Source organism: Amycolatopsis albidoflavus, from assembly GCF_039525725.1.
Taxonomy (GTDB): domain Bacteria; phylum Actinomycetota; class Actinomycetes; order Mycobacteriales; family Pseudonocardiaceae; genus Amycolatopsis; species Amycolatopsis albidoflava.
In genome coordinates, this window is the sequence record NZ_BAAAHV010000005.1 from 600892 (window position 1) to 713335 (window position 112444).

The following is a 112444-nucleotide window of genomic DNA, read 5'->3' on the forward strand; positions in this document are numbered from 1 at the left end:
GGTAGGTTCGCGCAGGTCAAAAGTGCGTGCTCGGCACCGGCGGAGCAAGCAGAATGATCCCGTGACCGAAGACCGCTCGACCCTCTACGCCAGCTGGGACCGCACCCGCCGACACCTGGCCGCGGCACGCGCCGACATCAGCGACCAGCCGGACGTGGACCTCTCGATCGCAGACGACTTCATCAAGCACAACGAACTCGGCTTGGCGTTCGACTGCCTGGTCGAGATCGGCGACGACGTGAACGTGCGTGTGGCGTTCTGGCGAGCACTGGACGAGGCAGCGCGTGAAATGGGGCTGTACGACGAGCCGCGATCAGGTTCGGCCGGGCTCTGTCTAGAACGGTTGGCCGCAGCAGAGTGATCTGCTTCAGCTCTTGACCGGCACGGCCTTCTCGATCGCGTCGAGCATCGCCGACCAGGGCAGATCCCGACCGGGAGCGCTGCGCGGTTCGTGCAGCGGCCAGACGTCGTCACCGTAAAGCAGCTCGACGCCGACGCGCCGCAGGTTCTCGATGTGCATCTCCCAGAACGGCTGACGCGCATGCGCCGCGTTCACGCGCGGGAAGACCACCACCGGCAGATTGTGGATGCCGATGGCCTCGTTGACCTGCGTCAACGCCTGATTGTCCGCGATACCGAGCGACATCTTCGCGACCACGTTCGCCGAGGCCGGCGCGACCAGATAGCAGTCCGGCGCAGGATGCGGACTGCGCTCCGACGGCGACCGCGGCTCGACCCGCACCGGGTAGCCCGTGGCCTCCTCGATCTCCGCCAACGCACCCGACTCGGCCAGCCAGCGCCCAGCCGTCGGCGTCAACGTCACCGCGACCGTCCACCCCGCAGCCTGCGCAGGCCGGATCAGCTTCGGCAGCAAATCTTCAACCCCGCCAGCACCGGAACCGACCAGGCCGAGAACACGCGATGTCATCCGCCTACCTCACCGCGCCGCAGCGCTCAGCCAGCGCCAGCAGCGCCGAGGACTTCTTGCCCGCCGACGCCGGGGCACGCCGATACATCGACCGCACGACCTCCCGCACCATCGTGTTGTGCCGAACGACAGTCGGTGCCTTCGTCTCGGCCTCCAGCAACGCGTCAAGCGCTTCGTCGTCCTTCGCGACCAGGCTCAACGCCCGCGCGAAGTCGATCAGGTGCGTGACCTGCCGCTCCACCGGCAAGTGGTCGACGTTGATTTGGGGCGCGGACTCGATCACCTGCCCGACGTCGCCAAGATCCAGCGCCGCCGACAACCTGTGCAGCTCGACGTTCGCCGGTCCGAACCCGGTCTGCCAGTAGTTCGCATCGACGCCGAGCTGATCAGCCGCCCGGCCCGCATGGCCAAGAAGGTCATTCGCCGTCGACCGGTCCTGATGCCGAGCCGCGGCCACCGCAGTCCGGAGGTAAAGCATCCCGTACAGGCTCAACGCCGCCGGATCACCTTCGGCCATGCGCGGCAGCAACCACTTGGCCGCGACGTCGCCCAGCTCCAGCGCGTCATCGAACCGCCCCACCGCCAGCAGCGCGTGCGTCCCCGACCGCGCGGCCGACGCCAGCACCAGCGGATCGTCCGCGTCATCAGCGGCCTGCATCGCCCGTTCGGCCGCGATCCACGCGAGGTCAGCCTCACCGATCTTGCTCAGCGTGGTCGCCGCCAAGTGGTGAACCCGGGCCGACACCGCCGCGCACGCACGCTTGTACGTCGCATCGTCCGAGGAGGCGGCCTCCATCGCCTGACTGGTCTTGATCAGACCGGGCAGCGCCGCGACGACCCGGCCCAGTTCGCCGTTCTGGTAGCTGGACCAGGCACCTTCCACCAACTGTGCAACCGGCGCGGGATCGATGTACTCGGGAGACATCGCCGAGGAAAACAAGGTCCGGGAGAGCCGACGCGGAGCCATCAGCGCATCCCGAATCGCCGGGACGTCGTCGTTCTTCTCCTGGTCCTCCAGCAGGACTGGTTCGCCGAGCAAATCGCCCAATGTCACGCGCAGCGCCTGCGCGACCTCCGCAAGCACGTCCAGCCTGCGGATATCCCGCTCGCCGCGCTCGATCTTGCTCAGCCAGTCCTCGGAGCGGCCCACCAGGTCAGCAAGCACCGCCTGCGACAGCCCACGCCGCCGCCGGTAGAAGGCAATACGCTCCCCGATGCTGAGTTGGTCACCCGCACCTCGCATGACACCAGGCTAGCAGCCGAACACAGGCATCACTCCTGCGAACAAAACCCAAACCGAGAATCGTCGCTTACTAAGTCGCAGCAGCCACACGGACAACTTCGCAAGACCTCCGATAGACATCCCACGAAAAAATCGAGATTGGAATCACATCCAGGAATTCCGCTTTTATGATCAAAGGCGCAAACGTAGCGTAAATTACTCTCGCCACCGCCCCTTACTCAACAAGCCATAGGTGCCCACCTACGGACAAGCGGGTGTTTTTTGCCCATCGCTAATAGCGAAGACAACAGTTTTCTGATAAACACCTGGGCGCTGGTCGCAGATCTGCCTAAAGATCACATCCCCCTGCTTCACGCGCATAACCCTAGTGGTGTTCAAGTAGTACACAACTAATTCCCCATTTGCGGATTCCAATACACTCACAACTCGCTTTGGTTCACCCTTAACCTGGAAAACCTCAACCGGCAACCAGAAAGGAGCAGAAGCCAAGTTCAACAGAACCGCAAGGACTACGAGCGGAATCAGAAAAAAGCCGAGTCGATCATGAGCCCTGGAGAGTCGCCGATCTCTCCTAATCTCCTTGTCATAAACTTCCTTAAGCCTATCGACCTCCAGCTCCAGTTCGCGGACAAGTTCCTTTCGGCCCATCCCCCGTCTTTTCTTAATGAAATCATCGATATCGTCCTCCGGCGCACTTAAAACCGCCCTGTGCATGCACACTCTACCCAGAATCCCCATTATTGCCAGAACGGCAGCGATAATGACGGCGAAGATCGTGGAGAACGGTATTAGAAACAGTGAAGTAACAAGTAGCGCAAACTTGCAGGAATCGAAGAAAGAGTTCCTTGCGTTCCCGCCGCTCTGAAAATAGATACCCGTTGACCTAAAATCCATCAACAACGTCGTCATCGAGGTGAACTGAAGCAAGACCGAGGGAGCTACTGGAATCAAAGAACCAAAAAGAATAGTCTTGACATTCATTGAAGCGACCAGGGATGAAATTACCGCCGTGTCACCTTGTGAGATAAAAACAAGCCGTAGCGTCGATACACCGACCGTGGCAATCACCGTCAAGGCGCCAAAGTTGACCAGAACTGACTTCCATCTTCGAGACAGAGCAACGTACATACCTTCGGGACTTAGTTCGCCCTCCCGCTCCCCGCGAGGTCCCCTAGCTTCAGTATCGCCATCAGTTGAATCCGACACGAAGGAAACCTACCTCACACTCGAACGGCTGAGTCGGCAGCGGCGAGCCATTCCTTAAGCGTGCTGCCGAATTTGGCTCTATAGGATCAAGGCGCGCCGCCTGCGGCGGCGCAGTTGGTCACCTCGCGTACGGCGGGACTCGCCGTTGGCTGGGCAGGCCTCCGCTAGCGCTCCGGCCGGCCCGCCCGTCGAGTCCGCCGCACACTCACCCCGGGTGCGCACACTCCGCAGACGCCGAGTGGATCCTCACAGCCCAGCCCGCAGCACGTCACGCCTTCTACGAGCGGCACTGTCGCCCCTGCACGCCTTCGTCAGGAGTGAAACCCCATGGCGCGGGTCAGCCGGACCAGCATCGGCTGAGCCGGGACAACTGCACCGGCCTCGAACTGCACCACGTCTACGTGTGACACCCCAGCGACGTCCGCGAGCTGGGACCGCGTCCACCCCCGCTCCTCACGGATCAGCCGCACCACCAGACCTGAATCTTCCGCGTCCCAACGCGCCCGTTCCTGATCCTGGCGAAACCAGTCGACCGTCCCCGCCATGTCCCCACCGAGCCTCTCGCCATCAGCCAGTCCTCGTGCCTTGACCGATCCTACGCAAAGCAGCGCACCAGAGGTCCTTCGTGCGCATTTGAGCGTCTAGCGCCGAAACGACGGTCTCGACGCTAGATACCGCAGGGGCCAGGAAGACTGAGCAAGCAGTCGCCGAGCTCCAAAGCCACGAGACAGATTCACAGTTCCAGCCTCCCACCTCCGGCGTCGGGCCGTCATCCTCGTGCCCGATGATCGAACGCCGCGCCACCGGCATCAAGGGCGCCTCCGGCGTCGCTTCGCGATGAGCTTCGCTCACCCTTGACCCCGGCACCGCCGCACTCAAGCTGGCAGGGGCGAGAACGACGGATCAGACCGCCCGACGCCTCCCGCGGCCGCCACTCCGCATAGCCAGTCGGCAGACACAGCTAAGGGCCGGTCCGCCCAAGCCACAAAGGACTCAGGCAGACCGGCCTTGGGCCGCCTGTGGGCCGTCAGAGGTCCAAACCGGACCAGACTCAACCAGATCCGACCGACGCGAAAATGCAGGTCAGAGAGCTAAGCGGGCGAAGACCGGCAGGTCAGGAGCCCCCCTCGGCAGAAGTAGCACATTTACCAGAAGGAAGCATCCTGTACCGGTTGACCTGGGGACTCACGGCCAGATAGGGGCCGAAAGTGGGGTCCAGGACGCCACCGGGACGTCAGCCGCACAGCTCGAGGCCGCCGACGCCTGTCTGCCGCTGGACGGAACACTCCTGCCAGCAAACAGAGAGTCACCCGAAGATCACCCCACGCGACAGGCCGCTAGTCGGCCGGATCATCGCCCGCCAAGAGCTTCGTCAGTCCGGCTTCGTTCGCCAGCCGCTGGGTTTTCACCTCCTCCGCGAACCCGGCCGCGGCGGCTGACAGCTGGCGCAGCGAGTCCGCTCGTGACAGCGCGGACTCGGCCAGCCGCTCGATGGTTTCCGCGTATGGGGCGGCCTGCCGGCCGACCAGGAAGACACCGGCGCGATGGTGCGGGCAGTACACGATTTCCGTCTCGTCCCGCTGTCGGTACCAGCTGAACGCACCTTCCGTCACGGCCTGGCTCGGGACGAGCCGAACCTTCACCCTCTGCGAAATCTCCATGAGGTAGCGCGTCTGCCGCAGCATTACCTCGGCATCGCCGAAGTGGTTCCGCAGCGCCTCGGTCCCGACGAACAGCTGCGCTTCGATCGCCTCCGCGCCGAACAGAATCCTGTTGCGGCTCAAGCGGTTTTCCACGACTTGTTCCAGGATTTCCTTGTCCCGCAGCCCCGGACCGAACGCCAGCCGCGCGTAGTCGGGGATCTGCAACAAGTCCGGGATCTGCAGCGGAGCCCACACCGTGACCGAATCCGCGTTCCGTTCGTGCCCGGACAAGATCGCGTAGTGAGCCGTGTCCGCCTGCGACCCGCGCATGACCCAGCTAGACCCCGCCAGCTCGCGCGTCAGCGCCATGATCCTCGCCTTCTGCTCGCCGACCACTCCGAGCGCGCCCAGCACCCCCGCCACGTCCTCCTGCGTCGGAACCCGGTGGCCCAGCTCCCAGCACGAGAGCAGCGCCGGGTCGACCCCGATCCACCGGCCCAGCTCGCGCAAGCCGAAGCTCGCCTCGATCCGGGCATTCCGCAATGCCATGCCCAAAACACGCTCGTACGGAGCGGGCATCTCCGAATCTCGCATCCGCTGTCACCTCCAGCCGCGGATAGTGCCTGTCCCAAACTGCTGACACCTATTCACGCCGTTATCAGCCGCAGACGAGACCTCGACGGGGTACTCCACAGCAGCCGCGAACCCTGTCGGTTGGACCCCGCGCCCCAGCTCTACGGCGGAATCCCGGCCATGCCGCCGGCTTCGTCGGCGCCTGCCGCGCATCCCGAGCCAGCGCGACCGCCTCGCCACCAGCCCTCCTCGGTCACCCCATAGGGGGCTTCTGAATCGATTTTGTTTCCGGCGGGTTTTCGGGTTACCGTGTGCACCGTCACGTTCCCGCGACGCCAGCGCCGCCGTCTCGCGAACCCGTCACGAGCCGGGAGCTTGAGATGAGCAGCAGCCCGAACCCGACCGCCGCGGTGCACCGCGTTCTCGCCGACGTCACCGACCGGATCGCCGAGCGCAGTGCGGACACGCGCGCGGCGTACCTCGCCCGCAGCACGGCCGCTTTCGAGGAGGGGCCGGTCCGCCGCGGCCTCGCTTGCAGCAACCTCGCGCACGGTTTCGCCGCGATGGACGGCGTCGACAAGCAGGCGCTGCGGCAGCTCCGCGCGCCCGGCGTCGCGATCGTGTCCTCCTACAACGACATGCTCTCCGCGCACCAGCCGATGCAGGAATACCCTGCGTGGCTGAAGAAATCTGTCCGCGAGGCTGGCGGGGTCGCGCAGTTCGCGGGTGGGGTGCCCGCGATGTGCGACGGCATCACGCAAGGCCGGCCGGGCATGGAGTTGTCGCTGTTCAGCCGGGAAGTGATCGCGATGGCGACGGCGATCGCGTTGTCCCACGACATGTTCGACGCGGCGTTGCTGCTCGGTGTGTGCGACAAGATCGTGCCGGGACTGTTGATCGGCGCGCTGTCGTTCGGGCATCTTCCCGCGGTCCTCGTGCCTGCCGGGCCGATGAATTCCGGCTTGCCCAACAAGGAAAAAGCACGAGTGCGCCAGCTGTACGCGGAGGGGCTCGCGACGCGGGAAGACCTGCTCGACGCGGAAGCTGCGTCGTATCATTCCGCTGGCACCTGCACGTTTTACGGCACCGCCAACTCGAACCAGATGGTGGTCGAGGTGATGGGCCTGCACCTGCCGGGCGCCAGCTTCGTGCCGCCGAACACTCCGTTGCGCCAGGCGCTCACTGAGGAGGCCGGGCGGCGGGTCGTCGAACTGTCGCGAGGAGAGGCGTACACGCCGATTTCGCAGGTGCTGGACGAAAAAGCGTTCGTGAACGGCATCGTCGCGCTACTGGCCACTGGCGGGTCGACAAACCACACGATGCACCTGGTGGCGATCGCCGCGGCGGCCGGGATTCAGCTGAGCTGGGACGACTTCTCGGACCTGTCGGCGGTCGTGCCGCTGCTCGCGCGGGTGTATCCGAACGGCAGCGCGGACATCAACCACTTCCACGCGGCCGGCGGCATCCAGTTCCTCGTCGGCACGCTGCTCGACGCGGGACTGCTGCACGAGGACGTGCTCACTGTCGCGGGTCCCGGTCTGCGCCGGTACACGCAGGAGCCGATCCTGTCGGACGGTGAACTGGTGTGGCGAGACGTGCCGACGCGCAGCCTCGACGAAGAGGTGCTGCGTCCGGTGTGGCGGCCGTTCGCGCCGGACGGCGGGCTGCGGATGGTGGAGGGCAACTTGGGCCGGGCGGTCACGAAGGTGTCGGCGGTCGCGCCGGAGCACCGCGTGGTCGAGGCACCGGCGCGGGTGTTCACGTCGCAGGAAGCGTTCCGGGTCGCGTTCGAGGCCGGGGAGCTGGACCGGGACGTCGTCGTGGTGCTGCGGCAGCAGGGTCCGCAGGCGAACGGGATGCCGGAACTGCATGGTCTGACCCCGGCGTTGGGGGTGCTGATGGACCGTGGATTCCGGGTCGCGCTGCTCACCGACGGGCGGATGTCGGGGGCGTCGGGCAAGGTTCCGGCCGCGATCCAGGTGACGCCTGAGGCCGCGGTGGGCGGGCCGATCGCCCGGATCTCCGACGGCGACGTGATCCGGTTCGACGCCCGGTCCGGATCCCTCGACGTGCTGGTCGCGGACGACGAACTGGCACAGCGGGACCTGGCGGACGCTCCGCCGTCGGAGGCCGCGTGGAGCGGGACCGGTCGGGAGCTGTTCGGGGCGCTGCGCCGTGCGGTCGGCCCGGCTGACCAGGGCGCGAGCGTGTTCGGAGCGCTCACGCCGGAGCTGGACCTCGCCCGGGGCGTTCCGCCATTCGGAAGCGGGACAATGGACGCGTCCCCCTACGCTCTCCAGACCCAGGAGGTCGGTCAGTGACCACCGGCACGGACCTGCTCGCCCTGTCCCCCGTGATGCCCGTCGTGGTGATCGACGACGTCGACGACGCGGTCCCCACGGCCCGCGCCCTGCACGCCGGCGGGATCGGGGTGATCGAGCTGACCCTGCGCACGCCGGTCGCGCTGGCCGCGATCGAGCGGGTCGCCAAGGAGGTGCCGGACATCGTCGTGGGCGCCGGCACGGTGACGTCGCCGGAGCAGGCGAAGCAGGCCGCCGACGCGGGCGCGAAGTTCCTGGTGACGCCGGGGTGCACGGACGCGGTGCTGGACGCCGCCTTCGCCACCGGGCTGCCGTTCCTGCCGGGCGCGGCCACGGTGTCGGAGGCGATGCGGCTGGCCGAACGCGGGTTGAGCGCGCTGAAGTTCTTCCCGGCGGAAGCCAGCGGGGGCGCGGCGTTCTTGAAGTCGATCGCCGGGCCGCTGCCGCAGCTGCAGTTCTGCCCGACCGGCGGGATCACGGTGTCGTCGGCCCCGTCGTATCTGGCGCTGCCGAACGTCGGCTGCATCGGCGGATCGTGGCTGACGCCGTCGAAGCTGCTGGCGGCCAAGGACTTCGCTGCTGTCGAGAAGCTGGCCGCCGAAGCCGCCGCGCTGCGCTGAGCCGTTCCGGAAACCCGTCGCCTTCGTGTCGAAGGTGGCGGGTTTCTTGGTGGCGCGGCCGATCAGTCGATCGTCGCGTCGTCCAGCAGGCTGGATTCCGCGCCGAACTCGCGAAGCTCGTCGCGGATCACCGTGTACGCCAGTCCTTGCGGATAGCCCTTGCGCGCGAGGAATCCGAGCAGCCGACGGATCGCAGTCTGCTCGTCGACGTTCCCGAGCGACCTCAGCCGTTTTCGCACCAGCTCGCGAGCCCGTTGTTCCTCGGACTCCCGGTCGACTTCCTCCGCCGCTTGCGCCGCGATCTCGTCGTCGACGCCCTTGCGCCGCAACTCCGCGACCAGCGCCGTGCGCGACAACCCTTGGTTGGCGTGCCGGTCGCGAACCCAGGCTTCGGCGAACTCGGCGTCGTTGACGAGACCGGCCCGGTCCAGCTTGCCGAGCAGGGTTTCGCTGGTCTCGCTGTCGAAACCCTTGCGCCGCAACGTCTGCCGCAGCTCCTCGACCGCCCGCGGCCGGGCGGCGAGGAGGTCGAAGCAGATCTCCTTGGCCTTCTTGGCCCGCTCCTCCGGAGGCAACTCCATCGGATCGACCTTCGGTGCCCTGGCCACGACCGCACTCCCGTTCCCGGCGCCGCCCTCGCACGACGGCACCGTCACACCGTTTTCCACCCGGTGCCGAACACCGCCGGTTCAGCACCGTCTCGCCTTCAGCCGGCCGCACCGCGGCCGACGAAACTCACACCGGACCGGACCCTGACCAGCCTCCGCGCCAGCGAATCCCAGCACCGGCAGCCCGCGCGCACGCCGCCTCGAGCCGGCTTGCGCACACCGCGCCGACCGGCCCTAGCCGCAATCGGTCACGAACCGCTGACCGACCAGCCGCAACCAGCTCACGATCTGCCGACCGACCCAGCCACAACCGCTCGCGATTCGCCGACCGCACTCAACCGCAGCCGCTCACAATCCGCTGACCGCGCTCAACCGCAACCGCTCACGATCCGCCGACCGCACTCAACCGCGATCACTCACGATCCGCCGACCGCGCTCAGCCGTCCCGCACCCAGTCAGGGAACCCTCTCCCCGCCAGGCAGCAAGACACCGACGCCTCCGTCCGGAACACCGCCATGCCCGAAGATCCCGTCGCGGCGAAACCGCACCGGAACCCCGGTTTCAGCGGCAGCCCGGCGCGCGGCCCGAGCCCGGCGCGCGGCCCGAGCACCGGGGAGGGAACCTGCCGATCCCCTCCCCTCCCCGGATCAGAAGTCGACCGGCGCGGGCACTGCCTCGGCTTCGGCGTCGACCTGCGGGCCGATGTTGAGCTTCTCCTTGATGCGTTTCTCTATCTCGTTGGCGATGTCCGGGTTGTCGCGCAGGAACTTCCGCGCGTTCTCCTTGCCCTGGCCGAGCTGGTCGCCCTCGTACGTGTACCAGGCACCCGACTTGCGCAGAATGCCCTGGTCGACGCCCATGTCGATGAGCGAGCCCTCGCGGGAGACGCCCACGCCGTAGAGGATGTCGAACTCGGCCTGCTTGAAGGGCGGGGCCATCTTGTTCTTGACGACCTTGACGCGAGTGCGGTTGCCGACCGGCTCGCCGCCGTCCTTGAGCGTTTCGATGCGGCGGACGTCGAGGCGGACCGAGGCGTAGAACTTGAGCGCCTTGCCGCCGGTCGTGGTCTCCGGCGAGCCGAACATGACGCCGATCTTCTCGCGCAGCTGGTTGATGAAGATCGCGGTGGTGCCGGAGTTGTTCATCGCACCAGTCATCTTGCGCAGCGCCTGGCTCATCAGGCGGGCCTGGAGGCCGACGTGCGAGTCGCCCATCTCGCCCTCGATCTCGGCGCGCGGCACGAGCGCGGCCACGGAGTCGATGACCAGGATGTCGAGCGCGCCGGAGCGGATCAGCATGTCCGCGATCTCCAGCGCCTGCTCGCCGGTGTCCGGCTGGGACACGAGCAGCGCGTCGGTGTCGACGCCGAGCTTCCTGGCGTACTCCGGGTCCAGCGCGTGCTCCGCGTCGATAAACGCCGCGATGCCGCCGTTGCGCTGCGCGTTCGCCACCGCGTGCAGGGCGACCGTGGTCTTACCGGAGGATTCCGGGCCGTAGACCTCGATGACGCGGCCGCGGGGCAGGCCGCCGATGCCGAGCGCGACGTCGAGGGCGATCGCGCCGGTGGGGATCACGGAGACGGGCGGGCGGTTGTCCTCGCCGAGGCGCATCACCGAGCCCTTGCCGTACTGCTTGTCGATCTGCGCAAGGGCAAGCTCGAGCGCCTTGTCCTTGTCGGGTGCTGCTGGCATGGAAGTCCACCTCGCTGGTTGGGGCCTGTGTCTGTTCGGTTGTCCGGATCAAGCTCGTCCGGGGGTTCAAGCTCTGTCCGGTCCGACGCTACGGGGAGGGACCGACAATTCCAGGCGCGGCGACTGATCTGTGGATCGCTGACCCCGTTGTGCACAACACCATAGACGAACAGGTGTTCGAGGTTCACAGCGACACGCCCATCCGGCGAGGTTTTCGCCCGCTGCCGCCTCCGGAACCGGAACCCCCAGGTCAGCGCCGTTCCGGTGGCACCTCGAACTCGACGCAGACCGCTCGCCAGATCTCCTTGGCCGACGTCCCCGAGTTCAGCGCCTCTTCGACCGTGCGCCCGCCGAGCCCGCTGAACACGTGGTCCTTGGCGAGCATCTCGGCGCGTCCGGACCCGAACTCCTCGGCCATCAGCCGTCGGAACACCGTGATACGCATCGGGCGAATGCTAGCTTTCCCGCTCCGCCGGGGATCACTCCCCCGGCTGGACGTTCTGTTCGAAGTAGTCGGCCAGCGCGCCCGGCGTGGCCGCCTGCCCGCCGGAATTCACCTGATAGAGGAACCCGACGAGGGGCCGGTCCTTCACCGTGAACACGAGGACCGCCGACGACTGCCCGGCCGCCGCCGAGTAGTGGCCTTCGAGGGCGTTGCCCTTCCAGTCCGCTTCGGTGCGATCGCCGCCCGCGGAGGACAGCAGTCCGTCGGTGTACTGCTTCAGCTCCGCTGCCGACTGCCCCTGCACGTACGTCACCTGAGTGCCCGCGCGTCCCGGCGCGGCGCACGTCGACGCGGCTCCGAGGCTCTTCGCCGGCGCGGCCGGACCGTTGCCCATGCCGGGAGCGCAGCCGCCGTTGTCAGCGACCTTGCCGGCCAGCTGACGCATGCAGCCGGTCAGTCCGGACGAGTCGGCTTGCCCCGGCGTACGGCACTCGTCAGCGGTGTACGTCTTCACCGACGAACCTTGTGTCGTGAGAAACACGGTCAACCCTGCGGCGAGCACGACCACCACAGCCGCCGCGATGCCGATCAACAGCTTGGTGCGGCTCTTCTTCTCCGGCGCAGCGGGCGTGTACGTCGGGAAGTTGGACGGCGCCGGCGAAGGCTGGAACGGCGGCATCTGCTGTGGCTGCGTCGGCGAGTACGCCGGGTAGTTGCCTTGTGGCGCAACAGGCGGCGCGTACGGCGCACCTGATGCCACCTGGCCCTCGACGTTCTGCGTACGCATCGACAGTCCGTCTTTAGCGACATGCTGCGCACCCAACGCGACAGCAGTCTCAGGCTGGTCAAGGCTCGTCGGGACAACGCCGAGCTTCTCCGCGATCATCGACCCGACCAGCGGTAACCGGCTCGAACCGCCGACGAGGTAGATGCCGACGAGACGATCCGAGGTCAGCCCAGCCGAACGCAGCGTCCGCGAAAGCAGCTCCACGCTGCGCAGCATGGCCGGACGCACCAAGCCTTCGAGCTCTCCGCGCGTGACGAGCACGTCCTTGAACGGCTCCGGCATCGGCACCTCTGTCTGCGGATGCCGAGACAGTGCTTCCTTCGCGGCCTTCACGTCTTCCTGCAGCGCGCGTCGCGTACGCCGGTCCGCAGTGGACTCGGGGCGAAGCAGTCGCTGCCAGCGCTGCGGGTCCGAGTGCGACACCTCGCGTCCGACGTGGACCATCAGCGCTTGGTCTACGTCGAGGCCGCCGAGATCGGGCAGACCGTCCTCGGCGAGCACTGTGTAGCCGTTCTGGTTCGCGCCGACGACTGCGACGTCGAAGGTGCCCGCGCCGAGGTCGTACACCGCGAGAGCTTGTCCAGGAGCCAGCGCGCGCTCAGGGAACGAAGCGAAGTGCGCCGCGGCGGCGACCGGCTCCGGCACGAGGACTACGTTTCCGCGAATGCCCGCAAGCCGCGCCGCGCTCAGCAGTACGTTGCGGCGCACCGGACCCCACTGCGCGGGGTGTGTGAGCCGGACCTCGTCCGGCTGTTCCCCGCCGAGCTGGCGCGTGGTCTCGTCGAGCACCCGGCGCAGGATCGCGGCCAGCGCTTCGTTGACCGGCACGACGTCTGTGCCGAGCAGCAGCGTCTGCTCGTCGATGCGCCGTTTAGGGTTGGGTTCGAACCGTGTCGGGTCGAGCCGCGCACGACGTTCGGCGTCCCGGCCGACCATGAGCGTGCCGTCTTCCCCGGCGAAGACCGCGGAGGGCATGTTGGCCGACCCGTCGACCTCTACGACGCGAGGCGGCCTGCCGTGCGCGGAAAGGACGGCAACGGTGTTGGACGTCCCGAGGTCCACCGACAGGATCCGCACAGTAATTTCCCCTCGACTCAAGCAGCGCTGGCGGAGATGCTGCCACGTGCCCGGTCACCGTGCGTGCGGACCCGCGAAACTCGCGACGCACGCAACCCCGGGAAACAACGGAACGTCTCGTCTTCCGAGGACGGGGAGGCAATGACAGAGCTAGTGGACAAGACTCGCCGAGACCAGTTCGGACAGACCGCGGCGAGCGGTCCGGCGAACCGATGGCGGGTCGCGGCGGGCAAATGGAGCCGCTCCGGCTACGTGCACGCGGCAGTGCTGTACCTCGTGGCGCGGCTGGTCGGACTCGGCGCGCTCGCCGCCATGGCCGCGCCCCGGGACTTGCCGTTGGGCGAACGCCTGCAGTCCTGGGACGGCTGGTGGTACCTGCAGATCGCGGAGCACAGCTACACCGGCGTGAGCAATCCGCTCGACGCCGCCGGACTGCCGTATCCCGACGCGTCGTACGGGTACTTCCCGCTGTACCCGGCCTTGACCGGCATGCTCGAGAAGCTGCCCGGGGTGTCGTACTTCGGCGCGGGCATCCTCCTGTCGACGCTCGCCGGAATCGCGGCGGCGACGGCGATGTACCGAATCGGCCGGTTCGTCCACAGCCATCGAGCGGGGTTGCTGCTCGCTGTGTTGTGGGGCGCCGCGCCGATGGCGATCGCCGAGAGCATGGTGATGACCGAGGCGCTCTTCACCGCGTGCGCCGCGTGGGCGCTGGTCGGCGTGCTCGAACGCAAGTGGTACCTCGCTGCTACCGCGACGCTGTTCGCCGGGCTCACCCGGTCCACCGCGTGTGTGCTGGTCGCTGTCGTGGTGATCGCCGCGGCCGTCGACGTGTGGCGGAACCGACAGCGGTGGAACGCGCTGGTGTGCGTCTTCGTCGCGCCGCTCGGCCTGCTCGGGTACTGGGCTTTCGTCGCGGTGCAGACCGGCAGTTTGACCGGCTGGCAGGATGTGGAGCTCCGCGGCTGGAACACGCGTTTCGACACCGGTGCCGAAGCGTGGAAGTGGATCACGCAGACGCTTTTCACCTCGGGTAACGCGTGGGAGACGCTCGTCGTGCTCGTGACGCTCTCGGCGATCGCGCTCGCGGTCGTCTCCGTGACTGGCCGCCGGATGCCGTGGCCGTTGGCGGCGTATGCGGTGGGGGTCGTGGTGCTGGTCCTGTGCAGTGCCGGGCTGCCTGCCCTGAAGTCGAGGTTCCTGCTGCCGGACTTCGCGCTCCTGCTGCCCGTCGCGATGGGGCTGGCCGGTCGCAAGAAGTCCACGATGATCGCCGCGACGACCGTGTTCGTGCTGGTCGGGGCCTGGTATTCGGCCTATTCGCTGACCGTGTGGAAGTACGCGATCTAAGCCGATCGCCTCACCCACACGAGCGAATCCGGCCCGGACCGCTCTGCCCGGGCCCCGGAAATTGTCGGGGGCGCCGCGCATGATGGATCCCGTGGCAAACGACGTCCTCGACCTCTTCACCCCGGCGACCAGCACCTGGTTCGCCGGAGCCTTCGCCGCCCCGACGGCCGCGCAGGAAGGGGCCTGGCGGGCCGCACACGCCGGGCAGCACGCCCTGGTCGTGGCGCCCACCGGGTCCGGCAAGACGCTGTCCGCGTTCCTGTGGGCGCTGGACCGGCTGGCGGCGGAACCTCCGCCGGCGAATCCGCGCGAGCGGTGCCGGATCCTCTACGTCTCGCCGCTGAAAGCGCTGGCGGTCGACGTGCAGCGCAACCTGCGCGCGCCGCTGGCGGGCATCTCGCAGGCCGCGCACCGGCTCGGCTTGCCCGCGCCGGAGATCGAGGTCGGCATGCGCACCGGCGACACCACGGCGGCGGAGCGCCGGTCGTTCGGGAAAACCCCGCCGGACGTGCTGGTCACCACGCCGGAGTCGCTGTTTCTCATCCTCACGTCCTCGGCGCGGGAATCGCTGAAGGGTGTCGAGACGGTGATCGTCGACGAGGTGCACGCCGTCGCGGGCGGCAAACGCGGCGCGCACCTGGCGTTGTCGCTGGAACGGCTCGACGCGCTGCTGCCCAAGCCTGCCCAGCGCATCGGGCTGTCGGCCACCGTGCGCCCGATCGACGAGGTGAGCGCGTTCCTCGCCGGCGGCCGCCCGGTCACCGTCGTGCAGCCGAAACTCGCGAAGACCATCGAGGTGCGGGTGGAGGTGCCCGTCGAGGACATGGCGAACCTCGACGGCCCGGCACCGTCGCCGATGGAGCGGCTCGACGACCTCACGTCGCTGTCGCAGTTGCCGTCGGAAGGCGGAATCGGCACCCAGGAAGAGGTCGCGGGCGCGGCGGTGAAGCGGCCGTCGATCTGGCCCGCGGTCGAGGAACGGGTGCTGGAGCTGATCCGCGCGCACCGCTCCACCATTGTGTTCGGCAACTCGCGGCGGCTCACCGAACGGCTCACCGCTCGGCTCAACGAACTCGCGTCCGAGCAGGCCGGTCTGTCTCAGGGCGACTCGTTCCCGGCCGAGGCGGTCGGGCAGTCCGGTGTCACGTCGGGTGCGGAGCCGGTCATCGCGCGGGCGCACCACGGGTCGATGTCCCGCGAGCAGCGCACCCACGTCGAAGAAGAGCTGAAGTCCGGGCGGCTGCCGTGCGTGGTGGCCACGTCGTCGCTCGAACTCGGCATCGACATGGGCGCGGTGGATCTGGTCGTGCAGATCGAGGCTCCGCCCACCGTGGCGTCCGGGCTGCAGCGCGTCGGCCGGGCCGGGCACCAGGTCGGCGCGGTGTCGTCCGGTGTGATGTTCCCGAAGTTCCGCGGCGATCTGGTGTCGTGCGCGGTGGTCGCGGAGCGGATGGCGACCGGGGCGATCGAGGCGGTGCGGTACCCGCGCAACCCGCTCGACGTGCTGGCCCAGCACGTCGTGGCGATGGTGGCGCTCGAACCGTGGACGGTGCCGGAGCTGGCGGCGCTGGTCCGGCGGGCGGCTCCGTTCAGCTCGCTGCCGGACGACGCGCTGCACGCGGTGCTCGACATGCTCGCCGGCCGCTATCCGAGCGAGGAGTTCGGCGAACTGCGGGCGCGGATCACGTGGGACCGGGTCGGCGGCGAACTGCACGGGCGGCCGGGTTCGCAGCGGCTGGCCGTCACCTCCGGCGGCACCATCCCGGACCGCGGGCTGTTCACCGTGATGACGCCGGGCGACGAAGGCAAACCCGGCTCGCGCGTGGGCGAGTTCGACGAGGAGATGGTGTACGAATCGCGGGTCGGCGACACGATCCTGCTCGGCACCTCGTCGTGGCGGATCACCGAGATCACCCATGACCGGGTGATCGTCGTGCCCGCCCCCGGCCAGCCCGCCCGGATGCCGTTCTGGAAGGGCGACGCCGCGGGACGCCCGCTGGAACTGGGGCGGGCGCTCGGCGCGTTCGTCCGCGAACTGTCCACTTCGGACACGGCGGCGGCGAGGGACCGGGCCGCCGCGGCCGGGCTCGACCAGCGCGCCTGCGACAACCTGCTGGCGTATCTGGAAGAACAGAAGTCGGCGACCCGGCACGTGCCGAACGACCGGGTCATCCTGCTCGAACGCTACCGCGACGAGCTGGGCGACTGGCGGATCGTGCTGCACTCGCCGTTCGGCGCGCAGGTCAACGCTCCGTGGGCGCTCGCGATCGCCGCGCGGCTGCGGGAAAACCGCGGCGTCGACGCCCAGGTGGCGCACTCCGACGACGGCATCGTGCTGCGGCTGCCCGACGCACTCGACGCCGACGGCGGAGAAGTCACCATCGGAGCCGACGACGTCCTGCTGGATCCGGAGGAGGTCGAGCAGCTGATCGTGGCGGAGGTCGGCGGCTCGGCGGTCTTCGCGGCGCGGTTCCGGGAGTGCGCCGCACGCTCGCTGCTTCTGCCGCGGCGTGATCCGCGGCGGCGCACGCCGTTGTGGCAGCAACGGCAACGGGCGTCGCAGCTGTTGTCGGTGGCAGCGAAGTACGAGCGGTTCCCGGTCGTGCTGGAGGCCATGCGCGAGGTCCTGCAGGACGTTTACGACGTCGGCGGTCTGCGCGAGCTGATGTCCGACGTCCGCGCGCGCAAGGTGCGGCTGGTCGAGGTGGAGACTCCGGCGGCGTCGCCGTTCGCACGGAGCCTGTTGTTCGGCTACGTCGGGATGTTCCTGTACGAGACGGACGCCCCGCTGGCCGAACGGAGGGCCGCGGCGCTGTCGCTGGATTCCGCGCTGCTGGCCGAATTGCTGGGCACGGAAGCGATTCGCGAGCTGCTCGATCCGGAGGCCGTGGCCGAGGTCGAACGGTCGTTGCAGCGGCTCGATCCGGACCGGCACGCAAGGTCGGCGGAGGACGCGGCGGACTTGCTTCGGTTCCTCGGAGATCTGTCCGTCACGGAAGCCGCGGAACGAGGGATCCAGCCGGAATGGCTGGCGGAACTCGCCTCGGCGCGGCGTGCGATCCAGGTGCGCATCGGCGGCGAGGAGCGGTATCTGGCCATCGAGGACGCCGGACGGGTGCGAGACGCGCTGGGCGTCGCGCTTCCGGTCGGCGTGCCCGAGGCGTTCACCGAGCCGGTGGCGGATCCGGTGGGCGATCTGCTCGGCCGCTACGCGCGGACTCACGGTCCGTTCTCCGCGACCGCTGCGGCAGATCGGTTCGGGCTGGGCACAGCCGTCGTCACCGGTGTGCTCGACCGGCTCACCGGTGAAGGCAGGCTCGTCCGCGGCGAGCTGAGTCCGGTCGGGCATCCGGAAACCCATGGCGTGGGCGTCGAATACTGCGAGGCGGCCGTGCTGCGGCGGTTGCGGCGCGCGTCGCTCGCCCGGCTGCGGGCAGAGGTCGAGCCCGTGGAACCGGCGGCGCTGGGCCGGTTCTTGCCCGCGTGGCACGGAATCGGCGCGCGGCTGCGGTCCGCGCCGACGGCCGACGACGTGCTGTCGGTGGTCGAACAACTGGCAGGCGCGCCTCTGCCAGCGAGCGCGGTGGAGTCACTGATCCTGCCCAGCCGGTTGCCGGGCTACTCCCCCGCGCTGCTCGACGAACTCACCACCGCGGGCGAGGTCACCTGGGCAGGCTGCGGCGCGCTCTCCGGCGGGGACGGCTGGCTGGCGCTGGCTCCGTCCGACGTCGCGGATCTGCTGCTGCCCGAGGTCGAGGAGAATCCGCCGACCAGCCCGTTGCACGAAGCGATCGTGACGACGTTGGAAGGCGGAGCGCTGTTCTTCCGGCAGCTCGTCGACCGGGTCACCCCCGGCCTGGAGCAACCGCCGGACGACGGTGCCGTGCTGGCCGCGTTGTGGGATCTGGTGTGGGCCGGGCTGGTCACCGGCGACACACTCGCGCCGCTGCGTGCGCAGGTCGCCGGCCATGGCGCGCACAAACCGCGGCGGCAAGCACCACGCGGCCGGTACGCCCGCATGCGCGCCGGGCGTCCGGCGATGCCCTCACGCTCCGGGCCGCCGACCGCGGCCGGCCGATGGGCGCTGACCCCGCTTCGGGAGGCCGAGCCGACGCGTCGCGCACATGCCCGCACCGAGGCGTTCCTGGAACGGCACGGCGTCCTCACCCGCGGCGCGCTCGACACCGAACGGGTCACCGGCGGTTTTTCCGGGATCTACAAGGTGTTGCGCGGCATGGAAGACACCGGACAGGTCATCCGCGGTTATGTCGTCGAAGGTCTCGGCGCCGCCCAGTTCGCCGCGAAGGGCGCAGTCGACCGGCTGCGCGCCCTCTCCAGCACCGCACCCGCCGCGGGCCGCAACGACAACGCTCGTGCCGTAGTTCTCGCCGCCGCGGATCCAGCACAGCCGTACGGCGCGGCGCTGTCCTGGCCCGCCGCAACCGGTGACACGAAACACCGGCCGGCGCGCAAGGCCGGAGCGCTGGCGGTGCTGGTCGACGGAATCCCAGCCCTGTACGTCGAACGCGGCGGCCGCTCCTTGCTGAGCTTCACTGAGGAACGCGGTTCGCTGCAGGCCGCCGCGGCGGCCTTGTCGACTGCGGTCCGGGAGGGATGGTTGGGCCAGTTGGCCGTCCAGCGCGCGGACGGAGAGCACGCGCTGACGTCTGAGCTGGCCGAGATCCTGCAGGAAGCCGGCTTCCGTGCGACGCCGAAGGGACTTCGTTTGAGAGCTTGACACTGCCTGGGTTGTTGCTCGGCCTAGCCATGAACGTGGGCGCGTCCGGCCCATGGTCCCGCCCGACCGGCCGTCTTCGTCGCGCGGCCAGCGGGCGCGCGACGGACCCGCGTCGGGGAAGCAGGTGGTGTCACTAGACTTCTCGTGGCCCCTCGGTGGACAAAAGGACGTTCGATCATGGCGATGCGCGAGTTGCGCTACTTCGGTGACCCGGTGCTCAAGTCCGTGTGCGACCCGGTGACCACGTTCGACAGCAAGATCGAGGCGCTGGTGAAGGACCTCCTCGACAGCGTGCAGCCGGAGGGCCGGGCGGGGCTCGCGGCACCGCAGATCGGGGTCGGGCTGCGGGTGTTCAGCTACGACGTCGGCGGGTTGACCGGGTACGTCATCAACCCGGAGATCGCCCATCTCTCCGAGGAGACGCACGAAATCGGCGAGGGCTGCCTGTCCGTGCCGGAGCTGTGGTTCCCGACAGTCCGCGCGAAGCACGCTGTCGTGCGCGGCGTCGACCTGCGCAACGAGCCGATCGAGGTCGAGGGCGTCGACGTGCTGGCCCAATGCCTCCAGCACGAAACCGACCACCTCGACGGAAAGCTCTACCTCGACCGGCTCACTCCCGACCGGAAGAAGCAGGCGCTGCGCGAGGCGCGGGGCAAAGACTGGTTCTGGAACCGCTGACCGTCCGCGGAGCCCTGGGCGTCTCGGGCATCCGAGCCGTCTGGGACGTCTGGGCGGCGAGGAGTCGCAGCACCGTGTCGTCGTCCGGGCTGGTTTCGACGTGCAGTCCGGCGCGAGCAGCAGTCCGGACCATCGCGTCGTTGCCCGGAAGACAGACCGCGGTCAGTTCCGTGGTCCCGTCCGCCCCGGCGAGGGCGACCAGCCGAGTGAGCAACGCCGTGCCGATTCCCTGTCGCTGCCAAGCATCCTCGACGAGCAGCGACACCTCGGCCGTGCCGTCGCGCTGAGGGATGAGCTGTCCGAACCCGATCACGTCCCGACCGCACACCGCGAGCAAGCTGGTTCCGCGCGGCGGCATGAGCAAGCGGTGCAGCCATTTTCGGGGCACCGTACGCAGCCCGGTGTGGTAGCGGTTGAACAATGTCTTCGCCGAACAGCGAAGATGCACCGCGCCGATCGCATCGATGTCGCGCGGAGTACCGATCCGCAGAACGACCGCGGCCCCGTCCGGACGGTCAAGCACCATCGGCCCGGCCAGATTCTGCTCCGCCGCGGCGAGTAATTCCAGGAACGCCGCAGCCTGAGCAAGTTCGGATTCGGCGAACGCCACCCACCGCCGCCGCGCGACGAACGCCTGCCCGTCGCCGAAGGGAAAGACCGCCCGGTGCCCGCCCTCCGTGCGCGCCGGGTTGGATTCGTTCGCGGGAACTAGCGTGACGAGGTCGGCGGACAGGACCGACCGCAGCATCGGAGCACGGCAACCGGGATCAGCAATCGCCCGGCGAGCGGCGCTGAGGGCCGTTGCAGTCGAATCGCGAAGTCCGCAAACGCTGGTTTCGACAGCCGCCTCTCGCACGGCGGCGCGTGCGGGTGCTGCCGGGGCGCGCAGGTCTCCAGTCCCGATGCACAACTCCCCCGCGACGGGGAGCGCAGTCGCCGCACGGGGTTCCGCGGTACCGGCTCCAATTGCGGTCTCCTGAACAGCGGCGAATCCGTTCGCTGCCGAGGCAGTCGACTCCCGGATTGCGGCATCGTCGTCAGACTTCCCCAGCACGAGCGATTGAACTGCAGCAGGCTTCCGCCCTGCGGCGTAGCTATCGGATTTTCCCAGCGCGAGCGGTTGAGATGCGGCAGGCTCCCGGACCGCAGCGTCGCCATCGGACTCCCCCAGCGCGAGCGGCTGGACTGCAGCAGGCTTCCGGACTGCGACATCACCATCCGACTCCCCCAGCGCAAGCGGCTGAGCTGCAGCAGGGTTCCGGACGCCGGTGCCGGAAGTGGCCTCTCGATCGGCAGTGAAAGCGCTTGCTCCAGGGCCGCGCAATTCTCCGACGACGGAATCAGCGGGCGGGTTCTCCGCACCCGGGAGCGGATTTGTCGCAGAGCGTTCGCTGGCGTCGGCTTCAGAACGGGGCGTCTGGTCAGCCGCCGACGCGGACGAAGCATGGCGTTCGCGCGCAGGAATCTCGGCGCGCATCTCCCGGTCGGCGCGGAACGCAGTTGCGTCCGGAACACCGTATTCCCCGGTATCAGGCGCGGCGGCTGCCGTCCGGTCGGGGGCGGGGGTGTCCGTGATCAGGGCGAGGAGTTCTCGGGCGGCGGCCTCGGCGATCGAATCCTCGGGGGCGGGGGCTGGTGCGCGGAGTTCGGGGAGGGCGGTTTCGGTCATTCCCAGGCAATCGCCGCCTTCGTCGCGGAGGGCGTCTATCAGGAGGTGTTGGGGCAGACCGGTTGCGGGGCGCAGCACGAACTCGTCCAGGACGCCGCCGGGTATGGGGTGTCTGGTGAGGCCGACGATGCGGCATTCGAGGTCGGCTAGCCGGATCGCGAAGCGGGCCAGCGTTCCGGGGTAGTCGTCGGAGCGTACGCGTACTCGCCAGGCTCGGGCCGGTGGGCGGTTTTCCTTGGGGTTGCTGGGGTTTGATTCGGAGCGCGCGAGGTGCTCCGACTCGTCGGGAAGGGCGTTTGCGAGGAGGCTGCGGGGCGTCGAAGGCATGTCCATGGGACTTACCGTTCCCGACGCACGTAACCGGGGGCGTCCTGTGGTGTTTCGGGTGTGTCAGAGGGTGCCCGGGAATGCGTGATCTGCGGGAAACGTGCCGCGGATCAGCGTGGGGCGAGCAGGCGGAATTCGTTGTCTTCCGGGTCGGTGAAGTCGGTCTGGCCGACCAGGTGGGCGCCAGCGGCTTGGAGGCGGCGGGTTTCGGCGGCGGGGTCGTCATGGCGGGCCGGAGCTAGCTCCAGGTGGAGGCGGTTTTTGCCGTGCTTCGGGGTTTTCGCGCGGAGGAATTCGAGCGTGGGGCCGCGGCCGGAGGGGTTGCTCAGGGTGGTGATGGCGGGCTCTTCGGCGGTGATGGGCCAAGCTGTGAGCGGGGACCAGAAGCGGGCTAGGCGTGCGGGGTCCTCTGCGTCGACGACGAGCGCTGCCAGGGCACCGGAATTGGCGTATTCCTGGCGGGGTTCCAGCACACAGAACTCGTTGTCTTCGGGGTCGGCCAGGACGATCCACGGGACGTTGCGCTGGCCGATGTCGATGGGGCGTGCGCCTAGGGAAACGGCTCGGGCGACTGTTTCGCGCTGGTTCTGGGCGGAGGTGCTGGAGAGGTCTGGGTGGAGCCGGTTTTTGGTGGTCTTCGGGCGGGAGGCCGGGACGAAGACCAGGGTGAGATCGCAGCCGTCGCCGGGTGACGGGTGGACGGTGACCTCGTCCGGGGATTCGGCGGTGGTGTGCCAGCCCAGGAGTTCGGACCAGAATCGGGCCAGGCGTGCTGGTTCTTCTGCGGCGATGGCCAGGTTGACCAGACGTGGTGCCATGTCGCCACGGTAACGGGGAGGTCCGACAAAAACGGCGGATCGCCGGCTGGCCGGATCGGGTGAAAGAACTGTGCCGGCAAGCGCGGGGGTATCGCGCTTGCCGGCACAGCCGGATCGCCAGGTGGCCGGTGAGAAACCGAGAAGCTTCCCCGCTTTCGGTTCTAGGCGGTCACCTGGTGGCCAGTCGCAGCAGTGCCCAGGCCTGAGCGGACAGCTCGTGGTCGCCGTCGGTGTGGACCATGGTCACCGGGACTCTTCCCCAGAGCCAGAGGTACACGTTCTCGGGCGAGCCGGTGACTACCGCGTCCGCGGCGTCGGCGTCCCGCGGAGAGCAGCGCCAGGCTTCTGTTTCGCCGGGGCCCGCTCTCGCGATCCAGCTGTGGCCTCCGGTATGGAAACCGACTGTGCCGTTTCGGGTTCCCGAGATGCCCATGGTGGTGAGCTTGTGTCCGAAGTAGAGGGTGAGGGCCTCGTCGACGCCGTCGGCGGCCAGGTCGTCCGGGACTGTCGAGTCGCCGGCTCCGGCCGCGTTTTCGGCATCGACTCGGTGCACGAGGGTTTCGTGGAGCATCCGGCGGCGCCAGAAACCGTGGGTCGGGTCGGCGGACCACCAGGTGGCGGCTCGGGAGGCCGGGTCGTGGTCGGCCAGTTCGAGCTCGAGTTCGGTGCGGGCGGCGGAGTAGAAATCGACCACCGGCTGGCCGGGAAGGGGCTCTCGCCACGATTCGGGACGGCGGCCCTCACGGATCCAGCCGAGCACCTGCCAGTACACCGCGCCGACGTGCTTGAGCAGCTCGTTCAACGTCCAGCCCGGGGCGGTGGGCACCGGCGAATCGGGCGACGCCGAGTGCGCCGCCTCCCCCAGCAGCCGCGCCTCTGCGGAGAACGCCTCGAGCAACCGGCCGTGGTCGACCGTGCCGAGTTCACGCGACATGGGCTTCCCCGGACATCGGCAGGCCGTGCACGACCCGGCGGACCAATTCGAGGAACTGGGCGGTCGCCTGCAGGAGACCCGCGGCCAGTTCGGCGGTGACGCGGCCGGTGATGCCCGCTTCGGCGGCGGCCCGGGTTTCGGAGTGGTCGGCGAAGAACGCCGACCATTCGCGCAGTTCGGGGGCGACGGCGTCGAGCAGCACCCACCCGCTGGCCGGCCGGCCCCGTCCCCGGCGCGGACGGCCCCGGACGGCGAGCACCGCACCCGCGCCGCGCAGGGCGGCGAGGTAGGCGCCGATGAAGCGTTCGGCCGGGTCTCGTTCGTTTTCCGCGTGGTCGAGTCCGCGGTTGGCCTGGGCGAGGAGGGTGACCGCTTCGGGCGGGGTCGGCGGGCGCAGGGACAGCGGAAGTTGCGGCTGGCCCTGGGCGCCGGAGCGACGGGCGGACGGTTCGGCGGAGGGACGGACGGCGGCTCGGGTGCGGTGGACGACCTGTCTCGGGGGCGGAGAGCTGGGCAGGGCGGGTTCGGGGACGTGGTGCACGGTGGGCCTGGGGGTTGGGGAATCGGCCGGGGTGCGCTCGGGCTGGGGTGCGGGGTTGGCCGCCGCGGCAGAGATGCTCTCCGACGGCTCGGCGGCTGGGGAAACTGCGGGGAGGAGCTCTGGCTGATAAAGGGAACCATCCCCTGCCGCAGGCAGTGCGGTGGAGCGGTTCTCCGCCAGCCTTGATGCCGGGGAGCCCGCCGGGATGGTCTCGGGCTGAAGAGCGGGACTGGTAGATGGCGCGGCGGAGAGGTCCTTCGACGCAAAGGGCAGCGCGGGGTCGGGCGCCGGAGCAGCACGCCGGGCAGCGCCGACCGCCGAAGCGGCCGGGGCAGAAGCGCCCTCAGCACTCTTCGAGGCGCTCCCTGCAGTACTCCCCGGCTGCACCGCCGCGCCGAACGTCAGCTGTTCGCCTACCGCGCCGAGCCGGTCTGGGCGTCCCTCTGGAGCACGGTCCGCGGGGGACACGACCGAGACGGACATGGCGACCCTCCTCCTGCTCGGGTGGGCCCGGCCGGGTGCCCGAGGTGCTTCCCCCACCCCGGGACCGGCCGGTGCGCTCCCACCGGGTATCGAACGTCTGTTCGATCTGTTTCCAGAGTAGCCGCGCCGGCGAATCCGCTCAACCCCGCCGGTGGAATCGGGGCGCGTGGTGCGGGACACGGCTGCACCGACGTGGTCTCATAACCGGGTGAGCACCCACGACCATCCCGCTGTCGCCAAGGTCACCGCCGCGCTGGGCGAGGCCGGGCAGCACGCCGCCGCTGACGGAGTGCGGGTGCTGCCCGCCGAGGTGCGCACTGCCGCGCAGGCCGCGGAGGCGCTCGGCGTGCCGGTCGGCGCTATTGCCAACAGTCTCGTTTTCCGGGCCCGCACGACCGACGGGGCTGAGGTCGCGTTGCTTGCCCTCACCTCGGGGGCGCATCGGGCGAAGGAGTCCCGGCTGGCGGAACTCGCGGGCGTCGCGGAGGTCGGCAAGGCGGACGCGGCGTTCGTCCGGGAGCACACGGGACAACCGATCGGGGGCGTCGCTCCGGTCGGGCATCCGGAGCGGCTCGTGACACTCGTGGACACGGCGTTGCGCGAGCATCCCGAGGTTTGGGCCGCGGCGGGGCATCCGAAATCGGTCTTCCCGACCACGTTCGACGCGCTCGTCACGCTCACCGGGGGCACCCCTGGCGAGCTGGCGGGCGAAGGGGAGGATGGGCGACTGTGACCGCCATGTCCTCCTCCGGGTGCTCCCGGTACGTGCAGCTCTCCGCCGACGAGTTCCGCTCCCGGCTGCCGGAAGCGCTGGCGATCTACGTGAACGCGATGCACTACCCCGAGGGCACCGCAGAACAGCGCGCGCCGATGTGGCTCACCCATGCGCTGCGTGAAGGCTGGCGCTGCATGGCGGCCCTCGACGACAACGGCGTGCTGCTAGGAGTCGCGTACGGCTACAAGGGCCGCGCGGGACAGTGGTGGCACGAGCAGGTCCGGCACGGCCTCACCCGCCGCGCGGGTACGGAGGAAGCCGAGCGCTGGCTGACGGACTACTTCGAGCTCACCGAGATCCACGTGCGCCCGGAGAACCAGGGCAAGCAGATCGGCGAGGACCTGCTGCGCCGGCTGCTCGACGGCGTCCCCAGCGCGAACGTCCTGCTCTCCACGCCGGAGGGCACGAGCCGGGCGTGGAAGCTGTACCGGCGCATGGGGTTCGTCGACGTTCTGCGCGACTACCAGTTCACCGGCGATCCGCGGCCGTTCGCGATTCTCGGGCGGTCGCTGCCGCTCGAAGAGGCGTAGGACGCCGCACGCCCAGTGCCGGACCGGGCGTGCGGCGCGCTCAGCTACTGCAAGAAACGGCCCCCAGAGGCCGTGCGCGCCAGCGATCAGGCGTGGCCGAGCGACGGTGCCACAGTCTTGGCCACGGCGACCGCCTTCGTGCAGGCGGTGGCGGTGTCGAGGCCGCTTTCGGGCTCGCCGCTGAACTGCACGGAGACGATCTCGCCGTACCCGTGAGCCTCGTCCTCCTTCGGGGTCTCGACCTTGCGCCAGGTCGCGTCGCAGCTGACCACGCTGCTGTCCGCGTCCTTCTTCTGGATGGCCGTGACGCCGCCGCCGAGGTCGGCGGGCTGGCCGTCCCCGGCGTCGGCGGGCAGGCCTTGGTACAGATGCACCGACACCTGCGGGTAGTGGGTGCCGTCGCCGGACCAGAAGTCGCATTCGTGCAGGCTCTTGGGCTCCACGAAGGACTTCTTCCCGAGCGCGGTATCCACGGCCTGCTTGCCCGCCGCCGCGCACGGGTCGGTCTTCAGCACAGAGCCAGGCACCTGCTTGTACTGCGGCGGAGTCCCGTGCAGGGCCTGGACGACCTTGGTCAGCGCCGCGCGGCCGGGCGCGCAGGCGTCGCCAGGGGACTTGGTCTGGAAGGTGATCCCCAGCGACTGTTCGAACGACGTCACGACCGAGACCCAGCACGACCCGGGCTTGTCGTTGTCGACGACCAGCGGAAGGCCTTCGAGCTTCTCGGACGGGTCCTTCGACAGGATCATCTGGTCGCCGACGCGCAGCACCAGCTCGACGGTCTTGCCGCCGGAGTCCTTGACGTCGACGCTGCACTCGCCCCATTCGGAGGAGGAAACGCTCGACTGGTCCAGGGCGCCGACGCCGCCGAGGGTCTTGCTGTCCAGCAGCGCGCACGGATCCACGGTTCGCAGGGCCGCCGCCTGCACCGCGGGGTCGGTGATCGGGGGTTTCGCTTCGGAGGTGGGAGAATCCGCGGCGGCGGTGCCCGCGGTCGAGCCGCCGCAGCCCGCGAGCAACGCCAGCAGAGCCACCCCAGCAGCCAGCGGCGATGCCCGGAATATTCGGTTTTCGGTGATCATGCGCGGCACCGTAGCGGAATCCGTCACCCGTTCGTGGCAAAATCTCCAAAAATGCGGACAGTCCGTGAATGATGTTCACCGGGGCTCGGGCCGCCAGTAGCCGACCGCGAGCGCGGCGATGAGCAGCACCGCGCCGCCCCACGCGAACGCACTCAGCCGTTCGTGCAGGAAAACGACCGAAAGCACGGACGCGGTAAGCGGTTCGAGCAGCGCGGACAACGCGCCCAGCACCGGGTGGGCACCGCCGAGGCCGCGGAAGTACGCGGCATACGCGACGGCTGTCGGGACCACGCCGAAATACAAGGCCAGCAGGAGCACGTCAGCGCTGGCGGGAAGGCCCATGCCGAGCCACAGGGCGGCGGGCGTCAGCAGCAAACCGCCGGTCAGGCAGCCGAAGGCCGTGGTAGCCAACGGATCGAGGCCGTCGACGGGCTTCGCCGTGACGAGTGTGAGCACGGCGAACCCGGTCGCCGCGAGCAATGCGAAGCCGAGACCGCCGACCAGTCGGACGGGTGACGTCGCGCTTTCCGGCGACCAGCGCAGCAGCACCAGCCCCGCGACCGCGCCGCCGACGGACACCAGCGTCCACAACCGGGGTGCGCGGCGGTGCCGAACGGCGGAAAACACAGTGAGCACAACGGGTGCAGCACCGATCGTGGTCATCGTCGCCGTGCTGACCGAACTGAGTGCGACAGCGGCGAAGTAGCTGGCTTGAAAGAGGGCGAAGAGTGCGCCGATGAGGACGAGACGGCGCCAGTTTTGCTTGGTGGGAAGGCGAAGTCCGCCGGTGAAGGCGACATAGACCGCGCTCGCGGCACCGCCGATGAGCAGGCGGTAGGTGGCGACGGCCAGCGGGTGCAGGCCGGCTTTCTGGGCGAGCAGCGAGCCGGACAGGCCGCCGGTTCCCCAGAGCACACCGGCTACGACGAGGGCGGCCGACGAGCGGGCGCGCGAAGGTACGAGAACAGACATTCGGAAGTGGGCTCCTGCGTCGAAGGAAACGGAAATCGACGACGCGGGGCAGCGTGCGTAGGCCGGTTCAGGACGTCATCCGGTGGCCGCGGGCCCGATTTCGGGCGCACGCGGCGAAAACTGCCCCGCTCAGGAGGCTGGTGGTGGGATGACGACGAGAAGCCACTGCACGGACGGGAGCTTAACCAGAGGCGGCGGAGACGATCAACGGGTTTGCGGCGTGCGGCGCCAGCGGATTTCGCCGTCCTGCCACTCGTCAGTGGCGGTGAGCCCGATCGCGGCGGCCACGGCGGCGGAGGCCCGGTTTTCCGGGTGGATGTGGGCGACGATCGCGTCCACCGGCTGCTGGACCAGCCAGCCGACCAGCGCTCGCGCGGCTTCGGTGGCGATGCCCCGGCCCTGCCACGGAGTTCCCACCACCCAGGCGATTTCGGCGACAGAACCGTCGATCGTCGCCTGAACAGTGCCCGCCAGGCCGGAATCGCGCAGCTGAATCACCCAGTTCAGCCAGGACACCGCCGGATCGGGCGAGCCCGCGGTCATCCGCCGGTAGCGCGAACGGAGAGCTGCCAACGAGTCCGGAGCGCCGCCGATGTACGTGTGCAGGACCGGGTCGGACAGCACCGACGCCATCTCTTCGGCATGCGAGACGGACAGCGGCAGCAGGTTCAACCGGGCGGTTTTGATGAGCTGAGCGGTAACCATGCGTGATAGACACCCGGGCCGGTGCGGAAACACCGGCCCGGGAAAGCAGTCTCAGTCCAGCTGCGCCAACTGCTCTCGCAACGTGTCCAGCCCCATGCCGCCCATTTGCAGGGCCTTGGTGTGGAACTGCTTGATGTCGAACGCCGAACCCTGCCGCGCGCGGGCGTCGTCGCGGGCCGCGAGCCACAGGCGTTCGCCGAGCTTGTACGCGGGGGCCTGGCCCGGCCAGCCGAGGTAGCGGTCGATCTCGTCGTGGATGTGCGCGTGGTCGGTGATCGTGCGGGTCAGCATGAACTCCAGGCCCAGGTCGGGCGTCCAGCGCTCGCCCTCGTGGAATCCGGTGCCCGCCGGGATTTCCAGCTCCAGGTGCATGCCGAGGTCGACCACGACGCGGGCGGCGCGGAACATCTGCTCGGACAGCATGCCCAGCAGGTTGCCGTCGTCCGAGAGGTAGCCCAGCTCTTCCATCAGGCGTTCCGCGTACAGCGCCCAGCCTTCGCCGTGCGCCGAGATGAACGTCATGAGCCGCTGGTACTTCGTGAGCGTCTCGGCCTGGTTGACCGCGGTCGCGATCTGCAGGTGGTGGCCGGGGACGCCCTCGTGGTAGACCGTCGAAACCTCGCGCCACGTCGTGAATTCGTTGCGGTCCGCGGGAAGCGACCACCACATCCGGCCGGGACGGCTGAAGTCCTCGCTCGGTCCGGTGTAGTACGCGCCGACGCCGCCGCCGGGCGGGGCGATCTTGCACTCCAGCGCCATCAACCGGTCCGGGATGTCGAAGTGCTTGCCGCGCAACGACTTCAGCGCGTCGTCGGACAGCTGCTGCATCCACGCCTCGAACTGTGGGCGGCCCTGGACGCGGTAGCGCGGGTCGGCGTCGAGCACCGCGGCGGCCTCCGCGGGCGTCGCGCCGGGCTTGATGCGGTTCGCGACCGCGCGCATTTCCGTTTCCAGCCGCGAGAATTCGTGCCAGCCCCACTCGTACGCCTCGCGCAGGTCCAGCTCCGCGCCGATGAAGTAGCGCGACCACAGCCGGTAGGTGTCCTCGCCGACGGCGTCCTTGACCGGGGCCTTCGGGGCGAGTTCGGCGCGCAGGAATCCGGCGAACTCCGCGAACGCCTCGTCCGCGGCCCGCGCGCCCGCGGCCAGATCGGACTTCAGCGAATCGACACCCGCGCCGGCGACCATGCTGGCGAAGAACCCGGGGCCGTCCTTGAGCCCGGCCCACGTCTCGCACTGCTCGGCGACCTTCGAGACCTGCCGCAGCGCCGAAACCTGCCCCTTGTCGGCGGAGGCCAGCAGCGACGCGCGGACGCCGGCGAGCGCCTCGGGCACCTTCGGCAGCCGGGCCGCGACGTTCGCCCAGTCGTCCGGGGTGTCGGTCGGCATCAGGTCGAAGACCATCCGCAGGCCCTGCACCGGGCTCTCGATCACGTTGAGCGAAGCGGCGTCGAGACCCGCGTCGTGGATCTCCAGCTCGAGGCCGATCCGCTCGCTGAAGACGGCCTTCGCGACCCGCTCCCCCGCGTCCGCCGGTTCCGCGGCGGTCACCGCGGCCAGCGCGCGCCGCGCCAGGTCCGCGCGGGCGTCGTGGCCCGCGGGCGAATAGTCGGTCAGCTGGTCGTCGTAGCCCGCGACGCCGAGCATGGTGGCCGCGACCGGGTCCACGGCCACGTAATCGTCGACGTACCGGTCGCAGATCTCCGGAACGCTCTGTTCGGTGGAAGCCATGTCCGGCACGCTACCGGCCTGGGGCGCCCAGAGCCCACGCAGTTACGCGCGGGCGGGCACCAGTCCGAGCCGGGTGACCACCTCGCGCGTCGCCTTGGACCGGTTGAAGGTGTAGAAGTGCAGGTCGGGCACGCCTTCGGCGATCAGTTTCTCGCACAGTTCGGTGACCCAGTCGAGGCCGGCCGCGCGGAACGCCTTGGGGTCGCCGGAGAACGGTTCGAGCCGGTCGAGCAGCCGCTGCGACGCCGGGGCCCCGGAGAGTTTGATCGTGGTGTGCAGCGTCCGCAGCGTGGTCAGCGGCATGATGCCGGGCAGCACGAGCGCGTCGCAGCCCGCGGCCGCGACCCGGTCGCGCAGCCGCAGGAAGTCCTCGGCCTCGAAAAACAGCTGCGCGATCGCGAAATCCGCTCCCGCGCGGAACTTGCGGACCAGGTGCTTCGTGTCCGTTTCCAGGTCCGCCGAACGCGGGTGGCCGTACGGGAACGCCGAGACGCCGACGCAGAAGTCGCCGAGCGAGCGGACCAGTTCGACCAATTCCTCGGCGTAGGCGAGGCCCTCGGGGTGCGGCACCCAGTCGCCGTAGACGTCGCCGGGCGGGTCGCCGCGCAGGGCGAGGATGTTGCGCACGCCGACCGCCGCGTACCAGCCGATCACGTTCCGCAGTTCGGACACCGAATGGTCGACCGCCGTCAGGTGGGCCATCGGGCAGAGCGTGGTTTCGGTGGCGACGCGGGCGATGCTGCGGATGGTGCCGTCGCGGCTCGAACCGCCCGCGCCGTAGGTGATCGACATGTACGCCGGGTCCAGCGGTTCCAGCTCGCGGATCGCCTTCCACAGGACGGCCTCGTCGGCCTCGTCGCGGGGCGGGAAGAACTCGACGGAGAACGCGGGCCCGTCCCCCCGCAGCCTTTCGATCACCGACGTCATGGGGTGAAATGGTAGTGGCTCGCCTCGACCCGCGGCAGAGCTGACGGGTGGGCTTGGCCACGCGGCGTACCGTCAGGGGCGAACCCTCCGGGGAGGCGAGCCCATGAGCAGTGAAGACGATCTGGCCTGGGACGAAGACGTGCGCGTGGCCGTCTACCGCGCGTTCGCTTCCCGCGGCCGCCCGCCCACCGCGCCCGAACTGGCCGACGCCGCGCACGGGTCGCTCGCGGTGGCGAAACAGGCGCTGCACCGGATGGCCGACCCGAGATGGCTGTGGCTCGACGAATGCGAGCACGTGGCGCTGGCCGCGCCGTTCGCGGCGGTCCCGCTCGGGTTCGCGGTGATGGGCGAGCACACCATGTGGTGGGGCGGGTGCGCCTGGGATTCGTTCGCGATCCCGCACCTCGTCTCCGGCGAGCCCGAGGTGCTGGTGGCGACGCGCTGTCCGGGCTGCGGCGAGCCGTCCGCGCTGGTCGTGCGGCGGGACCGGCCGCCTGAGGGCGCGCAGGTCGCGTACTTCCCGGCCTCGCCCGACCAGCTGGCGGGCGATCGCGGGAAGCAGCGGCTGTACTGCGCCGAGTCCTGTGTGGACAGTCCGGGCGAGGTGCTCGGGCTCGACGCGCTGTGGCATCTCGCGAAGGACTGGTACGCGGGCTGCCTCGAACCCGGCTACCGGCCGCGCGGACCGATAGAGGCGGCGGAGTACTTCGCGGCGAGCGGGCGTCCTGACGCGTTCCGGAGCGGCTGAGCGCGTCTGGTGCGCCACATCCGGGGGCGCCCGGCGTGACCCCGGCCGCCCTCGTCGCGGAGGATGAAGGCATGGACGCGCCCGGATTCGACGCCGATCTCCCCCTGCACGTGGAGCGTGCGCTGGCCGATTTCCTCGGCCGGGCGGGGACCGAGATCCTGCGCACCGAGCCGAGCGTCGTGGCCGGGATCGAGGCGCTGTCCGGTTTCGTGCTGGGCGGCGGCAAGCGGATCCGCCCGACGTTCGCCTGGTGGGGCTGGCGCGGCGCGGGTGGCGCGGCCTCCGGTCCGCTCGCTGAGGGCGCGCTGCAGGCGGTGGCGAGCCTGGAGCTGATCCAGGCGTGCGCGCTGATCCACGACGACCTCATCGACTCCTCTGACTCGCGCCGCGGCAGGCCGACCGTGCACGTGGCCGCCGAGAAACTGCACGCCGACCGCGGCTGGCTCGGTTCGCCTTCGGTGTTCGGGCTGGCCAGCGCGGTGCTGGTGGGCGATCTGGCGCTGGCCTGGGCCGACGACATGTTCGCCGAGGCCCCGCTGCCCGCGGCCACGATCGCGGCGGCTCGGCCGGCTTGGCGCGCGATGCGCACCGAGGTCCTCGCCGGGCAGTACCTCGACGTCCGCACGCAGGCGGTGGGCGACGCTTCGCCCGAGGCCGCGCTGCGGATCGACCGGCTCAAGACCGCCGCGTACACCGTCCAGCGCCCGCTGCACCTCGGTGCCTCGCTCGCCGGGGCGGACGAGCGGCTGATCGCCACGCTGCTGGAGTTCGGCGGCGACGTGGGCGTGGCCTTCCAGCTGCGCGACGACCTGCTCGGCGTGTTCGGCGACCCGTCGGTGACCGGGAAGCCCGCCGGCGACGACCTGCGCGAGGGCAAGCGCACCCTGCTCGTGGCGCTGGGCCTGCAGCTGGCCGCGGAGAAGGGCGACCACGCCGCGGCCAAGGTCATCGCCGACGCGATCGGGGCCGCGGATCTGACCAACGGCACCGTGGACCAGGTCCGCGAGGCGCTGACCTCGGTCGGCGCGGTCGCCGCGGTGGAACGCCAGATCGACGAGCTGACCGCCTCCGCGAACGCCGCGCTGGAACGCGCGCACCTGGCCGAGCCCGCCCCGTCGGCGCTCGCCGGGCTGATCCGGCTGGCTACCCAGCGGAACTTCTGATGCGGACGGTGAACGGGCACGCCGACCACGTGGTGGTCGTCGGCGCGGGGCTGGCCGGGCTCTCGGCGACGCTGCACCTGCTCGGGGCGGGACGCCGGGTGACGCTGCTGGAGCAGCAGAAGACGCCCGGCGGACGGGCCGGGCAGCAGGACTTCGGCGCGAACGCGGTCGACACCGGGGCCAGCGTGCTGACCATGCCGGAGCTGGTGGACGAAGCGCTGCACGCGGTCGGCGAATCGCTGGCCGACACCGTGCCGCTGACCAGGCTCGATCCGGCGTACCGGGCTCGCTTCGCCGACGGCAGCTCGCTCGCGGTGCACACCGACGGCGACGCGATGGAAGCCGAGATCCGGTCGTTCGCCGGTCCGGCCGAGGCGGACGGCTACCGGCGGCTGCGGCGGTGGCTCACCGAGCTGTACGCGGCACAGAAGGACCACTTCATCGGCGCGAACTTCGATTCGCCGCTGGACCTTGTCCGTCCGGAACTGGTGAAGCTCGCCGCGCTGGGCGGCTTCGGCCGGTTAGGGCCGCGCGTCGCCAGCTTCTTACGCGACGAGCGCGTACGGCGGCTCTTCTCCTTTCAGGCGCTGTACGCAGGTCTCGACCCGACGCGTGCGCTCGGCGCGTACGGCGTCATCGCGTACATGGACACTGTCGGCGGCGTCTTCTACCCGCGCGGTGGCATGGGCGCGATCGCCCGCGCGATGTCCGACGCTGCGACGCGCGCTGGAGCCGAGCTGCGGTTTGGTACGGAAGCTGCGTGGCTTGAGCGGGTGTCGTCGCGCGTACGCGCTGTACGCACGCGTTCGGGCGAGCGTATTGAGTGTGACGCCGTAGTGCTCGCGACAGAGCTTTCGGCGGCGTACCGGCTGATCGGCGCGCGTCCGCGGCGTGTGCTGCCGTTGAAGTACTCGCCGTCGGCCTTCGTGCTGCACGGGCACGCGGACCGTTCGTGGCCGGAACTGGACCACCACACGATCTTCTTCGGCCAGGCGTGGGAACGGACCTTCGCCGAGATTGTCCGCGAGGGCAAGCTGATGAGCGATCCGTCGCTGCTGGTCACACGCCCGACCGCGACAGAGCCGTCGCTCGCCGGGGACGGCGGCGAGATCGTCTCCGTGCTCGCTCCGGCCCCGAACCTGAACACCGGCCCGATCGACTGGGCGCGCGTCGGCCCGGCTTATCGCGAAGAATTGCTGCGTACGCTGGAATCGCGCGGGCTCACCGGGTTCCGCGAAGAGTTTATTGTGGACGAACAGCTGACTCCGGCCGACTGGGCGGCGCGCGGGTTGGCTGCCGGGACGCCGTTCTCGCTCGCGCACACCTTCAGCCAGACCGGCCCGTTCCGGCCCGCGAACCTGGTGCGGGCGGCGGAAAACGTGGTGCTCGCCGGATGCGGAACGACGCCCGGCGTCGGCATTCCGCCCGTGCTGATCTCCGGACGGCTCGCCGCGGAAAGGATCACCGGCCGGTGAGCGAACTCGACGCGGCCGGCATCGCCGAACCCGCGCTGCGTGCTGCTTATGCGGAATGCCGGCGCATCAACGCCTACCACGGCCGCACGTTTTTCCTTGCCACGCGGCTGCTTCCGGCGCGGGCTCGGCCGGCCGCGCACGCGCTGTACGGCTTCGCGCGGATGGCCGACGAACTGGTCGACAACCCCGAGCCCGGCACCGATCCGGCGGTCGCGCTGGACAAGGTCGCCGGGCTCGTCGACGAGGTTTACGACGGGAGCGTCCCGGCCGACCCGGTGCTGGCAGCGCTCGCGGATACGGTGTCCCGCTACGAAATCCGGCGTGCTTTGGTGGATGCGTTTCTGCGTTCCATGCGGATGGATTTGACGGTTTCCGAGTACGCGACTTACGCCGATCTTGGCGAGTACATCTACGGTTCGGCTTGTGTGATCGGGCTGCAGATGCTGCCGGTGTTCGGGACTGTTGTGCCGCTGGAGGAGGCTTCGCCTAGCGCGGCGGCGTTGGGGGAAGCGTTTCAGCTGACCAATTTCCTGCGCGATGTCGGCGAGGATCTCGACCGTGGGCGGTTGTATTTGCCGACGGAGGAGCTGGCGGCGTTCGGGGTGGATCGGGCGAGGTTGCTGGACGCTCGGCGGAGCGGGCGGCTGGATCCTCGGGTGCGGGCGGCGCTTGCGGTGGCGGTTTCGCGGACTCGGGCGGTGTATCGGCGGGCTGAGGCGGGGATTCCGTTGCTGCGGCCGGAATCTCGGCCTTGCGTGCGGACGGCTATCACGTTGTACGAGGGCATTCTGGACGAGATCGAGGCGATGGACTACGCCGTGCTGAACCGCCGCGCGGTCGTCGGCAACGGGCGGCGGGTTGCGGTCGCGGTGCCTGCGTTGGTACGGCGGGCGGTTACTTCCAGGTCTCGATAACGCGGGCCGGTTCGGCGCTGGCGTCGTAGGAGCGCAGCCAATCCGGAGTCAGCCGGATGAGGGCGAAGGCCTCGTCAAGCGCGCGGGAGCCAGGGAACTGGTCCAGATAGATCTGGCCGGCCTCGCGGCGGGCAGCGCCGGATTCGATGACTGCCGGGCCCTCCGCCTGCACCGAAATCGACCCGGTACAGCCGATCACCGCGGCCGCGCGCGGGTTGGCGCGGAGGTTGGCGACCTTGCGGGTGCTGAGGTTGGCGTTGAACAGCAGCGACCCGTCCTCGGTGACGGCGAAGCTGACCAGCGCTGCTTCAGGATGGCCGTTTGCGGCGGTGGTGGCGACGACGCCTAGCGGGTTGGCGCGGACAAAGCTGGTGAATGCCGCCAAGGAAAGGGTTTCCATGGTGATCAGGTTAGCCGGGCGCGGTGGGCGGCGACGCGTTCCCTTGTGGCGCAACGCGAAGAGCAGTAGCGACGTGGGCTTCCACCGCCTAGGTGCGCGAAGGGTTTTCCGCACGACGGCGACGCGCACAGGCCGCCGGGGACGCTTTGGCGGTCGGCCAGCAGAGTGGCCAGGGCCAGCGCCGAGGACGTGATCAGCCAGGCTCCCCACGGGCCGTCGTCGGACGAGTCGACGTGCAGGTGCCAGCCGAAGTCGTCGTCGTGCGCGGTCAGGCGCGGAGGTCCGGCGTAGGCGGCGAACAGGGCGTTCAGCACCTCGGCGGCCGAAGCGGCGTCCGGGGCGGCGAAGACCTCCCGCAGTTCCAGCGCGGCGGCGCGTAACTCAGCGACCTCGCGCGCGGACAACTGAGGCCGCGGCTCGCCGTGCTCGACCAGTACTGCGGCGACCGAATCCGGCGACGGGTCCGCCGTCAGCAGCACATCGAGCAGCGCTACGGCACGGCGGACAGCGTCCCGAGCGGAGCGGCCCGCGAAATCCGGCTGCGTTCCAGGCATGCGCCACTGTAACATCTCATCGGTGACAAGCCGTTACAGGTTCACGGCGTATCTCATTGGGGCGACGGCTGCGCGCACTGGTGACGAGTTGTCCGGTCCGGCGGTGCTGCTGCTCGGCGTGGGTGCCTCGGGGGCGGTCGCGGGGTCGACACTGCTGGCCGGGCTCACTGTCGCGGCGGCGGTGGGCGGGCCGGTGCTGGGTGCGCTCCTGGACCGGTCACGCGCGCCGGGCCGGATCCTCGCGGTGGGGCTGATCGGGTACGCGGCGGGGTTGGCTGCGATCACCGCGCTGTTCGGGGCGGTGCCGTTTGCGCTGATGGTGGGGATTGCCGTGGTGACCGGGTTGCTGGCGCCGGCGATCGGAGGCGGGTGGACGGCACAGGTCCCCGCGTTGGTACCCGCGCCGAAACTCGGCAGGGCGAGCACCCTCGACGCGATGACGTTCACTGCGGCGGCACTCATCGGACCGGGGCTCGCGGGAGTGCTCGCTACAGCTGCGGGGGCTCCGGTTGCGATGGTCGTGGCCGGAGTGCTGACGTTGATCGCGGTGCCGTTCGCGTGGCGGCTCCCCCGCAACAGTGAAGGGCAGCGGCCGAAATTCTTTGAAGCGGCAACGGTTCTGGTCCGCAATCCTGCGTTGCGACAGTCGACTGCGACCTCGACGTTGTCGTGCGTCGGGGTCGGGATGGCGTTCGTCTGTTATCCATTGATCGGCGAGCAGCGGCTTGGCAGCGCGGGATACGGGACGTTGTTGCTCGTCGGCTTGTCGGTCGCCTCGTTGCTGGCGAACGCGGTTCTCTCGCGACGGTCGTACTCGCCGGATCGCGCGGTGCAGTTGAGCACTGTCGCCATTGGACTTGGTTTAGCGGGGGCGGCGGTGGCACCGAACGCGCCGCTATTGGTGCTTGCGGTGGCGCTCACGGGAATCGGCGAAGGGCCGCAACTGGCGTCGTTGTTCGCGGTTCGACATCGGGAAGCGCCGCCGGAACTGCGGGCTCAGGTGTTCACCACGGCGGCCAGCATCAAGATCGCCGGGATAGCGCTCGGAAACGCCGTTGCCGGGCCGTTAGCCGCCTGCTCCCCCACCGTCGGGCTGGTTGCGGCGGCGGGGACGCAGGTGGTCGCGGCGGTCGCGCATCCGTTGTGGACGGTCAGAAAGCAGCTAGTCCGTTAGGGGTTCCATTACCGGTCGGGCCGTCGTATCCCGGGACGCCGGTGCAGAGATAGTCGCCGCATTCCTCGAATACGACATTGTCTCCGCCGACGACGTCGTAGAGTTTCCCCGCGTACAGCCGCGAGGCGTCCGGATACTGATCATGGTGTCCGGCCAAAGCAATGACTCCGGCGATGAACGGGGCAGAAGCGCTGGTGCCGCCGACTACCGTCCAGCCGTGGAGGACTGTGGTCTCGTACACGGCGGGTCCGGTGGCGGGATCGGCTACCGCGGCGACATCGGCGACGGTTCGGCCGGGGCAGTTCGGGTCCTTCTGCCACGCGGGTTTCGGGACCCAGGCCGAACATCCGCTCGACGCGCCCTTCCACACCGATTCGGTCCAGCCGCGCGCATTGTCCGCTTTGGACAGTGAGGTGCCGCCGACCGCGACGACGCTTGAGTACACCGCGGGCGCGCTCGGCGCCGCGAATCCGCCGTCTCCGCTCGACGCGACAATCGCCACGCCGGGATGCCGGTAATGCGCGGCGAAATCGCCGGACCAATGGCTTTCCGGTGCGCCGTAGCTGTTCGACACAATCGTCGCGCCGAGTTTCACGGCCGTGTCCACCGCGGTGCCGAGCGCTTCGAAGGACGCGTCGTCTCCTTCTACCAGCAGGATTTTGCACTGGGCGCAGGCGGCGGAGGCCATGTCCAGGTCCAGCGCGGCCTCCACTGGCCAGTCGCCCTGCCGCGGCGGGAGCGGAGCAGCCTCGCCGTGCTGGTTGACTTTGCGGAAGCAGCCGTTCGCGGTGGTGCACGCCGGGAGGCCGTAGGTTTGTCGATATACCGCCAGGTCTGCTTCGGCCGTCGGGGCGTCGCCAGCGTCGACGATGGCGATCGTTTCTCCCGCGCCGCCGGTGTCGGGCAGGCGGTAGGCCGAACGCAGGTCAGCGGGGCTGTATCCGGTGGCGCGCAAGGCAGCGCGACTGTCCAGTTTGGCGTAACACCGGGCGAATCCGGGAGCGGCGGGACCGCAGATGTCTCGCGGGGAGGCGGACGCGACGGACGGGATGAGCGCGCCGAGGAGAAGCAGCACAGCCAGGATGCGTTTCATCGCTCGGCCTTCCCGACGGTGTAGGCATTGCTGATCGTCTGCGTGATCGCGTTGCCCGCCAGATCCCGCGCGGTCACCTTCAGCGACGGCGACGTCCCGGCTGGCGGATTCCGCCACATCGCGACGTATTCGCCGAACAGTCCGAAAACCTGCGCGGGCTGCCAGGTGGCGCCGTTGTCGGCAGATATCGAAACTGTTGCCGAGGCGATCGGCGAATGCGACCCGGAACCGCTGTACGCGGCGTGGCCGACATGCAGTTCGAGCAACTGCAGCGGTGAGGACGACGTCGTGGAGAGGTCGGAATCGAGCCGGTAATCGACAGTCAGCGCACCGAGGATTCGGCACGGCTGCGTCGGATCGCTTGCCTGGCAACGATGCGGCGGAGGAAGTACGGCACCAGCCGCGGCCGGGTCGTATTGCAGGGTCAGTTCGGTGCGCAGCTTTCCAGCCTGGCCGACGCCGGGTATCGCGGTCCGGTCGACGTCCAGCACGCCGCGGAAGGTCGCCGGCGTCTTCGGCACGTCGACCGACGCGCCGTAGGCACCGTCCTGGTCGAAGATCTGCTGATCGTTGCGGTACAAGGAGAAATGCAGCCGCGGCGCGTAGAACAACGGGATCGCGGTGTGGTCCGGTTCGCTGTCGCGCAATTCCGGGATGGCGACCGAAACCGTGCCGCCGGAATAACACGCCTCGCACAGCCGGTCTCGCCGCCACTGCCCGAGACCGGCGGTCAAGGGCCCGCGCGACCAGTCGACGGTCGTGGTGCTGCCCGGCCGATAGGTGCGGGGATCGGCGGTCATCAGCGTGTACGACGAGCCTTTTTGCTCGTACTGCACCCATTGCCTCGTGTGCGTGGTGCCGAGGTAGTCAGTCAGCACGCCCGGGGCGTGGATGAAGAAACCGCTCGCGCCGAGGCCGTGCCGCAGGATCACCGGGTCCACCGGACCGCTGTCGATCGCGACCGGCATGGTGTCGGCGGGATCGGCGTACATCCGGTCCCGGACCGTCGCGAGTTCACTGTCCTTTGTGGAAAACGACTGGTCCTCGCCAATGCCCTCGCTGGAGAACGAAAGATCGACGCGGTACCGGTCCTCGGGCTTGGGCGCTTTGCCCGCCCACTGCACGACGTAATGCAGCACGCCCTGAGCCGGCTTCGGCACCGGCCGCACGTACTGCTTGGTCGTGCTGCCCGAGATGCCGATGGCGAATCCCCGGCCGGTCGCGTCCTCGCGGAAGAAGTTGGTGGTGAGCAGTTCCTGTGTCGTCGACTTCGACGGGGCCACCTTGACCTCGGCGGTCGCGTACTTCTCCTCCACGGTGAGGGTCCGCACCTCCGGCGAATCGCCGACGGCGAACCCCTCGACCCACGAGGTCCGCGTGGCGATCACGCTCCCGGTGCTGTCGAAGTCGGAGAAGGTCGCGGAGGCGGCGTAATGCCCTTCGGGAACCGCGATCCGGGTGACGCCGTCGACGTCGACGTGCCGCAGCAGCTTGGCCGCGGAATCGGTGTTGATCAGCGAAACGATGCCGTTGACCGAGCGGCCCTGCAGATCGAGGAGGCGGAGTCCGACGATCTTCATCGGGTACCGCGGCTGCTGTTCGCGGGGCGCTCCGGCCAGCCGGATCGTCGCGGGCAGCGCGCTGCTGCCCGCCGGGCGTCCGGCGGCCGCGTCCTCCGCGAGGCGTCGGTGCAGGTCAGCGGTGAATTCGGCGGGCGAAGCGAGGTAGCCGGTCGCAGTGTTCCCGGCGGACGAAGCGAGCGTGATCCCCGGCAACACCGCCGGGGTCGCGCCTGCCGGGAAAGTGATCTCCACAGGTGTCGCCCCCGCCGGCATCCGAGCCAGCGCGGTGACGTCGAACAGCGATTTGTCCAGCCGTCCGAGAAACGGAACGGCCTCGCCCGGAATGACGTAACGGTCGCCGCCGTCGGTTTGATACGACTGAAAAGTGGTGCTCGGCGGCGACGAAAAAGCGTAATTCGTGCCGCCGTTCGGCCCCGGGAAAACCGTCAGCCGGTCCCCCGTCGGCAAAGCCACTTCCCGCCCTTGCGGTGCCGCCGCCGAGAAGGGCTCGGCCACCGCGGCTGGTGCCGCCACCGCGAAACTGCCCAGCACCAGCGCGATCGACACGACCGTGCGACGTCTTCCGGAAACCCGTCCTCCCATGCCCGATGCTCCTCTCCAGCATGCGGCAGAGCAGGATTTTCAGGACGGTTTCCGAGGATGGACTGGACCAATTGACCGCGTCAACGAAAAACGCGGTTTCTGTCCGGAAGGGCGATTGTTGTCAGCCCTGCCGGAGCAATGCGGGAAGGGCCTAGAACGCCATCGCCTGCGCGCGCCGCTTGACCTCGGTCCCGTGGCTGGTGCGCAGTGCGTTGATCGGCGTGCTGCCCGGGAGCGTGTCGTCGGCGGTGAAGAGCCAGCGGAGCATCTCGGTGCGGCTGAACCCGGAGTCGGCGAGCACGGTGATCGTGCCGCCCAGCCCCTTGACGATGCCGTCCTTCACGAAGAAGGCGGCGGGCACGCAGAGTTCGCCCTTGCGCCGGACAGCGATCAGCTCGCCGTCCCGCAGCATCTGGCGGACCTTGTTGGCCGACACCCCCAACGCGGCCGCCACCTCCGGCAACGGCTTGACCGCGACCTCGGTGTCGAGGATGTCGTCGGCGACAGGAATCCCACTCACAGGTGACACTGTGCCACATTCCCCCGTCCGGCCCACTGCTACGCACGGGTGACCCGCCCCGCCGCGCGCGCCCTTCCGTACGATTGCCCACCGTGACGCGCACCCAGCCCAGCCTCGTCGGCACCCTGCTCGAACGCCGGTACCGCGTTGACCAGCTGCTGGCCAGGGGCGGGATGTCGGCCGTCTACCGGGGCCTCGACACCCGCCTCGACCGGGCGGTGGCGATCAAGATCATGGATCCGCGCTTCGCCGACGACCGGTCGTTCGTCGACCGGTTCGTGCGCGAAGCGCGTTCGGCCGCCCAGCTGCACCACCCGAACGTGGTCGCCGTGCACGACCAGGGCTTCGACACCCCGGCCGGCCAGGACACCGGCCTCGCCTTCCTGGTGATGGAGCTGGTCAACGGCGGCACCCTGCGCGACCTGCTGGACGAGCAGGGCCAGCTGGACGTCTCGCTCGCGCTGAGCGTCGCGGAGCCGGTGCTGGCCGCGCTGGCCGCCGCGCACGCCGCCGGGCTGGTCCACCGCGACGTCAAGCCCGAGAACGTGCTCATCGGCCGCAGCGGGCAGCTCGCGGGCGGCGTGGTGAAGGTCGGCGACTTCGGCCTGGTCCGCGCGGTCGCCAGCGCGGGCACCACGAGCTCGAGCGTCATCCTCGGCACCGTCGGCTACCTGGCCCCCGAACAGGTCGCCACCGGCGACACCACGGCCCGCAGCGACGTCTATTCGGCGGGCATCCTGCTGTACGAGATGCTCACCGGCCGGCTGCCCTACACCGGCGACACCGCGATCTCGGTCGCCTACCGGCACGTGAACGACGACGTGCCCCGCCCGAGCGAACTGCGCCCGGACCTGCCGCCGGTGCTCGACGACCTGATCCTGCGCGCCACCCGCCGCGACCCGGAGCAGCGCCCGGCCGACGCCGGCGAGTTCCTGGCGCAGCTGCAAGCCGCGCGCGCCGAGCTGGGGCTGCAGCCGGTCGCGGTGCCGGTGCCCCCGCCGCCGGACGGCGACCGGGTGTCGGACGTCGAACGCACGCTCCCGAACATCCCGGCGGTCCAGCAGAACGTGCCGCTGGGCCAGCAGACCATGCCGGTCTCCGGGCCTCGCGGCACCCGCGCCATGACTCGCGCCGTGCCCGCCGCGCCGCCCCCGGCCGGTTCGTCGCCGCACGCCGGGCCGCCTGCCCCCGCTCCGGACGAACCGCGGAAGCCGCGCGACAAGCGCAAGCTGATCGCGCTGGCGATCGCCGGGGTGCTGGTGCTCGGCGGGCTGATCGGCGCGTTCGCGTTCATCCTCAGCGATTCCAAGGTCACGACCACGACCGTGCCGAAGCTCGCCGGGCTGACCCAGGCCGAGGCGGGCGACCAGCTGCGCGCGGCGAAGCTGAACCCGCGCTACAGCCAGGAGTTCGACAACACCGTCGACGCCAACAAGGTGATCAAGGTGGATCCGGCTCCGGGCACCACGCTCAACCAGGACGCGACCGTGTCCGTGGTGGTGTCGAAGGGCAAGCCGAAGGTGCCGAACATCCAGGTCGGCACCGCGCTCGACACCGCGACGAAGGCGATCCAGGAGCAGAAGCTCACCGTCGTCCAGGGCACGCCGGAGTACAACGACACCGCGCCGCAGGGCACCGTCGTGAGCGTGAGCCCGGCGGCGGGCACCCCGGTGGACATCGGCGGCCAGGTGACGCTGGTGCTGTCCAAGGGCCCGGAACCGCTTCCGCCGGTCCCGGACGTCACCGGGCGGTCCAAGGCCGAGGCGTTCCAGATCCTCCAGCAGGCCGGATTCCAGCCGCAGGACGGCGGCGACGAGTTCTCGCAGAGCGTGCCCGCGGGCGCGGTCACCCGCACCGACCCCGGCGCGGGCTCGGCGGGGACCAAGAAGGTCAAGGTCTACGTCTCGAACGCGGTGCAGGTCCCGGACGTCCGGTACCGCACCTTCGACCAGGCCGCGGACCTGCTCAAGCAGGCCGGGCTCGACGTCGACCGCAAGGGCGGCGACGGCAACGGCCACGGGCACGGCGGCGGCGGCTTCAACTTCGTCCTGGAGCAGGACCCGGCCCCCGGCTCGTTCGTGCCCAAGGGCACCAAGGTCAAGATCCGGGGGATCGGCGGATGATCGGCAGCCGCGGCCGGGTCACCGGCACCGTCGGGCCCGGGCTGATCGGCGAGGTGCTGCTCAGCGTCCGCGGCGGCACCGAGGCCTTCTACGCCTATCCGGCCGAGCCGGACACCACCTTCGCCGTCGGAACACCCGTTCTGGTGGTCGATTTCGAGCCTCCGCGCACGGTCTACGTGGAAAGGTGGCAACCGTTGCGCGCTTGACCGCGTCGCAGTGCTGACGGCGTCTGAGCGCCGTGCCAGCTGAATACGGAAAGTGCGGCGAGGGCTATGGAAATCTGGGTCATCGTGGTGATCGCGGTCGTGGCCGTGATCCTGCTGTTCGGGCTCCTGCGGATCCTGTACAAGGTGGCGGAGCCGAACGAGGCGCTCATCATCTCCGGCTGGGGCGTCCGGGTCGAGCGCACCGAAACGGCCGACAGCCTCGGGTTCAAGATCATCACCGGCCGCGGCGTGAACGTGCTGCCGGGCTTCCAGACCGCGCGCAGGCTGTCGCTGGACACCCGAGGGGTGAACCTGCAGGTCTCGTGCGTGACGAAACAGGGTCTTCCGGTCACCGTGCGCGCGGTCGTGATCTACAAGGTCGGCGACGATTTCGCCTCGATCGCGAACGCCGCCCGCCGGTTCCTCGACCAGCAGAAGGGCATGAACGACACCATCCACGAGCTGTTCTCCGGGCATCTGCGCTCGATCGTGGGCGGGCTGACCATCGAGGAGATGATCCACAACCGCGACGCGCTGACCGGCGAGGTCCGCCAGTCGTCGGCGACCGAGATGATCAAGCTCGGGCTGATCGTGGACTCGCTGCAGATCCAGGAGATCGACGACGAGTCCGGTTACATCGTCAACCTCGGCAAACCGCACGCGGCCGCGATCGCCGCCGCCGCGCGCATCGCCGAGGCGCAGCGCGACCAGGAGGCCACCGAGGCCGAGCAGGTCTCCGCCGCGCGCAAGGCGGGCGCGATCCGGGAAAGCCAGATCCAGCAGGCCGGGTACCAGGCCGAGGTGGACCAGGCCAAGGCGAAGGCGAGCCAGTCCGGCCCGCTGGCCGAGGCGACCGCGCGCCAGGAGGTCGTGGTCCAGGAGACCAGGGCGGCCGAGCTGGAAGCGGCGCTGTCCGAGCAGCGGCTGCAGTCGCAGGTCCGGAAACCGGCCGACGCGAAGGCGTACGAAACGCGCACCACGGCGGACGCGGAACGCGACGCGCAAATCGCCCGCGCGCAGGCACAAGCGAAGGAAACCGAGCTGCGGGCGGGCGCGGACGCGACGCGGGTCAAGACCGCGGCGGACGCTGAAGCGCAGGCGACGAAGGCCCGTGCGGAAGCCAGCGCGAGTGCGACGAAGGCCACCGGTGAGGCCGAAGCGGCGGCGGCCAAGGCGAAGGGTCTCGCGGACGCGGACGCGGCGAAAGCCAAGGGTCTGGCCGAAGCCGAAGCGGCGAAAGCGAAGGGGCTCGCCGAGGCCGAGGCGATCAAGGCGCGCGCGGCCGCACTGGCGGAGAACCAGGAGGCTGTGGTAGCACAACAGCTGGCCGAGCGCTGGCCGGAGATCGTCGAAGCCGGCGCGCAGGCCTTCAGCAATGTCGACCACATGGTGGTCCTGAACGGCGCGGACGGGATGTCGGACATGTTCACCAAGGCGCTCTCCCTCGGCGGCACGGGCCTCGGCCTGGCCCGCCAGCTGATGGACGCCATGGGCACCAAGCAGTCCGGTTCCGACGGCGGCCTCGCCCCTCGCGAGGACTGATGAGCTTCTTCACGGACGGTCCTCGCGAGCGACCCCTGTTCCCGGTCCGGGAGCAGGAGCTGTTCGGCTACGAGGGCCGTCCGTGGACGGGCCCGCCCGCCGACCACATCGTGCCGGCGCTGGTGCCCTGGGCGACACCGCTGGGCCGGTCCGAGCGCACCATCGTGGCGCTGCGCGCGGTCGAGGTGTGGCCGGAGGCGATGACGCTGCGGATCGCGGTGTATTCGCGCGACCGCATGGACGGCGCCCCGCTGATCGGCCACCGGCGCATCCCGGACTACAACTCGCTGCTGGTCGGCGTGCTGTTCCCGGACGGCGGCCGGGCCAGCTCCGAAACCGTTTCGGTGCCCAGCGCGGGCGAGCCGCGCGAGCCGGTGCTGCGCGTCGAGGACGGCAGCGGGTCGGAGTTCCACTACGAGCACCCGGTCTTCGTGTGGCCGCTGCCCAGCGCCGGTCCGGTGAAGCTGATCGTGCAGTGGCTCGACCGCGAGATCGCGGAAACGCACACCAAACTCGACGGCGGACGGCTGCGCGCGGCGGCGCACGAAGCGAGCGAACTGTGGCCGGGGCTGCCGAAGCGGCCGGGCAACGGCGTCGCGATGCGCCAGATCGCCGCCGAGGTCACCGACTCCGCCGGACCCGGCCTGCCGCAGCGGCAGCCGCGGCGTGCCCCGGGCGAGTGAAATCCGCGGGAATTAGCGTCCCCGAAACATAACGGCCGTCCGCCGGTCATACCCGAGTAGTGTCGTGACATTCGCCCTCGACATTCGCACTCGACGCCGGACGTTGGAAGGTGGACCATGGCACCTGCCCCGCTCAGCTCGCTCGATGTCGCTTTTCTTTGCCTCTCCAGGGAAACCGCGCCGATGCAGATGGGAGTGGCGCTGGTTTTCGCGCCGGAGGAGCCGGTCGATCCGGACCGGTTGGCCGGGCTGCTCGCCCGCCGGGCGGCGGAGATTCCGCCGCTGCGCCGGAAAATCCGCGCCGGGCTGTTCCCTCCCGGCTCCGCGACCTGGGTGGACGACCCGGATTTCCAGGCAGTGAAACACATTCACCACCACCGGCTGACCACGCTGTACGACCCGGACCCGCTCCCGGAGTTCGCGGCGAGGTGGATCGCCGAACCGCTCGACCCGCACCGTCCGTTGTGGGAACTCACCGTGGTGACAGGTTTTCCGGACGGAACCTTCGCGATCTTGCTAAAACTCCACCACGCGCTCACCGACGGCGCGGGCGCGTACGCCGTCACAGTAGGACTCCTGGACGGATTGCCGCTCCCGGAGCCCGCGCCGGCGATTCCGCAGCCGCGCACGCCGATGGACGCGGTGCGGGATACGTTGGAGACAGCGGGAATCGCGTCGTCGGTGGTCCGGGCGGCCCGGCCGCCGTGCCTCCCGCTGGCCGCACCCGCGACCGCCGAACGGCGCCTCGGTTTCGCCCGGCTGGCCTCGGCCGATCTTCGCCGGATCCGCCGAACACACGGCGGTACCACGAATGACGTCGTGCTCGCGGTCTTGTCGGGGGCCTTGCGCGAATGGCTGATCAATCGCGGCATTCGCGCGGAGGGACGGTCCGTGCGCGCGCTGATTCCCGTGAGCGTGCGCGGGAGAGCGGCCGAGCAATGGGGCGGGAACAAGCTTTCCGGCTATTTGTGCGATCTGCCGATCGGAATGGACGATCCGGTGCGGCGACTGGCCGAAGTGCGCGCCGAGATGACCCGCAACAAAGCCGCCGGACCTTCGCGCGGAGCCGGGGCTTTCCCGCTGCTGGCCGACCGGATGCCCGCCGCGCTGCACTGGCTGGGAACCCGGACCGCCGGGCTGGCCGCGCCGCTGCTGTTCGACCTGGTGGTGACCACCGTGCCGGTGCCGCCCGCCCGGCACGCGCTGGCCGGAGCGCCGCTGACGGAGGTCTACCCGTTCGTGCCGCTGGCCCCGCGCCAGGCGGTGGGCATCGCGGTGGCGCCTTATCGCGACAGTGTCCACATCGGACTGCAGGCGAACGCGGACGCGGTGGCCGATCTCGGGTCGCTGCGCGACGCGGTCGCCAAGTCGGCGGCGGAACTGCTGGACGCCTCGTGAGCGGCGCTCTGCGGCTTCGGGTTGTGCGCGGATGCGGAGCACCGGCTGGCCGATGGGCCGCGCGGTGCCGTTCCCGCGAAGGTACGTGAGGGGAACCCTAAGGGAATCAGGGTCCCGCAGGGTTCCCCTCACGTACCTCGGCATCGCGTGCCGGGCCCGGTGTCCGCTCTGACCGGGATCAGCACTCTCGGGCGGGAGAGTCAGCCGCGCAGCATCTCCGCGACCAGGAAGGCCAGCTCCAGCGACTGCTGGGTGTTGAGCCGGGGGTCGCAGGCGGTCTCGTAGCGGCCGGAGAGGTCGACGTCGGAGATTTCCTGTGCCCCGCCGAGGCATTCGGTGACGTCCTCGCCGGTCAGCTCGACGTGGATGCCGCCGGGGTAGGTGCCGAGCTTGTGGTGCACCTCGAAGAAGCCCTGGACCTCGTCGACGATGCGGTCGAAGTGCCGGGTCTTGTAGCCGGTGGACGATTCGTGCGTGTTGCCGTGCATCGGGTCGCACTGCCAGATGACCTTGTGCCCGGACGATTCGACCTTCTCCACGATCGCCGGCAGCACCTCGCGGACCTTGCCGTTGCCCATCCGCGAGATCAGCGTGAGGCGGCCCGGTTCGTTGCGCGGGTCGAGCCGCTCGACGTACTCCAGCGCCTGCTCGGGCGTGGTCGTCGGGCCGACCTTGAGCCCGATCGGGTTCGACAGCAGCTCGGCGAACGCGATGTGCGCGCCGTCGAGCTGCCGGGTGCGCTCGCCGATCCACAGGAAGTGCGAGGACAGGTTGTACAGCTTCGGGTTCGCCGCGTCGGCCTGGTCCAGCCGCAGCATCGCGCGCTCGTAGTCGAGCAGGAGCGCCTCGTGGCTGGCGAAGATCTCGGTGTACTGCAGCGAGGTGTCGGTGACGCCGCAGGCGTTCATGAACCGCAGGCCGCGGTCGATCTCGGCGGCGAGCGCCTCGTACCGCTCCCCCGCCGGCGAGGAGGACACGAAGTCCTTGTTCCAGTCGTGCACCTGGTGCAGGTCGGCCATGCCGGCCCCGGTGAGCGCGCGGACCAGGTTCATCGCCGCGCCGGCGTTCGCGTAGGCGCGGATCATCCGGCCCGGGTCCGGCACCCGCAGCTCCGGCTTGGCGACGAGCGAGTTGATGATGTCGCCGCGGTAGACCGGCAGCCCGAGCGCGTCGGTGCCGGACGAGCGCGGCTTCGCGTACTGGCCCGCGATCCGCCCGACCTTCACCACCGGCAGGCTGGCCCCGTAGGTGAGCACGACGGCCATCTGCAGCAGCGTGCGCAGATTCGCCCGGATGTGCGGTTCGGTGTTGGACTCGAACGTCTCCGCGCAGTCGCCGCCCTGGAGCAGGAAGGCCTCCCCGCGAGCCACCATGGCGAGCCGGCTCTTCAACCGGTCGATCTCGGCGGGCACGGTGATCGGCGGCACGCTCTCCAGCACGCCGCGCACCCGCTTGGCCAGCGCGGCGTCCGGCCACTCCGGCTGCTGCGCGGCAGGCAGCGACAAGGCGGTGTCGAGGCGGTCCCGCAGCTCAGGAGGCAGGGGCGGCAGCTCGGGAAGAGTGTCTACGGGAACGTCGACTGTCCAGTTCACGCGTCTCAGGATAGGGTCTGCCGCGTTTGTCCGGGGCGGTGGGCGTCGAGGGTCACGCGTCCGGGGCGTCTTGGCGGTAGAGGGTGCCGAATCGGTCGGCTACGTCCAGCAGACCTGCTAATTCGTCAGTATCAAGGGCTGGGACGATGACGGACCAGTGGTCGAGGGCCGCGGCTTCGGCGAGGATCCGGCGGCGTTCGTCCGGCGGGGCGGCGGCGGAGACGTCGACCAGGAGCCGGGCGCGGTCTTCGGCGGATTCCACGAGGCGGGTCCGGGCCAGCGCGCGGGGCAGGTCGTGTTTGGCGAGTTCCGGAAGGAACGCCAGGACGAGCCGCTCCTGCTCCGGCTCGGCTTCGACGGTCTCGATGACGGCTTCGGCTTGGTCGAGGTGTCCGGCCGCGGCCAGGCCCCGGACTAGAACCCGCCGAGCACCGGCCAGGTCGCGCTCGCCGAGGTACCCGCACAGCTCGAGGGCCGCGGCGACCTCTCCCCGTGCCGCCAGGTCCGCCATCGCGTCCTCGATCGCCAAGCCGAGGGCAGTCTCCGGGTTGGCGGCGACCAGCTCCACGACCTCGGCGGGTTCGCCCGCCGCGGCCAGCATCGCGATCGCTGCGTGCACGTCGTTCCAGGCGAACTGTGCGAACACGGGCGGCTCCTTCACCCGGTTCCGGACATGCGCCGCGATCCGGGCCAGCGCATCGTGGTCGTCGGCCGCTCGAAGCCGACGGGCCAGCGAGGTCACGGGTTCTCGCATCACCGACCAGTACTCGACGCCGCAGATCAGCTTCTCGGCGATCCGCAGATCTCCCTTTGCGGCGAGAAGGCTCGCCAGCTCCTTGATTTCAGTCAGCCCTTGCCATTCCGGCGCCATCAGAGGAGCGAGCAGCTCGGCTCGGCGCACATCCCCGGCCGCCACGACTGTTTTGGTCAGCGCGCTGATCGCCGCTGCCGCGCGCAAGTCGTGCGCCGGACGGCGGGTGAGCGCTTCGGCCTGCTCCGCTGCCTGGCGCGCACGGGTGCGCTCTCCTGCGGACAGCAGCGCATCCGCCAGCACCGCGAACCGATGGGCGTCGGCTTGCAGTTCGAAGGCCGACCGGCGGGTGGAGAGGTAGCGGCCGGTCCAGTGGAAAGCTTGGTCGGCCTCGCCCGCGGCCACGAGTGCCTGAACGAACCGGATCGTCGCCTCGCCCCGCGCGAAGGGGTTGGTCATCGAACCCAGCACCGCCGGAACCTCGGACAGCCTGCCCGCAGTGGCCAGGAATTCGACCAGAACGGGCACGAACCGGTACTCGCGTTCCACGTCGTCGAATCTCGCGCCGACAGCTCCGGCCGAGTCGTGCGCCGCCGCCAATTCGGCGGTGACATCGAGGTGGAACAGCACTCCGGCAGCGCCGTGCTCCTGCGCGAACCTCCGAGCCCGGTCCGCTTCGCCGCGCTGGACGAGCCGCCGTGCCAGCTCCGCGAACAGCTCCTGGCGGCGCAGCTCGTGAGACACGGCCGCGGCCAGTCCGGCCGCCGCGTCCGCGTCGTCGACCGCCAGCACCGCCAGTTCGCCGAGCGTTCCGTCCCGGAGGTCTTCCCTCGAGATCTCCCTCGCCAACAGCCCAGCCCTCGAGAAGCCCAGGTCGCGAACGGCGGCGGTCATCGCGGCGATCCGCCGACGCTGATCCGCACTGACGCGGTCGGCGACCCGCGCCGCCGCCGCGTGCTTTCCGCTGTGAACCAATGCCACGGCAGTTTCCGCGAGCAAGGTGTCGCGCAGATCCGGGTCGTGCTCGTCGTCGGCCAGTCGCTCAGCCCGTTCGGACTGCCCGGCGCGGGCCAGCTCCCGGGACAGATCGAGCAGCGCCCGCGTGCGCGGCCCGGGCTCGGTCATGGACTGTGCCAAAGCGACGGCGTGGTCGACCTGTCCCAGCGCGGCCCACACCGCGGGCAAGCGCACCGGCGTGATCTTGTTGCGCTCGCGGAAGTTGTCCCGATAGGTGTCGAGCGTGATCAGCCGGACCAGGTCGGGTTCACCGGACGCGAGCAGCGCAGCGCGGGCAGCGTCCAGCTCCCCCATCGCGGCAAGGTCGCCGCCCGAAACGTCCAGCAGGCGTTCGTGCCGAGCCGGGTCACCGGCGAGATCTACCAGCGCGGCCACGTCGCCGCTCTCCTGGACGAGCCGGAAGTAGCCGCGCAGCAGGAATTGGGGAGTGTCCGGCGGCCAGCCCGCCGAGCGATACCCGGCGGCCCATTCGTCGATCGCCTCGCGATACCGGGACAGCTCGGCACCGAACGCTTCGACCGCCTCGCGTTGCAGATTCTCGTGCCCCAGAAGGAAAACCGCCGCGGCCTCGCTTGGGCGCCAATGCGCCGGGCGACGGGTGAACGAGCGGCTTGCCACGCTGTTCAGGACCCGTTCGACGTCCCGGGGGCGGCGCTGAGTCAGCTGCGCCAGGTCGTCGCCGCTGAGGCCGCCGCGGGCCGCGACCAGGAAACCCAGCAGGTCCTTTTGGTCTTGGAGCAGCGCGTCGAGTTCGCGCTCCATATCGGCCTTCGCCGCGACGGCCGCGGGCGAAGGCGCCAGGGAACGCTCGATGCCGGGCGCGCGCAAGGGGTGGTCAGCGCGCACATCCGGTGGGACATCGGGGTTGAGGCGGCTGGCGACGATCACGCGAAGACCGTGTTCGGGAAACGGCAGAAGTGCGGCGATGCTGTGGCCGCCGGAGCTGGCGCCGCGATCCTCGTCCAGGCCATCGACGACCAGCACCAAGCGCTCGCCGCGGTTTCGGCAGTGTGCGGCGGCTTCGGCGAAGACCGCGTTGAGGTTTCGGGCCTCGGGGTCCTTTGCCGCGCCCAGGACTTCGGCCAATTGCTCCTGGACGACATCCACGAACGCCTCGCGGGTGTCGTCGCCGAGGGAACGCGCCGTGACGAAGAACGAGACCACCCGCACTCCTTCGGGCGGCGAGAGCACGAACGAGGCCATCAGGGCCGACTTGCCCGTCCAGGGAGCCGCGCGCCACCACCCGTAGGCGGGGGCATCCTCCGGAGCCGTGCAGAACCGGGCCAGTTCGGCCAATTCCGTTTCGCGGCCGATGAGCTGTTCCGGCGCGACCTGGCGCACCCATTGCCGGTAGCGGGAGCGGGCGGGCGGGGCTCCGGTGTAGGTGACCGAATCGGCGTGGCCCACCTGCACGACCTTGCCCGAGACCGGACCCAGGACCTGGTTCGTGATCCGCTCGTCCACCTGGGCTCCCCCTCCGACGGCTCAGCTTCCCACGAACTGTGTCGGCCGGGTCACATCAGCTGGAAGTTGACATCGGTGTCAACGAATAGCGTCGGTTTCGGACAGACCGAGACGCGGGAGGAACCAGCAGATGAGCACAGCCTTGGGATATCGGGCGTTCGGCGCGGCCGACGTCCAGGAGTTCTTCGACCGGCCGGATCCGACGCCCGGGCCCGCGGAAGTTCTGGTCCGGGTCGCGGCCGCCGGGGTGAATCCGCTCGATCATCTGCTGCGGTCGGGGCATGTCCCTGACCTCAATGGGAACCTGCCGTTTCCGCAGGTCATCGGGATGGAAGCAGCGGGGACGGTGCTCAAAACCGGGAAAGACGTGATCGGACTCGAGATCGGCGACCGGGTCACCGGGTTCGCGTTGACCGGGGCGGGGACGTACGCGGAAACGACGCTGCTGCTCGGCGAATCCACCGCCCGGATCCCCGACTCGCTGCCGTGGACTTGGGCGGCGACCATCCCCGTCGCTGGCACCACCGCGCTCGACGTGCTCGATCAGCTCGACCTGCCGAAGGGCGCGTCGCTGCTGGTGAACGGGATCGGCGGCGGAGTCGGGATCGCGGTGGCGCAGCTCGCGCGGGACCGGGGGCTCGTCGTGACGGGCACGGGCAGCGCGGCCAAGCGGGAGCTCGCGACGAAGTACGGCGCGGCTTTCGTCGACTACACGGCGGGCAGCGTCGTGGGCAGGTTCGACGCCGTGGTCGACACCGTTGGCGGCCAGTCCCTGCGTGGCGTCGCGCCGTTGACGGAGAAGCTCATCGCGGTCGGAGACCAGTCGGTGACCGAACTCGGCGGCGAGTTCGTCCGGCGCCGTCTCGATCGGGCGGGTCTGGAACGCGTCGCCGAGCTGATGGCCAATGGGCGGCTCGATCCGCACATCACCGGGACCTATCCGCTCGCGCGGGCGCAGGAGGCGTTGGCGTTGGTCGAATCCCGGCACGCTTCGGGCAAGCTAGTCATCAGCATCTAGCACGAACTCCCCGCGCCCTGCCGGTACCGAGTGTTCGCCTCGATCAGCACGTCCAGCGCGTCCCGGGCCTCGGCGAGGCGGGCCATGTCGGCGGTCAGCCGGTCGCGTTCGGCAACCATTGTGGTGAAAGCATCCTCGATGACTTTCGAGTCGTCGCTGTGCACGCAGGGCAACAGCCGCGCGATTACCTTGCTGTGCAAGCCCGCGTCGAACAGCCGGCGGATGAGTTCGATCCGCTCGACCTCGGCCGCCGGGTAGTGCCGCTGTCCGCCCGCCGACCGGGTGCTGTGCACCAGGCCCTGCTGCTCGTAGTACCGCAGCGAGCGGGCGCTGACTCCCGTCTTCCGGGCTAATTCGCCGATCCGCACAGCATCCAGCTTAAAGAAACGGGCCCCGGCGCGCCGTTGCGCCGGGGCCCGAGCCTCGAACCGATCACACCACCGCGAGCGGCAATGCGGTCGGGTGCACGGGGGCGGGCAGGTCCGAAGCGCCCGTCAGGAAGGTGTCCACGGCGGCGGCCACGGAGCGGCCTTCCGCGATGGCCCACACGACCAGCGACGCGCCGCGGTGGGCGTCGCCGCAGACGAAGACTCCGGGAGTCTCCGTTTGCCAGTCCGAGCCGCACGACAGGGTGCCGCGGCGGGTCAGGGTCAGGTCAAGGCCTTCCAGCAGCGGCATTTCCTCGACGCCTTCGAAGCCGATCGCCAGCAGGACCAGGTCCGCGGGCAGCGTTTCGACCTCGTCGTTCACCGGGAGCACCTCGCGGCGGCCGGTTTCCGGGTCCTTCTGCACGCGGACTTCCTGCAGTTCCACGGCTTTCACGCGGCCGTTGCCGTCGTCGACGAACCGCTTCACCGCCACGGCGAACTTCCGCTCGCCCGCCTCCTCGTGCGCCGGGTAGGTGCGCAGGATGTACGGCCAGGTCGGCCACGGGGAGCGTTCGTCGTCGCGGGTCTGCGGCGGTGTCGGGTACTGATCGAGCTGAGTGACCGACAGCGCGCCCTGGCGGGTGGCGGTGCCGTAGGAGTCCGCGCCGGTGTCGCCGCCGCCGATGATCACGACGTGCTTGCCGTTCGCATCGACCGGGGACGGGCCGTCGCCTTCCACGAACTTGTTGGCCGGCACCAGGTGTTCCATCGCCAGGTGGATCCCGTCGAGCGAACGGCCCGGCGTGGTGCGGTCGTCCCGGCCGCGCAGGGCGCCGACGGCGAGCACGACCGCGTCGTATTGCGCGCGCAGATCTTCCACCGTCAGATCGACGCCGACCTCGCAGCCGGTGACGAACTTCGTGCCCTCCTTGCGCAGCTGCGCCAGGCGCCGGTCGAGGACCTTCTTCTCCATTTTGAACTCGGGAATGCCGTACCGCAGCAGGCCGCCGAGCCGGTCGTCGCGCTCGAACACGGTGACCTCGTGGCCCGCGCGGGTCAGCTGCTGCGCCGCGGCGAGCCCGGCGGGACCCGAGCCGACGACGGCCACCTTGCGGCCCGAGGACACCTCGGCCACCTGCGGCTGCACGTATCCGGCTTCCCACGACTGCGTCGCGATCGTCTCTTCGACGCGCTTGATCGCCACCGGTCCGCCGGACAGCGGCGAGATCGACAGCACGCAGCCCGCCTCGCACGGCGCGGGGCACAGCTTCCCGGTGAATTCCGGGAAATTGTTGGTGGCGTGCAAGCGATCGCTGGCCGCCGCCCAGTCGCCGCGGCGCACGAGGTCGTTCCATTCCGGAATCAAATTGCCCAGCGGACAGCCGGAACCGCCGGAATGGCAGAACGGGATTCCGCAGTCCATGCATCGCGACGCCTGCGTGCGCACCTGCTCGTTGCGCTCTTCCGGCGCGACGTCCGCATAGACCTCGCCCCACGAGGAAAGCCTTTCCTCGTAAGACTTTTTCTTCGGTTCTTGCCGTTCGTGCTTCAGAAAACCGGTGGGGTCAGCCACGAGCCGCCTCCATGATCGCTTCGTCGACATCGCGGCCAGCAGCGCGAGCTGCCTTCGCCGCATCGATGACCCGCTGGTAGTCGCGCGGCATCACCTTGGTGAACGCCGCCGCGCGCCGGGTCCAGTCGCCCAGGAGCGACGCGGCCACGGCCGAGCGGGTGAGGTCGTGGTGCTGCTGCACGATCTGCTTGAGCCAGGCCAGATCCTCCGGCGAGGGCGGAAGCAGGTCCACCATGTCCTGGTTGACCTTCGCGCGGTCCAGGTCGAGCACGTACGCGCTGCCGCCGGACATCCCGGCCGCCAGGTTCCGCCCGGTCGGGCCGAGCACCACCGCGCGGCCGCCGGTCATGTACTCGAAAGCGTGGTCTCCCACGCCCTCGGCCACGACCGTCGCGCCGGAGTTGCGGACGCAGAACCGTTCGCCGACCTGCCCGCGCAGGAACAGCTCGCCGGACGTCGCGCCGTAGGCCAGCGTGTTGCCCGCGATCGTCTGCTGTTCGGCGGCGAAGCTCGCGTCCGGATGCGGGCGGACCACGATCCGGCCGCCGGACAGGCCCTTGCCGACGTAGTCGTTGGCGTCGCCGACCATTTCCAGCGTGATGCCGCGCGGCAGGAACGCGCCGAGCGACTGCCCGGCCGAACCGGTGAGCAGCACGTGGATCGTGCCGTCCGGCAGGCCCTCGCCGCCGTAGCGGCGGGTGATCTCCGAACCCAGCAGCGTGCCGACCGTGCGGTTCACGTTGCGCACCGGCAGCTCCAGGCGCACCGGGTGCGCGTCCTCCAGTGCCGCCTCGGCGAGCTGGATGAGCGTGCGGTCGAGCGCGTGCGCCAGGCCGTGGTCCTGCTCGCGCACGCGCCGCTTCGAGCCGCCGTACGGCGTTTCCGCGGGCATGTCGAAGACCGGGCCGAGGTCGAGACCGGAGGCCTTCCAGTGCTGCACGGCCTCGTCGGTGTCGAGCATCTCGGCGTGCCCGATCGCCTCGTCGAGCGTGCGGAAACCCAGCTTCGCCAAGGTTTCCCGCACTTCTTCGGCGACGAACTCGAAGTACCGCACCACGTGGTCGGCCTGTCCGGTGTAGCGCTTGCGCAGCTCCGGGCTCTGCGTCGCGACGCCGACCGGACAGGTGTCGAGGTGACACACGCGCATCATGATGCAGCCCGCGACCACCAGCGGAGCCGTCGCGAAACCGTATTCCTCGGCGCCGAGCAGCGCCGCGATCACGACGTCGCGGCCGGTCTTCATCGCACCGTCCACCTGCACCGTGATCCGGTCGCGCAAACCGTTGAGCAGCAACGTCTGCTGCGTTTCGGCGAGCCCGATCTCCCACGGCGTTCCGGCGTGCTTGAGCGAGTTCATCGGCGACGCGCCGGTGCCGCCGTCGTGGCCGGAAATCAGCACGACGTCCGCGTGCGCCTTGGACACGCCGGCCGCGACCGTGCCGACGCCCAGCGAGGACACCAGCTTCACGTGGATGCGGGCCTTCTCGTTGGCGTTCTTGAGGTCGTGGATCAGCTGCGCCAAGTCCTCAATGGAGTAAATGTCGTGGTGTGGCGGCGGGGAAATCAGCCCGACGCCCGGCGTCGAATGCCGCGTGCGCGCGATCCACGGGTACACCTTGTTCGGCGGCAGCTGCCCGCCCTCGCCGGGCTTCGCGCCCTGCGCCATCTTGATCTGGATGTCGTCCGCGTTCACCAGATATTCGCTGGTGACCCCGAAACGGCCCGACGCGACCTGCTTGATCGCGCTGCGCCGCTGCGGGTCGTACAGCCGCTCCGGGTCCTCGCCGCCCTCGCCGGTGTTGGACCGGCCGCCGATGCGGTTCATCGCGATGGCGAGAGTTTCGTGCGCCTCAGCCGAAATCGAGCCGTACGACATCGCCCCGGTGTTGAACCGGCGCAGGATCGCCGACGCGGGCTCGACCTCGTCCAGGGGAATCGGCTCGCGCGCGCCGTCGCGGAACTTGAACAGCCCGCGCAGCGTGCCGCCCTCGCGGTAGAGCCGGTGCACCTCTTCGGTGTACTCGCGGTACACCTCGTCGCGGCCGGTCTTCGACGCGTGCTGCAGCAGGAAAACCGTCTCCGGCGTGAACAGGTGCAGCTCGCCCTCGCGGCGGTACGCGTACTCGCCGCCGGTCTCGAGTCCGCGGTGGACCCGATCGGTCGGGTTGTCCGGGTACGCCCGGCGATGCCGCACCGCGACCTCTTCGGCGAGCACCTCCATGCCGACGCCGCCGAGCTTCGACGACGTTCCGGTGAAGTACTCGTCGAGCAGTTCCTGGCTCAGGCCAAGGGATTCGAAGACCTGCGCCGCGGTGTACGCGCCGACCGTGGAGATGCCCATTTTGGACATGATCTTCAGGACGCCCTTGACGAGCGCCTGCACGTAGCTGCGGACGGCCTTCGCCGGTTCGATGCCGGTGATCGCGCCCTGGCTGATCATGTCTTCGATGGTTTCGAAGGCCAGATACGGGTTCACCGCCGCCGCGCCGTAGCCCAGCAGCAGCGCGATGTGGTGCACCTCGCGGGCGTCGCCGGTCTCCACGACCAGCGCGACGCGCAGCCGTTCCTTGGTTCGCACCAGATGGTGGTGCACCGCGGAAACCAGCAGCAGCGACGGGATCGGCGCCATCCGATGGTCGGAATCGCGGTCGGACAGCACGAGCGTGCGCGCACCCGCTGCGATCGCCTCGGACGCGTCGCGCCGCACCCGCTCGATCGCCGCCGCCAGCGCGTCCGCCCCGCCGTCCACTTCGTACAGTCCGGAAAGGACACTGCAGGCGAAACCGGGAAGGTCGCCGTCGTCGTTGATGTGGATGAGCTTGGCCAGCTCGTCGTTGTCGATCACCGGGTACGGCAGGTTGAGGTGCCGGCAGGAGGCGGGCCCGGGAGCGAGCAGATTGCGCTCCGGCCCCATGATCCGGCTCATCGACGTGACCAGCTCCTCGCGGATCGCGTCCAGCGGCGGGTTGGTCACCTGCGCGAAGTTCTGCTTGAAATAGTCGTACAGCAGCCGGGACCGCTTGGACAGCACGGCGACCGGGGTGTCCGAACCCATCGACCCGATCGGCTCGGCCCCGTTGGCGGCCATCGGCGCGAGCAGGATCTTCAGTTCTTCTTCGGTGTAGCCGAAAGCGAGCTGGCGGCGCAGCACCGAATCGTGGCTCTGCACCACGTGGTCGCGGTCGGGCAGCTCGGCGATCTTGAGCAGCCCGGCGTGCAGCCAGTCGGTGTACTGCTGCTTGCGCGCCAGCGCGGACTTGACCTCTTCGTCGTTCACGATCCGGCCCGCCGCGGTGTCCACGAGGAACATCCGGCCCGGCTGCAGACGGCCCTTCGCGACGACGTTTTCCGGGGCCACGTCAAGGACTCCGGCCTCGCTGGCCAGCACGACGCGGCCGTCGGCGGTGTGCCACCAGCGCGCCGGGCGCAGTCCGTTGCGGTCGAGGACCGCGCCGACGAGCGTGCCGTCGGTGAAGGTGACGCACGCCGGGCCGTCCCACGGCTCCATCAGGCTGGCGTGGAACTGGTAGAAAGCCCGCCGTTCCGGATCCATCGAGGTGTGGTTCTCCCACGCCTCCGGAATCATCATCAGCACCGCGTGCGGCAGCGAACGGCCCGCGAGGTGGAGCAGCTCCAGCACCTCGTCGAAGGACGCCGAGTCCGACGCGTCGGCCGAGCAGATCGGGTACAGCCGCGAGAGATCGCCGGGAAGCAGGTCCGATTCGAGCAGTGCCTCGCGGGCGCGCATGCGGTTGCGGTTGCCGCGGATCGTGTTGATCTCGCCGTTGTGCGCCACGAACCGGAACGGGTGCGCGAGCGGCCACGACGGGAAAGTGTTGGTGGAGAACCGGGAGTGCACGAGCGCGATCGCGCTGGCGAGCCGGGAATCGCGCAGATCCGGGAAGAACCGCGGCAGCTGCTCGGGCGTGAGCATGCCTTTGTAGACGATCGTGCGCGCGGACAGCGACGGGAAGTAGGTGCCGCAGCCGGAAGCGAGGCTTTCGTGCTCGACGCGCTTGCGCAGGCAGAAAGCCAGCCGGTCCAGCTCCAGGCCGGTTTCGCCGTGCGGGGACGACACGAACAGCATCGCGAAGTGCGGCATCACCGAACGCGCGGTGGGGCCGATCTCCGCGCCGTCGGTGTCCACCGGAACCTCGCGCCAGCCAAGGACGGCGAGCCCTTCTTCGGCCGCGATCCGTTCGGTGAGCCCGATCGCCTTGCGGCGCTGCTCGTCCTCGGCGGGAAGGAACGCGATCCCGGCGGCGTATCCGCCGTCGGCGGGCAACGGGAATCCCGCCTCGGCGCGCAGCAGTTCGTCGGGCAGCTGCAGCAGAATCCCGGCGCCGTCGCCGCTCGTCGGCTCGGCTCCCGCGGCGCCGCGGTGGTCGAGATTCGTGAGCGCGGCGAGACCGTCGGTGACGATCCCGTGCGTGCGGCGGCCCTGGACGTCGGCGACCATGGCGACGCCGCAGGAATCCTGCTCGGTGTCCGGGTCGTACAGACCCTGCTTGCCGGGGATGGCGGAGAAGATCATGGAAAAGGGACCTCCTTCGTCGTTTCGTGCGGTGGCCGGCGAACCGGCCGCGGGGAGCGCACGGGACGACGATGGCCCGCTTGTTAGCGCGACTTTAACACCTGGGAAACACCCCAGCAGCGCCTCGGAGCTCCCCGAACGGGGAAGAACGGTAACGATCCGGCAGCGCGGAACGACATAGTTCCGGATGGGTTCCCGATGCTTCGGTCCGCGAAGCATAAGCCCCGAAGCGGCGTCGCGCACCTGTCACGTGACGAAGTCGATGCGTCCGCTTCGTCCCCTTCGTCCGGTCCTCCCAGGTAATCGCACAAATTTCCGGGAACCGCCCACACTCGGTGATCGTCGGTTGCCATAGTGTTCGGCAACCGAATAGCTCACGGGGAGGGCGGTTTCTTTCATGTCCGGCATAGAAGTCGACGTCGAGACGATGAACCAGTACGCCGAGGTGCTCGACAGCCTCCACGAGAAGATCAGCAAGATCAACGACTACATGCGCTCCACCGCGTGCGACACGTCCGGTTTCACCGGCCTGTTCGTGGTGCTGCAGCCGGTGGTGCAGCTGGTCGGGAACCTCTACGGCGGCACGCTCGATTTCGGCCACTCGCGGCTGACCTCGCTGTCCGACGGGGTCAAGCAGGCGGCGCAGGCCTACGCGCACCACGACGCGAATTCCGCGCAGCTGCTCCAGAAGTTCATCGACCAGTTCGACGGCATCGACTCCGGCCGCGGCGCGGCCTGATGCGCATCCGCACCACACGGTTCTGACGAGGGGGACAAGACATGGCACGGCACGGCGGCGGGCACGGCGGCGGCCACCACCCCGGGGGAACGGGGACGACGCATCCGCCGTCCCGCCCCGGCGGCACCCAACCGCACCCTGGGGGCAACCAGCCGCATCCCGGCAATCAGCCGCCTCCCGGCGGGAATCAGCCCGGCCATCCTGGCGGGAACCAGCCTGGCCATCCTGGCGGGAACCAGCCTGGCCATCCGGGCGGGAATCATCCCGGCGGCACCGGTCCGGACGGGCGCCGTCCGTCCGGCGGGGACGACCAGACGCATCCGAGCGGCACCGGGGGAAACTCCGGCGACGACAACGGCAATGGCAGGCACCGCGGCCAGTCCAATGACGACGGCAACGGCCGGGACGGCCGCGACGGCCGCGACGGTCGGGATGGCCGCGATGGCCGCGATGGCCGCGATGGCCGGGACGGTCGCGACGGCCAGGACGGCGGCGAAGAAGGCGGCGACGGCCGAGGTCGCGATCGCGGCAACGAGGGCGGCGACGAAGGCGGCGGCCGGGGCGGCGACGAGGGCGGCTCCGGCAGCGAAGGCGGTGAAGGGGGCGGCGAAGGCGGCTCCGGCAGCGAGGGCGGCGAAGGCGGCGGCAACGGCGGCGAGGGCAACACCGGGGGTTCGGGCGGAGACCCAGGCGGGGTTCCCGGCGGCACCGGCGACTTCGACCGCGGCGATTCGATCGTCGAATTGCTGCAGCCGCCGGAAGACACCTCCGGCGAGGACGTCCAGGCACTGGTAAAGGACGCCGGCGTCGAGGTGATGGCCGTCGAGTGGGTGTATCAGAAGTTCACCGGCACGACGCTGACCCAGCAGTTCATCGAACCGCTCACCGGCGACTTCTCGAAGATGTCGGCCGACGCCGAGGCGTGGCGCAACATCTCCGAGGCGATGAAGGCGTTCTCCGAGGTGATGGTCGCCAACGAGAAGACCGTCAGCGATTCCTGGCACGGCATGGCTTCCCTGGAGCACAAGGCCTACGTGCAGGCCGGCTGGCGGGCCGGGCTCGCCGCCGAGGCCGGGATCGCGTCGCTGATCGCCAAGGGCTTCGACCTGCTGTCGGACACGTCGAAAAAGCTCGCGGCCAAGGCGCTGGACCTGCTGAAGAGCCTGATCGACCGGCTGCTGGTGATGGCCGCCGAGGCGTGCGTCCCGATCGCGGGCTGGATCGCCGACGCGATCACCGCGCTGTCGGAACTGCTGCCGCTGATCAACGCGCTGATCTCGATCATCGAGATGATCCAGGACATCATCACGAAGGTCCAGGACATCTGGAACTCGATCAAGGACATCGGGTCGCAGCTGCAGAAGATCAAGGACGTCGGCAGCATCGGCGATCTCGTCGACATCGCGAAGAACATCGGCGGGGACGTCGGCGACATCAAGGACAACGCCAAGGGCATCGGCCAGGACGCCAAGGACGCCGTGCAGGCGGGCAAGGACGGCGTCAACGAGTCGCGCGAGGCGCACGCGGAGAACCGGCGCTCGCGCGAAGGCGGCGACTCCGGGGACGGGGAAGGCGACCGTCCCTCCGGGGAAGGCGGCGACCGGCGCTCCGGGGACGACCGCTCCGGCAACGACGGGGACCGGTCGCAGGGCTCGGGCGACCGAGGGCAGAACCAGCGGTCCCAACCGGACGGTCCGCAGCACCAGCCCCCGCAGAACCACCAGCCTCCGCAGCAGCCGAATCACCCGCCGTCGCAACCGAATCACCCGCCCGCGAACCACCCGCCGTCCCATCCGCCCCGCCGCTCGGCGAGCGGGCGGATCCACGGCCGCATCGACTAAGGAGGAACTGCCGAGATGTCGCAACCCGCGACCGCGGACGATTCGTGGAAGACGCCTGAGCTGCGGGAGGCCGAGGCCGCGCTCGACCGGACCGTGCGCAAGTCCCAGCAATTGCTGAAGGACCTGGAGAAGATCAAGCTCCGCCCGCTGCCGAAAACCGACACCCCGGAACGGATCGAGGCGATCAAGAAGGCCGCCTCGCGCCCCGACGCCCCCGCTCAGCTGCGGCTGATCAAGCGGAAGGTGGACGCGGGCGAATTCTCCTGGGAGGACGTCGCCGCGGGCCGGGCCTTCGCCGACCCCGAGGTCCGCGCTCTCGCCGACGAGAAGCTCAGCGAGGCCAAGGACATCCTCGAGGAATTGGAGGAGGGCCAGACGCCGGAAGAAATCCTCGAGGCGCGCACCGGCGGCGCCGGGAACCCGTTGTCGGACACCGGACGCACGACGTATCCGGACACGCCGGACAAGCCCGCCGAGTTCTCCGCCGCGGACCCGCTGGCGAGCAGCGGCCGTCCGCAGCCCCCACCCCCGCCCGCGCCGGGACCGGCCGAGTACTCGAACGAGAATCCGCTCGCCGACCGGACTCCGCCTCCTCCTCCGGCTCCGTCTCCGGAGAAGGAGGAACCGCCCGCGCCGCCGGCTCCTCCTGCGCCGCCGAGGCATCGCGCCCCGGAACCGGAGCCGGAGGACGACTTCGCCGATCCCCTCGCCGACCGCGGCGACCGGCCGAAGCGCGCCGCGCCTCAGCCGCCGCCGTCGTCGGGCCGCCGCCGTCGTCAGGACTCCGGCGATGACGACGACTACTTCGGCGGCTCATTCCTCGGCTGAACCCGCTCCGCTCTCGCAGAAGTTCGTGAGGGGAACCCTGAGGGACTCTGAGTCCCTCTGGGTTCCCCTCACGGACCTCGGCCGACCACGCGAAAAGAGGTCCCCGCCCAACTCGGGCGGGGACCTCTTTTCGGCTCTGTGCCTAGGGCTTCTCGGACTTGCCGTTTTCCTTGGAGGGAGACCCGGCGTCCACAGTGTCTTCCGCGGTGGTGTCCTTTTCGGTCGGTTCCGGCTTCGGCTCCGGGGTGTCCGAAGTGGACTCGACGGCGGCGTCCCGTTCGTCTCCCTTGCTGCGCAACGTCTCCGGGGCTTCGCGCGGGCCGCGTTTGGCCGCGACGACGAAGTACGCCATCGCGCCGATGAACAGCAGGATCGACGTCCACACGTTGACCCGCAGGCCGAGGATGTGGTTGGCGGTGTCGGTGCGCATCAGCTCGATCCAGCAGCGGCCGACGGTGTAGCCCGCGACGTAGAGCGCGAACGCGCGGCCGTGGCCGAGCTTGAACTTGCGGTCCGCCCACACCACGAGCAGCGCGATGAGCAGGTTCCAGACCAGCTCGTACAGGAACGTCGGGTGCACCGGGCTGTCCGGCAGCGGGATGTGCCCGGTCGCGACGCCGCCGAGGGCGTCCGGGGCTCCGGTGGCCGGGTTGAAGCGCTGGTAGATCTCCAGGCCCCACGGCAGGTCGGTGTGCGCGCCGTACAGCTCCTGGTTGAAGTAGTTGCCGAGCCGCCCGATCGCCTGCGCGACGATGATGCCGGGCGCGATCGCGTCGGCCATCGCGGGCAGCGGGATCCCCCGGCGCCGGCAGGCGATCAGCGCGCCGACGGCGCCGAGCGCGACCGCGCCCCAGATGCCGAGGCCACCGTCCCAGATGGCGAAGGCGTTCCAAGGGTTCTTGCCCTCGGTGAAGTACAGCTCAGGGTCGGTGACGACGTGATACAACCTGCCGCCGACCAGGCCGAACGGCACCGCGAACACCGCGATGTCGAGCACGGTGCCCTTCGTGCCGCCCCGGGCCTCCCAGCGCCGCTCGCCCCACCAGATCGCGACGATGATGCCGGCGATGATGCAGAGCGCGTACGCCCGGATCGGGATCGGGCCCAGGTGCCAGACGCCTTGGTCGGGGCTCGGGATCGTGGCCAGGAACGCTGCGGAGTACACGCGGCCACCGTAGCGCGTCGGGCTCCGGTCGTGGTCCGGGAGCCGCGGAACCCTTAGTCAAGACCCGGTCACAGCCCGGTCACGGCCGTCCGGGGTCACACTGGGTACTCCTGGTCGGAGGCCGCGGCCAGGTATCCGGCCAGCAGCGCGTCCGCGACCTGGCCGACCGCGGCGTCCTCGGGCAGGAACGTTTCGCCGTGCAGGCTGGGCGCGCCCGCGGTCTCGCCGAGGCCGACGAACAGCATCAGGCCGCGGATTCCGTCGCCGCAGTAATGGGCGAAATCGTCCGCGCCGAAGGACCGGAAATCGACGTCGACGTCCACGCCCGCGCGTTCGAGCCAGATCCGCGCGGCCGCGGCCAGCGCCGGATCGTTGACCAGGACGGGCTCGCACGGGCTGATCCGCAGGTCCGCGGTGCATCCGTAGGCGCGCGCGGTGGCGTGCACGACCTCGTCGAGCGCCTCGAGCGCGCGTTCGCGGTCGCTCGCGCGCATCAGCCGCAGCGAACCGAACGCCGACGCCGTATTCGGCACGACATTCGCCGCCGTGCCCGCGCTGAGCCGGCCGATCGTGCAGACGGCTCCGTGCATCGGGTCGATCCGGCGGCTCGCTACCTGCTGCAGGCTCACCACCAGTTGGCTGAGCGCCAGCACCGGGTCGCGCAGCAGGTGCGGATATCCGGCGTGGCCGCCCTGGCCGTGCACCACGACCTCGAACTCGTCGGTGGACGCGTTCACCGGCCCAGGCGCGGCCGAGACGACGCCGTACGGCAGCCGCGGCTGGACGTGCGCGCCGATCACCGTGTCGATGCCACGCTCTTCCAGAATGCCCGATTCGACCAGGTCGAGCGCCCCGGAGGGAGACGTTTCCTCGCGCGGCTGCAGGATCGCGAACAGCGGACGCGGGAGCTCGACGCGCCGCGCCGCCCGGCAGACCGCGGTCAGGGCGGCGAGGTGGACGTCGTGGCCGCAGGCGTGCATCAGGCCGGTGTTCGCGGCCCATTCGACGCCGGTGCGCTCGACGACCGGCAGAGCGTCCAGTTCGGCGCGCAGGGCTACGGCCGGGCCTGGGTGCGGTGCGGAGATTTCGATGAGCCGCCCAGTTTTCGCGACCCGCTCACCCTCTCCCAACGCAGCAGCCACGAGCCGGGCGGTGTCGTCCTCGTCGCCGGACACGCGCGGATCGGCGTGAATCCGGTGCCGCAATTCCACCGCGGCGGGCAATTCCTCCGCCACCGCCGTGCGCCAGGCCTCGACCAAGTCGTTCATGTCCGCTCCAGCCGGTAGATCCGGGCCGCGTTCTCGTGCCCGGCCAAGCGAGCCAGCCGGATCGCGTCCACTTCGGACAGTGCGTCCGCGGCGAGGGCGGCGCGCAGGAAGTCGGACAGGCCTTGCCGGAACAACGCGGTGCCCAGGTGATACAGCTCGGCCAGGCCGAACGCGTCGGTGGAGAACAGCAGCTTCCCGAACGGCGCCAGCTCCAGCGTCTCGGCCAGGATGGCGGGCGCGCGGAAACCCGCGTTGTGCGTGATGAGGCCGACGTCGACGAAGACGTGCTCGAAGACCTGCGCGAGGTAGGCGGCGTTGCGGTGGAACGGATAGTTGTGCAACAGCAGGACCGGGACGCCCGCGTCGCGGGTCGCGCGCAGCAAAGCGGTGAGCCGCAAGGGATCACAGCGGTGGAGGTCGACGTCGGAATCTCCGTAGCCGACGTGGAATTGCACCGGGAGCCGGCGGTCGATTCCGGACCAGATCAGGTGGCGGTGCAGGACCTCGTCGGCCAGCCGGACCGGTTCGCCCGCCTCGATCCGGGCCAGCCAGCGTCCGGCGGCGGCTTCGACCTCGGCCGGGGCCGGGCGTTCGCCGGACAGCTCCAGCCCGACCCGGTACGCGGCGATCGACTTCACGCCGACCGCGTTCCTCGTGCGGCGGTCGAGTTCGGCGGCGAAGTCCTCGGCGAAGCTGGCGGCACTGGTCTCGCGGATGACGTCTTCGGCGACCTGTTCCAGCCGGACGATGTCGTGCGCGCGAGCGTCGGCCAGTTCGGCGAAGTCCTTCGTGGTGGTGAGGGATTCGGGCAGGAAACCGCCGTCCAGCAAGTAATCCGTGCTGCCGGTGCCGCGCAGGAACCGCCGGTTGACCTCCGCCGCGCCCAGTTCGCCGCGGCGCGCGAGATAGTCGTCGGCCGGGGCGTGTTTCGGCAGGTCGAGGATCGGCGCGCAGCGTTCGCGCACGGACAGGCCGATCAGCGAGTCGAACAGCGACGTCCCCAGCGGCGACACGGTGTCCGCCTCGGTCAGCATCCGCTCGAACCCGTCGCGGGCGACGTCGCCGGTGCGCACGCCGTGGCAGTGATGGTCGACCAGCGGCAGGTCCGCGACGAAATCGAGCAGTCCGGTCATGCCTCTCCTTCAGCGAGCCTCTCCCCCACCCTACGGGCGAATCGAGGCGCTGCAGCGACCACGACGACAGCCAGCACGAGCACCCCGCCCGCCACGACCGGGAACCACCGCGCCGGGCCGTCGGTCGGATACGGCACGACGTTGACGTACACGGTGTAGCCGAGCAGAACCAGCGCACCGACCGGGAACGCCAAGTGCCACCACGGCACGCGCATCCGCCGTCGCACGAACAGCAGCAGGATCGCGCCGAGCGTCGTGAGCAGATAGATCACCAACAGGATCAAGGTGCCGATGGATCCCGCCCAGGCGAAGGTGTCGTCCGCGGTGGCGCCGAAGAACACCGCACACACCAAGATGATCAGCGCCGCCGCGAGCGCGACCGCGGTCACGGCGACGGCGGGAGTGCCCTTGGCGGAGATCCGGCCGATGCCACGTCCGTCGAACGCGTCGCGGCCGAGGGCGAACAGCAGCCGCGAGCCGCCGACGACACAGGCGAGGCAACAACCGAACGCACTGATCGCGGCACCCGCGCTGATGACGTCGCCCACCCACGGTCCGACGAAGCGGCTGCCGAGATCGCCCAGCAGCGACGGGGAATTGTGGAACGCCGTGGCGTCGCCGCCGAAGGCCATCATCTCGACGGCGGTCACGAGCACGAAGTAGGCACCGCCGAAGATGGCCGTGCCGAGGATCGCGCGCGGAATGTTGCGGCGCGGGTCGCGGGTTTCCTCGCCGAGCGTCGCGGCGGCCTCGAAACCGGCGAACGACAGGAAACCGAACACCGCGCCGAGGAAAATGCCGGAGACTCCGGTGTCCGGTACGAAAACCCGCAGCGTGAACTGTCCGCTTGGAGCGTCTCCGGCGATCAGCCGGACCAGGATGACCACGGTGACCAGCAGGATGAGCGCGATGGTCGCGCCTTCGACGGCGAGCAACGTGCTGGTGCCGCGACGGGCCGGGGCGACCGCGAGGAGCCAGCTGCCGATCAGCGCGACGGCGGTCAGCACGAACGGCCCCCACGACGGCGGGTGCGGCCAGATCCCGACCTGTGTCAAGAACGCGGTGCCGAGCACACCCGCGGCGGAACTGGTGACTACCGCGTAGAAGGTGTAGGTGCCGAGCAGCCCGATTCCGGACACGACGCCCGCGCGCGGGCCGAGGGTCGCGCCGACGAACGCGTAGACCGACCCCGCGTGCTGGTAATGGCGGCAGAGCTGGACGAAGCCGTACGCGACCAGCAGCACCCCCGCCGCCGAGAGCAGGAAGGCCAGCGGAACCGCGCGCCCGGCGGCCGTCGCTGTTTGCTGTGGATTGATGTTCGCGGCCATGCTGGGTGCCATGAGCGCGACGGACAGCCCGACGGCCTGCCAGACCGACAGGGTGCGCCGCAATTCGGGACGGTCTCCGGACACGGATGCGCTCCTTTCCCGAGGAGTACACAGTGAACCTTCCGAGCGGTGCGGAGAGCGAGCGCCGACCGGCTGAACTCTCTCGTGCGGTGTGGAGGGAGCGCCTCGGTTGCCGCCACACTCGACCGCGAGCGGCTAAAACGGTCGTCGCTTCCGTCCAACCTCGACCGGCTGAACCTTCCATCCAGCGTTGAAGGAGAAACCCTTGTCGTCCCCTTTCTCGCCCTCCGCCGGACTCGACCGCGACCGGCTCGCTGAACTCGGCGCGGCGGCAGCCAGCCGGATGGAGCAGGCGGGCGTCGAGCTCGTCGCGCTGAGTTTCGTGGACAACTCCGGGATTTCGCGGGTCAAGGCGGTTCCGGTGGCGAGGCTGGCGACAGTCGCGGCCTGGGGCGTCGGAGCGTCAAACTCGTTCGACTTCTTCCTCGGCACCGACAGCATCGCGGACGGCGAGCATTCCCTCGGCCCGGTCGGCGACCTCCGGCTGCACCCTGACCTCGACGCGCTCACCGTCCTCGCCGCCCAGCCCGGCTGGGCGTGGGCCCCGGCGTGGCGGTACGACCAGGACGGGCACCAGCACCCGCAGGACACCCGAGGTCTCGCCGCGGCCGCCGTGGCACAGCTCGCCGACCGCGGCCTGACCGCGCGGATGGCCTTCGAACTGGAGTGGGTCGCGACCGACGCGGACGGGGTCCCGCTGCCGGGTCCGGCCTACGGATACTCCCGGTTGAGCGCGAACCACGAGTATCTCCGCGCGATCGTGTCTACTTTGGACAGTTGCGGCGTGCAGGCGGAGCAGATCCACCCGGAATACGCGGCGGGCCAGTTCGAGCTGTCGATCGCCGCGACGGATCCAGTACGCGCAGCCGATTTAGCTGTGTTGACCAAGGAAACCGTCCGGACGGTTTCCGCCGCGCACGGAATGCGGGCGTCGTTCACGCCGAAGTTCGAGCCCGGCGGTGTCGGCAATGGCGGGCATGTGCACCTGAGCCTCTGGGACGGCGAACGGAACCTGTGCGCGGGCGGGACTGGCGCGTTCGGACTGAGCTCGACCGCGGAATCCTTTGGTGCGGGCATTTTCCGCCGGTTGCCCGCGCTGCTGGCGGTCGGCGCGCCGTCGGTGGTCAGCTATCTGCGGCTGGAACCGCACCACTGGGCAGGCGCGTTTACCGCGTGGGGACTGGAAAACCGCGAAGCACCGCTACGGCTGATCCGCGGCGCGGCCGGACAGCGCGACACCGCGGCGAACCTGGAGGTGAAGTGCTTCGACCTCACCGCGAACCCGTATCTGGTGGTGGCGGGACTGCTTTTCGCCGGACAGGCAGGCATCGACGCTGCGGCACGCTTGCCGGAACCGGTCAGTGTGGACCCGGGTTCGCTTTCCCCCGAGGACGCTGCGGCAGCTGGAGTCTCGCGGCTGCCGCAGTCGCTGTCGGAGGCGATCGCCGCGTTCGAGGCGGACGACGTGCTGCCGGGCGCGTTCGGACCCCAGCTGGCCACGACGTTGGCGGACGTCCGTCGTGCTGAAGTGTCCGAGCTGGGGTCGCTGGAACCGGCGGAGCTGTGCCAGGTGATGCGTTTCTTGCACTGACCCGGTTCAACGAAGCAGGGCCGCCACCCGGGACTGCAGTTCGGGCAGCATCGCGTACAGCTTGTCGCCCGGGCAGTCAGTGTTGTAGAAGTCGCGGTGTCCCTTGATTTCCTTGACCGGGATGCCGTACTGGCGGCACACGTACGCCACGAACACCACGAGCGAATCGAACTGCGCCTTCGGCGGGGCGACCTGCATGTAGGTGCCCTCGTTCTCGATGCCGATCGCGTTGTCGTTCTGCCCGGGGCAATGCGCCGCGCGGACGATCTTCTTGCCGCTGCGCAACGCGTCCAGGCTGCCGTGCCGTCCTTCGAGGCGGTAGCCGCCGCGCGAGACGGTGAAGTGCTGGCCGGTGTCGGACCAGCCGTTGTTGTCGATGTGGTCGGCCTGGTCGTTGCGCGCGACCTGGAACGCGTGCTCGAGCGAGTAGTCGGTGCTGTTGGGGCAGTCGATGTGGTGGATGAGCACGCGATTGGCCGGATGGTCGAGCGTGGTGAGCGGATCCGCGGGCGGGCGCGCACCCCATTCCGCACAGCTGTAGATGCGCGGCGCCGCCGCGGCGTGCGCGAGGCCGGGCAGCACGAGCCCCGCCGCCGCGGCAGCGCTCACGCCGGCCGCCCCGCGCAGGAACGTCCTCCGGGGAACCTGTCCGATGTCGAAAGCCATGCGCCGCACTGTGCGCGGACGGCGTACACGATGCGTACAACCGGCCGCTCAGGCGCGCAGATCCAGCTCCGCGGGGAACGGTTCGGCCAGCGTGAGCACCCCGCCCTCGCTCTTCGCGTGCGGCAGATAATCGCCGTCGGAAAGCGCGTACACGGTGGCGGCGTCCTGCTCCGGGTCGACGAGCAGGTAGTACGGGATGAGCGCTTCGGCGTAGAGGGCTTTCTTGAAGATCCGGTCCTGCACCCTGGTGGACGGCGATTCGATCTCGGCGACGAGCAGCACTTGCTTCTCAGTCAGGCTGACCCCTTCGAGGCCGGGCACCGTGGTGACGACGAGATCGGGGATCAGCAACCGGTCGTTCCGGTTGCCCAGCACGAGATTCGCTCCGGGCAGCACCTCGAAGCGGGGTGCGGCTCCCGGGCTCAGCCGACCCCACAACCGGCCGACCAGCCTCTGGTGCTCGAGCCTCGCCAGCGGGCTCACGTGCAGCACCCCGTCGACGAGTTCGACAACGTTGCGCGCTCGTTCTTCGTCGGGCAGCTCGAGAACGCTTTCCACCGTCCAGCCACCGGGCGGAGCGGTGACGCGGAACTCAAGGCCCGTCGGTGTTGCCAACACAGGTCACCTCCGCCTGCGCTCGGTCTTTCGTGCCGGGTCCAGTCTGCCCTGATCTCCGTTCTCCCTCTCGGTTCTTTTGCATACCGAGAGAGTACGAACGACCACCGACAGTTTCCGGCGATCGACCCGAGATCAGGCCGGAGCGACCGCCTCGCGCACGCCCTGTGCCAGCTCCGAAGCCAGCTTCGCCACGCCATCGGGACCGTCCGCCGCAGCCGTGACCAGCGCGGATCCGACGATCACCGCGTCCGCGAACCCGGCCACCTGCGCGGCCTGCTCCCGCGAACGGACCCCGAGGCCCACCCCGATCGGCAGCTCCGTGTGTTCCCGAGTCCGCCGCACCAGGTCCTCAGCGTGCACACCGACCGCGTCGCGGGCGCCGGTCACGCCCATCACCGCGGTCGCGTACACGAAGCCCGACGAGGCCGCCGTGGTTTTCGCCAGGCGCTCCTCCGACGACGACGGCGCGACCAGGAAAATCCGGTCCAAGCCATGAGCGGCGGACGCGGCCATCCACTCGTCGGCCTCGTCCGGGATCAAATCCGGCGTGATCAAGCCCAGGCCGCCGGCGGACGCCAGGTCGCGCGCGAACGCGTCGACCCCATAGCGGTGCACCGGGTTCCAGTAGGTCATCACCACCGCCCGACCGCCGCGCGCGGACACCGATTCCACGACCTCGAACAGCTGCTTGAGCCGGAATCCGCTCGCCAGCGCCGCCTCGGCGGCCGCCTGGATGGTGGGGCCGTCCATGACCGGGTCGGAGTACGGGACGCCGACCTCGACCAGGTCCGCGCCGCCGTCGATGGTCGCGGCCAGCAGGTCCTTCGAGCCGTCGACAGACGGGAATCCGGCGGGCAGGTAGCCGACCAGCGCGGCCCGCTGTTCCGCCCGCGTCGCTGCGAACAGCTCGTCGAGGCCGCTCACTTGTCCTCCCCGTCCACGAGCCCGAACCACTGGGCCGCGGTGTCCATGTCCTTGTCGCCCCGGCCCGACAGGTTGACCACGATCAAGCCGTCCGGGCCCAGCTCGCGGCCCAGTTCCAGGGCGCCGGCGAGCGCGTGCGCCGATTCGATCGCCGGGATGATGCCCTCGGTGCGCGACAGCAGCCGGAAGGCGTCCATCGCGGCGGCGTCGGTGACCGGGCGGTACTCGGCGCGGCCGGAGTCCTTGAGCCACGCGTGTTCCGGGCCGACGCCCGGGTAGTCGAGCCCGGCGGAGATCGAATGCGATTCGACCGTCTGGCCGTCCTCGTCCTGCAGCAGGTACGACATCGCGCCGTGCAGGTTGCCGGGGGTGCCCTTGGTGAGCGTCGCCCCGTGCCGGTTGCCCTCGATGCCCTCGCCGCCCGGCTCCAGGCCGACCAGCCGCACCGACGGGTCGTCGTAGAAGCCGGAGAAGATGCCGATGGCGTTGGACCCGCCGCCGACGCACGCCGCGACGACGTCCGGCAGCCGGCCCGCCTTCTCCAGGATCTGCGCCCGCGCCTCTTCGCCGATGACGTGGTGGAAATTGCGCACCATCATCGGGAACGGGTACGGGCCGGCGGCGGTGCCGAAGAGGTAGTGCGTGGTGTCCGCGTTCGTGACCCAGTCCCGCAGGGCCTCGTTGATCGCGTCCTTCAGCGTGCGCGACCCGGTTTTCACCGGCACGACCTCGGCGCCGAGCAGCTTCATCCGCGCGACGTTCAGCGACTGCCGCTCGGTGTCGACCTCGCCCATGTACACGACGCAGTCGAGGCCGAGCAGCGCGCACGCGGTGGCCGTGGCGACGCCGTGCTGGCCCGCGCCGGTCTCCGCGATGACGCGCTTCTTGCCCATCCGCACGGTGAGCAGCGCCTGGCCCAGCACGTTGTTGATCTTGTGCGAACCGGTGTGGTTGAGGTCCTCGCGCTTGAGGAACACCCGCGCGCCGCCGGCGTGCTCGCCGAACCGCTTGGCCTCGGTGAGCAGCGACGGACGGCCCGCGTACTCGGTGAGCAGGCGGTTCAGTTCGCCGGTGAACGCGGGGTCGTGGCGGGCCTTCTCGTACTCCGCCGCGACCTCGTCGACCACGCCGATCAGCGCTTCCGGCATGAACCGGCCGCCGTACGGTCCGTAGTAGCCGCGCTCGTCCGGGTCGTGCTTGCCGCGTTCGGTCACCGCGAGGGCCTCGGGCAGGCGGGGTGCGAACCGGCGGTGACGAGCTTGACGACCGCGCCCTTCGGGTCGCCGGAGGCCACCAGGCCCTCGCCGACGAGCACCGCGTCCGCGCCGTGGCCGGCGTACGACATCAGGTCGCCCGGGCCGCGGACGCCGGACTCGGCGACCTTGAACACGTCCATCGGCAGGCCGGGCGCGAGGCGGGAGAACACGTCGCGGTCCACTTCGAGGGTGTGCAGGTTGCGCGCGTTGACGCCGATGACCTTCGCGCCCGCTTCGAGCGCGCGGTCGGCCTCCTCGGCGTTGTGGATCTCCACGAGCGCGGTCATGCCGAGCGATTCGACGCGGTCGAGCAGCGCGGCGAGCGCGTTCTGCTCCAGCGCGGCGACGATCAGCAGGACCATGTCCGCGCCGTGCAGCCGGGCCTCGTGCACCTGGTACGGGCTGACGATGAAGTCCTTGCGCAGCACGGGAATGTCGACCGCGGCGCGCACCGCGTCGAGGTCGGCGAGCGATCCGCCGAAGCGCCGCTGCTCGGTGAGCACACTGATCACGCGCGCGCCGGCGTCCTCGTAGTCCCGCGCCAGCGCGGCCGGGTCGGGAATCGTGGCCAGCTCGCCCTTGGACGGGCTGCGCCGCTTCACCTCGGCGATGACGCCGATGCCGGATTCGCGCAGCGCCGCCATCACGTCACGCGGCGGGACGGCCTTGGCCGCCCTGGCCTTCAGTTCGTCGAACGGCAGCGCGGATTCCCGCTGCGCGAGATCCTCGCGCACGCCGGCGACGATGTCTTCGAGCACGCTCATCGGACGCCCCTACCCGCTGCCGCACTCCTGGGTCCACTCGCAAGCTCGCTCACAAAAACCTTCCCCTTCCCGCCGAAACGATGCTAACCCCCGCTCGAGGACCGGCCGGTTCCGGGTTGCTCAGCGCCGCGGATCGCCGCCGTCGGTCGGGTCGTCCCCCTCCGACAGCGCCTCCCACAGCTCGGTGTCCGGATCCTTCCGCGCCGCCTTGGCTCCCGGTGCGGCGTAACGGGCGCCGAGCTTGCGCGCGGCTCCCGCCCACTTGATCGCTGCCAACCCGCCGAGTGCGACAAGAATTCCGCCGAGCACCGCGATCAGGTGGCCGAGCACGATTTCCGTGCCGGGCAGCCCGGGCGCGAAACCGCCGAATTCGATCCCGTCGACGCCGCTCCAGACGCCCGCCGCACCGGCGAGCACCAGCACGATCCCGAGCGCGCGGCGCAGCCAGCCGCCGGTCGCGATGGCCCCGGCGACGCCCGCGAGCGCGAGGATCGCGAGCGGCACGAGCGCGGTGGAGCGCTGTTCGCCGGGTTCGGTGTACAGCACGGTCCCGCGCACGCCCTCGTCGCGGAATTCGGCGAACCACACCATCCGGGAGGCTCCCCAGAGGGCCAGCGCGCCGAGCAGGAGGGCGAGGATGATCGTCCACAGTGGACGGCGGGCCGACGCGGCGGCGGACTGGGCTTCCGGCTGCGATTTCACGCTGCCAGCGGCTTCTCCGGCAGCGGTTTTCCCCGCACCAGGCGATTTTTCACCGACATCCGCCGGTTCGACCGCATCGTGCGCCGCGGCAGTCTCTCGCGCCTCGCCGCGCCGTGGTTCCGCCTCCCCCGCCCGCTCAGACACCGGCCGAGTCCTCAGCCGGGTCCAGCTCCCCCGCCGGGATCATCGTGCCCGCCGCGGCGATCGCGGACAGCACGGTGCGGGCCTTGTTGAGCGATTCGGTGTCCTCGTAGTCCGGGACCGAGTCCGCGACCACGCCGCCGCCCGCCTGGACGTACGCGGTCCCGTCGCGCATCAGCGCGGTGCGGATGGCGATCGCCGTGTCCGCGTCGCCGGCGAAGTCCAGGTAGCCGACGACGCCGCCGTACAGCGCGCGGCGCACCGGTTCCAGCTCCTCGATCAGCTGCATCGCGCGCACCTTCGGCGCGCCGGACAGCGTACCCGCGGGGAAGCAAGCGGTGACCGCGTCGAAGGCCGTGGCGTCGTCCTTCAGTTCGCCGGTCACCGTGGACACGATGTGCATGACGTGGCTGTAGCGCTCGATCTGGAAGAAGTCGACCACGTGCACGGTGCCCGGTTTGCAGACCTTGCCGAGGTCGTTGCGGCCGAGGTCGACGAGCATCAGGTGCTCGGCGCGTTCCTTCTCGTCCGCGAGCAGGTCCTTGCCCAGCTGCGCGTCCTCCTCCGGATCCGCGCCGCGCCAGCGGGTGCCCGCGATGGGATGCGTAGTGGCGCGCCCGTCGCGGACGGTCACCAGCGATTCCGGGCTGGAGCCGACGATGTCGAAGCCCTCCAGCCGCAGCAGGTACATGTACGGGCTCGGGTTGGAGGTGCGGAGGACGCGGTACACGTCGAGCGCGTCGGCCCCGGTTTCGATCTCGAACCGTTGCGACGGCACGACCTGGAACGCTTCGCCTGCCTTGATCGCCTCGACCGCCTTGTCGACGGCCGCGTGGAAGTCTTCCTTCGTGCGGTGGCGGCGGAATTCCGGCGCGGGCCGGTCGAAGGTCGCGACCGTCGGCGGCGCGGGCACCCGCAACTGCTCGGTCATCGCGGACAGCCGGGCCAGCGCGTCGTCGTACGCGGCGTCCACACGCTCGGCCGAGTCGTCCCAGTTGACCGCGTTGGCGATCAGCGTGACGGTGCCTTCGTGATGGTCGAACGCGGCCAGGTCGGTGGCGAGCAGCATGGTCAGCTCGGGGATGTCGAGGTCCCGTTCGGCCAGCTCGGGCAGCTTTTCCAGCCAGCGCACGGAGTCGTAGCCGAGGTAGCCGACCATTCCGCCGGTCAGCGGGGGCAGGCCGGGCAGCGGTTCGGTGTGCAGCGCCTCGACGGTCGCGCGCAGCACCTGCAGCGGGTCGCCCTCGGTGGGCAGGTTGTCCGGCGGGGTGCCGGTCCAGACCGCTTTGCCGTCGCGCACGGTGAGCGCGGCCGGGCTGCGCACGCCGACGAACGACCAGCGCGACCACGATTTCCCGTTCTCGGCCGATTCGAAGAGGAAGGTGCCGGGCCGGTCGGCGGCGAGTTTGCGGTAAATCCCCAGCGGGGTCTCGCCGTCGGCGAGCACCCGGCGCACCACGGGGATCACGCGGCGGCTCTCGGCCAGCGCGCGGAAGTCGTCTCGGGACGGGCTGACCGGGCCGGGCCCGGCCGTGGACGTGGCTGCTGAGCTGACCATGCCTCTCATTGTGCCGCTACGGCCGCGTCCGCCGGTCAGCGGGCTCTCAATTCAATGACTGTTGAATTCGAGGCGGCGACCGGTCAAGATGGTCCGGTGAGCACCGAAGACACTACCGCGCGCCGCCGCGGCCGCCGCCCCGCTGGTCAGGACACCCGCGCGGTGCTGCTGGAAGCCGCCCGCGCGGTGTTCGCCGAGAACGGCTACGAACGCGCGACGGTCCGCTCCATCGCCGCGCGCGCCGGCGTCGACGCGGCGATGGTCAACCACTGGTTCGGCGGCAAGGAAGGCCTGTTCGCGCAAGCGGTGCTGAAACTGCCGTTCGAACCGGCGGAACTGGTCACGGTCCTGCACGACGGCCCGATCGACGAACTGGGCGCCCGGATCGTGCACACGTTCCTGACCCGCTGGGACGGCGTCGGCGGCGACACGTTCCAGGCGCTGATCCGCAGCATCGCCAGCCACGAGGCGGCGAGCACCGTGCTGCGCGAGTTCTTCTCGCAGTTTTTCACCGGGCTGATCAGCGACCTCGGCGGCGACCGGCGGGAGCTGCGGGTGGCGTTGTGCGCCTCGCAGCTGGTGGGGATGGGGTTGATCCGGTACGTGGCGCGGTTCTCGCCGATGGTGGAGGCGGAGGTGGACACGCTGGTCGCGGCGGTGGCGCCTACGTTGCAGCGTTATCTGACCGGTGATATCGACTGAGACTCAGCGCGACAGCAGCAAAAAGACCAGCGCGAGCCCGCCCGGCAGCACCTGCACGAACAGAATCCGCTTCGACGACGTCGCGGCCCCGTAGAGACCGGCCACGATCACGCACGCCAAGCCGTACAGCTTCAGCTGGAAGCCCGCCGGGTCGGCCGCGATCAGGCCCCAGATCAGCGCGGCGGCGAGGAAACCGTTGTACAGCCCCTGGTTCGCCGCCAGCGTCTTGCTCTCCCTGGCGAATTCCTCGGTGGTGCCGAACGCCGCGCGCGCCCGCGGCGTGGTCCACAGAGCCATCTCCAGCACGACGATGTACAGGTGGATCAGGGCGACGAGCCCGATCAGCACATTCGCGACGACGGTCATCACGCGCTCTCGTCCGCGAGCAGCAGCCGTTCGTCGGTGTCGAAACACGTGTGCGTCCCGGTGTGGCAAGCCGGACCGGTCTGGTCCACCCGCAGCAGCACCGTGTCGCCGTCGCAGTCGATGCGGACCTCTCGCACGTGCTGGACGTGCCCCGAGGTCTCGCCCTTCACCCACAGCTCCTGCCGGCTGCGCGACCAGTACGTCCCGCGCCGCGTCGTGAGCGTGGATTCCAGCGCGTCGTCGTTCATCCACGCCATCATCAGCACGTCCGACGTCGCGTGGTCCACCACGACCGCGGCGATCAGGCCGTCCGCGTTCCGCTTCAGCCGCGCGGAAAGTTCCGGCGAGAGGCTCATCGCACGACCACCCCGCCGGTGCGCAGCGCGCCCTTCACGTCGCCGATCGTCAACTGTCCGAAGTGGAATACACTCGCCGCCAGCACCGCGTCGGCACCGGCTTCCACGGCGGGCAGGAAGTGTTCGGTCGCGCCCGCGCCGCCGCTGGCGATCACCGGGACTCGCACCGCCTTGCGGACCAGCTCGATCAGTTCGAGGTCGAAGCCGGTTTTGGTGCCGTCCGCGTCCATCGAGTTGAGCAGGATCTCGCCGACGCCGAGTTCCTCGCCGCGCGCGGCCCATTCCACCGCGTCGATTCCGGTGCCACGACGACCGCCGTGCGTGGTGACCTCGAAGCCGGACGCCGTCGGTTCGCTGCCTTCGGGCACTCGCCGCGCGTCGACGGACAGCACGACGCACTGCGCCCCGAACCGGCGCGACGCCTCGCGCAGCAGTTCCGGGCGCGCGATCGCGGCCGTGTTGATGCTGACCTTGTCCGCGCCGGTCCGCAGCAGCCGGTTGACGTCCTCGGTGGAGCGCACGCCGCCGCCGACAGTGAGCGGGATGAAGACCTGCTCGGCGGTGCGGCGGACCACGTCGAAGGTGGTTTCGCGATCGCCGGAGGACGCGGTGACGTCGAGGAAGGTCAGCTCGTCCGCGCCCTCGGCGTCGTACCGGCGCGCGAGCTCCACCGGGTCGCCCGCGTCGCGCAGGTCGGCGAAGTTGACGCCCTTCACGACCCGGCCCGCGTCGACGTCGAGACAGGGAATCACCCGAACCGCCACAGCCATGCGGTCCAGCCTAGTCGGCCGCTCGGTCAAGCCCGCCGCGACGGCTTCGTCACTAATTCGCGGATCCGATGCATCAAAACCGCACCCTCGCGCGTCTCATGATCGTGACCACCGGTTTCGACGATTTCGTGGCGGAACGCCTCGACGGGCTGCTGCGCTACGCGACCGTCCTCGCCGACGACCCGCATCTGGCGCAGGACATCGTCCAAGACGTGCTGCTGCGCGCCCAGCAGCGCTGGTCGAAGATCGAATCGCCGCCCACCTACGTCCGCCGGATGATCACCAACGAGTACCTCTCGTGGCGCCGCCGCGCCGCCCGCCGCGTGGTCCCGTCGAACCATTCGGTGCTCGACGCGCTCGGGCCGCCGACCGCCGATCCCAGCACCGCCTACGACGAACGCGACGAAATGCTCGCTTTGCTGGCCACCCTGCCGCGGAAACAACGCGCCGCGGTCGTGCTCCGCTACTACGAGAACTACACCGACGCCGAAATCGCCGATTTCCTCCGCTGCGGCGTCTCGACCGTCCGCAGCCAAATCTCGCGCGCGCTGGCGACACTGCGCGCCGGCATGCCCTCGTTGCCGCCCGTCCTCACCACCGGAGCAGGAGAATGACCCCGTCGAACGAGACCGAGACGCTGGTGCGCGACAGCCTCGAACGGCTCGCGGAGCAGGCACCGGACGGCAACGAGGTGCTCAACGCGCTCGCGCGAGCCCGGCAACGCCAGCACCGCCGCCGTCCCCGCCTCGCGCTCGCCGCCGTGGCCGCCGCGGTGATCGCGGTCGCCGCCGGGGTGCCGCTGGTGGTCACCACCGTCACCGACGCGCCCGCGCAGCTCACGCCCGCCGCCGGACGGCCGGTGCTCGCGTACACGCCGGGCTGGCTGCCGGACGGCTTCACCGAGCAGTACCGCTCGGGCGGGCCGGGGAACACCGCGCAGGTCCGGCAGTGGCAGTCCGGAGCGAGCCGGGTGGAAGTCGCGGCGCACTCCACGGCCGATCCGGAATGGGCGCAGACCGCGCTGCGGATCTCGGCGCTGAAGGACCAGGTCGTGGTGCACGGACGGGTCGCCATGGTGACCGGCCCGAGCGACACCATCGCCACGCTGACCTGGATGCCGGACGATCGCCACGTGCTGACCGCCAGGGTGGAAGGCGTCCCGGACGCGCGCACGGTGGCTGAGCAGGTGGCCGATTCGGTGACCCAGGAGCCCGTGCTGGTCCGCGGTGAGGCGCGGTTCGGACCGCTGCCCGCGGGAATGCGCGAAGAAGCCACGACAGTGCGCGGCAGCGACTCGGACAACGCGACGACCATGCTCGACGCGAGCGGTCCGAGCGGCAAGGTGCGCGTGACGATCGGCAGCGGATCCCCGGCTCTCGGCGGATCCGGGCCGGTGCAGGTGCGCGGCCTGTCCGGGGCTTTCGTGCCCGCCTCCGGACCGGCCGACGCGCAGGTCACCGTGCGTCTTTCGTCCGGACGCTGGCTGACGGCTTCCGGCCGGTTGCCGCGCGAACAGCTCGTCGCGGTGGCGGACGGGATCGTGCTCGATTCGGCACCGGATTACGCCTGGCTCGGCACCCGCTGACCGCTACCGTGAACCCATGTCCGACTTGGGGGAGTCTCGGAGCACGTTCTCGCGGATAGCGACCGCCGTCGGCATCGGCGCGGCGATCATCGCCGTTCTGGTGGCCTGGTGCGTCGGCGCCAACTACCTCGCCCAGCTCACCGCGGGCGAGCAGCTGACCTGCCGGTTGCGCAATCTCGTGCCGTGGTCGGGTTTGGGCGTGACGCTGTGGCAGGTCAGTTCCCTCGTGCTGTTCCTGCTCGCCGGAGCCGGGATCTCGGCGCTTGTCGGGCGCCTCGGGACGCGAAAAGCAGCTCTCGGCCTTTGCGCGGCTCTGGTCGTCCTGTTCACCTGGGGCTACGTGGAGGCGACCCACGTGGTGATGCACAAGGTGGCCGACCACGGCACCTCGGTCGCCGTGCCGACGGCGCCCGGCGGGCAGCAGCCTGCCGACCGCTGCCAAGGACTGTGACGCCGTCTACCGTGGGCCTATGTCCGAACTGGAGCGTCTAGGCGCCGAGAAGTACGTCGTGCTGACCACTTTCCGCCGCGACGGCCGCGCGGTCCCGACCCCGGTGTGGGCCTCCCGCGACGGCGACGAACTGGTGCTGTTCTCCGAACGCACCGCGGGCAAGGTCAAGCGGATCCGCAACAACGGCGAAGTACGGCTGCAGGCGTGCGACGTCCGCGGCCGCCGGGTGCACGGCGCCGAAGTGAACGGGACGGCCCGGCTGCTCGACGCCGCCGACAGCGACCGCATCCGCAGCGTCATCGCCCGGGATTACGGCGTCGTCGGGCGAGTGACGATGTTCTTCAGCCGCCTCCGGGGCGGGCCGGAGCGGACGATCGGGATCGCGATCAAACTGGCCGAGTGAGCTACCGGGCCTCCGCGCGGAGCCGGGCGCCCATCGCGGCCGAATCGTGGTCCGGTCCGCAGCCCTCGACCAGGATCACCTCGCCCACCAGATGGTCGGTGCGCAGGCGGAGGATCTTGCGGTAGTCCGCCGACTCGTACCACGCCTCGGCAGCGGCGAAATCCGGGAACTCGAGCACCACAGTCCCGCCCGGCCAGACGCCCTCCAGCACGCGGGTGCGTCCGCCGTGGACCAGGAACCGGCCCTCGAACGGGTCGAGCGTCGCCTGGATCAGCTCCATGTACTCGTAGACCTCGGGGTCCACGGTTCCGGGCTGGCGCAGCTGGGCGATGGCGTAGGCGGTCATGTCCGGCTCCTCGGGTCGATTTCGTTGCCTGCCAAGCAATCCTGTCCGCTCCCGGGCATGGAGTCGATTACCTCGCGGGTAATCGTTCAGCTGCCATAGCGGGCCGTCAGCTCGCGGCCGATGCGGGCGAGTTCGGCGCGGACCGGCTCCGGTTCCACCACCTCGACCAGGTCTCCCCAACCCGCCAGCTGTTCCGCGATCGAGCGCGCCCAATGGGCCGCCACCTTCACCTCGACCCGGCCGTCCCGCTCCCCGACCACCTCGCAGTGCCGCCCGAAATGCGACCGCAGCACGGACAAGTGCCGCGCGTCGACCAGCACCGTGGCCGAGACGAGCGAACGCCGCTGCTCCATCTCCGCCACGACCCGCGCCCACTGTTCCCGGAGATCGAAGTCGTCCGGCAGCTGCGAAGGCAGGTCCGTGGTTTCCGCCGCCGAGATCCGGTCGACGCGGAAAGTCCGTTGCCCCGCAACGGTTCCGGCGATGAGATACCAAACACCGTCCTTGTCGGCGAGTCCGTACGGATCGACTAGCCGCTCTTTGCCGCTGTAGTCGAACCGCACCTTGCGCCGCCGCACGACCGCCTGCTGCAGCGACTGGACGAGCGCGGGCGGCTCGCGATCCTGCTCGCCCCACCCCGCCGGATCGGACACGACGGCCCGCGCGGCGGCTTCGGCGTCGGCCCGGAACGTGGCAGGCAGCGCACGGACGAGCTTGCGCAACGCGGACGACAATTCCGGGCCGCCGGACGCCGCCGGGCCCAGCATCAGGAACAACGCCTGGGATTCGGCCGCGGTCAGCCCGCTGAGATCGGTGCGCGCCCCGCCGACGAGCGACCATCCGCCGCCGCGCCCGGGCTGCGGATAGACCGGGATCCCGGCCGCCGACAACGCTTCCAGGTCGCGGCGGGCGGTCGCCACGGAGATCTCCAGGTCGTCGGCCAGCTCGGCAGCGGTCACCCGGCCGCGGGCCTGCAGCAGCAGGACGGCGGCGACAAGACGGTCGGCTCGCATGGTTTTGATTCTCTCCCTAAAAGTGCTCAGAAGATGAGCACTTTGGAGGAGAAGCTAGTCCCGCAACCGAGCAGACAAGGAATCAGACATGCTTCGAGGACTCAGCACCGTCACCTTCTACTCCCCCGACTTCGAGGCGGCGAAGCGCTGGTACACCGACCTTTTCGGCGTCGCGCCGTACCTGGACACGCCCGCGTACATGGAGTGGCGCATCGGCGATTACCAGCACGAATTCGGCATCGTGCACAGCTCGTACGCCACCAGCGAACTCTCCCGGACCGCCGACCTCGCCACCGTCGGCCAGCCCGCGGGCGCGGTCGTTTTCTGGCACGTCGAGGACGTCCCAGCGACCCTGGAACGAGTCGTCGCGATGGGCGCGAAGGTCCACGACGCGCCGCGCGACCGCGGCACCGGATTCATCACCGCGTCGGTGATCGACCCGTGGGGCAACGTCCTCGGGCTGATGTACAACCCGCACTACGTCTCGGTCCGGGAAACGCTGGTGCGGTCATGATGATCTTCAGCCTTGGTCACCGCGAAATCTCGCCCGGCCGAACCGCTCCGACAGGAAGGCCGGACCCGCCGGGCGGCTAGCGCTCGACCGGGCCGAGTGATTTCCGTTGCCTCGCAGCAACTCCCGCCGTCAGCGAACCGCGGCGAGAGCCTCCGGCAGCGTGAAAGCGCCCGCGTACAGCGCCTTCCCGACGATCGAGCCCTCGACACCGTCCGACGCCAGCCCGGCCAGCGCGCGCAGATCGTCCACACTGGACACTCCGCCGGAGGCGATGACCGGCGCGTCGGTGCGGGCGGCGACCTCGCGCAGCAGCTCCAGGTTCGGGCCGCGCAGCGTGCCGTCCTTGCTCACGTCGGTGACGACGTACCGGCTGGCCCCGTCGCGGTCGAGCCGCTCCAGGACCTCCCACAGGTCGCCGCCGTCGGACGTCCAGCCGCGCGCGGACAGCCGGTGCCCGGCCTCGGTGATCCGCACGTCGAGCCCGATCGCGACGCGGTCGCCGTATTCGGAAACGACCTTCGCCGTCCAGTCCGGGTCCTCCAGCGCCGCGGTGCCAAGGTTGACCCGGCGCGCGCCGGTGGCGAGCGCGGCCTCGAGCGAAGCGTCGTCGCGGATGCCGCCGGACAGCTCCACCTGCACGTCGAGCCGCTTGACGACGTCGGCGAGCAGCTCGCGGTTGCTGCCCTTGCCGAACGCCGCGTCGAGGTCCACCAGATGGATCCACTCGGCGCCGTCGCGCTGCCACTGCAGAGCCGCTTCGAGCGGACTGCCGTAGGAAGTCTCGGTGCCCGCCTCGCCCTGGACGAGTCGGACCGCCTGGCCGTCGGCAACATCAACTGCGGGAAGGAGCGTGAAAGTCACGCGCACAGACTATGCGGCGGGGCCGGGCGCACCGTCCGGGGGATATCCGCTCGCCCCGACGGCGTCGGCAAGTTAGGCGGTACGGCGGACCGCCAAGCGCCGACAACGTGAGCAGCAGCACATCCGCCTGCCGCAGCAGAGTTCCCGTCCGCTTACGCCAGCGTGCCGAGCCAGTTGCGCAGCAGCCGCGCCCCCGCGTCGCCGGACTTCTCCGGGTGGAACTGGGTGGCCCACAGCGGCCCGTTCTCCACCGCCGCGACGAAATCCTCGCCGTGGTTGGCCCACGTCACCTTGGGCTGCTGGCCGGCGAGGCCGGAGTCCAGCTCCCACTTCCGCGCGGCGTAGGAGTGCACGAAATAGAACCGTTCCTCCGGGTCGATCCCGGCGAACAGCTGCGAATCGGCGGGCGGGCGCACGGTGTTCCAGCCCATGTGCGGGAGCACGTCGGCGTGCAGGCGCTCTACCGTGCCCGGCCATTCGCCGGTGCCCTCGGTCTCCTCGCCGTGCTCGACGCCGCGCGAGAACAGGATCTGCATGCCGACGCAGATGCCGAGCACCGGACGTCCGCCGGCCAGCCGTTTGCCGATGATCCGGTGCCCGTGCACGCCCAGCAGCCCGCTCATGCACGCGGAGAACGCGCCGACGCCGGGCACCACGAGGCCGTCGGCTTCGAGCGCGGCGTGCGGGTCCGCGGTGACCTCCACCTCGGCGCCCGCGCGCTCGACGGCGCGCTCGGCGGAGCGGAGATTTCCGGAACCGTAATCGAGGATCACCACACGAGACACAGCCCGAGCCTAGTCCCCGAGAGAATTTCGTTCCGAGGCCGTTTCGTTCTCGCCCCGATCGGGTACCCACCAGGCTACGTGTGGCGCCGCCGGCGCCCGGACCCGGAAAAGAGGCCGAGATGTCCGAGTCCGACCTGCTGTGCCGAATGTTCCAAGCATGGCGGGACGACATCGACAGCGTGCCGTTCCCGCAGTTCAGGGAACTGACGATCCCGCTGCAGAAGACCCGCGCGGAGATCGACCTGGCGCGCCGGTCGGCCGCGCGCACGGCGACCCCCGTGCGGCGCGTCGACGGCGGCTGGTGACCGCGGGCGGTTGCCCGCTGCCGGAATCTCGCCTTATCCGGTGAAAAATTCCTTGAGGGACAACGCGATCGAACCCGCGTCGAGCCCGTGCACGAGATCGTGGTCGGCGAGCGTGCCGTAGATCCGCACCTCGGTGTCCCGGCGGGTGCCGAGGTTCAGCAGCCGGTGCGGCCGGTCGGCCAGCGCGTCGGCGACGCAATGCGCGGACGTTCCCTTGAGGTACGGCTCCACCAGCGCCACATCGGCGACGTCCGGCACCGCGGCGCGCAGTCCTTCGGCGTCGAACGGGCGCACGGTCGAGGTGTAGAGCACCGTCACATCCATGCCCTCGGTCGCTTCCAGCACCCGGTCCAGCATCGGGCCGACCGCGACGACCACGCCGCGCGTGCCCGTGCGGACCGTCTGCAGCCCGACGCCGAGGTGCGGCGCGGAATTCTCCTGCGCGGACAGGCGCAGATACGTCCGGCTGTCCCCCGGCACCGAATCGAGCAGCAGCCGCCGCGCCTCCTCGGGATGGCCGGGAACGTGCACGTACCAGCCGGGCAGGGAATCGATCAGCGCGACGTCGCCGGGAGCCTGATGCGTGCGGCCCTCCATCGGCATGTCGTAGGAGGCGCCGTAGGACACCAGCACCGCGCCGAGTTCCTGGTGGCTGAGGTCCAATTTGATCTGTTCGAACGCGCGCTCCACGAGGAACGCGTTGAAGGTGTGGACGATCGGCCGCAGTCCGGCGAGCGCGAGGCCGGCGCCGGTGCTCACGAGCAGCTGCTCGCGGATCCCGACGTTGATCACCCGGTCCGGATGCCGTCGCGCGGTCTCGGCGAGCGACGCGGCCGAGATGTCGGCGAGCACGACCGCCACGTCCGGGTCGGTGTTGACGATTTCTTCCGCGGTGGACAGGAAGGTGTCCCGCATGTTCGGCATCAGTGCCCGCCTTTCGGTTCCACGACGGCGACGACCGCGAGCGGCCGTCCGGGATGAGGGGTGGTGAACGCGTCGTACAGCGCTTCGTGATCGCGGCCGGACACGGTGCGCACGGCCCAGCCCTCGGTTTCGAAGCGGCGCGCGATGCCGCCAGGCCAGCCGTGGCTCGAGGACTGGTTGTCCACGACCACCGCGGTCAGCTTGTCGAGCCCGAGCCGCGCGGCGACGACGATCGCCTCGTGGTTGGAGCCCTCGTCGAGTTCGGCGTCGCCGATCAGCGTGACGATGCGCGAGCTGAACCGGCGGGCGCGCAGGCCGAGCGCGGTGCCGATGGCGATCGGCAGGCCGTGGCCGAGCGAGCCGCTGGAGATCTCGACGCCCGGCGCGCGGACGCGGTCGGGATGGTGGCCGAGCCGCGAGCGCGCCGAGCTCCAGTCGGCCAATTCGTCCTCGTCCAGCCAGCCTTTCGCGACGAGCACCGCGTAGTACGCCATCGGACCGTGCCCCTTGGACAGCAGGAACCGGTCGCGTCCGGGCTGGCGGGCGGTCTCCGGGCCGAGGCGGAGGACGCGGTCGAACAGCACCCACAGGACGTCCACTGTGGACTCCGCGGCCGCGTGGTGTTTGTCGTCGCCGGTCATCAGGGAGATCAGCCGGGGCAGGTCCGCGTAGCCCGGCTCGGATGTCGTCGTGGTCATGTCCCGACCATGCAACCTCGACCAAACTGAAGGTCAAGCGCTAACCTGAAGCAATGACGAGGTTGGCGGACAAGCTGAGCATCGGGCAGGTCGCGGAACGCAGCGGAGTCCCGCACACGGCGCTGCGGTTCTACGAGGAGCGCGGCCTGATCACGTCCGAGCGCTCGGCGGGCAACCAGCGCCGCTACTCGCGCTCGGTGCTGCGGCGGATCGCGTTCATCCGCGCGGCGCAGCGCGTCGGGCTGTCGCTGGAAGACATCAGCGCGGCGCTGGAGACGCTCCCCGCGGACCACGCGCCCACGAAGGCGGACTGGGCCCGGCTGTCGCGCGAATGGCAGACCGAACTCGACGCCCGGATCGACGCGCTGCAGCGGCTGCGGGACCGGCTGACCGGCTGCGTCGGCTGCGGATGCCTGTCGCTGCGCAGCTGCGGCCTATACAACGCGGACGACGAACTCGCCCGGTTCGGCCCCGGCGCCAGCAAGCTCCGCCCGGTTCTGGAGGGCGGCATCTGAATTCCGTTGCGCGCCAGGGCGTCGGTGTGGGTTACTGCGGGTCGAAATGAACGAGAAACATCGAACCCGGGTATCGAAACGGCTTTCCCGGCATTTGCGCCACGATCCCGCGGGCCTCGGCCTGACTCTCGCCCCCGGCGGCTGGGTCACGGTCGCCGAACTGCTCGCGGCGCTGGCCCGGCACCGCTTCCCGGTGAGCCGCGCGGAGCTGGACGAGGTCGTCGCGAACTGCGCGAAACAGCGGTTCGCCTTCGACGAGACGCGGACGCTGATCCGCGCCAGCCAAGGGCACAGCGTCAGCGTCGACCTGGAACTGTCCGACGCTGTGCCGCCGGAAATCCTCTTTCACGGCACGGCGACGCGGTTCCTGCCGTCGATCTGGGCGGAGGGGCTGCGGCCGATGAAACGGCACGCGGTGCATTTGTCGGCGACCCGCGAGACGGCGTGGAAAGTCGGTTCGCGGCACGGGAAACCGGTGGTGCTGACGGTCGCGGCCGGGGAGATGGCTGCGTGCGGGCATGCGTTTCAGGTGAGTGACAACGGCGTGTGGCTTACTTCGGCGGTTCCGGCGGAGTTTCTGGCTGAGTAGCGCATACTGAGTCCGTCGAGACGGAGGAGGTGGCTATGGCTGATTACACGATCGTCCAGTGCAGCGAAGGCCACTATTTCTCCACGATCTGGATTCCGTTCGTGTCGCTCAAGGCCATCCGGCTCGGTGACCGCCGGTTGCAGCGATGCCCGGTGTGCCGCCGTTTCCGCTCCGTCGTCCAGATTTCCGCGGACCAGTTGAGCGCCGAGGAACTACGTGCGGCCGAAGCGCTGAAGGACTCCCGGCTGCCGTAGTCCGCCGCGTTTCAGCCGGTTTCGGCCACGCGGCACAGGATTTCTCCGTGCGGGATCGAGAACCAGCCGTCCGGATCCGCCGCCCACTCCCGCCACGCGTCGGAGATCTCGCGGAGGTCTTCGGCGGACGCGTACCCGCCTGCCACGGCCTGTTCGGCGATCTTGGAGTCCAGGATCCGGTCCGCCCACATGCCGCCCCACCACGCCCGTTCCTCCGGCGTTGAATGGCACCAGATGGAGGCACTCGGCCGGACGTCAGGCGCGCCCGCAGCGTGCGCCCAGGCCAGCAGCCGCCGTCCGGCGTCCGGCTCGGAGCCGTTGCCGTGCGCGACCGCGCGGTAGACCTCCAGCCAGCGGTCCAGCCGCGAGTCCGCGGGCCACCAGAACGCCGCGGCGTAGTCGGTGTCGCGGGCGGCGACGACCCCGCCGGGCTTGGCCAGCGCCAGCATGTGCCGCAGCACTGCCACCGGTTCGGTCAGGTGCAGCAGCACCTGGTGGGCGTGCACGATGTCGAACCGGCCGACCGCCGGCGCCGCCGTGATGTCGGCGCGCTCGAACCGGACGTTGGAGACGCCTTCGCGCTGCGCGTGCGCCCGCGCTTGCTCAAGAACGGCTTCCGACAAATCGATGCCGAGCACCTCTCCAGGGGCTACTCGGCGGGCGATGTCCACCGTGATCGTCCCGGGACCGCAGCCGACGTCCAGCACGCTCCGCCCGGGAAGCAGTTCCGGTGCGAGGTAGGCCGCCGAATTGTCGACGGTGCGCCAATGCTGTGAACGTACAACGCTTTCCGCGTGCCCCTGCCCGTAGCTGCTTTCCGAAGGCATGCTTCGAGATTAGGAGCGTGTTCCCAAATACTGCAACAGCGTTCTCAGCATTCGAGAATTCTGGAGGTGCTCAGCAGACCCGGCGGCGAGGCCTGCCAAGCAGCCGCCTGCCGACCCGGACCAGTTCCCGGCGCAGGGTTTCGTCGTCCACCTCGGCCAGGTCCGGCGCCCCGCCCGCCATCGCGATGCCGGTGAACGCCACGATCGCCGTCACGCGGGCGGTCACGTCCAGCTCCGGCCCGCCGGCCACGATCGAGATCAGCGCCTGTTTGAACCCTTCGACGCCGTGCACCGATTTCGCCAGCGCCGCGTCGATGCCGGGGTCGCTGGAGAACAGCGCGACCAGCACCCGGTGCCGCACTACGAGATCGACGAAACCGTCCACCAGATGGTCCACCCGCGCGCCGTGCCGCGGATGCTTCGCGGCCTCGACGACGAGGTGGTCCAGCTCCCGGATGCCCGGCTCCGCGACCGCCTCGGTGATCTCCGACTTCGTCTTGAAGTGGTAGTACACCGCGGCCTTGGTGACGCCCAGCTCGTCGGCGATCATCTGCAGCGACGTGCCCTCCACGCCGTGCTCGGAGAACAGCCGCAGTGCGGTGGCGAGCAGCCTGGTGCGGGTGTCCGCGACCGGTTCGACGGTCGTCATCGCGCCCTCCTCCTCAAGCGGAGTGCGCAGCTCCGCAGCACATCATGATACTTGCCGAGCGACTAGTCCGAAACTTGCCGTGCGGCTAGTCACATCCTAGCCGATCGGCTTGGCAGCTCCTTGCCGAACGGCTAGCTTCGAAAGGGCGATTCCAGTGCGGAGAGCCCGCTTCGGGCGCGAACGGAGACGACTCGTGGCACCCTTCCTGTACCGGCTCGGCAGGCTGTCGTTCCGCCGCCGGGCCCTCGTGGCGGCGGTCTGGGCGCTTGTCCTCGTGGCGTTGGGCGCGGGCGCGCTCACGCTGTCGGGCAAGCTGTCGGATTCGGTGACCATTCCCGGCACCGAATCCCAGCAGGCGATCGACCGGCTCGCCGAGAACTTCCCGCAGGCCGCGGCCGGCGGCGGCACCGCGCGCGTCGCGATCGCCGCCCCGGACGGGCAGAAGATCACCGACCCGGCGGGCCAGGCGGCCGTCGAGGGCGTGGTGGGCAAGCTGAAGTCCGCGCCGAAGGTGGCCGGGGTCGTCGACCCGTTCCAGGCGAAGTCGGTTTCTCCGGACGGCCGGGTCGCGCTCGCGCAGGTGAGCTACCAGGCCAAGGGCTTCGAGCTCAGCGACGCCGACCGCCAGGCGCTGCTCGCCACCGGCGATCACGCGAAGCAGCTGGGATATCAGGTCGAGTACGGCGGCGACGCGGTGCAGGGCATCCCGGCGACCGGGGCCACCGAAGGGCTCGGTGTCGCGGTCGCGGCGGTCGTCCTGATCATCACTTTCGGTTCGCTGCTGGCCGCCGGGATTCCGTTGCTCACCGCGCTGATCGGGGTCGGCGTCGGGATGGCGGGCATCATGCTCGCCTCCGGTTCGATGGAGCTGAACTCCAACACTCCGGTGCTGGCGTTGATGATCGGGCTCGCGGTCGGCATCGACTACGCGCTCTTCATCGTTTCCCGGTATCGGCACGAACTGGCCGAGGGGCGCGAGCCCGAGGAAGCCGCCGGTCGAGCTGTCGGCACCGCCGGTTCCGCTGTGGTGTTCGCCGGGCTCACCGTGATCATCGCGCTGGCCGGGCTGACCGTGGTCGGCATTCCGTTCCTGGGCCAGATGGGCGTGGCCGCCGCAGCGACCGTCGTGGTCGCCGTGCTCATCGCGCTGACGCTGCTGCCCGCTGTGCTCGGCTTCGCCGGCGCTCGCGTCGGCAGCAACAAGATCCGGGTGCGCCGCCGCACCGAAGGCCCGACGCACGGCGAACGCTGGGCGCGTTTCGTTGCGCGGCACCGGGTTCCGGTCCTGCTGGCCGCGCTCGTCGGACTGGCCGTGGTCGCGATTCCCGCGCTGAGCATGCAGCTCGGCCTGCCCAACGACTCGACTGCTGCGCCGGACACCACCCAGCGCAAGGCGTACGACCTGGTCAGCAAGGGCTTCGGCGAGGGCGCGAACGGACCGCTGCTGGTCGTCGTCGACACCGGCCCGAACCACAATCCCGAGTCGCTGAAGCAGGCCGCCGCGGACATCGCCAAGCTGCCGGACGTCGCCGCGGTGACGCCGCCGAAGGTCAATCCCGCTGGGGACACCGCGGTGCTCACGGTGATCCCGAAGAGCGGCCCGAGCAGCACCCAGACCGAGGACCTCGTGTCGGCGATCCGCGCGCAATCCGGTCCGCTGCAAGAAAACACCGGCGGCAGCCTCGCGGTGACCGGCCAGACCGCGGCCAACATCGACGTCTCGCAGAAGCTGTCCGACGCGATGCTGCCCTACCTCGCGCTGATCGTCGGACTGGCGTTCCTGTTGCTGATGCTGGTGTTCCGGTCCGTCGTGGTGCCGCTGAAGGCGACGCTCGGGTTCCTCGGCTCGGTAGTCGCGACGTTCGGCGCGGTCGTCGCGGTGTTCCAGTGGGGCTGGCTCACCGACCTGCTCGGCGTCGCCTCGACCGGGCCGATCATGAGCATGCTGCCGATCCTGCTGATCGGCGTCCTGTTCGGGCTCGCGATGGACTACCAGGTGTTCCTGGTGACCCGGATGCGCGAGGAGCACGTGCACGGAGCCGAGCCGCAGGAAGCGATGGTGACCGGGTTCCGGCACGGGGCAAGGGTCGTCGTGGCGGCGGCGCTGATCATGATCTCGGTGTTCGCCGGGTTCGTGCTGGCCGAGTCGACGCTGATCCAGTCGATCGGGTTCGCGCTGGCCTTCGGCGTGCTGGTGGACGCGTTCGTGATCCGGATGACCATCGTGCCCGCGGTGATGTCTCTGCTCGGACGCGGTGCGTGGTGGCTGCCGAAGTGGCTGGACCGGATCCTGCCGAACGTCGACGTCGAGGGCGAGGGCCTGGTGCGCGAACTCGGCGCGCCCGGCGACGACGAACGCGAGCTGACGCGGGTCTGACCTTCTGCCGGATTTTTGTCGGTGGTGGTTCGTACCCTGGTTTCATGATCGAAGACACGGTGCGGACTTGGGTAGCGGGATGGGCGTTGTCGCGGCAGACACCACCGCCGGTCGAGAAGCCATGGGGGCTTTTCGTCGAGGTCCCGGACAATCCCGCGGAGGTCGGCAGGCACGTCCTGCCGGTGGCTGAGGAATCGCTGGTCCGCGCCGCCGCGGGCGCGGTCAGCGCACCTCGGACGTGGCTGAAAACGCCCGCCGAACCCGAGACGCTCGAGCCGTGGATGCCGGAGGGCTGGATCGTCGCCTGGCAGGACACCGGCCATCTGATGGCGACGGATCTGCTGGCGACGAACCCGGTCGCGCCGGAGGGCTACACCGTGACGGCGGAGACCAGCGGAGCCGTCACGTTCCTCCGGGTGCTGGACGCGTCGGGCGAGCAGGCGGCGAAGGGCCAGATGGCGAAGGTCGGCGACGCGGTGATCGTGGACCGGGTGGCGACCGAGGAGGCCCACCAGCGACGCGGACTGGGCGGTTTCGTGATGCGCACACTGGCCGATCGCGCGGTGGCGGACGGTGCGGTGCTCGGCGTTCTCGGGGCCACCGATGCCGGGCGGGCGTTGTACGAGACGTTGGGGTGGAAGAAGCACGCGACGTTGGCGGAGTGCATTTATCAGCCGTTGGAATCGTAGGTCGGTGGGGGCTCGCGGTCGTTAGGGGGAAGCTGGGGTTGGTTCGCGGGGAGGGCGCGCGTTAGTGGCGGCGAAGGCCCGCGTCTCGTGCGGAGAGGCACGGGTTCATCGCAGGGCAGGCCCCGCGTTAGACGCGGAAAGGCACGCATTCATCGCAAGGCAGGCGCCGTGTCACGTGCGGAGAGGCACGCGTTCATCGCAAGGCAGGCGCCGTGTTGGGCGCGGAAAGGCACGCACTCATCGCAAGGCGGGCCTCGCGTTAGACGCGGAAAGGCACGCGTTCATCGCAAGGCGGGCCCCGCGTTAGACGCGGAGAGACACGCGTTCATCGCAAGACAGGCCCCGCGTCAGGCGCGGAAAGGCACGCGTTTGTTGCGTGCGGGGCCTGTGTCACGTGCGCACAGCCGCACGTCGTCGCGGGGTCCGCGTCAGGAGAGGAGAGCCGCACGTTCGCGGCGTGTGCGGGGCCTGCGTCAGAGGCGGAGAGTCGCACGTTCGCGGCGGGAAGAACCCACAGCAGGTGCGAAGACGCGCATTAGTCGCGGGAAGGCCCGCGTGAGGTGCAGGGGGTGTGCGTTAGTCGTGGGGAGGCGAGCGTCAGATGCGGAGCCGTCCCCGTCAGTCGCGGAGAAGCGCGGGGCAGCTGCGAGAAGGTCCGGCCCAGTCAGCTGACGAGCCAGGCGATGGCCCCGCCGATCGCCAGCACCGCCGCGATGCCCAGCACCACGGCGAAGAACTTCGCGGTCTTCCACAGCGAGTAGACCCCGCCGGCCAGGAAGCCGCCGAGGGCCAGCAGCAGGACCGCGATCAGCTCTTTGCTCACAGGGGTTAGCGTGCCACATGGCCTTCACCGTGACGGTACTGGGCAGTGCGACACCGTACCCCCGCCCGGACGCCCCGTGTTCCGGGTACCTGGTGCGCCACGAGGACACCGCGATCTGGCTCGACGCCGGGCCCGGCACCCTCGCTGCCCTGCAGGAACACGTCTCGCCGGCGGAGCTGGACGCGATCTGGATCTCGCATCTGCACGCGGACCACGTCGCGGATCTGTTACCGGCGGTGTACGCGCTGTTGTTCGCCGATCTGCGGCTGCGACGCCCGATCCCGCTCTACGGCCCGCCGGGGACCGCGGCGCGGATCTCCGCGTTTCTCAGCAACACCGGCCGCGCGCCGATCGAGGAGGCGTTCGCTGTGCGGGAGCTGCATGACGGGCGCCGGACCCGGGTCGGCGGCCTGCAGTTGGAGACGGTGGCCGTGTCGCACGGGTTCCCGGCGTTCGGGGTGCGGATCACTGACGGGGAGCGGACTTTCGCGTACTCCGGGGATACCGGACCGTGCGAGGCGCTGTCGACGTTAGCCGAGGGGACGGATCTGTTCCTGTGCGAAGCGGACAGCATCGAGCCGTCCGCGGAACACCTGACTCCGGCGGAAGCAGGCCGCGCGGCCGCCGGAGCCGCACGACTGGTGCTCACGCATCTCGGCCACACGATCACCCCACGCGACGCGGTTCGTCTTGCCGCCGAACACTTTCCCGGTCCGGTCGCCTACGCCGCGCCGCGCACAGTGTTCCGCGTATGAGCCGGTAGGCACATCGCTGGACGGAGCCCCGCCCGCAGATCGATCCGTCGCTGCCCACAACACACTCGCGACAGCCTCGCGCCCGCCAGAAACACAGGCACAATACCCGCACACCTGTGTCACGCTCACCCCGCGCGACGCGGTTCGTCCTGCGGCCAAACACTTTCCCGGTCCGGTCGCCTACGCCGCGCACGGTGCCCGCGTGAGCCGTTAAAGCACGCCCTTCGTGGACGGAATCCCGCCCGCCCGCGGGTCCGGCTCCGTAGCCGCCCGCAACGCGCGTGCCACCGCCTTGTACTCCGCTTCCGCGATGTGGTGCGGGTCGCGGCCGTGGATCACGCGCACGTGCAGGGCGATCTGCGCGTGGAACGCCAGCGAGTCGAACACGTGCCGGGTCAGGACGAAGGGGTAGTTGTTGCCGATGGTGAACGTGTTGTACTCCTCCGGCTCCCCCACGTGCACGCAGTACGGGCGGCCGGAGACGTCGATCGCGGCGTGGGCGAGCGTTTCGTCCATCGGGATCCACGCGTCGCCGAATCGGCGGATTCCGCTTTTGTCGCCCAGGGCCTGGCGCAGTGCCTGGCCGAGCACGATCGCGGTGTCCTCGACGGTGTGGTGGGCGTCGATGTGGACGTCGCCGGTCGCTTCGACCTTCAGGTCCAGCGAGCCGTGCACGCCGAACGCGGTGAGCATGTGGTCGTAGAACGGCACGCCGGTGGCGATGTCCACCTGGCCGGTCCCGTCGAGGTCCAGCTGGACCAGGATGGACGATTCCTTGGTGGTGCGCTCGATCTTTCCGACGCGGCTCATCGCTTGATTTCCTTACTCGCCTCGAGGAAGGCGTCGTTCTCCTCCGGGGTGCCGACGGTCACCCGCAGGTGGCCTTCGATGCCCACGTCCCGGATCAGCACGCCGTGGTCCAAATAGGACTGCCAGCTGGCCGGCGCGTCGCTGAACTGTCCGAAAAGGACGAAGTTGGCATCGCTCGGCACCGGGGTGAAACCCAAGCCCAGCAAGGCTTCCACGACGCGGTCGCGTTCGGCGGAGAGCCGGTGCACCGACGCGAGGGTGGCGTCGGCGTGCCGGAGGGCGGCTCGGGCGGCCGCCTGGGTGACCTTGGAAAGGTGGTACGGCAGGCGGACCAGCTGCAGGGCGTCCACCATGGCCGGCGCGGCGGCGAGGTAGCCGAGGCGGCCGCCGGCGAAGGCGAACGCCTTGCTCATCGTGCGCGACACGATCAGCTTCGCCGGGTACTCCGAGATCAGCTCGATCGCGCTGGCCTGCGAAGAAAACTCCGCGTACGCCTCGTCCACCACGACGATCCCCGGAGCCGCGTCGAGCACGCCGCGCAGCTGGTCCAGCGGGATCGACCCGCCGGTCGGGTTGTTCGGGCTGGTCACGAAGACGATGTCCGGCTTGCGTTCGGCGACCGCCTTGGCGGCCTGCTCGGTGTCGAGCGAGAAGTCCGCGCGGCGCGGCACCGGCAGCCAGTCCGTGCGCGTGCCGGTCGCGATGATCGGGTGCATCGAGTACGACGGCTCGAAGCCCAGCGCGGTGCGGCCGGGACCGCCGAAGGCCTGCAGGATCTGCTGCAGGATCTCGTTCGACCCGTTCGCCGCCCACACGTTGGACTCGGACAGCACCACTCGCGTGGACACCGTCAGGTAGTCCGCCAGATCGGTGCGCAGCGCCACCGCGTCGCGGTCCGGGTACCGGTGCAGCGAAGCGGCTTCGGCGCGGACGGCCTCGGCGACGTCGTCGACCAGCTCGGGCGGCGGCGGGTACGGGTTTTCGTTGGTGTTGAGCCGGATCGGGACGTCCAGCTGCGGCGCGCCGTACGGGGTGCGGCCCCGCAGGTCGTCGCGCAGCGGGAGTTCGGCGAGGGTGACCTCGCCGCCGGGGATGGCTTCGTTCATCGGCCGTCTCCTTCGAAACGTGCGGTGACGGCTTCGCCGTGGGCGGGCAGGTCTTCGGCGTCGGCGAGGGCGACGACACGGGGGGCGACCTCGCGCAGGGCGTCCTCGGAGTAGTCCACGACGTGGATCCCCTTCAGGAAGCTCTGCACCGACAGGCCCGAGGAGTGCCGCGCGAACCCGCCGGTGGGCAGCACGTGGTTCGAGCCCGCGCAGTAGTCGCCCAGCGAAACCGGGGCGTACGCGCCGACGAAGATCGCGCCGGCGTTGCGCACCCGGGCGGCGACTTCGCGCGCGTTCGCGGTCTGGATTTCCAGGTGCTCGGCGGCATACGCGTCCACCACGCGCAGGCCGTCGTCCACAGTGGACACCAGGATGATGCCGGACTGCTTGCCGCCCAGCGCCTGTCCGACGCGCTCGGAGTGCTTCGTCGCGGCGACGCGGGTGACGAGTTCGCGGTCGACCGCGTCGGCCAGCTCCTCCGAGGTGGTCACCAGGACGCTCGCGGCCAGCGGGTCGTGCTCGGCCTGGCTGATCAGGTCGGCGGCGACGTGCGCCGGGTCGGCCGTCTCGTCGGCGAGGATCGCGATCTCGGTGGGACCGGCCTCGGAGTCGATGCCGATCACGCCGCGGACCAAGCGCTTGGCCGCGGTGAGGTAGATGTTGCCCGGCCCGGTCACGATGTCGACCGGGGCCAGCTCGGCGCCGTCGGTGTCGACGCCGCCGTACGCGACCAGCGCGACCGCCTGCGCGCCGCCGACCGCCCAGACCTCGTCCACGCCGAGCAGCGCGGCCGCGGCCAGGATCGTCGGGTGCGGCCGTCCGCCGAACGCGGCCTGCGGCGGCGAGCACACGACCAGCGAGCGCACGCCGGCCAGCTGAGCCGGGACGACGTTCATCACCACGGTCGACGGGTACACCGCCAGCCCGCCCGGCGCGTACAGGCCGACGCGATCGACCGGCACCCAGCGCTCGGTGACCGTGCCGCCGGGGACGACCTGCGTCGTGACGTCCTGGCGGCGCTGGTCCGAGTGCACCTTCCGGGCGCGCTTGATGGACTCCTCCAGCGCGGCGCGGACCTGCGGGTCCAGCTCGGACAGTGCCTTGGCCAGCTCCTCGGCGGGCACCCGGACCGTCTCCGGGCGCACCTTGTCGAACCGCTCGGTGAACTCGAGAACCGCCTCGACCCCGCGATCCCGCACGGCCTCGACCACCGGCCGGACATGATGCAGCGCCGCGTCCACGTCGTACTCGGCGCGCGGAAGCGCGGCACGGAGCTCGGCAGCGGAGGGGACCTGCCCGCGCAGGTCGGTGCGGTTCAACATGGACACCAGGGTACGAGGTGGCCCGCGCGCTCCCGGCAGGGATACTCGGTGTCGACCCGCTGTCCCCGGACCAGGGAGGCTCGTGTGCCCCGGATCGCGTTGTGCCAGCTCAACTCGGGCGACGACCCGGAAGAAAACCTGAAAACGGTTCGCTCCGGCGTGGAGGGCGCCGCTGCCGCCGGAGCGCGCGTGGTGGTGTTCCCGGAGGCGACGATGGCCCGCTTCGGCCGCCCGCTGGCTCCGGTGGCGCAGCCGCTGGACGGTCCGTGGGCGTCGGCGGTGGCTTCGATCGCGGCGGAGCACGACGTGCTGGTGATCGCGGGGATGTTCACGCCCGCCGACAACGGCCGGGTGCGGAACACGCTGCTGGTCACCGGGCTGGGGCAGCATCTCGGGTACGACAAGATCCACCTGTACGACGCGTTCGGGTTCGCGGAGTCGGACACTGTCGCACCGGGGTCGGAGGTCGTGACGTTCTCCGCGGAGGGGACCGTGTTCGGCGTCGCTACCTGCTACGACCTGCGGTTCCCGGAGCTGTTCCGGCGGCTGGCCGACGACGGGGCGGACGTGGTGGCGGTTCCGGCTTCGTGGGGCGCGGGCGCCGGGAAGCGGGAGCAGTGGGAAGTGCTGGTGCGCGCGCGGGCGCTGGATTCCGGGTGCTGGGTGGCGGCTTGCGGGCAGGCTGATCCTTCGGTGACGGGGGTGGAGGTCAATCCGAAGGCGCCGACCGGGATCGGGTACTCGCTGGTGGCGGACGGTTTCGGCCGGGTGGAGGCGCAGGCTGGGGCCGGGGTGGAGATGCTGGTGGTGGACGTGGAGCCGGAGGTGGCCGGGAAGGCTCGGACGGCTACTGGGGCGTTGGCGAACCGGCGGCTGTGAATTCGCGGCCGCTTCAGGAACCCGAGTGGCGGAAGGACGCGATGACTGACCACGGCATGATCACGGTCGCCAGCGCCTGGTCCGTCGGAGTGACGATCGACCGGTTGGAAACCGCGCTCGCCGGCGCGGGCCTGCTCGTGTTCGCCCGGATCGACCACGCGGGCAACGCGGCTCGAGCCGGGACGGAACTGCGGCCGACCGAACTGCTGATCTTCGGCCATCCGAAAGGCGGCACCCCGCTCATGCTGGACCGGCAGACCAGCGGCATCGACCTTCCGGTGAAGGCACTCGCCTGGCAGGACGAAGCAGGACAGGTCTGGCTGACGTACAACGACGCGCGGTGGCTCGCCGACCGGCACGGGCTCGGCGCCGGAAGCGAGCAAGCACTCGAAGCCATCGAGTCAGGCCTGGCACATCTCGTCGAGCGGGCAGCGGCTCCCTAGCCGCCGGAACACCCGCGAAACCTCAGCGCAGCAACCCTTCCCGGATCGCCACCCGCACGAACCCCGCCCGGCGTCGTTCCCCCGTCTTGTCCCGGATCCGGTCCAGATACGACCGGACCGTCCGGACGCTGATGTCCAGGATCTCCGCCACGTCGACGTCCCGCTCCCCCGCCGCCACCAGGCGCAGGACCTGCTTTTCCCGTTCCGAAAGCACGATCTTCGGTCCCGCGTGCCGTTCGTCGCTGTCCTGGATGATCATCCCGGCCAGCGTCGGCGAGACGTAGGCGTTGTCCTCCGCGATGGTCCGGATCGCGCGCAGCAGCTCGTCCCCGTCGACGTCCTTCGACAGGAATCCCTTGGCGCCGGCCTGCATCGCGCCGAGGACTTCCGGCTGTTCCGCGTGCGCGGACACCACGAGCACCTTGTGCCCCATCTGCCCCACCTCGAGCACCGCGGCCGCGTCCTGGACGCCGCGCAGTTTCAGGTCGAGCACGACCACGCTGCCCGGCGGCTGGTCCTGTACCGCGAACCGCGCCACGGAGTCGGCTACCGCGACCAGTTCGATGTCCGGGGCCTCGTTCAGCACGCGTGCGACCGCGTCCCGGTACAGCGGGTGGTCTTCGATCACCCCGACCTGGATGGGTCCGCTCCGGCGCCGCCCCTCGTCGGCTTTCACCTCAGTGTTTCCTTCCCCACCAGCCCGCGGCGGATGGCTTCTTTCACGAGGCCGGGGCGCCGCCGTTCGCCGGTCTTGTCGCGGATCCGGTCGAGATAGCCGCGCACGGTGCGGACGCCGATGTCGAGGATCCGCGCGATGTCGACGTCCCGTTCCCCTGCCGCGACGAGCCGCAGCACCTGCACTTCGCGCGGCGACAGCTCCATTTCCGGCCGCGTGACCGGGCGATCGGTGTTGTCCTTGATGATCATTCCGGCGACGACGGCCGACACGTACGCGCCGCCGCCCGCGACCGCGCGGATGGCGATGAGCAACTCGTCGACGTCGACGTCCTTCGACAGGAATCCCTTGGCGCCGGCGGCGATCGCGGCCAGCACCGTCTCCGGTTCGGCTTGCGCGGACACCACCAGCACGTGATGGCCCAACTCCGCCACTTCGAGCACCGCGGCCGCACCGGCGACGCCCGGCAGGCCGAGATCGAGGAGGACGACGCTCCCGGCCGGCTGGCGCGCGACGTGGAAACGGGCCACCGAGTCGACCACCGCGCCCAGTTCGACGTCCGGCGCTTCGATGAGGACGCGCTCCACCGAACGGCGGTACAGCGGATGGTCTTCGATCACGGCCACCTGGACGGCACCGGGAGCCAGCGGTTCCGGTTCCGGCTCCCCCACGTCACTGGGTCGCTGCGCTGTCGTGGTCACCGGCTCGCTCACCCCGTTCCCGCAGGCTGCCGGGCCGCGGCGGGATCGAGCGCGGGACCGGTCGGCATCAGCGCGAGAAGCCCGCCCGCGACCGGATGCCCGGACCCAGAACCGTAGCCCAGCGACGTGAGCGCCGTCCCGTTCGCCACCGGATATTTTCGTCCTGTGTCCGTGACGAGATAAATCGTGCCGGACCCGGCGTCCGTCGCGACCGCGCCGCGCGAGGGCGGAACGTAGACGACATCCGCGACCCTGGCGTCGGTCCGGCTCTGCACCGGCAGCGCGCGGGCGCCTGCCGGGACCGGCAGATCCGCCGAGACCGTCACGCGGCCGTTCTGCGCGCACAGGGTCACCGCGCTGCCGGTGATCGGCGCCTTGCCGGGGATCCGGTCCGGATAGGCCGCCGGATCCGCGCCGCCGGAACGGGATTCGCTCACCTTCTTCACCGCCGCGACGTCCGCCGCGCGCACCCGCGCCGGTTCCGGGCGGCCCGAGTACGCCGATTCGTTCGCCGGGGTCGTGACGAGCAGCGCGGCCTGGGTCTGGCCGACGGGTTCGAGACCGTCCGGGCGGACGAGGTAGTAGGTCGAGGCGGTGGCCGCCCCGGCCATCGGGTCGACGACCGACAGCACCTGGCCGACGCGCGTCTCCTGCGTGCCGACGCGCGGGCCGCGGTTTCCGGCGCCGTCGACCGGGATCTCGCCGAGGTCCCGTCCGGCGGGCACGGTGTCGATCCAGCGCGCGGACACCGTGATCGTCGGATAACTGTCGAATTGCAGCGCCGCCGCGGCTTCGTCGCTCAGCCGGTACCGGTGGCCGCCCGCGAGGAGGAACCGGCCGCCCTGCGGGACGCGGACGATCACGCCCGAATCGCGCGGCAGTTCGACCCCGGACGCCGCCGCTTCCAGCAGCACGGCGACGAGCGGTTCGGCCGAGGCGGGCGCGTCCTGGGTGGTGCGGCTGCAGCTGGTCCACGGGGTGGTGATCAGCGTGCTGGGCAACGAATCCGGCGCGCCGACGATCCCGATCTGCGTCCCGCGCGGGGCGGTGCCGAGCTTTTCGGCGGGAACTGTGACGGTCTCATGGCCGTTGCCGCCCGCCAGCAGCCGCGCGGACGCGTAGTTGAGCACCGGGTGCACCGCACCGTCCGCGCCGAGCACGAATCTCGCCCCGCTGTCCGCTTCCACGATCACTTTGCCGCCGGCCAGCCAGTCCTTCCCGCCGGACGGGCTGACCAGGCCGATCACCCCGAACACCGCGGTCACGAGCAGGGCCGCGCCGACGCCGAGCACCGTGCCGAGCACGAGCCGGCGGCTGGGCGACACCGGATGGTTGGCGTCCGCGGCGACGAGCGCGGACACGAGACGGCGGCGCAGGAACTGGTACGCCTGGATCTGGTCCCGCTGCGTCCACACGCTGTCCCGGCCCCCTGGAGATCACATCCGCTTCTCGCGCAGGCTAGACAGCTCCGCCGGGCGCGCACGAGGGTAATTTTTACGCCCACGCGCCCGCGCGGGGACGCTAGCGTTCGCGGGGCCGGGTCGCTGCCCGGGGAAGAGGGGAATGCGTTGTCCGTGTCCGCGCCGCCTGCCCCGGCTCCTGCCCGCGCTCCCGGGACCGCCGGGATTTCGGGCACCGCGCCGTGGCCGTGGCTGCTGCCGATCCGCCCGCTGCAGGCAGCCGGGTGGGAGATTGCCGCGCTGGCGCTGCTGCTCGCGTTCACCGTGCACGGCCTGGCCGAGCCGGTACGGATCACCGTCGCCGCGCTGGCCGGGCTGCTGGTGGTGACGACGTCGGTGCGGGTCGCCGGACGGCATTTCGCCGGGTGGGCGTGGACGTGGCTCGCGCATCGCCTGCGCCGGCACGACAGCCGCCGCCACAGCCCGGACGCTTTGCTGCGCATCGCCGGTCCGGTGAAGGTCCGCCAGCACGTCGACCGCGCGGGCAACCGCTTCGGCGTCGCCGAGGTCGACGGCGACTGGAGCGCGATCGTCCGGCTCACCCCTGGTGCCGGGGAACCGTCGACGGACGAACTGCTGGCGATCCTCCGCACGACATTCCAGAACACGGACATCCCGCTGGCCGCCGCGCAGCTGCTGACTTGGGCGGTGCCAAGGGATTCGCGGGTGTACCGGGTGCGCTGGCTCGCGGTGCGCTACCGGCCGGAGGACGCGCCGATCGCCGCCCTCGCGCGCGGCGGCGGTGAACTGGGGGCGTTGCGGAGTACCGCGAGCGCGGCGTTGAGTTTGATGGTGGCGCTGGCGGAGTCGGGGTATCCGTCGACGGTGCTGGAGGCCGGTGAGCTGACCAACGAGCTTCGGGTGGCGTTGGGGGTTTCGACCGGCGATCCGGAGTCGGACGGGGATTTGTGGCGCGCTTGGAAGTGGGGCGGGCTTACGCAGACGTGCTATTCGCCTCGGTCCGCGCGGGGTCTTGCGCGGACGCTCGGGGTGGCGGTGCCGGGAGCGGCGTTCACCGCCACGTCCGCGACGCTGCGGCGGACGCCGGGCGGGCGGGAGAAGCTGGAGCTGACCATTCGGGTGGGGGCTCGAGCGGTGGAAGTACCGGTGCCGCAGGGGGTTTCGGTGGTTCCGCTGCACGGCGGGCACGGGGCCGCGGTGCGGCGGACGTTGCCGCTCGCGCTGACCTGAGCACCACGGTCACGCGGTCTTCGTACGAAACGACCGCAGCCCCCACGTGTAACCGGCACCGGCGATAACCACGCACCACGCCAGCGCGAACAGCACGTCGCTGCCGGCCGGAACGCCGGTCAGCAACGCCCGGACGCTGTTGACCACCGGAGTGAACGGCTGGAATCCGGCGAACCAGCGAATACCGGCCGCCATCGACTCCGTCGGCACGAACGCGCTGGACAGGAACGGCAGCACCGTCGAGATGATCTGGGTCAGGCTGTTGGCCCCGGTGGGAGTCTTGGCCGCCAAGCCGATCGCGACCGCCAGCCAGGTCAGCGCGAACGCGAAGGCGAGCACGATCCCGGCCGCGGCGAGCCAGCCGAGCGGGCCGCCGCCGGGGCGGAATCCGACGAGCAGCGCGACCAGGGTGAGCAGGACAGCCGCGAGCGCCGTGCGGACGACGCCGCCGACGACGTGTCCGGTGAGGACCGCGCCGCGGGCGATGGGCATGGTGCGGAAGCGGTCGATGATGCCTTCGGACATGTCGGTGGACACGCTGACGGCGGACGGCAGAGCCCCAGCGGCGACGGTCATGACGAGGATGCCGGGCGTGAGGAAGTCGACGTAGCTGAGCGCGCTGCCGGACCCGCGCAGACCCGCTCCGACGTAGCCGCCGAACACGTAGACGAACAACACGAACATGAGCACCGGCAAGGCGACCGAGGCGGCCACGAACAGCGGGTAGCGGACGAGATGCCGCAGCTCCCGGCCGACCATCGCGGACGAGTCGGCGATCGTCATCGGGTCCTCCCGAGGTCTGCGGCGGTCGTGGTGAAGGCGAAGAACACGTCGTCGAGGTCGGGCGTGTGCACCGTGACGTCCTCGACGTCGACGCGGTCGGGAATCCGGTCGAGGACTCGTTTGATCGCTCCGCCGCCGTCGGTCATCGGCACGCGCAGGGTGAGCGCGTCTTCGTCGGAAGTGCTGCCGGCGAGCGCCAGCGCCGCGGTGCGGAGATCGGCGGGCGTCGCGAACCGAAGCGTCAGGTGCGCGCCGGGAACGCGTTGTTTCAGCTCGGCGGGAGTGCCCGCCGCGACGATACGGCCGTGGTCGAGCACGGCGACGCGCTCGGCGAGTTCGTCGGCCTCTTGGAGGTACTGGGTGGTGAGGAAGACCGTCACGCCTTCGGCGACGAGTTCGCGGACGATCTGCCACATCGTCTGCCTGCTGCGCGGGTCGAGCCCGGTGGTCGGCTCGTCGAGGAAGATCAGGGCCGGGTCGCCCATCAGCGTCATCGCGATGTCGAGCCTGCGGCGCATCCCGCCGGAGTACGCCGAAGGAGGGCGGGCGGCCGCGTCGGCGAGATCGAACCGTTGCAGCAAGCGACGAGCGCGCGCACGTCCCTCGGTGCGGGACAGATGGCCGAGTTTCGCCATCAACAGCAGGTTTTCCTCGCCGGTGAGCATGCTGTCGACGGCCGCGAACTGACCGGTCACGCCGATCCCGGCACGCACCTCGGCGGGTGCCGCGCGCAGGTCGTGCCCCAGCACTCGCGCGCTCCCGGAGTCAGGAAGCCGGAGTGTGGACAGCAGCTGCACCAGTGTTGTCTTGCCGGAACCGTTCGGACCGAGGAGCGCGAACACCGTTCCGCGCGGCGCGGCGAACGAAACCCCGTCCAGCGCGACGGTTTTCCCGAAGGTCTTGCGCAGCCCGGTCGCGACGATCGCGTCGGTCACGACTCGCGTCCCGCGCGAAGGAGCCGTTCCAGCTCGGCCTCGGCGTCGCTGCTTCCCGCGTCGGACAGCCGCTGAAGCTCGCGCAGGTCGCGGTTCGCCACCGCTCGACGGGTCAGCAGCCGTCCGGCGTACTCGCTGCCCTCGTCGAGCAGTTCGGACAGCTGCGCCAGGTCGCCGCAGCCGTCGGCGAGGTCGGCGAGGCGGTCCAGTGCGGTCTCGTTGCCCTCGTCGGCGAGCGCGCGCAGGGTGTCGTAATCAGCCATGCCGCCAGCTTCCAACCTTGCCCCGGGGACAAGGTCAAGAGCGATACTGGGGCATGCTCACCATCGGCCAGCTCGCCCGCCAAGCCGGGGTTTCGGCCAAGGCTGTCCGCGTCTACCACGCCAAAGGGCTCCTCCCCGAGCCCGAGCGCGACGCCTCCGGGTATCGCCGTTACGACGCGCAGGCGGTCATCGATCTGGCCCGCATCGTCACGCTCGCCCAGGCCGGCGTCCCGCTGGCGCGCATTCCCCAGGTGCTCGACGCCGACGAGACCGCGATTGAGCAGATCGACGCCGAATTGCGCGACCGGATCCGGCAGCTTCAGCGACGTCGCGTCCGGTTGCGGGATCTCGACCGGCCCGATCGGCTCTGTCTCCCGCCGGAAGCCGTCGCGTTCATGGAGCGGCTGCGGCCGATCGGGCTGTCCGAACGCCACGAGAACGCGATCCGCGACGGCTGGATCCTCGCCTGCGCGCTGGCCCCGGACGTCAGCAGCGCGATCCTCGCCAGCCGGACCGCGTTGCTGGACGATCCGGAGTACGTCGCGGTCCTGCGCGATTACGACGAGGCGATCGACTGGAGTCCCGACGATCCCCGGCTCGAAGCGATCGCCGTCACCGCGGCGGCGCTCGCGCGGCGGATGCCGTTGCCGTCTGATCTGCCGGACTTCCGGAAGGTGCCCCGCCAAGTCGTCGAGCTGCTCTCCGGGCACCGCGGCAGCCCCGCGTGGAAACGTCTCGACCAGCTCGTCACGCAACGGCTCAGCGAAGCGAAGAACGCGACGTCGGAGCCAAACGAAGCCGCTGCACCTGATCGGTCGTAGGCAACCCGCGCTCAAAAGCCCGCAGCGCGGCCAGGTCAGGGAAAACCCAGACTCCCACCCGGACGTTCTCTCCTTCCCGCACCGGAAGCGCGCGGAAGGTGTTCTCCGCTGGTTCGGTGACGAAGGACGCGAACGGCTTGGGGAAGTCGGCAGAAGCCGGGCCGATCAGCACCAGGATTCGTGATGACGCAGCATCGACGGGCCTGGGCAAAGGCGGGAAGTCAACTTCGGGGCGGAGCAACAGGACGTTGTCGCTGTCGAGCATGGTGGCGTTGGCGGCGTCGCGGTGTTTCCGCCAGGCCTCGCCTTCGAGGTAGAACGCGGTCAGTGCGGCGTGCCGGGCCGTCATGTCCGCGAAGGAACGGAACCACACGAAGCGGTCCGGATCGTCCTCGTCCCGGAATTGGCCGACGACCGTGCAGCCTGCCGCTTCCTGCGGTTCCAGCAGCTCACGGTCGAAAAGATCGATCAGGACGTCCCGCTGTCCAGGACGGAGGGTGTACTGGCGGAGTTCCACGACGGTCACCGCAGCGAATCTGCCACCGCGCCGACGCCGGCACGAGTGGCAGGACTGACTCCTTCCGCATAATTCCTGCCGTATCCTCGATACCATGCGAACCGTCGGGGTCGCGCTGGTCGACGACATGCCGCTGTTCGAGCTGGCCATCGCGGCGGAGGTGTTCGGGCCGTCCCGGACCGACCTCGCCGACCCCTGGTACGAGCTGCGGTTCTGCGCGGCGAAGCCGGAAACCCGCACCGAGTTCGGCTTCCGGCACCACGCCGGCCACAGTCTCGACGCGCTCAAGGACGCCGATACCGTGCTGGTGCCCGCTTTGCCGTATGCGTGTGTCCAAACTGGACAGCCCATCCCGGCGAATCTGGTCAGCGCGATCCGAGAGGCCGCGGACGCGGGCGCAAGGATCGTTTCGCTGTGCACCGGCGCGTTCGCGCTCGCGGCGGCGGGGCTGCTGGACGGCCGGCGTGCGGCGACGCATTGGATGTACGCCGCCACGCTCGCCATGCTGCACCCGCAGGTCCAGGTGGACGCGTCGGTGCTCTACGTGGACGACGGGCAGGTGCTCACCAGCGCCGGACGCAGTGCGGGGATCGACCTGTGCCTGCACGTCGTGCGCAACGACCTCGGCGCGCACGTCGCCAACGAGGTCGCGCGCCGGATGGTGCTGCCCGCGCATCGCGGCGGCGGGCAGGCGCAGTACGTTTCCGCCACCGTGCCGGAGACCGACGACGCCGGGCTCGGTCCGGTGCTGCACTGGGCGACGCGACACCTCGACCAGCCGTTGACTGTCGAGCAGTTGGCCCGCCAGGCCGGAGTCAGCCCGCGCACGTTCGTCCGCCGGTTCCACGAAGCCACCGGGACGACGCCGTTGCAATGGCTGCTCGACCAGCGCGTTTTGCACGCCCGCAGCCTGCTGGAATCCACTGACCTGCCGATCGGCCTGATCGGCGAACGCAGCGGCCTCGGCTCGGCGGCCAACCTCCGCCGCCACTTCACACTCCGGCTGGGGACGGCTCCGACGGACTATCGGCGCGCGTTCCGCGAGTGAGCCCGATCGCGGTCAGCCCGGCCGCGACGGTCAGGCCGACGGCCGTCCAGCACGCGACTTTTACCTCGGTGGCGAGGAAAACCGTTGTCAGCACGGCGACTCCGACAGTTCCGCCGAGCTGCTGCACCGCGTTCAGCAGACCCGCCGCCGAACCTGTTTCCGAAGGACGCACGAGGGCCAATGCCGCAGTGAAGAAGGGCACGGTGAACAACCCGGTTCCCGTTCCCGCGATCGCCAGCGAGAGCAGCAGCGGCCAGCCCAAAGCGATCCCGGCGATCCCCACGGCCAGGAATCCCGCGCCGGCAAAGAGAATCCGGGTGCCGAAACGCGGGACCAGCCAGCGTCCGGCCGCAAAGGACGATACCGCCAGCCCGCACGACCACGGCAGCAACGAGAGTCCGGCGGTCCGGGCGTCCGCGTGCTGGGTCAGTTGCAGGAACAGGACGACGACCTGGGTCAGGCCGGTCATCACGGCGAAGAACAGCACTGACGTCAGCAGCCCTGAGGGGAAACCCAGGCCGCGGAAGAGGCCGCGCTCGATCAGACCACCGCGAAACCGTTGCTGCAGAGCGAAAACCACCAGTACAACCACTCCGGCGGAGACGAGGTAGCCGTTCCACTGCGTGAGGAGCGGATAGACCACCAGCCCGGCACCCACGACGACCAGGCCGGTCCCGAGCAGGTCGAGTCGCGGCCGGGCAGCCGAACGGTCCTCCGTGAGCAGCCCGGACGCGGCGAGCACGGCGAGTCCGAGCGGGACGTTCACCAGGAACACCGACCGCCACGTCCAGGCGTCGGTCAGCAGCCCGCCGAGGACCGGACCGCTCACCGCGGCCAGTCCCATCACCGGGCCGATCATGCCGAGCGCCCGCGCCCGGGCCGCGCCGTCGAACAGGACGCGGATCAGCCCGATCGTCTGCGGGATCACCAAGGCCGCCGAAGCTCCTTGCAGCGCCCGGAAAACGAGCAGGAACTCCGGCGTGGTCGCGGCCGCGCACAGGGCCGAGGCGAGGACGAAACCGGCCATGCCGAACTGGAAAGTGCGGCGCCGGCCGAGAATGTCGCCGAGGCGTCCGCCGGTGATCAGCAAAAGCGCGAACGGCAGCGTGTATCCGACGGTGTAGAAGGAGATCGCACCGCCCAGTTCGGCGTGCACCGCGGGCGCGGCGACCTGGACGATGGTGGTGTCGAGGAGGTTCATCGCTTCCGCGACGAGCAGGACCGCCAGCGCGGTCCAGCGGCGTGAATCGTTCATGCCGCCAGCCTGGGCAGCAGCCCGGCAAGGTTCCAGCCACCGGCGCGAACGAGCAGAAATCTTCCACTCAGGACAGTGTGGTGCAGAATCAAGCCATGCTCGACGACCTCGACCACGCCCTCGTCCACGCGCTCCAGATCGACGGCCGCGCCCCGTTCGCGCGGATCGGCGCCGTCCTGGGCGTCTCGACGCAGACCGTCGCCCGCCGCTACCGGCGGCTGCGCGCCGAAGCCGGACTGCGCGTCGTCGGGCTGGCCGCGCCGCATCGCGCCGGACAGACGCAGTGGCTCGTGCGACTCACCGTCGTGCCGGCGGTCGCGCAGCGGGTCGCCGACGCACTCGTCCGGCGCACCGACACGACGTGGGTCAAGCTCGCTGGCGGCGGTACGGAAATCTGCGTCATCGTCAATAGTGCCAACGACTCCGGGCACGGGCTGCTGCTGCACGACATCCCGCGCACGACCGGGATCACCGCCGTCTCCGCGCACCAGCTGCTGCACCTGTACCACGGCGGCCCCACGGCCTGGCTAGGCCGCGCCGACGTCCTGACCGACACCCAACGCCGTCAATTGGAACCGGAAACCCGCGCCACGCCTGCCGAAGCAACCGCAACCGACGCTCCCCTGCTCACCGCTCTGCAGCGAGACGGCCGCCTCGGTCAAACCGAACTGGCGGCCATTACGGGGTGGTCCGCCGCCACCGTCGCCCGCCGGATCGCCGACCTGCGCGCGGCGGAAACCCTTTATTTCGACGTGGAAATCGACGCCCGGCTCTTCGGCGCGACCACCCAGGCTCTGCTGTGGATGGCGGTCGCCCCCGCGGATCTCGACACCGTCGCCACCGAACTCGCCACCCACCGCGAGCTAGCCGTCGTCGCCGCCACCACCGGGCCGACGAATCTCCTCGCGCACGCCCTCTGCGCCGATCCCCCGGCGCTGCACCGCTACCTCACCCACCGGCTCGGCGCGCTGCCCGGCATCCGTTCCTGCGAAACCGCGCCGGTCCTGCGCACACTGAAAGCCGCGAGTCCGCTCAGCCGCTGACCGCCTCGTACACCCCGGCGATCAACGCCACGAACGGCACCAGCGACAACAGCACCAGGAATTCCGAGATGTCCAGCAACCGCGACCAGTACGGCGACCGCACCCCGCGCGCGACCCGCGTCGCGTAGAACAGCGACACCACCGCGGCCAGCACCAACGCCAGCCCGACCGCGAGCAGCGCGATCCGCTGATTAGTCGCGATCAGCCAGAAACCCGCCGTCAGCAAGGCAATGAGGCCGAAGCCGACCAGCACCAGCCGCTGCGTGCGGCCCGCGTACGAGCGCGACCGCTGGATCCACGCCGTCCCCACGAGCGCGGCCAGCCCGGCTTCCCACGGCCCTCCGGTGGCGAGCACGATCGACGAGCCGATCACCACCAGTCCGAGCGCCACCAGCAGGCTCGTGAGCAGTGCCTGCGCATACGTGGTCCGCCCGGCCATTTCCACGCCGAGCGACGGCTGTTCGTTGGCACGGAAGGATTCCATGTCGTCCGGCACGCGCGGAAGCGGCATCCGGCCCAGCCGCAGCGCGAGCATCGGCGCGACAGCCGCCAACGCCGTCGCCAACACTGCCGCGACAGCCGCAGCGGCGACCGGCTTCGCACCAGTCAGCAGCACCACGCCGGTCGCGATCGCGCCAATCCCGGCCGAACCGACGACCGCCACGAAGAACGGCAACCGGTCAGCCACCGAAACCGCGGCCAGCACCCCGTAAACAGTCACCGCCGCGAGCCCCGCGGCAAGCGGTCCGGCAGAAAGCGAGAACATCGAATGCGGTGGCAGCAAAGACATTCCGGCCAGGAACGCCACGCCGACCCCAGCCAGCGCACCAGCCGCGCCCGCGCCCGAATCGCCGTACGCCCGGCTCAACGCGCCGCCGCCGAGCAGCAGCACGATCGCGAGCAGCCCGGTGCCGATCGGCGCGAGCACACTGCCCGCCAGCGAGGCCTGGATCAGCAGCCCGCCCGTGAACAACAGCACCGCGGCCGCCGTGATCCCGGCTCGGCGAGCGACCTTCGGCCCCCACGTGGTCGACGCGGACTCTCCGACGCTCGCGATCGAATCGACCACGTCGTCGAACAGCAACGGACCCCGCGGACGTTCGCGCGGGGTCAGGTGCAGCACTTCGCCGTCGCGCACCTGCGCGGCGGCCACGGTGAGCCCGAGCGCGAGCGGCGCGCCGCCGAGCCGCGACAGCACCCAGCCCGGATGCTCGGCCGACGCCTGCCCGGCCGCCCCGGCGAGCCGGACCAGCTGCGGCACCAGTTCGGCGAACGTGCTCTGCTGCGGCAGCGCGACGTCCACCCTGGCGCGCGGGGTGACGATCGTGACGCGCCGGGTCGACCCGGCGACGGCCGGCGCGCTCACAGCTGGGACCTGGACGCCTCGATCACCGGGGCGAACTTCGCGCTGCTCGCCTCGGCGAGCTTCTGCAGGCCGGCGTTCACCGCTTCGAGGACGATCTCCGACAGCGTGCGCGCGTCGTACTCGCGGATCGCGCGCTGGTCGATGTCGACCGAGGTGAACCGGCCGTCGCCGCGCAGCGTCACGGTCACCTCGTTCTGCCGCGAAGCCGCCTTGACCTCCATCGCCTCGACCGTGCGCTGGATCCGCTGCACCTCTTCGGTCTGCTTGCGGACCTGCGCGAGCAGGTCGTCCATGTCCGGCACGGCATACGGTTCAGTCACCGTCGTTCTCCTTCTCCTGCGGGGTTTCCCGGCGGACGTGCACGCTGGCGACGAACTTCCGGAAGTCGGGGACGAGCGTGCGCGCGTCCTGCGGATCGGCCGTGCAGACCAGTTCCAGCACCACCCGCCCGGCCGGACCGGGCACGGTCAGGAACACCTGGATCTGCAGCAGATCCTGGCCTTCGCCGGTGCGCATCCGCAAGGTCTGGGTGCAGCCGGGAGCGGCGGGACTGCCGACCTCCTGGCGGTCGAGGACGTCCAGCAGCGCCATCGTCCGGCCGAGCCGCTCGACGGCTTCGTCGGCGATGTCCTTCATCAGCACGGAATCCTCGCGCTGCTGGATGCCGAGCGTGATGTTCGGCGTGAAGTCCGCGACCGGGTTCGGGTGCACCGCGACGAAAACCAGCCCGGGCGCGATCGGCGGCACCGGCGTCCAGCCCTCGGGGACGTCGAAGCCCAGCGGGAGCGTCACCAGATCGGCCATGGCGCTCACCAGGAACCCACATACTGCGCCGCGTCGTCCCAAGCCCCGCCGAGTGCGTTGGCCGCCTCGCTCGCCGCATCGCCGACCGCGTCGACCGCCGCACCGCCGTATTCGCTGACCGCCGCGCCTACCTTCGGCAGGTCGATGTCGATCTTCGCGCCAAGCCCGGCACCGAGCCCCAACGCGGCACCGGCCTTGAAGTTCATCTTCAGATGCCCGTTGTCATACACGAACTGCCCGTCGAGCTGAGCGCCGATTCCATATTGGACACTCCCGCTCGCGCCGACGCCGACCCCGGCTACGTCAGCCGCGACCTGGCCCTCCAGCTTGCCGCCCGCGAAAGCGTTGGCGTGCACGCCAAGCCCGTGGATCCCCAGCTGCCCCGAAGCGCTGACCTCGCCGCCCGCGAACGCGGACCCGCGAGCGCTGCCGTGCGCGACGCCGTAGCTTCCGCTGGTCCCGATGTCCTCCCGGAACCCCAGTTCAGCGTGGCCGGAAGCCTTCGCGTCCCAGCCCTGCGAGGAGATTTTCCCGTCGTACTCCGGAATGAAGCCGTCTTGCTCGTGCGCGGTCTTGTAGTAGGTGATCTCGGTAGCGCGGGCGATCTCGCTCTTCAGCTTCGGCTGTCCGAACGGCGTGTCGGCCTTCTTCGGCGCGCGAGTGCCTTCCAAACCGTTCCAGGTCAGCTTCTTCCAGCCGGAATTGCCGAACCACGACGGTGCCGACCGCGGCCGCTTGCGTCCGTCGAGGGTGTCGCCGTTGACCCAGGACAGCGGGCCGTAGTTGCGTTTGCCCAGCTTGCCGGGCTTGCTCATCGGCCCGGCCCACGGCGCGGGGAACAACTCCGCCAGCGCGTCCGACAGCTCGTCGGCGACCTGCCCGGCCGCCGCGACCGCCTGTTCGCCCAAATCCCTTGCGGCGGCGATAAAAGCGCCCACCGCGTTCGGATCCGCCGAACGCGCTTGGTTGATCAGCTGTGTGCCG

The 112444-nt window shown here is 70.0% G+C and carries 109 protein-coding genes (1 of these 109 cut by a window edge); 43 read left to right on the top strand and 66 right to left on the bottom strand.

Annotation, left to right across the window (positions count from 1 at the left end; genetic code table 11):
- The first annotated feature begins 61 nt into the window (after window positions 1-61).
- Window positions 62-361: a MafI family immunity protein gene (locus ABD156_RS07300; protein ID WP_344268005.1), complete on the top strand. Its 300-nt coding sequence runs from the start codon at window positions 62-64 to the stop codon at window positions 359-361.
- Between the two features lie 6 nt (window positions 362-367).
- Here the strand turns inward: ABD156_RS07300 and ABD156_RS07305 are convergent, their stop codons facing one another.
- The 5 genes from ABD156_RS07305 to ABD156_RS07325 all read right to left on the bottom strand — a co-directional run bounded on the left by ABD156_RS07305 (window position 368) and on the right by ABD156_RS07325 (window position 5614).
- A complete protein-coding gene (locus ABD156_RS07305; RefSeq protein WP_344268007.1) occupies window positions 368-928 on the bottom strand; it encodes a flavoprotein in 561 nt (186 codons plus the stop codon).
- 4 nt (window positions 929-932) lie between these two features.
- Entirely contained in the window at window positions 933-2171 is a 1239-nt protein-coding gene (locus ABD156_RS07310; RefSeq protein WP_344268009.1) for a helix-turn-helix domain-containing protein, read from the bottom strand.
- A 240-nt stretch (window positions 2172-2411) separates the two neighbouring features.
- The gene (locus ABD156_RS07315) at window positions 2412-3377 is read right to left on the bottom strand and encodes a hypothetical protein (protein WP_344268011.1); all 966 of its coding nucleotides are present in this window, start codon (window positions 3375-3377) and stop codon (window positions 2412-2414) included.
- Window positions 3378-3688: 311 nt separating this feature from the next.
- A complete protein-coding gene (locus ABD156_RS07320; RefSeq protein ID WP_344268013.1) occupies window positions 3689-3922 on the bottom strand; it encodes a helix-turn-helix domain-containing protein in 234 nt (77 codons plus the stop codon).
- Window positions 3923-4714: 792 nt separating this feature from the next.
- Window positions 4715-5614: a helix-turn-helix domain-containing protein gene (locus tag ABD156_RS07325; RefSeq protein WP_344268015.1), complete on the bottom strand. Its 900-nt coding sequence runs from the start codon at window positions 5612-5614 to the stop codon at window positions 4715-4717.
- Between the two features lie 359 nt (window positions 5615-5973).
- Here ABD156_RS07325 and edd point away from each other — a divergent pair, with 359 nt between their 5' ends.
- Both edd and eda read left to right on the top strand, forming a co-directional pair.
- Window positions 5974-7914: a phosphogluconate dehydratase gene (gene edd / locus ABD156_RS07330; protein WP_344268017.1), complete on the top strand. Its 1941-nt coding sequence runs from the start codon at window positions 5974-5976 to the stop codon at window positions 7912-7914.
- A complete protein-coding gene (eda, locus tag ABD156_RS07335; protein ID WP_344268019.1) occupies window positions 7911-8534 on the top strand; it encodes a bifunctional 4-hydroxy-2-oxoglutarate aldolase/2-dehydro-3-deoxy-phosphogluconate aldolase in 624 nt (207 codons plus the stop codon). Before edd ends, eda begins: the two co-directional genes overlap by 4 nt.
- A gap of 62 nt (window positions 8535-8596) precedes the next feature.
- On the opposite strand, the gene ABD156_RS07340 is transcribed toward eda, so the two are convergent.
- The 4 genes from ABD156_RS07340 to ABD156_RS07355 all read right to left on the bottom strand — a co-directional run bounded on the left by ABD156_RS07340 (window position 8597) and on the right by ABD156_RS07355 (window position 13142).
- A complete protein-coding gene (locus ABD156_RS07340; RefSeq protein ID WP_344268021.1) occupies window positions 8597-9115 on the bottom strand; it encodes a regulatory protein RecX in 519 nt (172 codons plus the stop codon).
- Between the two features lie 674 nt (window positions 9116-9789).
- A complete protein-coding gene (recA, locus tag ABD156_RS07345) occupies window positions 9790-10833 on the bottom strand; it encodes a recombinase RecA (RefSeq protein WP_344268023.1) in 1044 nt (347 codons plus the stop codon).
- Between the two features lie 250 nt (window positions 10834-11083).
- Window positions 11084-11278 carry a DUF3046 domain-containing protein gene (locus ABD156_RS07350; protein ID WP_344268025.1) on the bottom strand — a complete coding sequence of 65 codons (195 nt, stop codon included), beginning with the start codon at window positions 11276-11278 and terminating at the stop codon, window positions 11084-11086.
- Between the two features lie 34 nt (window positions 11279-11312).
- Complete coding sequence (locus ABD156_RS07355; RefSeq protein WP_344268027.1) at window positions 11313-13142, bottom strand: Hsp70 family protein; 1830 nt, start codon at window positions 13140-13142, stop codon at window positions 11313-11315.
- A 141-nt stretch (window positions 13143-13283) separates the two neighbouring features.
- Here ABD156_RS07355 and ABD156_RS07360 point away from each other — a divergent pair, with 141 nt between their 5' ends.
- From ABD156_RS07360 to def, 3 genes are all read left to right on the top strand, one after another.
- Window positions 13284-14492 carry a hypothetical protein gene (locus ABD156_RS07360; RefSeq protein WP_344268029.1) on the top strand — a complete coding sequence of 403 codons (1209 nt, stop codon included), beginning with the start codon at window positions 13284-13286 and terminating at the stop codon, window positions 14490-14492.
- A gap of 79 nt (window positions 14493-14571) precedes the next feature.
- A complete protein-coding gene (locus ABD156_RS07365; RefSeq protein ID WP_425546102.1) occupies window positions 14572-19230 on the top strand; it encodes an ATP-dependent helicase in 4659 nt (1552 codons plus the stop codon).
- Window positions 19231-19407: 177 nt separating this feature from the next.
- Window positions 19408-19908 (top strand): peptide deformylase, encoded by a 501-nt coding sequence (def, locus tag ABD156_RS07370; RefSeq protein WP_037809726.1) that lies wholly within the window; start codon window positions 19408-19410, stop codon window positions 19906-19908.
- On the opposite strand, the gene ABD156_RS07375 is transcribed toward def, so the two are convergent.
- Window positions 19841-20656: a GNAT family N-acetyltransferase gene (locus ABD156_RS07375; protein WP_344268559.1), complete on the bottom strand. Its 816-nt coding sequence runs from the start codon at window positions 20654-20656 to the stop codon at window positions 19841-19843. The two genes, def and ABD156_RS07375, sit on opposite strands and share 68 nt — an antisense overlap.
- A gap of 696 nt (window positions 20657-21352) precedes the next feature.
- Here ABD156_RS07375 and ABD156_RS47795 point away from each other — a divergent pair.
- On the top strand, window positions 21353-21727 hold the full coding sequence (locus ABD156_RS47795) for a hypothetical protein (RefSeq protein WP_377925985.1): 375 nt from the start codon (window positions 21353-21355) through the stop codon (window positions 21725-21727).
- A 287-nt stretch (window positions 21728-22014) separates the two neighbouring features.
- Here ABD156_RS47795 and ABD156_RS07385 read toward each other — a convergent pair whose 3' ends face one another.
- From ABD156_RS07385 to ABD156_RS07395, 3 genes are all read right to left on the bottom strand, one after another.
- Window positions 22015-22722 carry a VOC family protein gene (locus ABD156_RS07385; protein WP_344268033.1) on the bottom strand — a complete coding sequence of 236 codons (708 nt, stop codon included), beginning with the start codon at window positions 22720-22722 and terminating at the stop codon, window positions 22015-22017.
- Between the two features lie 169 nt (window positions 22723-22891).
- Entirely contained in the window at window positions 22892-23656 is a 765-nt protein-coding gene (locus tag ABD156_RS07390) for a maleylpyruvate isomerase N-terminal domain-containing protein (RefSeq protein WP_344268035.1), read from the bottom strand.
- The gene (locus ABD156_RS07395) at window positions 23646-24197 is read right to left on the bottom strand and encodes an SAV_6107 family HEPN domain-containing protein (protein WP_344268037.1); all 552 of its coding nucleotides are present in this window, start codon (window positions 24195-24197) and stop codon (window positions 23646-23648) included. Before ABD156_RS07395 ends, ABD156_RS07390 begins: the two co-directional genes overlap by 11 nt.
- Window positions 24198-24888: 691 nt before the next feature.
- Here ABD156_RS07395 and ABD156_RS07400 point away from each other — a divergent pair.
- Together ABD156_RS07400 and ABD156_RS07405 are read left to right on the top strand one after the other, a co-directional pair.
- Window positions 24889-25413, top strand: coding sequence for a YbaK/EbsC family protein (locus tag ABD156_RS07400; RefSeq protein ID WP_344268039.1), 525 nt, complete (start codon window positions 24889-24891; stop codon window positions 25411-25413).
- Window positions 25410-25985 carry a GNAT family N-acetyltransferase gene (locus tag ABD156_RS07405; protein ID WP_344268041.1) on the top strand — a complete coding sequence of 192 codons (576 nt, stop codon included), beginning with the start codon at window positions 25410-25412 and terminating at the stop codon, window positions 25983-25985. The genes ABD156_RS07400 and ABD156_RS07405 overlap by 4 nt, the downstream gene beginning before the upstream one ends.
- 86 nt (window positions 25986-26071) lie before the next feature.
- Here ABD156_RS07405 and ABD156_RS07410 read toward each other — a convergent pair whose 3' ends face one another.
- The 5 genes from ABD156_RS07410 to ABD156_RS07430 form a co-directional block, all read right to left on the bottom strand.
- Window positions 26072-27067 carry a DUF3558 family protein gene (locus ABD156_RS07410; protein ID WP_344268043.1) on the bottom strand — a complete coding sequence of 332 codons (996 nt, stop codon included), beginning with the start codon at window positions 27065-27067 and terminating at the stop codon, window positions 26072-26074.
- A 75-nt stretch (window positions 27068-27142) separates the two neighbouring features.
- Window positions 27143-28039: a DMT family transporter gene (locus ABD156_RS07415; RefSeq protein WP_344268045.1), complete on the bottom strand. Its 897-nt coding sequence runs from the start codon at window positions 28037-28039 to the stop codon at window positions 27143-27145.
- A gap of 204 nt (window positions 28040-28243) precedes the next feature.
- On the bottom strand, window positions 28244-28744 hold the full coding sequence (locus tag ABD156_RS07420; protein WP_344268047.1) for a GNAT family N-acetyltransferase: 501 nt from the start codon (window positions 28742-28744) through the stop codon (window positions 28244-28246).
- Between the two features lie 51 nt (window positions 28745-28795).
- Window positions 28796-30475, bottom strand: coding sequence for a DUF885 domain-containing protein (locus ABD156_RS07425; protein WP_344268049.1), 1680 nt, complete (start codon window positions 30473-30475; stop codon window positions 28796-28798).
- Window positions 30476-30517: 42 nt separating this feature from the next.
- A complete protein-coding gene (locus ABD156_RS07430; protein WP_344268051.1) occupies window positions 30518-31402 on the bottom strand; it encodes a methylenetetrahydrofolate reductase in 885 nt (294 codons plus the stop codon).
- Between the two features lie 103 nt (window positions 31403-31505).
- Between ABD156_RS07430 and merB the strand changes: the two genes are divergently transcribed.
- From merB to ABD156_RS07450, 4 genes are all read left to right on the top strand, one after another.
- Window positions 31506-32150 carry an organomercurial lyase gene (gene merB, locus ABD156_RS07435; protein WP_344268053.1) on the top strand — a complete coding sequence of 215 codons (645 nt, stop codon included), beginning with the start codon at window positions 31506-31508 and terminating at the stop codon, window positions 32148-32150.
- 71 nt (window positions 32151-32221) lie between these two features.
- Window positions 32222-33313 (top strand): polyprenyl synthetase family protein, encoded by a 1092-nt coding sequence (locus ABD156_RS07440; RefSeq protein WP_344268055.1) that lies wholly within the window; start codon window positions 32222-32224, stop codon window positions 33311-33313.
- Complete coding sequence (crtI, locus tag ABD156_RS07445) at window positions 33313-34788, top strand: phytoene desaturase family protein (protein ID WP_344268057.1); 1476 nt, start codon at window positions 33313-33315, stop codon at window positions 34786-34788. The genes ABD156_RS07440 and crtI overlap by 1 nt, the downstream gene beginning before the upstream one ends.
- On the top strand, window positions 34785-35702 hold the full coding sequence (locus tag ABD156_RS07450; RefSeq protein ID WP_344268059.1) for a phytoene/squalene synthase family protein: 918 nt from the start codon (window positions 34785-34787) through the stop codon (window positions 35700-35702). Before crtI ends, ABD156_RS07450 begins: the two co-directional genes overlap by 4 nt.
- On the opposite strand, the gene ABD156_RS07455 is transcribed toward ABD156_RS07450, so the two are convergent.
- On the bottom strand, window positions 35683-36102 hold the full coding sequence (locus tag ABD156_RS07455) for a pyridoxamine 5'-phosphate oxidase family protein (protein WP_344268061.1): 420 nt from the start codon (window positions 36100-36102) through the stop codon (window positions 35683-35685). The two genes, ABD156_RS07450 and ABD156_RS07455, sit on opposite strands and share 20 nt — an antisense overlap.
- A 5-nt stretch (window positions 36103-36107) precedes the next feature.
- Window positions 36108-36656, bottom strand: a complete 549-nt coding sequence (locus tag ABD156_RS07460; protein WP_344268063.1) for a CGNR zinc finger domain-containing protein — start codon at window positions 36654-36656, stop codon at window positions 36108-36110.
- A gap of 22 nt (window positions 36657-36678) precedes the next feature.
- Here ABD156_RS07460 and ABD156_RS07465 point away from each other — a divergent pair, with 22 nt between their 5' ends.
- Window positions 36679-37830 (top strand): MFS transporter, encoded by a 1152-nt coding sequence (locus ABD156_RS07465; protein ID WP_344268065.1) that lies wholly within the window; start codon window positions 36679-36681, stop codon window positions 37828-37830.
- Here the strand turns inward: ABD156_RS07465 and ABD156_RS07470 are convergent.
- The 3 genes from ABD156_RS07470 to ABD156_RS07480 form a co-directional block, all read right to left on the bottom strand.
- Window positions 37808-38923, bottom strand: a complete 1116-nt coding sequence (locus ABD156_RS07470) for a S53 family peptidase (RefSeq protein ID WP_344268067.1) — start codon at window positions 38921-38923, stop codon at window positions 37808-37810. The genes ABD156_RS07465 and ABD156_RS07470 overlap by 23 nt on opposite strands.
- Window positions 38920-41088 (bottom strand): hypothetical protein, encoded by a 2169-nt coding sequence (locus ABD156_RS07475; protein ID WP_344268069.1) that lies wholly within the window; start codon window positions 41086-41088, stop codon window positions 38920-38922. The genes ABD156_RS07470 and ABD156_RS07475 overlap by 4 nt, the downstream gene beginning before the upstream one ends.
- A 151-nt stretch (window positions 41089-41239) precedes the next feature.
- Window positions 41240-41608, bottom strand: coding sequence for an Rv2175c family DNA-binding protein (locus ABD156_RS07480; RefSeq protein ID WP_344268071.1), 369 nt, complete (start codon window positions 41606-41608; stop codon window positions 41240-41242).
- A 92-nt stretch (window positions 41609-41700) separates the two neighbouring features.
- On the opposite strand from ABD156_RS07480, the gene pknB reads away from it, so the two are divergent.
- The 5 genes from pknB (at window position 41701) to ABD156_RS07505 (ending at window position 47560) form a co-directional block, all read left to right on the top strand.
- Window positions 41701-43731: a Stk1 family PASTA domain-containing Ser/Thr kinase gene (pknB, locus tag ABD156_RS07485; protein WP_344268073.1), complete on the top strand. Its 2031-nt coding sequence runs from the start codon at window positions 41701-41703 to the stop codon at window positions 43729-43731.
- Window positions 43728-43937: a hypothetical protein gene (locus tag ABD156_RS07490; protein ID WP_037809693.1), complete on the top strand. Its 210-nt coding sequence runs from the start codon at window positions 43728-43730 to the stop codon at window positions 43935-43937. The genes pknB and ABD156_RS07490 overlap by 4 nt, the downstream gene beginning before the upstream one ends.
- A gap of 66 nt (window positions 43938-44003) precedes the next feature.
- Entirely contained in the window at window positions 44004-45479 is a 1476-nt protein-coding gene (locus tag ABD156_RS07495; RefSeq protein ID WP_344268075.1) for an SPFH domain-containing protein, read from the top strand.
- Entirely contained in the window at window positions 45479-46162 is a 684-nt protein-coding gene (locus ABD156_RS07500; RefSeq protein ID WP_344268077.1) for a hypothetical protein, read from the top strand. The genes ABD156_RS07495 and ABD156_RS07500 overlap by 1 nt, the downstream gene beginning before the upstream one ends.
- Before the next feature lie 117 nt (window positions 46163-46279).
- Complete coding sequence (locus ABD156_RS07505) at window positions 46280-47560, top strand: wax ester/triacylglycerol synthase domain-containing protein (protein ID WP_344268079.1); 1281 nt, start codon at window positions 46280-46282, stop codon at window positions 47558-47560.
- 200 nt (window positions 47561-47760) lie between these two features.
- Here the strand turns inward: ABD156_RS07505 and ABD156_RS07510 are convergent, their stop codons facing one another.
- Together ABD156_RS07510 and ABD156_RS07515 are read right to left on the bottom strand one after the other, a co-directional pair.
- Complete coding sequence (locus ABD156_RS07510) at window positions 47761-49152, bottom strand: class II 3-deoxy-7-phosphoheptulonate synthase (protein ID WP_344268081.1); 1392 nt, start codon at window positions 49150-49152, stop codon at window positions 47761-47763.
- Between the two features lie 52 nt (window positions 49153-49204).
- Window positions 49205-52384 (bottom strand): hypothetical protein, encoded by a 3180-nt coding sequence (locus tag ABD156_RS07515; protein WP_344268083.1) that lies wholly within the window; start codon window positions 52382-52384, stop codon window positions 49205-49207.
- Window positions 52385-52514: 130 nt separating this feature from the next.
- Here ABD156_RS07515 and ABD156_RS07520 point away from each other — a divergent pair, with 130 nt between their 5' ends.
- Window positions 52515-53402: an NADP-dependent oxidoreductase gene (locus ABD156_RS07520; protein WP_344268085.1), complete on the top strand. Its 888-nt coding sequence runs from the start codon at window positions 52515-52517 to the stop codon at window positions 53400-53402.
- On the opposite strand, the gene ABD156_RS07525 is transcribed toward ABD156_RS07520, so the two are convergent.
- The 3 genes from ABD156_RS07525 to gltB form a co-directional block, all read right to left on the bottom strand.
- The gene (locus tag ABD156_RS07525) at window positions 53399-53770 is read right to left on the bottom strand and encodes a MerR family transcriptional regulator (protein WP_344268087.1); all 372 of its coding nucleotides are present in this window, start codon (window positions 53768-53770) and stop codon (window positions 53399-53401) included. The genes ABD156_RS07520 and ABD156_RS07525 overlap by 4 nt on opposite strands.
- Window positions 53771-53834: 64 nt before the next feature.
- Window positions 53835-55343 carry a glutamate synthase subunit beta gene (locus tag ABD156_RS07530; RefSeq protein WP_344268089.1) on the bottom strand — a complete coding sequence of 503 codons (1509 nt, stop codon included), beginning with the start codon at window positions 55341-55343 and terminating at the stop codon, window positions 53835-53837.
- Window positions 55336-59877, bottom strand: coding sequence for a glutamate synthase large subunit (gene gltB, locus ABD156_RS07535; protein ID WP_344268091.1), 4542 nt, complete (start codon window positions 59875-59877; stop codon window positions 55336-55338). The genes ABD156_RS07530 and gltB overlap by 8 nt, the downstream gene beginning before the upstream one ends.
- Window positions 59878-60274: 397 nt before the next feature.
- Between gltB and ABD156_RS07540 the strand changes: the two genes are divergently transcribed.
- From ABD156_RS07540 to ABD156_RS07550, 3 genes are read left to right on the top strand one after another with little or no spacing between them, the layout of a single operon-like run.
- Entirely contained in the window at window positions 60275-60616 is a 342-nt protein-coding gene (locus ABD156_RS07540; RefSeq protein ID WP_344268093.1) for a hypothetical protein, read from the top strand.
- A 41-nt stretch (window positions 60617-60657) separates the two neighbouring features.
- Window positions 60658-62457 (top strand): hypothetical protein, encoded by a 1800-nt coding sequence (locus ABD156_RS07545; protein WP_344268094.1) that lies wholly within the window; start codon window positions 60658-60660, stop codon window positions 62455-62457.
- A 15-nt stretch (window positions 62458-62472) separates the two neighbouring features.
- Window positions 62473-63285, top strand: a complete 813-nt coding sequence (locus ABD156_RS07550; protein ID WP_344268096.1) for a hypothetical protein — start codon at window positions 62473-62475, stop codon at window positions 63283-63285.
- Between the two features lie 142 nt (window positions 63286-63427).
- Here ABD156_RS07550 and lgt read toward each other — a convergent pair whose 3' ends face one another.
- From lgt to ABD156_RS07570, 4 genes are all read right to left on the bottom strand, one after another.
- A complete protein-coding gene (gene lgt, locus ABD156_RS07555) occupies window positions 63428-64450 on the bottom strand; it encodes a prolipoprotein diacylglyceryl transferase (protein WP_344268098.1) in 1023 nt (340 codons plus the stop codon).
- Window positions 64451-64545: 95 nt separating this feature from the next.
- Window positions 64546-65718, bottom strand: coding sequence for a M20 metallopeptidase family protein (locus ABD156_RS07560; protein ID WP_344268100.1), 1173 nt, complete (start codon window positions 65716-65718; stop codon window positions 64546-64548).
- Window positions 65715-66851 (bottom strand): amidohydrolase family protein, encoded by a 1137-nt coding sequence (locus tag ABD156_RS07565; RefSeq protein WP_344268102.1) that lies wholly within the window; start codon window positions 66849-66851, stop codon window positions 65715-65717. Before ABD156_RS07565 ends, ABD156_RS07560 begins: the two co-directional genes overlap by 4 nt.
- Window positions 66848-68263 carry an APC family permease gene (locus tag ABD156_RS07570; protein ID WP_344268104.1) on the bottom strand — a complete coding sequence of 472 codons (1416 nt, stop codon included), beginning with the start codon at window positions 68261-68263 and terminating at the stop codon, window positions 66848-66850. Before ABD156_RS07570 ends, ABD156_RS07565 begins: the two co-directional genes overlap by 4 nt.
- Window positions 68264-68543: 280 nt before the next feature.
- Between ABD156_RS07570 and ABD156_RS07575 the strand changes: the two genes are divergently transcribed.
- The gene (locus ABD156_RS07575; RefSeq protein WP_344268562.1) at window positions 68544-69851 is read left to right on the top strand and encodes a type I glutamate--ammonia ligase; all 1308 of its coding nucleotides are present in this window, start codon (window positions 68544-68546) and stop codon (window positions 69849-69851) included.
- Window positions 69852-69857: 6 nt separating this feature from the next.
- Here ABD156_RS07575 and ABD156_RS07580 read toward each other — a convergent pair whose 3' ends face one another.
- The 7 genes from ABD156_RS07580 to ABD156_RS07610 all read right to left on the bottom strand — a co-directional run bounded on the left by ABD156_RS07580 (window position 69858) and on the right by ABD156_RS07610 (window position 76480).
- A complete protein-coding gene (locus tag ABD156_RS07580) occupies window positions 69858-70517 on the bottom strand; it encodes a peptidoglycan recognition protein family protein (protein ID WP_344268106.1) in 660 nt (219 codons plus the stop codon).
- 48 nt (window positions 70518-70565) lie between these two features.
- Window positions 70566-71132: a Uma2 family endonuclease gene (locus ABD156_RS07585; RefSeq protein ID WP_344268108.1), complete on the bottom strand. Its 567-nt coding sequence runs from the start codon at window positions 71130-71132 to the stop codon at window positions 70566-70568.
- Window positions 71133-71267: 135 nt separating this feature from the next.
- Complete coding sequence (gene trpA / locus ABD156_RS07590) at window positions 71268-72059, bottom strand: tryptophan synthase subunit alpha (protein ID WP_344268110.1); 792 nt, start codon at window positions 72057-72059, stop codon at window positions 71268-71270.
- The gene (trpB, locus tag ABD156_RS07595) at window positions 72056-73273 is read right to left on the bottom strand and encodes a tryptophan synthase subunit beta (protein WP_377925986.1); all 1218 of its coding nucleotides are present in this window, start codon (window positions 73271-73273) and stop codon (window positions 72056-72058) included. The genes trpA and trpB overlap by 4 nt, the downstream gene beginning before the upstream one ends.
- Window positions 73270-74079 (bottom strand): indole-3-glycerol phosphate synthase TrpC, encoded by an 810-nt coding sequence (gene trpC / locus ABD156_RS07600; RefSeq protein WP_009074973.1) that lies wholly within the window; start codon window positions 74077-74079, stop codon window positions 73270-73272. Before trpC ends, trpB begins: the two co-directional genes overlap by 4 nt.
- A gap of 120 nt (window positions 74080-74199) precedes the next feature.
- Complete coding sequence (locus ABD156_RS07605; protein WP_344268112.1) at window positions 74200-74781, bottom strand: Trp biosynthesis-associated membrane protein; 582 nt, start codon at window positions 74779-74781, stop codon at window positions 74200-74202.
- Between the two features lie 136 nt (window positions 74782-74917).
- Window positions 74918-76480, bottom strand: a complete 1563-nt coding sequence (locus tag ABD156_RS07610) for an anthranilate synthase component I (protein ID WP_344268114.1) — start codon at window positions 76478-76480, stop codon at window positions 74918-74920.
- Window positions 76481-76576: 96 nt separating this feature from the next.
- Between ABD156_RS07610 and ABD156_RS07615 the strand changes: the two genes are divergently transcribed.
- Window positions 76577-77182 carry a TetR/AcrR family transcriptional regulator gene (locus ABD156_RS07615; RefSeq protein WP_344268116.1) on the top strand — a complete coding sequence of 202 codons (606 nt, stop codon included), beginning with the start codon at window positions 76577-76579 and terminating at the stop codon, window positions 77180-77182.
- Window positions 77183-77185: 3 nt separating this feature from the next.
- On the opposite strand, the gene ABD156_RS07620 is transcribed toward ABD156_RS07615, so the two are convergent.
- The 3 genes from ABD156_RS07620 to hisF are packed head-to-tail and all read right to left on the bottom strand — an operon-like array spanning window position 77186 to window position 78674.
- Window positions 77186-77548, bottom strand: coding sequence for a DUF1304 domain-containing protein (locus ABD156_RS07620; RefSeq protein ID WP_344268118.1), 363 nt, complete (start codon window positions 77546-77548; stop codon window positions 77186-77188).
- Complete coding sequence (hisI, locus tag ABD156_RS07625) at window positions 77548-77904, bottom strand: phosphoribosyl-AMP cyclohydrolase (RefSeq protein ID WP_344268120.1); 357 nt, start codon at window positions 77902-77904, stop codon at window positions 77548-77550. The genes ABD156_RS07620 and hisI overlap by 1 nt, the downstream gene beginning before the upstream one ends.
- Window positions 77901-78674, bottom strand: a complete 774-nt coding sequence (gene hisF / locus ABD156_RS07630; RefSeq protein WP_344268121.1) for an imidazole glycerol phosphate synthase subunit HisF — start codon at window positions 78672-78674, stop codon at window positions 77901-77903. Before hisF ends, hisI begins: the two co-directional genes overlap by 4 nt.
- Before the next feature lie 98 nt (window positions 78675-78772).
- On the opposite strand from hisF, the gene ABD156_RS07635 reads away from it, so the two are divergent.
- The 4 genes from ABD156_RS07635 to ABD156_RS07650 are packed head-to-tail and all read left to right on the top strand — an operon-like array spanning window position 78773 to window position 81113.
- Window positions 78773-79288 (top strand): SigE family RNA polymerase sigma factor, encoded by a 516-nt coding sequence (locus ABD156_RS07635; RefSeq protein ID WP_344268123.1) that lies wholly within the window; start codon window positions 78773-78775, stop codon window positions 79286-79288.
- Window positions 79285-80259 (top strand): hypothetical protein, encoded by a 975-nt coding sequence (locus tag ABD156_RS07640; RefSeq protein WP_344268125.1) that lies wholly within the window; start codon window positions 79285-79287, stop codon window positions 80257-80259. The genes ABD156_RS07635 and ABD156_RS07640 overlap by 4 nt, the downstream gene beginning before the upstream one ends.
- Before the next feature lie 16 nt (window positions 80260-80275).
- Window positions 80276-80710: a hypothetical protein gene (locus ABD156_RS07645; protein WP_344268127.1), complete on the top strand. Its 435-nt coding sequence runs from the start codon at window positions 80276-80278 to the stop codon at window positions 80708-80710.
- A 19-nt stretch (window positions 80711-80729) separates the two neighbouring features.
- A complete protein-coding gene (locus tag ABD156_RS07650; protein WP_344268129.1) occupies window positions 80730-81113 on the top strand; it encodes a PPOX class F420-dependent oxidoreductase in 384 nt (127 codons plus the stop codon).
- 1 nt (window position 81114) lies between these two features.
- On the opposite strand, the gene ABD156_RS07655 is transcribed toward ABD156_RS07650, so the two are convergent.
- Together ABD156_RS07655 and ABD156_RS07660 are read right to left on the bottom strand one after the other, a co-directional pair.
- The gene (locus ABD156_RS07655) at window positions 81115-81459 is read right to left on the bottom strand and encodes a DUF1330 domain-containing protein (protein ID WP_344268131.1); all 345 of its coding nucleotides are present in this window, start codon (window positions 81457-81459) and stop codon (window positions 81115-81117) included.
- An 86-nt stretch (window positions 81460-81545) separates the two neighbouring features.
- The gene (locus ABD156_RS07660; RefSeq protein ID WP_344268133.1) at window positions 81546-82472 is read right to left on the bottom strand and encodes a helix-turn-helix transcriptional regulator; all 927 of its coding nucleotides are present in this window, start codon (window positions 82470-82472) and stop codon (window positions 81546-81548) included.
- Between the two features lie 88 nt (window positions 82473-82560).
- On the opposite strand from ABD156_RS07660, the gene ABD156_RS07665 reads away from it, so the two are divergent.
- The gene (locus ABD156_RS07665) at window positions 82561-82986 is read left to right on the top strand and encodes a VOC family protein (protein WP_344268135.1); all 426 of its coding nucleotides are present in this window, start codon (window positions 82561-82563) and stop codon (window positions 82984-82986) included.
- A gap of 129 nt (window positions 82987-83115) precedes the next feature.
- Here ABD156_RS07665 and priA read toward each other — a convergent pair whose 3' ends face one another.
- Both priA and hisH read right to left on the bottom strand, forming a co-directional pair.
- The gene (gene priA, locus ABD156_RS07670; RefSeq protein WP_344268137.1) at window positions 83116-83847 is read right to left on the bottom strand and encodes a bifunctional 1-(5-phosphoribosyl)-5-((5-phosphoribosylamino)methylideneamino)imidazole-4-carboxamide isomerase/phosphoribosylanthranilate isomerase PriA; all 732 of its coding nucleotides are present in this window, start codon (window positions 83845-83847) and stop codon (window positions 83116-83118) included.
- A 152-nt stretch (window positions 83848-83999) separates the two neighbouring features.
- The gene (hisH, locus tag ABD156_RS07675; RefSeq protein ID WP_344268567.1) at window positions 84000-84623 is read right to left on the bottom strand and encodes an imidazole glycerol phosphate synthase subunit HisH; all 624 of its coding nucleotides are present in this window, start codon (window positions 84621-84623) and stop codon (window positions 84000-84002) included.
- 128 nt (window positions 84624-84751) lie between these two features.
- Here hisH and ABD156_RS07680 point away from each other — a divergent pair, with 128 nt between their 5' ends.
- Window positions 84752-84937, top strand: coding sequence for a hypothetical protein (locus ABD156_RS07680; RefSeq protein ID WP_344268139.1), 186 nt, complete (start codon window positions 84752-84754; stop codon window positions 84935-84937).
- A gap of 33 nt (window positions 84938-84970) precedes the next feature.
- Here ABD156_RS07680 and ABD156_RS07685 read toward each other — a convergent pair whose 3' ends face one another.
- Both ABD156_RS07685 and ABD156_RS07690 read right to left on the bottom strand, forming a co-directional pair.
- Window positions 84971-85861, bottom strand: coding sequence for a transketolase family protein (locus tag ABD156_RS07685; RefSeq protein WP_344268141.1), 891 nt, complete (start codon window positions 85859-85861; stop codon window positions 84971-84973).
- Window positions 85861-86559 (bottom strand): thiamine pyrophosphate-dependent enzyme, encoded by a 699-nt coding sequence (locus tag ABD156_RS07690; RefSeq protein ID WP_344268143.1) that lies wholly within the window; start codon window positions 86557-86559, stop codon window positions 85861-85863. The genes ABD156_RS07685 and ABD156_RS07690 overlap by 1 nt, the downstream gene beginning before the upstream one ends.
- A 53-nt stretch (window positions 86560-86612) precedes the next feature.
- On the opposite strand from ABD156_RS07690, the gene soxR reads away from it, so the two are divergent.
- The 3 genes from soxR to ABD156_RS07705 are packed head-to-tail and all read left to right on the top strand — an operon-like array spanning window position 86613 to window position 87917.
- Window positions 86613-87074, top strand: coding sequence for a redox-sensitive transcriptional activator SoxR (gene soxR, locus ABD156_RS07695; RefSeq protein WP_344268145.1), 462 nt, complete (start codon window positions 86613-86615; stop codon window positions 87072-87074).
- A gap of 46 nt (window positions 87075-87120) precedes the next feature.
- Window positions 87121-87663, top strand: coding sequence for an RNA 2'-phosphotransferase (locus ABD156_RS07700; RefSeq protein WP_344268147.1), 543 nt, complete (start codon window positions 87121-87123; stop codon window positions 87661-87663).
- Window positions 87664-87698: 35 nt separating this feature from the next.
- Window positions 87699-87917 carry a hypothetical protein gene (locus tag ABD156_RS07705; protein ID WP_344268149.1) on the top strand — a complete coding sequence of 73 codons (219 nt, stop codon included), beginning with the start codon at window positions 87699-87701 and terminating at the stop codon, window positions 87915-87917.
- An 11-nt stretch (window positions 87918-87928) separates the two neighbouring features.
- Here the strand turns inward: ABD156_RS07705 and ABD156_RS07710 are convergent, their stop codons facing one another.
- Together ABD156_RS07710 and ABD156_RS07715 are read right to left on the bottom strand one after the other, a co-directional pair.
- The gene (locus tag ABD156_RS07710) at window positions 87929-88744 is read right to left on the bottom strand and encodes a class I SAM-dependent methyltransferase (protein WP_344268151.1); all 816 of its coding nucleotides are present in this window, start codon (window positions 88742-88744) and stop codon (window positions 87929-87931) included.
- Between the two features lie 70 nt (window positions 88745-88814).
- Complete coding sequence (locus ABD156_RS07715; RefSeq protein WP_344268153.1) at window positions 88815-89393, bottom strand: TetR/AcrR family transcriptional regulator; 579 nt, start codon at window positions 89391-89393, stop codon at window positions 88815-88817.
- Between the two features lie 193 nt (window positions 89394-89586).
- Here ABD156_RS07715 and ABD156_RS07720 point away from each other — a divergent pair, with 193 nt between their 5' ends.
- Together ABD156_RS07720 and ABD156_RS07725 are read left to right on the top strand one after the other, a co-directional pair.
- On the top strand, window positions 89587-91770 hold the full coding sequence (locus ABD156_RS07720; protein WP_344268155.1) for an MMPL family transporter: 2184 nt from the start codon (window positions 89587-89589) through the stop codon (window positions 91768-91770).
- Window positions 91771-91814: 44 nt separating this feature from the next.
- Complete coding sequence (locus ABD156_RS07725; RefSeq protein ID WP_344268157.1) at window positions 91815-92459, top strand: GNAT family N-acetyltransferase; 645 nt, start codon at window positions 91815-91817, stop codon at window positions 92457-92459.
- A gap of 664 nt (window positions 92460-93123) precedes the next feature.
- Here the strand turns inward: ABD156_RS07725 and ABD156_RS07730 are convergent.
- Window positions 93124-93282 (bottom strand): hypothetical protein, encoded by a 159-nt coding sequence (locus ABD156_RS07730; RefSeq protein WP_162836028.1) that lies wholly within the window; start codon window positions 93280-93282, stop codon window positions 93124-93126.
- Between the two features lie 17 nt (window positions 93283-93299).
- On the opposite strand from ABD156_RS07730, the gene ABD156_RS07735 reads away from it, so the two are divergent.
- The gene (locus tag ABD156_RS07735) at window positions 93300-94037 is read left to right on the top strand and encodes an MBL fold metallo-hydrolase (protein ID WP_344268162.1); all 738 of its coding nucleotides are present in this window, start codon (window positions 93300-93302) and stop codon (window positions 94035-94037) included.
- A gap of 210 nt (window positions 94038-94247) precedes the next feature.
- Here ABD156_RS07735 and hisB read toward each other — a convergent pair whose 3' ends face one another.
- The 3 genes from hisB to hisD are packed head-to-tail and all read right to left on the bottom strand — an operon-like array spanning window position 94248 to window position 97275.
- Complete coding sequence (gene hisB, locus ABD156_RS07740; protein ID WP_344268165.1) at window positions 94248-94847, bottom strand: imidazoleglycerol-phosphate dehydratase HisB; 600 nt, start codon at window positions 94845-94847, stop codon at window positions 94248-94250.
- Window positions 94844-95953 carry a histidinol-phosphate transaminase gene (locus ABD156_RS07745; protein WP_344268168.1) on the bottom strand — a complete coding sequence of 370 codons (1110 nt, stop codon included), beginning with the start codon at window positions 95951-95953 and terminating at the stop codon, window positions 94844-94846. The genes hisB and ABD156_RS07745 overlap by 4 nt, the downstream gene beginning before the upstream one ends.
- Entirely contained in the window at window positions 95950-97275 is a 1326-nt protein-coding gene (gene hisD, locus ABD156_RS07750) for a histidinol dehydrogenase (RefSeq protein ID WP_344268171.1), read from the bottom strand. Before hisD ends, ABD156_RS07745 begins: the two co-directional genes overlap by 4 nt.
- A gap of 84 nt (window positions 97276-97359) precedes the next feature.
- Between hisD and ABD156_RS07755 the strand changes: the two genes are divergently transcribed.
- Entirely contained in the window at window positions 97360-98154 is a 795-nt protein-coding gene (locus ABD156_RS07755; protein ID WP_344268174.1) for a carbon-nitrogen hydrolase family protein, read from the top strand.
- Between the two features lie 41 nt (window positions 98155-98195).
- Entirely contained in the window at window positions 98196-98597 is a 402-nt protein-coding gene (locus ABD156_RS07760) for a DUF302 domain-containing protein (RefSeq protein WP_344268177.1), read from the top strand.
- A 22-nt stretch (window positions 98598-98619) separates the two neighbouring features.
- Here ABD156_RS07760 and ABD156_RS07765 read toward each other — a convergent pair whose 3' ends face one another.
- From ABD156_RS07765 to eccB, 3 genes are read right to left on the bottom strand one after another with little or no spacing between them, the layout of a single operon-like run.
- Window positions 98620-99273: a response regulator gene (locus ABD156_RS07765; RefSeq protein WP_116202251.1), complete on the bottom strand. Its 654-nt coding sequence runs from the start codon at window positions 99271-99273 to the stop codon at window positions 98620-98622.
- A complete protein-coding gene (locus ABD156_RS07770) occupies window positions 99270-99944 on the bottom strand; it encodes a response regulator (protein ID WP_344268569.1) in 675 nt (224 codons plus the stop codon). Before ABD156_RS07770 ends, ABD156_RS07765 begins: the two co-directional genes overlap by 4 nt.
- 38 nt (window positions 99945-99982) lie before the next feature.
- Entirely contained in the window at window positions 99983-101389 is a 1407-nt protein-coding gene (gene eccB, locus ABD156_RS07775) for a type VII secretion protein EccB (RefSeq protein WP_344268182.1), read from the bottom strand.
- Between the two features lie 153 nt (window positions 101390-101542).
- Between eccB and ABD156_RS07780 the strand changes: the two genes are divergently transcribed.
- A complete protein-coding gene (locus ABD156_RS07780) occupies window positions 101543-102625 on the top strand; it encodes a type VII secretion protein EccE (RefSeq protein WP_344268185.1) in 1083 nt (360 codons plus the stop codon).
- 9 nt (window positions 102626-102634) lie between these two features.
- Here ABD156_RS07780 and ABD156_RS07785 read toward each other — a convergent pair whose 3' ends face one another.
- Genes ABD156_RS07785 through ABD156_RS07795 form a run of 3 tightly spaced genes read right to left on the bottom strand, consistent with a single transcriptional unit; the run spans window position 102635 to window position 104606 of the window.
- Window positions 102635-103408 carry an ABC transporter permease gene (locus tag ABD156_RS07785; RefSeq protein WP_344268188.1) on the bottom strand — a complete coding sequence of 258 codons (774 nt, stop codon included), beginning with the start codon at window positions 103406-103408 and terminating at the stop codon, window positions 102635-102637.
- A complete protein-coding gene (locus ABD156_RS07790; RefSeq protein WP_344268191.1) occupies window positions 103405-104343 on the bottom strand; it encodes an ATP-binding cassette domain-containing protein in 939 nt (312 codons plus the stop codon). The genes ABD156_RS07785 and ABD156_RS07790 overlap by 4 nt, the downstream gene beginning before the upstream one ends.
- Window positions 104340-104606: a hypothetical protein gene (locus ABD156_RS07795; protein WP_344268194.1), complete on the bottom strand. Its 267-nt coding sequence runs from the start codon at window positions 104604-104606 to the stop codon at window positions 104340-104342. The genes ABD156_RS07790 and ABD156_RS07795 overlap by 4 nt, the downstream gene beginning before the upstream one ends.
- A 53-nt stretch (window positions 104607-104659) precedes the next feature.
- On the opposite strand from ABD156_RS07795, the gene ABD156_RS07800 reads away from it, so the two are divergent.
- Window positions 104660-105427 carry a MerR family transcriptional regulator gene (locus tag ABD156_RS07800; protein WP_344268197.1) on the top strand — a complete coding sequence of 256 codons (768 nt, stop codon included), beginning with the start codon at window positions 104660-104662 and terminating at the stop codon, window positions 105425-105427.
- On the opposite strand, the gene ABD156_RS07805 is transcribed toward ABD156_RS07800, so the two are convergent.
- Complete coding sequence (locus ABD156_RS07805; protein ID WP_344268200.1) at window positions 105366-105953, bottom strand: putative quinol monooxygenase; 588 nt, start codon at window positions 105951-105953, stop codon at window positions 105366-105368. The two genes, ABD156_RS07800 and ABD156_RS07805, sit on opposite strands and share 62 nt — an antisense overlap.
- Window positions 105954-106038: 85 nt before the next feature.
- Between ABD156_RS07805 and ABD156_RS07810 the strand changes: the two genes are divergently transcribed.
- Window positions 106039-106992 carry a helix-turn-helix domain-containing protein gene (locus ABD156_RS07810; RefSeq protein ID WP_344268203.1) on the top strand — a complete coding sequence of 318 codons (954 nt, stop codon included), beginning with the start codon at window positions 106039-106041 and terminating at the stop codon, window positions 106990-106992.
- Here ABD156_RS07810 and ABD156_RS07815 read toward each other — a convergent pair.
- A complete protein-coding gene (locus ABD156_RS07815) occupies window positions 106937-108247 on the bottom strand; it encodes an MFS transporter (protein WP_344268206.1) in 1311 nt (436 codons plus the stop codon). The two genes, ABD156_RS07810 and ABD156_RS07815, sit on opposite strands and share 56 nt — an antisense overlap.
- Window positions 108248-108342: 95 nt before the next feature.
- On the opposite strand from ABD156_RS07815, the gene ABD156_RS07820 reads away from it, so the two are divergent.
- A complete protein-coding gene (locus tag ABD156_RS07820) occupies window positions 108343-109290 on the top strand; it encodes an Lrp/AsnC family transcriptional regulator (protein ID WP_344268209.1) in 948 nt (315 codons plus the stop codon).
- Here the strand turns inward: ABD156_RS07820 and eccD are convergent.
- The 4 genes in view from eccD to ABD156_RS07840 are tightly spaced (at most 5 nt apart) and all read right to left on the bottom strand, a layout consistent with a single transcriptional unit that may run on beyond the window.
- Window positions 109280-110656: a type VII secretion integral membrane protein EccD gene (gene eccD, locus ABD156_RS07825; RefSeq protein ID WP_344268211.1), complete on the bottom strand. Its 1377-nt coding sequence runs from the start codon at window positions 110654-110656 to the stop codon at window positions 109280-109282. The two genes, ABD156_RS07820 and eccD, sit on opposite strands and share 11 nt — an antisense overlap.
- Entirely contained in the window at window positions 110653-110976 is a 324-nt protein-coding gene (locus ABD156_RS07830) for a YbaB/EbfC family nucleoid-associated protein (protein WP_116202260.1), read from the bottom strand. Before ABD156_RS07830 ends, eccD begins: the two co-directional genes overlap by 4 nt.
- Complete coding sequence (locus ABD156_RS07835) at window positions 110969-111460, bottom strand: hypothetical protein (RefSeq protein WP_344268215.1); 492 nt, start codon at window positions 111458-111460, stop codon at window positions 110969-110971. Before ABD156_RS07835 ends, ABD156_RS07830 begins: the two co-directional genes overlap by 8 nt.
- A 5-nt stretch (window positions 111461-111465) precedes the next feature.
- Window positions 111466-112444, bottom strand: partial view of a WXG100 family type VII secretion target gene (locus tag ABD156_RS07840; RefSeq protein WP_344268218.1) — the 3' portion only. It continues 368 nt past the right edge of the window; only the last 979 of its 1347 coding nucleotides appear in the window; the start codon falls outside the window, past its right edge; it ends in the stop codon at window positions 111466-111468.

Coding starts and splice junctions, on each gene's coding strand:
- ABD156_RS07305 (WP_344268007.1), bottom strand. CDS start 928: ATGACATCGCGTGTTCTCGGCCTGGTCGGTTCCGGTGCTGGCGGGGTT.
- ABD156_RS07310 (WP_344268009.1), bottom strand. CDS start 2,171: ATGCGAGGTGCGGGTGACCAACTCAGCATCGGGGAGCGTATTGCCTTC.
- ABD156_RS07320 (WP_344268013.1), bottom strand. CDS start 3,922: ATGGCGGGGACGGTCGACTGGTTTCGCCAGGATCAGGAACGGGCGCGT.
- ABD156_RS07325 (WP_344268015.1), bottom strand. CDS start 5,614: ATGCGAGATTCGGAGATGCCCGCTCCGTACGAGCGTGTTTTGGGCATG.
- edd (WP_344268017.1), top strand. CDS start 5,974: ATGAGCAGCAGCCCGAACCCGACCGCCGCGGTGCACCGCGTTCTCGCC.
- ABD156_RS07340 (WP_344268021.1), bottom strand. CDS start 9,115: ATGGAGTTGCCTCCGGAGGAGCGGGCCAAGAAGGCCAAGGAGATCTGC.
- recA (WP_344268023.1), bottom strand. CDS start 10,833: ATGCCAGCAGCACCCGACAAGGACAAGGCGCTCGAGCTTGCCCTTGCG.
- ABD156_RS07350 (WP_344268025.1), bottom strand. CDS start 11,278: ATGCGTATCACGGTGTTCCGACGGCTGATGGCCGAGGAGTTCGGGTCC.
- ABD156_RS07360 (WP_344268029.1), top strand. CDS start 13,284: ATGACAGAGCTAGTGGACAAGACTCGCCGAGACCAGTTCGGACAGACC.
- ABD156_RS07365 (WP_425546102.1), top strand. CDS start 14,572: ATGATGGATCCCGTGGCAAACGACGTCCTCGACCTCTTCACCCCGGCG.
- def (WP_037809726.1), top strand. CDS start 19,408: ATGGCGATGCGCGAGTTGCGCTACTTCGGTGACCCGGTGCTCAAGTCC.
- ABD156_RS07375 (WP_344268559.1), bottom strand. CDS start 20,656: ATGCTGCGGTCGGTCCTGTCCGCCGACCTCGTCACGCTAGTTCCCGCG.
- ABD156_RS47795 (WP_377925985.1), top strand. CDS start 21,353: ATGGCGTTCGCGCGCAGGAATCTCGGCGCGCATCTCCCGGTCGGCGCG.
- ABD156_RS07385 (WP_344268033.1), bottom strand. CDS start 22,722: ATGGCACCACGTCTGGTCAACCTGGCCATCGCCGCAGAAGAACCAGCA.
- ABD156_RS07390 (WP_344268035.1), bottom strand. CDS start 23,656: ATGTCGCGTGAACTCGGCACGGTCGACCACGGCCGGTTGCTCGAGGCG.
- ABD156_RS07410 (WP_344268043.1), bottom strand. CDS start 27,067: ATGATCACCGAAAACCGAATATTCCGGGCATCGCCGCTGGCTGCTGGG.
- ABD156_RS07415 (WP_344268045.1), bottom strand. CDS start 28,039: ATGTCTGTTCTCGTACCTTCGCGCGCCCGCTCGTCGGCCGCCCTCGTC.
- ABD156_RS07420 (WP_344268047.1), bottom strand. CDS start 28,744: ATGGTTACCGCTCAGCTCATCAAAACCGCCCGGTTGAACCTGCTGCCG.
- ABD156_RS07425 (WP_344268049.1), bottom strand. CDS start 30,475: ATGGCTTCCACCGAACAGAGCGTTCCGGAGATCTGCGACCGGTACGTC.
- ABD156_RS07430 (WP_344268051.1), bottom strand. CDS start 31,402: ATGACGTCGGTGATCGAAAGGCTGCGGGGGGACGGGCCCGCGTTCTCC.
- merB (WP_344268053.1), top strand. CDS start 31,506: ATGAGCAGTGAAGACGATCTGGCCTGGGACGAAGACGTGCGCGTGGCC.
- ABD156_RS07440 (WP_344268055.1), top strand. CDS start 32,222: ATGGACGCGCCCGGATTCGACGCCGATCTCCCCCTGCACGTGGAGCGT.
- crtI (WP_344268057.1), top strand. CDS start 33,313: ATGCGGACGGTGAACGGGCACGCCGACCACGTGGTGGTCGTCGGCGCG.
- ABD156_RS07455 (WP_344268061.1), bottom strand. CDS start 36,102: ATGGAAACCCTTTCCTTGGCGGCATTCACCAGCTTTGTCCGCGCCAAC.
- ABD156_RS07460 (WP_344268063.1), bottom strand. CDS start 36,656: ATGCCTGGAACGCAGCCGGATTTCGCGGGCCGCTCCGCTCGGGACGCT.
- ABD156_RS07470 (WP_344268067.1), bottom strand. CDS start 38,923: ATGAAACGCATCCTGGCTGTGCTGCTTCTCCTCGGCGCGCTCATCCCG.
- ABD156_RS07475 (WP_344268069.1), bottom strand. CDS start 41,088: ATGGGAGGACGGGTTTCCGGAAGACGTCGCACGGTCGTGTCGATCGCG.
- ABD156_RS07490 (WP_037809693.1), top strand. CDS start 43,728: ATGATCGGCAGCCGCGGCCGGGTCACCGGCACCGTCGGGCCCGGGCTG.
- ABD156_RS07495 (WP_344268075.1), top strand. CDS start 44,004: ATGGAAATCTGGGTCATCGTGGTGATCGCGGTCGTGGCCGTGATCCTG.
- ABD156_RS07500 (WP_344268077.1), top strand. CDS start 45,479: ATGAGCTTCTTCACGGACGGTCCTCGCGAGCGACCCCTGTTCCCGGTC.
- ABD156_RS07505 (WP_344268079.1), top strand. CDS start 46,280: ATGGCACCTGCCCCGCTCAGCTCGCTCGATGTCGCTTTTCTTTGCCTC.
- ABD156_RS07520 (WP_344268085.1), top strand. CDS start 52,515: ATGAGCACAGCCTTGGGATATCGGGCGTTCGGCGCGGCCGACGTCCAG.
- gltB (WP_344268091.1), bottom strand. CDS start 59,877: ATGATCTTCTCCGCCATCCCCGGCAAGCAGGGTCTGTACGACCCGGAC.
- ABD156_RS07540 (WP_344268093.1), top strand. CDS start 60,275: ATGTCCGGCATAGAAGTCGACGTCGAGACGATGAACCAGTACGCCGAG.
- ABD156_RS07545 (WP_344268094.1), top strand. CDS start 60,658: ATGGCACGGCACGGCGGCGGGCACGGCGGCGGCCACCACCCCGGGGGA.
- ABD156_RS07550 (WP_344268096.1), top strand. CDS start 62,473: ATGTCGCAACCCGCGACCGCGGACGATTCGTGGAAGACGCCTGAGCTG.
- ABD156_RS07560 (WP_344268100.1), bottom strand. CDS start 65,718: ATGAACGACTTGGTCGAGGCCTGGCGCACGGCGGTGGCGGAGGAATTG.
- ABD156_RS07565 (WP_344268102.1), bottom strand. CDS start 66,851: ATGACCGGACTGCTCGATTTCGTCGCGGACCTGCCGCTGGTCGACCAT.
- ABD156_RS07575 (WP_344268562.1), top strand. CDS start 68,544: ATGGAGCAGGCGGGCGTCGAGCTCGTCGCGCTGAGTTTCGTGGACAAC.
- ABD156_RS07580 (WP_344268106.1), bottom strand. CDS start 70,517: ATGGCTTTCGACATCGGACAGGTTCCCCGGAGGACGTTCCTGCGCGGG.
- trpC (WP_009074973.1), bottom strand. CDS start 74,079: ATGAGCGTGCTCGAAGACATCGTCGCCGGCGTGCGCGAGGATCTCGCG.
- ABD156_RS07610 (WP_344268114.1), bottom strand. CDS start 76,480: ATGGTCAGCTCAGCAGCCACGTCCACGGCCGGGCCCGGCCCGGTCAGC.
- ABD156_RS07620 (WP_344268118.1), bottom strand. CDS start 77,548: ATGACCGTCGTCGCGAATGTGCTGATCGGGCTCGTCGCCCTGATCCAC.
- hisI (WP_344268120.1), bottom strand. CDS start 77,904: ATGAGCCTCTCGCCGGAACTTTCCGCGCGGCTGAAGCGGAACGCGGAC.
- hisF (WP_344268121.1), bottom strand. CDS start 78,674: ATGGCTGTGGCGGTTCGGGTGATTCCCTGTCTCGACGTCGACGCGGGC.
- ABD156_RS07635 (WP_344268123.1), top strand. CDS start 78,773: ATGATCGTGACCACCGGTTTCGACGATTTCGTGGCGGAACGCCTCGAC.
- ABD156_RS07640 (WP_344268125.1), top strand. CDS start 79,285: ATGACCCCGTCGAACGAGACCGAGACGCTGGTGCGCGACAGCCTCGAA.
- ABD156_RS07645 (WP_344268127.1), top strand. CDS start 80,276: ATGTCCGACTTGGGGGAGTCTCGGAGCACGTTCTCGCGGATAGCGACC.
- ABD156_RS07650 (WP_344268129.1), top strand. CDS start 80,730: ATGTCCGAACTGGAGCGTCTAGGCGCCGAGAAGTACGTCGTGCTGACC.
- ABD156_RS07655 (WP_344268131.1), bottom strand. CDS start 81,459: ATGACCGCCTACGCCATCGCCCAGCTGCGCCAGCCCGGAACCGTGGAC.
- ABD156_RS07660 (WP_344268133.1), bottom strand. CDS start 82,472: ATGCGAGCCGACCGTCTTGTCGCCGCCGTCCTGCTGCTGCAGGCCCGC.
- ABD156_RS07665 (WP_344268135.1), top strand. CDS start 82,561: ATGCTTCGAGGACTCAGCACCGTCACCTTCTACTCCCCCGACTTCGAG.
- ABD156_RS07680 (WP_344268139.1), top strand. CDS start 84,752: ATGTCCGAGTCCGACCTGCTGTGCCGAATGTTCCAAGCATGGCGGGAC.
- ABD156_RS07685 (WP_344268141.1), bottom strand. CDS start 85,861: ATGCCGAACATGCGGGACACCTTCCTGTCCACCGCGGAAGAAATCGTC.
- ABD156_RS07690 (WP_344268143.1), bottom strand. CDS start 86,559: ATGACCACGACGACATCCGAGCCGGGCTACGCGGACCTGCCCCGGCTG.
- soxR (WP_344268145.1), top strand. CDS start 86,613: ATGACGAGGTTGGCGGACAAGCTGAGCATCGGGCAGGTCGCGGAACGC.
- ABD156_RS07700 (WP_344268147.1), top strand. CDS start 87,121: ATGAACGAGAAACATCGAACCCGGGTATCGAAACGGCTTTCCCGGCAT.
- ABD156_RS07705 (WP_344268149.1), top strand. CDS start 87,699: ATGGCTGATTACACGATCGTCCAGTGCAGCGAAGGCCACTATTTCTCC.
- ABD156_RS07710 (WP_344268151.1), bottom strand. CDS start 88,744: ATGCCTTCGGAAAGCAGCTACGGGCAGGGGCACGCGGAAAGCGTTGTA.
- ABD156_RS07715 (WP_344268153.1), bottom strand. CDS start 89,393: ATGACGACCGTCGAACCGGTCGCGGACACCCGCACCAGGCTGCTCGCC.
- ABD156_RS07725 (WP_344268157.1), top strand. CDS start 91,815: ATGATCGAAGACACGGTGCGGACTTGGGTAGCGGGATGGGCGTTGTCG.
- ABD156_RS07735 (WP_344268162.1), top strand. CDS start 93,300: ATGGCCTTCACCGTGACGGTACTGGGCAGTGCGACACCGTACCCCCGC.
- hisB (WP_344268165.1), bottom strand. CDS start 94,847: ATGAGCCGCGTCGGAAAGATCGAGCGCACCACCAAGGAATCGTCCATC.
- ABD156_RS07745 (WP_344268168.1), bottom strand. CDS start 95,953: ATGAACGAAGCCATCCCCGGCGGCGAGGTCACCCTCGCCGAACTCCCG.
- hisD (WP_344268171.1), bottom strand. CDS start 97,275: ATGTTGAACCGCACCGACCTGCGCGGGCAGGTCCCCTCCGCTGCCGAG.
- ABD156_RS07760 (WP_344268177.1), top strand. CDS start 98,196: ATGACTGACCACGGCATGATCACGGTCGCCAGCGCCTGGTCCGTCGGA.
- ABD156_RS07785 (WP_344268188.1), bottom strand. CDS start 103,408: ATGACGATCGCCGACTCGTCCGCGATGGTCGGCCGGGAGCTGCGGCAT.
- ABD156_RS07795 (WP_344268194.1), bottom strand. CDS start 104,606: ATGGCTGATTACGACACCCTGCGCGCGCTCGCCGACGAGGGCAACGAG.
- ABD156_RS07800 (WP_344268197.1), top strand. CDS start 104,660: ATGCTCACCATCGGCCAGCTCGCCCGCCAAGCCGGGGTTTCGGCCAAG.
- ABD156_RS07810 (WP_344268203.1), top strand. CDS start 106,039: ATGCGAACCGTCGGGGTCGCGCTGGTCGACGACATGCCGCTGTTCGAG.
- ABD156_RS07815 (WP_344268206.1), bottom strand. CDS start 108,247: ATGAACGATTCACGCCGCTGGACCGCGCTGGCGGTCCTGCTCGTCGCG.
- ABD156_RS07820 (WP_344268209.1), top strand. CDS start 108,343: ATGCTCGACGACCTCGACCACGCCCTCGTCCACGCGCTCCAGATCGAC.
- ABD156_RS07835 (WP_344268215.1), bottom strand. CDS start 111,460: ATGGCCGATCTGGTGACGCTCCCGCTGGGCTTCGACGTCCCCGAGGGC.